The 100,012-nt window shown below is 40.9% G+C and carries 99 protein-coding genes, 1 tRNA gene and 2 pseudogenes (1 of these 102 running past the window's edge); 94 read left to right on the top strand and 8 right to left on the bottom strand.

Features of this window, described 5'->3' with window-relative positions:
* Positions 1-215: 215 nt before the first annotated feature.
* From OCV43_RS07955 to OCV43_RS07945, 3 genes are read right to left on the bottom strand one after another with little or no spacing between them, the layout of a single operon-like run.
* Positions 216-827, bottom strand: a complete 612-nt coding sequence (locus tag OCV43_RS07955) for a manganese catalase family protein (protein WP_262623803.1) — start codon at positions 825-827, stop codon at positions 216-218.
* Positions 828-1,094 (bottom strand): spore coat protein CotJB, encoded by a 267-nt coding sequence (locus OCV43_RS07950; RefSeq protein ID WP_022243336.1) that lies wholly within the window; start codon positions 1,092-1,094, stop codon positions 828-830.
* The gene (locus OCV43_RS07945) at positions 1,094-1,309 is read right to left on the bottom strand and encodes a spore coat associated protein CotJA (protein WP_022243335.1); all 216 of its coding nucleotides are present in this window, start codon (positions 1,307-1,309) and stop codon (positions 1,094-1,096) included. Before OCV43_RS07945 ends, OCV43_RS07950 begins: the two co-directional genes overlap by 1 nt.
* A 141-nt stretch (positions 1,310-1,450) precedes the next feature.
* Here OCV43_RS07945 and feoB point away from each other — a divergent pair.
* The 5 genes and pseudogenes from feoB (at position 1,451) to OCV43_RS07915 (ending at position 8,871) form a co-directional block, all read left to right on the top strand.
* Positions 1,451-3,689: pseudogene (feoB, locus tag OCV43_RS07935) on the top strand (ferrous iron transport protein B).
* 12 nt (positions 3,690-3,701) lie between these two features.
* Positions 3,702-3,872, top strand: coding sequence for a FeoB-associated Cys-rich membrane protein (locus OCV43_RS07930; protein WP_227700904.1), 171 nt, complete (start codon positions 3,702-3,704; stop codon positions 3,870-3,872).
* Positions 3,873-4,022: 150 nt separating this feature from the next.
* Positions 4,023-5,531 (top strand): 4Fe-4S dicluster domain-containing protein, encoded by a 1,509-nt coding sequence (locus OCV43_RS07925; protein WP_262623801.1) that lies wholly within the window; start codon positions 4,023-4,025, stop codon positions 5,529-5,531.
* 23 nt (positions 5,532-5,554) lie between these two features.
* Positions 5,555-7,018, top strand: a complete 1,464-nt coding sequence (gene gltX / locus OCV43_RS07920) for a glutamate--tRNA ligase (RefSeq protein WP_022243331.1) — start codon at positions 5,555-5,557, stop codon at positions 7,016-7,018.
* A gap of 17 nt (positions 7,019-7,035) precedes the next feature.
* On the top strand, positions 7,036-8,871 hold the full coding sequence (locus OCV43_RS07915) for an ATP-dependent helicase (RefSeq protein WP_262623800.1): 1,836 nt from the start codon (positions 7,036-7,038) through the stop codon (positions 8,869-8,871).
* Positions 8,872-8,878: 7 nt separating this feature from the next.
* On the opposite strand, the gene OCV43_RS07910 is transcribed toward OCV43_RS07915, so the two are convergent.
* Both OCV43_RS07910 and OCV43_RS07905 read right to left on the bottom strand, forming a co-directional pair.
* Complete coding sequence (locus OCV43_RS07910; protein ID WP_022243329.1) at positions 8,879-9,187, bottom strand: DUF1292 domain-containing protein; 309 nt, start codon at positions 9,185-9,187, stop codon at positions 8,879-8,881.
* 15 nt (positions 9,188-9,202) lie between these two features.
* Positions 9,203-10,297 carry an HD-GYP domain-containing protein gene (locus tag OCV43_RS07905; RefSeq protein ID WP_262623799.1) on the bottom strand — a complete coding sequence of 365 codons (1,095 nt, stop codon included), beginning with the start codon at positions 10,295-10,297 and terminating at the stop codon, positions 9,203-9,205.
* A gap of 131 nt (positions 10,298-10,428) precedes the next feature.
* Here OCV43_RS07905 and OCV43_RS07900 point away from each other — a divergent pair, with 131 nt between their 5' ends.
* From OCV43_RS07900 to trpS, 3 genes are read left to right on the top strand one after another with little or no spacing between them, the layout of a single operon-like run.
* The gene (locus tag OCV43_RS07900; RefSeq protein WP_022243327.1) at positions 10,429-12,276 is read left to right on the top strand and encodes a glycogen operon protein GlgX; all 1,848 of its coding nucleotides are present in this window, start codon (positions 10,429-10,431) and stop codon (positions 12,274-12,276) included.
* A 6-nt stretch (positions 12,277-12,282) separates the two neighbouring features.
* A complete protein-coding gene (locus tag OCV43_RS07895; RefSeq protein WP_022243326.1) occupies positions 12,283-12,831 on the top strand; it encodes a DUF5662 family protein in 549 nt (182 codons plus the stop codon).
* Positions 12,832-13,836: a tryptophan--tRNA ligase gene (trpS, locus tag OCV43_RS07890; RefSeq protein ID WP_022243325.1), complete on the top strand. Its 1,005-nt coding sequence runs from the start codon at positions 12,832-12,834 to the stop codon at positions 13,834-13,836.
* On the opposite strand, the gene OCV43_RS07885 is transcribed toward trpS, so the two are convergent.
* On the bottom strand, positions 13,833-14,801 hold the full coding sequence (locus OCV43_RS07885; protein ID WP_262623798.1) for an RluA family pseudouridine synthase: 969 nt from the start codon (positions 14,799-14,801) through the stop codon (positions 13,833-13,835). The two genes, trpS and OCV43_RS07885, sit on opposite strands and share 4 nt — an antisense overlap.
* Before the next feature lie 120 nt (positions 14,802-14,921).
* Between OCV43_RS07885 and sigK the strand changes: the two genes are divergently transcribed.
* From sigK to trxA, 74 genes and pseudogenes are all read left to right on the top strand, one after another.
* On the top strand, positions 14,922-15,557 hold the full coding sequence (sigK, locus tag OCV43_RS07880; RefSeq protein WP_227700910.1) for an RNA polymerase sporulation sigma factor SigK: 636 nt from the start codon (positions 14,922-14,924) through the stop codon (positions 15,555-15,557).
* 219 nt (positions 15,558-15,776) lie between these two features.
* A complete protein-coding gene (locus OCV43_RS07875) occupies positions 15,777-17,315 on the top strand; it encodes a YifB family Mg chelatase-like AAA ATPase (RefSeq protein ID WP_022243322.1) in 1,539 nt (512 codons plus the stop codon).
* Between the two features lie 5 nt (positions 17,316-17,320).
* Positions 17,321-18,415 carry a DNA-processing protein DprA gene (gene dprA, locus OCV43_RS07870; RefSeq protein WP_262623797.1) on the top strand — a complete coding sequence of 365 codons (1,095 nt, stop codon included), beginning with the start codon at positions 17,321-17,323 and terminating at the stop codon, positions 18,413-18,415.
* Between the two features lie 34 nt (positions 18,416-18,449).
* A complete protein-coding gene (topA, locus tag OCV43_RS07865) occupies positions 18,450-20,540 on the top strand; it encodes a type I DNA topoisomerase (protein ID WP_022243320.1) in 2,091 nt (696 codons plus the stop codon).
* A 91-nt stretch (positions 20,541-20,631) separates the two neighbouring features.
* Positions 20,632-21,405, top strand: coding sequence for a GTP-sensing pleiotropic transcriptional regulator CodY (gene codY / locus OCV43_RS07860; protein WP_022243319.1), 774 nt, complete (start codon positions 20,632-20,634; stop codon positions 21,403-21,405).
* Positions 21,406-21,636: 231 nt separating this feature from the next.
* The gene (flgB, locus tag OCV43_RS07855) at positions 21,637-22,026 is read left to right on the top strand and encodes a flagellar basal body rod protein FlgB (protein WP_117698276.1); all 390 of its coding nucleotides are present in this window, start codon (positions 21,637-21,639) and stop codon (positions 22,024-22,026) included.
* A gap of 22 nt (positions 22,027-22,048) precedes the next feature.
* Positions 22,049-22,492, top strand: coding sequence for a flagellar basal body rod protein FlgC (gene flgC / locus OCV43_RS07850; RefSeq protein WP_022243317.1), 444 nt, complete (start codon positions 22,049-22,051; stop codon positions 22,490-22,492).
* Between the two features lie 27 nt (positions 22,493-22,519).
* Positions 22,520-22,831 (top strand): flagellar hook-basal body complex protein FliE, encoded by a 312-nt coding sequence (gene fliE / locus OCV43_RS07845; RefSeq protein WP_022243316.1) that lies wholly within the window; start codon positions 22,520-22,522, stop codon positions 22,829-22,831.
* A gap of 21 nt (positions 22,832-22,852) precedes the next feature.
* Entirely contained in the window at positions 22,853-24,460 is a 1,608-nt protein-coding gene (locus OCV43_RS07840) for a flagellar M-ring protein FliF C-terminal domain-containing protein (RefSeq protein ID WP_262623796.1), read from the top strand.
* On the top strand, positions 24,461-25,468 hold the full coding sequence (fliG, locus tag OCV43_RS07835; protein ID WP_022243314.1) for a flagellar motor switch protein FliG: 1,008 nt from the start codon (positions 24,461-24,463) through the stop codon (positions 25,466-25,468). It begins immediately after the preceding gene.
* The gene (locus OCV43_RS07830) at positions 25,461-26,252 is read left to right on the top strand and encodes a FliH/SctL family protein (protein WP_262623795.1); all 792 of its coding nucleotides are present in this window, start codon (positions 25,461-25,463) and stop codon (positions 26,250-26,252) included. Before fliG ends, OCV43_RS07830 begins: the two co-directional genes overlap by 8 nt.
* Before the next feature lie 10 nt (positions 26,253-26,262).
* Positions 26,263-27,570: a flagellar protein export ATPase FliI gene (fliI, locus tag OCV43_RS07825; protein ID WP_022243312.1), complete on the top strand. Its 1,308-nt coding sequence runs from the start codon at positions 26,263-26,265 to the stop codon at positions 27,568-27,570.
* Positions 27,571-27,579: 9 nt separating this feature from the next.
* The gene (gene fliJ, locus OCV43_RS07820) at positions 27,580-28,026 is read left to right on the top strand and encodes a flagellar export protein FliJ (RefSeq protein ID WP_022243311.1); all 447 of its coding nucleotides are present in this window, start codon (positions 27,580-27,582) and stop codon (positions 28,024-28,026) included.
* Between the two features lie 15 nt (positions 28,027-28,041).
* Positions 28,042-28,866, top strand: a complete 825-nt coding sequence (locus tag OCV43_RS07815) for a MotE family protein (RefSeq protein ID WP_022243310.1) — start codon at positions 28,042-28,044, stop codon at positions 28,864-28,866.
* A 35-nt stretch (positions 28,867-28,901) separates the two neighbouring features.
* Positions 28,902-30,377, top strand: a complete 1,476-nt coding sequence (locus tag OCV43_RS07810) for a flagellar hook-length control protein FliK (RefSeq protein WP_227700915.1) — start codon at positions 28,902-28,904, stop codon at positions 30,375-30,377.
* Between the two features lie 13 nt (positions 30,378-30,390).
* Entirely contained in the window at positions 30,391-31,113 is a 723-nt protein-coding gene (locus tag OCV43_RS07805) for a flagellar hook capping FlgD N-terminal domain-containing protein (RefSeq protein WP_118057400.1), read from the top strand.
* A 30-nt stretch (positions 31,114-31,143) separates the two neighbouring features.
* Entirely contained in the window at positions 31,144-31,542 is a 399-nt protein-coding gene (locus OCV43_RS07800) for a TIGR02530 family flagellar biosynthesis protein (protein ID WP_022243307.1), read from the top strand.
* A gap of 81 nt (positions 31,543-31,623) precedes the next feature.
* Complete coding sequence (locus OCV43_RS07795; protein ID WP_262623794.1) at positions 31,624-33,330, top strand: flagellar hook protein FlgE; 1,707 nt, start codon at positions 31,624-31,626, stop codon at positions 33,328-33,330.
* Between the two features lie 254 nt (positions 33,331-33,584).
* Positions 33,585-34,385, top strand: a complete 801-nt coding sequence (locus OCV43_RS07790) for a motility protein A (protein WP_117841168.1) — start codon at positions 33,585-33,587, stop codon at positions 34,383-34,385.
* Complete coding sequence (locus OCV43_RS07785; protein ID WP_118057398.1) at positions 34,385-35,218, top strand: OmpA/MotB family protein; 834 nt, start codon at positions 34,385-34,387, stop codon at positions 35,216-35,218. Before OCV43_RS07790 ends, OCV43_RS07785 begins: the two co-directional genes overlap by 1 nt.
* Positions 35,219-35,229: 11 nt before the next feature.
* Positions 35,230-35,742, top strand: a complete 513-nt coding sequence (locus OCV43_RS07780) for a flagellar basal body-associated FliL family protein (RefSeq protein ID WP_117699053.1) — start codon at positions 35,230-35,232, stop codon at positions 35,740-35,742.
* A gap of 42 nt (positions 35,743-35,784) precedes the next feature.
* Positions 35,785-36,765: a flagellar motor switch protein FliM gene (gene fliM / locus OCV43_RS07775; RefSeq protein WP_022243302.1), complete on the top strand. Its 981-nt coding sequence runs from the start codon at positions 35,785-35,787 to the stop codon at positions 36,763-36,765.
* A gap of 3 nt (positions 36,766-36,768) precedes the next feature.
* Positions 36,769-37,935 carry a flagellar motor switch phosphatase FliY gene (gene fliY / locus OCV43_RS07770; RefSeq protein ID WP_227700917.1) on the top strand — a complete coding sequence of 389 codons (1,167 nt, stop codon included), beginning with the start codon at positions 36,769-36,771 and terminating at the stop codon, positions 37,933-37,935.
* 20 nt (positions 37,936-37,955) lie between these two features.
* Complete coding sequence (locus tag OCV43_RS07765) at positions 37,956-38,318, top strand: response regulator (RefSeq protein ID WP_022243300.1); 363 nt, start codon at positions 37,956-37,958, stop codon at positions 38,316-38,318.
* Between the two features lies 1 nt (position 38,319).
* Positions 38,320-38,718 carry a flagellar biosynthetic protein FliO gene (locus tag OCV43_RS07760; RefSeq protein WP_022243299.1) on the top strand — a complete coding sequence of 133 codons (399 nt, stop codon included), beginning with the start codon at positions 38,320-38,322 and terminating at the stop codon, positions 38,716-38,718.
* Complete coding sequence (gene fliP / locus OCV43_RS07755) at positions 38,711-39,568, top strand: flagellar type III secretion system pore protein FliP (protein WP_022243298.1); 858 nt, start codon at positions 38,711-38,713, stop codon at positions 39,566-39,568. The genes OCV43_RS07760 and fliP overlap by 8 nt, the downstream gene beginning before the upstream one ends.
* A gap of 20 nt (positions 39,569-39,588) precedes the next feature.
* The gene (gene fliQ / locus OCV43_RS07750; protein WP_227700973.1) at positions 39,589-39,858 is read left to right on the top strand and encodes a flagellar biosynthesis protein FliQ; all 270 of its coding nucleotides are present in this window, start codon (positions 39,589-39,591) and stop codon (positions 39,856-39,858) included.
* A 20-nt stretch (positions 39,859-39,878) separates the two neighbouring features.
* Positions 39,879-40,661, top strand: coding sequence for a flagellar biosynthetic protein FliR (fliR, locus tag OCV43_RS07745; protein ID WP_117699047.1), 783 nt, complete (start codon positions 39,879-39,881; stop codon positions 40,659-40,661).
* A 25-nt stretch (positions 40,662-40,686) separates the two neighbouring features.
* Positions 40,687-41,814, top strand: a complete 1,128-nt coding sequence (gene flhB / locus OCV43_RS07740; protein ID WP_022243295.1) for a flagellar biosynthesis protein FlhB — start codon at positions 40,687-40,689, stop codon at positions 41,812-41,814.
* A 30-nt stretch (positions 41,815-41,844) separates the two neighbouring features.
* Positions 41,845-43,878: a flagellar biosynthesis protein FlhA gene (gene flhA, locus OCV43_RS07735; RefSeq protein ID WP_022243294.1), complete on the top strand. Its 2,034-nt coding sequence runs from the start codon at positions 41,845-41,847 to the stop codon at positions 43,876-43,878.
* Between the two features lies 1 nt (position 43,879).
* Entirely contained in the window at positions 43,880-45,115 is a 1,236-nt protein-coding gene (gene flhF, locus OCV43_RS07730; RefSeq protein WP_262623793.1) for a flagellar biosynthesis protein FlhF, read from the top strand.
* A gap of 4 nt (positions 45,116-45,119) precedes the next feature.
* A complete protein-coding gene (locus OCV43_RS07725; protein ID WP_227700920.1) occupies positions 45,120-45,995 on the top strand; it encodes a MinD/ParA family protein in 876 nt (291 codons plus the stop codon).
* Between the two features lie 8 nt (positions 45,996-46,003).
* Entirely contained in the window at positions 46,004-46,744 is a 741-nt protein-coding gene (locus OCV43_RS07720; RefSeq protein ID WP_227709785.1) for a flagellar brake protein, read from the top strand.
* Positions 46,745-46,759: 15 nt separating this feature from the next.
* Positions 46,760-47,827, top strand: a complete 1,068-nt coding sequence (locus OCV43_RS07715; protein WP_262623792.1) for a protein-glutamate methylesterase/protein-glutamine glutaminase — start codon at positions 46,760-46,762, stop codon at positions 47,825-47,827.
* 2 nt (positions 47,828-47,829) lie between these two features.
* Complete coding sequence (locus OCV43_RS07710; RefSeq protein ID WP_022243289.1) at positions 47,830-49,917, top strand: chemotaxis protein CheA; 2,088 nt, start codon at positions 47,830-47,832, stop codon at positions 49,915-49,917.
* Positions 49,918-49,932: 15 nt separating this feature from the next.
* Complete coding sequence (locus OCV43_RS07705) at positions 49,933-50,397, top strand: chemotaxis protein CheW (protein WP_022243288.1); 465 nt, start codon at positions 49,933-49,935, stop codon at positions 50,395-50,397.
* Positions 50,398-50,467: 70 nt separating this feature from the next.
* Positions 50,468-51,088: a chemotaxis protein CheC gene (locus OCV43_RS07700; RefSeq protein WP_022243287.1), complete on the top strand. Its 621-nt coding sequence runs from the start codon at positions 50,468-50,470 to the stop codon at positions 51,086-51,088.
* A 14-nt stretch (positions 51,089-51,102) separates the two neighbouring features.
* The gene (locus tag OCV43_RS07695; RefSeq protein WP_022243286.1) at positions 51,103-51,588 is read left to right on the top strand and encodes a chemotaxis protein CheD; all 486 of its coding nucleotides are present in this window, start codon (positions 51,103-51,105) and stop codon (positions 51,586-51,588) included.
* A 15-nt stretch (positions 51,589-51,603) separates the two neighbouring features.
* A complete protein-coding gene (locus OCV43_RS07690) occupies positions 51,604-51,912 on the top strand; it encodes a hypothetical protein (RefSeq protein ID WP_117699038.1) in 309 nt (102 codons plus the stop codon).
* Positions 51,913-51,936: 24 nt separating this feature from the next.
* Positions 51,937-52,707: a FliA/WhiG family RNA polymerase sigma factor gene (locus OCV43_RS07685; RefSeq protein WP_022243284.1), complete on the top strand. Its 771-nt coding sequence runs from the start codon at positions 51,937-51,939 to the stop codon at positions 52,705-52,707.
* Between the two features lie 13 nt (positions 52,708-52,720).
* On the top strand, positions 52,721-54,316 hold the full coding sequence (locus OCV43_RS07680) for a FapA family protein (RefSeq protein ID WP_227700923.1): 1,596 nt from the start codon (positions 52,721-52,723) through the stop codon (positions 54,314-54,316).
* A gap of 30 nt (positions 54,317-54,346) precedes the next feature.
* Positions 54,347-54,661: a hypothetical protein gene (locus OCV43_RS07675; protein WP_262623791.1), complete on the top strand. Its 315-nt coding sequence runs from the start codon at positions 54,347-54,349 to the stop codon at positions 54,659-54,661.
* Positions 54,662-54,680: 19 nt separating this feature from the next.
* Positions 54,681-55,346: a DUF6115 domain-containing protein gene (locus OCV43_RS07670; RefSeq protein ID WP_117841157.1), complete on the top strand. Its 666-nt coding sequence runs from the start codon at positions 54,681-54,683 to the stop codon at positions 55,344-55,346.
* Positions 55,336-55,890: an endolytic transglycosylase MltG gene (locus OCV43_RS07665; protein ID WP_262623790.1), complete on the top strand. Its 555-nt coding sequence runs from the start codon at positions 55,336-55,338 to the stop codon at positions 55,888-55,890. Before OCV43_RS07670 ends, OCV43_RS07665 begins: the two co-directional genes overlap by 11 nt.
* 142 nt (positions 55,891-56,032) lie before the next feature.
* The gene (rpsB, locus tag OCV43_RS07660) at positions 56,033-56,770 is read left to right on the top strand and encodes a 30S ribosomal protein S2 (RefSeq protein ID WP_262623789.1); all 738 of its coding nucleotides are present in this window, start codon (positions 56,033-56,035) and stop codon (positions 56,768-56,770) included.
* Between the two features lie 105 nt (positions 56,771-56,875).
* Positions 56,876-57,814: a translation elongation factor Ts gene (gene tsf / locus OCV43_RS07655; RefSeq protein WP_262623788.1), complete on the top strand. Its 939-nt coding sequence runs from the start codon at positions 56,876-56,878 to the stop codon at positions 57,812-57,814.
* Positions 57,815-58,000: 186 nt separating this feature from the next.
* Positions 58,001-58,984 (top strand): polysaccharide deacetylase family protein, encoded by a 984-nt coding sequence (locus OCV43_RS07650; RefSeq protein ID WP_022243277.1) that lies wholly within the window; start codon positions 58,001-58,003, stop codon positions 58,982-58,984.
* 21 nt (positions 58,985-59,005) lie between these two features.
* Entirely contained in the window at positions 59,006-59,863 is an 858-nt protein-coding gene (locus tag OCV43_RS07645; protein ID WP_262623787.1) for a polymer-forming cytoskeletal protein, read from the top strand.
* The gene (gene pyrH / locus OCV43_RS07640) at positions 59,863-60,558 is read left to right on the top strand and encodes a UMP kinase (protein ID WP_262623786.1); all 696 of its coding nucleotides are present in this window, start codon (positions 59,863-59,865) and stop codon (positions 60,556-60,558) included. The genes OCV43_RS07645 and pyrH overlap by 1 nt, the downstream gene beginning before the upstream one ends.
* A 15-nt stretch (positions 60,559-60,573) precedes the next feature.
* On the top strand, positions 60,574-61,128 hold the full coding sequence (frr, locus tag OCV43_RS07635) for a ribosome recycling factor (RefSeq protein WP_022243274.1): 555 nt from the start codon (positions 60,574-60,576) through the stop codon (positions 61,126-61,128).
* A gap of 82 nt (positions 61,129-61,210) precedes the next feature.
* A pseudogene (locus OCV43_RS07630) lies at positions 61,211-61,912 on the top strand (isoprenyl transferase); the annotation flags it as partial.
* A 1-nt stretch (position 61,913) separates the two neighbouring features.
* The gene (locus tag OCV43_RS07625; protein ID WP_262623785.1) at positions 61,914-62,720 is read left to right on the top strand and encodes a phosphatidate cytidylyltransferase; all 807 of its coding nucleotides are present in this window, start codon (positions 61,914-61,916) and stop codon (positions 62,718-62,720) included.
* An 8-nt stretch (positions 62,721-62,728) separates the two neighbouring features.
* Positions 62,729-63,871: a 1-deoxy-D-xylulose-5-phosphate reductoisomerase gene (dxr, locus tag OCV43_RS07620; RefSeq protein WP_022243271.1), complete on the top strand. Its 1,143-nt coding sequence runs from the start codon at positions 62,729-62,731 to the stop codon at positions 63,869-63,871.
* A gap of 1 nt (position 63,872) precedes the next feature.
* Entirely contained in the window at positions 63,873-64,904 is a 1,032-nt protein-coding gene (gene rseP / locus OCV43_RS07615; protein ID WP_227709780.1) for an RIP metalloprotease RseP, read from the top strand.
* Positions 64,905-64,932: 28 nt separating this feature from the next.
* Positions 64,933-65,991 carry a flavodoxin-dependent (E)-4-hydroxy-3-methylbut-2-enyl-diphosphate synthase gene (gene ispG, locus OCV43_RS07610; RefSeq protein ID WP_262623784.1) on the top strand — a complete coding sequence of 353 codons (1,059 nt, stop codon included), beginning with the start codon at positions 64,933-64,935 and terminating at the stop codon, positions 65,989-65,991.
* An 8-nt stretch (positions 65,992-65,999) separates the two neighbouring features.
* Positions 66,000-70,520: a PolC-type DNA polymerase III gene (locus OCV43_RS07605; protein WP_262623783.1), complete on the top strand. Its 4,521-nt coding sequence runs from the start codon at positions 66,000-66,002 to the stop codon at positions 70,518-70,520.
* 38 nt (positions 70,521-70,558) lie between these two features.
* Positions 70,559-71,395: a purine-nucleoside phosphorylase gene (locus OCV43_RS07600; protein WP_262623782.1), complete on the top strand. Its 837-nt coding sequence runs from the start codon at positions 70,559-70,561 to the stop codon at positions 71,393-71,395.
* Positions 71,396-71,486: 91 nt separating this feature from the next.
* Entirely contained in the window at positions 71,487-72,791 is a 1,305-nt protein-coding gene (locus OCV43_RS07595) for an amidohydrolase (protein WP_262623781.1), read from the top strand.
* 10 nt (positions 72,792-72,801) lie between these two features.
* Positions 72,802-73,560 carry an MBL fold metallo-hydrolase gene (locus OCV43_RS07590; protein ID WP_262623780.1) on the top strand — a complete coding sequence of 253 codons (759 nt, stop codon included), beginning with the start codon at positions 72,802-72,804 and terminating at the stop codon, positions 73,558-73,560.
* Between the two features lie 128 nt (positions 73,561-73,688).
* Positions 73,689-73,853: a hypothetical protein gene (locus OCV43_RS07585; RefSeq protein ID WP_022243264.1), complete on the top strand. Its 165-nt coding sequence runs from the start codon at positions 73,689-73,691 to the stop codon at positions 73,851-73,853.
* Positions 73,854-73,871: 18 nt separating this feature from the next.
* Positions 73,872-76,535 (top strand): alanine--tRNA ligase, encoded by a 2,664-nt coding sequence (alaS, locus tag OCV43_RS07580; protein WP_331494983.1) that lies wholly within the window; start codon positions 73,872-73,874, stop codon positions 76,533-76,535.
* 160 nt (positions 76,536-76,695) lie between these two features.
* A complete protein-coding gene (gene rpsU / locus OCV43_RS07575; protein ID WP_021737899.1) occupies positions 76,696-76,872 on the top strand; it encodes a 30S ribosomal protein S21 in 177 nt (58 codons plus the stop codon).
* A gap of 493 nt (positions 76,873-77,365) precedes the next feature.
* Positions 77,366-77,611: a hypothetical protein gene (locus OCV43_RS07570; RefSeq protein ID WP_117947068.1), complete on the top strand. Its 246-nt coding sequence runs from the start codon at positions 77,366-77,368 to the stop codon at positions 77,609-77,611.
* A 61-nt stretch (positions 77,612-77,672) separates the two neighbouring features.
* A complete protein-coding gene (spoIIIAA, locus tag OCV43_RS07565) occupies positions 77,673-78,620 on the top strand; it encodes a stage III sporulation protein AA (protein ID WP_262623779.1) in 948 nt (315 codons plus the stop codon).
* Positions 78,608-79,126, top strand: coding sequence for a stage III sporulation protein AB (locus OCV43_RS07560; protein ID WP_262623778.1), 519 nt, complete (start codon positions 78,608-78,610; stop codon positions 79,124-79,126). The genes spoIIIAA and OCV43_RS07560 overlap by 13 nt, the downstream gene beginning before the upstream one ends.
* An 11-nt stretch (positions 79,127-79,137) precedes the next feature.
* Positions 79,138-79,332: a stage III sporulation protein AC gene (spoIIIAC, locus tag OCV43_RS07555; protein ID WP_022243260.1), complete on the top strand. Its 195-nt coding sequence runs from the start codon at positions 79,138-79,140 to the stop codon at positions 79,330-79,332.
* Positions 79,333-79,341: 9 nt separating this feature from the next.
* Positions 79,342-79,725 (top strand): SpoIIIAC/SpoIIIAD family protein, encoded by a 384-nt coding sequence (locus OCV43_RS07550; protein ID WP_022243259.1) that lies wholly within the window; start codon positions 79,342-79,344, stop codon positions 79,723-79,725.
* Positions 79,722-80,939, top strand: coding sequence for a stage III sporulation protein AE (locus OCV43_RS07545; RefSeq protein ID WP_262623777.1), 1,218 nt, complete (start codon positions 79,722-79,724; stop codon positions 80,937-80,939). Before OCV43_RS07550 ends, OCV43_RS07545 begins: the two co-directional genes overlap by 4 nt.
* A gap of 49 nt (positions 80,940-80,988) precedes the next feature.
* The gene (locus OCV43_RS07540) at positions 80,989-81,579 is read left to right on the top strand and encodes a stage III sporulation protein AF (RefSeq protein ID WP_262623776.1); all 591 of its coding nucleotides are present in this window, start codon (positions 80,989-80,991) and stop codon (positions 81,577-81,579) included.
* On the top strand, positions 81,579-82,169 hold the full coding sequence (locus OCV43_RS07535; protein ID WP_262623775.1) for a stage III sporulation protein AG: 591 nt from the start codon (positions 81,579-81,581) through the stop codon (positions 82,167-82,169). Before OCV43_RS07540 ends, OCV43_RS07535 begins: the two co-directional genes overlap by 1 nt.
* Positions 82,166-82,876, top strand: a complete 711-nt coding sequence (locus OCV43_RS07530) for a SpoIIIAH-like family protein (RefSeq protein ID WP_262623774.1) — start codon at positions 82,166-82,168, stop codon at positions 82,874-82,876. Before OCV43_RS07535 ends, OCV43_RS07530 begins: the two co-directional genes overlap by 4 nt.
* Positions 82,877-82,980: 104 nt before the next feature.
* Positions 82,981-84,135 (top strand): phosphopentomutase, encoded by a 1,155-nt coding sequence (locus tag OCV43_RS07525; protein ID WP_262623773.1) that lies wholly within the window; start codon positions 82,981-82,983, stop codon positions 84,133-84,135.
* 11 nt (positions 84,136-84,146) lie between these two features.
* Positions 84,147-85,736: a peptide chain release factor 3 gene (locus tag OCV43_RS07520; RefSeq protein WP_022243253.1), complete on the top strand. Its 1,590-nt coding sequence runs from the start codon at positions 84,147-84,149 to the stop codon at positions 85,734-85,736.
* Positions 85,737-85,820: 84 nt separating this feature from the next.
* A complete protein-coding gene (trxA, locus tag OCV43_RS07515) occupies positions 85,821-86,132 on the top strand; it encodes a thioredoxin (RefSeq protein WP_022243252.1) in 312 nt (103 codons plus the stop codon).
* 139 nt (positions 86,133-86,271) lie between these two features.
* Here trxA and OCV43_RS07510 read toward each other — a convergent pair whose 3' ends face one another.
* The gene (locus tag OCV43_RS07510; protein WP_022243251.1) at positions 86,272-86,628 is read right to left on the bottom strand and encodes a helix-turn-helix domain-containing protein; all 357 of its coding nucleotides are present in this window, start codon (positions 86,626-86,628) and stop codon (positions 86,272-86,274) included.
* 178 nt (positions 86,629-86,806) lie between these two features.
* On the opposite strand from OCV43_RS07510, the gene OCV43_RS07505 reads away from it, so the two are divergent.
* The 7 genes from OCV43_RS07505 to xerD all read left to right on the top strand — a co-directional run bounded on the left by OCV43_RS07505 (position 86,807) and on the right by xerD (position 93,022).
* Positions 86,807-87,013 carry a helix-turn-helix transcriptional regulator gene (locus tag OCV43_RS07505; protein ID WP_022243250.1) on the top strand — a complete coding sequence of 69 codons (207 nt, stop codon included), beginning with the start codon at positions 86,807-86,809 and terminating at the stop codon, positions 87,011-87,013.
* A gap of 300 nt (positions 87,014-87,313) precedes the next feature.
* Positions 87,314-88,402 carry a recombinase RecA gene (gene recA, locus OCV43_RS07500; protein ID WP_022243249.1) on the top strand — a complete coding sequence of 363 codons (1,089 nt, stop codon included), beginning with the start codon at positions 87,314-87,316 and terminating at the stop codon, positions 88,400-88,402.
* Positions 88,402-89,019: a regulatory protein RecX gene (locus tag OCV43_RS07495; RefSeq protein WP_262623772.1), complete on the top strand. Its 618-nt coding sequence runs from the start codon at positions 88,402-88,404 to the stop codon at positions 89,017-89,019. The genes recA and OCV43_RS07495 overlap by 1 nt, the downstream gene beginning before the upstream one ends.
* A 126-nt stretch (positions 89,020-89,145) precedes the next feature.
* Positions 89,146-90,666 carry a ribonuclease Y gene (gene rny / locus OCV43_RS07490; RefSeq protein ID WP_416390266.1) on the top strand — a complete coding sequence of 507 codons (1,521 nt, stop codon included), beginning with the start codon at positions 89,146-89,148 and terminating at the stop codon, positions 90,664-90,666.
* Positions 90,667-90,768: 102 nt separating this feature from the next.
* Entirely contained in the window at positions 90,769-91,338 is a 570-nt protein-coding gene (locus tag OCV43_RS07485) for an NUDIX hydrolase (protein ID WP_262623771.1), read from the top strand.
* Between the two features lie 22 nt (positions 91,339-91,360).
* Complete coding sequence (locus OCV43_RS07480) at positions 91,361-91,936, top strand: stage II sporulation protein M (protein ID WP_227700938.1); 576 nt, start codon at positions 91,361-91,363, stop codon at positions 91,934-91,936.
* Positions 91,937-92,137: 201 nt separating this feature from the next.
* Entirely contained in the window at positions 92,138-93,022 is an 885-nt protein-coding gene (gene xerD / locus OCV43_RS07475) for a site-specific tyrosine recombinase XerD (protein WP_227700939.1), read from the top strand.
* 157 nt (positions 93,023-93,179) lie between these two features.
* Here the strand turns inward: xerD and OCV43_RS07470 are convergent, their stop codons facing one another.
* Positions 93,180-94,211, bottom strand: a complete 1,032-nt coding sequence (locus OCV43_RS07470; protein ID WP_022243243.1) for a 3-deoxy-7-phosphoheptulonate synthase — start codon at positions 94,209-94,211, stop codon at positions 93,180-93,182.
* 204 nt (positions 94,212-94,415) lie between these two features.
* On the opposite strand from OCV43_RS07470, the gene OCV43_RS07465 reads away from it, so the two are divergent.
* The 5 genes from OCV43_RS07465 to OCV43_RS07445 form a co-directional block, all read left to right on the top strand.
* Positions 94,416-94,922, top strand: a complete 507-nt coding sequence (locus OCV43_RS07465) for a MarR family winged helix-turn-helix transcriptional regulator (RefSeq protein WP_262623770.1) — start codon at positions 94,416-94,418, stop codon at positions 94,920-94,922.
* A 54-nt stretch (positions 94,923-94,976) separates the two neighbouring features.
* A complete protein-coding gene (locus OCV43_RS07460; RefSeq protein WP_117698589.1) occupies positions 94,977-97,295 on the top strand; it encodes an ABC transporter ATP-binding protein in 2,319 nt (772 codons plus the stop codon).
* A 1-nt stretch (position 97,296) separates the two neighbouring features.
* Complete coding sequence (locus OCV43_RS07455) at positions 97,297-99,150, top strand: ABC transporter ATP-binding protein (RefSeq protein WP_262623769.1); 1,854 nt, start codon at positions 97,297-97,299, stop codon at positions 99,148-99,150.
* A gap of 47 nt (positions 99,151-99,197) precedes the next feature.
* A tRNA-Arg gene (locus tag OCV43_RS07450) sits at positions 99,198-99,269 on the top strand.
* Between the two features lie 139 nt (positions 99,270-99,408).
* A protein-coding gene (locus OCV43_RS07445; protein WP_262623768.1) for an SH3 domain-containing protein crosses the window boundary here: on the top strand, positions 99,409-100,012 show its start. Its footprint extends 656 nt past the window's final position; only the first 604 of its 1,260 coding nucleotides appear in the window; it begins with the start codon at positions 99,409-99,411; its stop codon lies beyond the right edge, outside the window.

Genomic DNA, 100,012 nt, shown 5'->3' with positions numbered 1-100,012 from the left:
ATTATACCAAAAAAACGCTCAGACCTCACGGTCTGGGCGATTTTTTTCTAGGGGAGTTTTTTTACAGCCCCTATTTTTTACTTTACAGGAAATTGCTTTCCTGTAAAGTAAAAAACGCTCCGCGAGGATGCGCACTGCGGCGTATAAGGTAGATGTCGCAAGCAACCGCCGCAGGCGCGAGAATGTGCCAAGGCACATTCTTTTCTATCACAGTTTTATTTGCAGCCGCAGCTCTTATCGAAAGCCGGGTTACATACATAGAAGTTCTTGGAGTCAAGGTGTTCCTGTACCATCCGGAGTGCTTCGCCAAAACGCTGGAAGTGTACGACCTCCCTGGCACGCAGGAAACGAATCGGATCTACAACGTCCGGGTCTTTTACGACACGAAGAATGTTATCGTAAGTGGTGCGGGCTTTCTGCTCTGCAGCCATATCTTCCATAAGGTCAGTAATCGGATCGCCTTTGGACTGGAATTCACAGGCATTCTGTGGAACACCACCGGCAGCCTGTGGCCATACGGCAAGGGTGTGGTCAATATAGTAAGGACCAAAGTTAGAGGCTTTGATTTCCTCCGGAGTCAGGTCTCTGGTAAGCTGGTGTACGATGGTTGCAATCATCTCAAAATGGGCAATTTCTTCTGTCGCAATATCGGTAAGCAGTCCGGCTACTTCACGGTAAGGAATGGAATAGCGCTGGGAGAGATAACGTAAGGATGCGTTGATTTCTCCGTCAGGACCTCCGTACTGGCTTAAGATATACTGTGCGGTTTTCGGATCGGTCTGTTTGATGTTGACCGGATATTCCAGTCTTTTTTCATACTGCCACATTTAACAATTTCCCCCTTCCCATGGATTTCTCATGCTTCCCCAGCTCCAGTGACCGTCTGTGTCGGCACCGTCTAAAGTCAGGGGACCATATTTTTCTTCATACATTTTCACTGCTTTTAACCGCAGGGTACGGTAGTGGTTATAGAAGGAAAGTGCTTCTTCATCATAAGGATGGGTGTCAAGGTAAAGGGCAGTATCATAAGCTACAAAGCTGACCTGATTAATCCAGTCTAAAAGCTGGGACTGGTCCATTGGCATATTGTTCATCAGAATCTGCCTCCTTTCATGGAACCATGGAAAGGCTTATTTAAGTCCTGAAAGACTGTGCCATTACGCAGAGCCTGGTCAGGTTCGTACAGATTGCCGAACTGCTGCCATGGAACATAAGCCATGGCAAGTTCCTGATTACAGGCAAACTGTTTCGTATAAGGTGTCGGAACAGCCGGACGGCTGCTTTGTGGCTGACAATTACAGTTGTTCATATGCTGACCTCAATAAAAATATTCATATTAATATATGTGCAGATGAAAAGGAATGTGAGATTTTATATTGTGAAAAAAAGAATCCTGCGGTAAAATAATTAATTGAGAAAAAATATCAATAACAAGAGAAGAGGAAAATAGATGACACTGGATGAACTTGAAATTGGAAGAGAAGCGGTAATAACCAAAGTAGGGGGAGAAGGAGCACTGCGGTGCAGATTTTTAGATATGGGGCTGATCCCAAAGACAAAGGTGCAGGTGCGTAAAGTAGCACCTATGGGAGACCCGATTGAACTCCGGATTCGTGGATATGAACTGACCATACGAAAAGAAGATGCCGGAAAAATTGAAGTAGAACCGGAGGAGAACTAGAATGATATTTGCATTAGTAGGAAACCAGAACTGTGGTAAGACCACATTATTTAATCAGCTCACCGGTTCCAACCAGCATGTTGGAAATTTCCCGGGTGTAACGGTTGACCAGAAAATGGGAGAAATCAGAGAGCATAAGGATGCGTCGGTAGTTGACCTGCCGGGAATCTATTCTCTGCGTCCGTATACCAGTGAGGAGATTGTAACAAGAGACTTTATTTTAAATGAAAAGCCGGATGGAATTATCAATATTGTAGATGCAACAAATATTGAGCGAAATCTCTATCTGACCCTGCAGTTGTTAGAAATGCATATTCCGATGGTATTAGCTCTGAATATGATGGATGAGGTGCGTAACAACGGCGGAAGTATTGATGTAAAACAGATGTCTTTAGAACTGGGAATTCCGGTTATTCCAATCAGTGCGGTAAAGGGAGAGGGAGTGGAAGACCTGGTACACAGCGCCATGAAGGTGGCAGGACAGAAGATATATCCAAAGGTAACGGATTTCTGCGAGAAAGGTCCTGTGCACCGCTGCATTCATGCGGTATCCCATCAGGTAGAAGACCATGCACAGAATATCGGAATGTCACCACGTTTTGCAGCAACGAAGATTGTAGAACAGGATACAGACATTATTGACAGACTGAAGCTGAGCCAGAACGAACTGGATATGATGGAACACAGTATTGAAGAAATGGAAACAGACCATCATATGGACAGAAATGCCGCTCTGGCTGATATGAGATATACCTTTATTGAAAAGGTGTGCAGTAAATCAGTAACAAAGTGCCATGAGAGCAAAGAACATATCCGTAGTGTAAAGATAGACAACGTATTAACGAATAAATATCTTGCTATCCCGCTGTTTCTTCTGATTATGCTGCTGGTATTCTGGCTGACCTTCGGTGTTATCGGAGCATTTTTAAGTGATTATCTTGCAGTTTTTATTGCATACATAACGAATCTTGCTGACAAGGGGTTGACTGCTTATGGAATTAACCGGGTGGTTCACAGCCTGATTATTGACGGTGTATTTGCCGGAGTCGGAAGTGTGTTAAGCTTCCTGCCGATTATTGTGGTTTTATTTTTCTTCCTGTCTATTCTGGAAGATTCCGGTTATATGGCAAGAATTGCCTTTGTTATGGATAAACTGCTGCGTAAAATCGGACTTTCCGGACGAAGCTTTGTTCCAATGCTGATTGGATTTGGTTGTACGGTTCCGGCAGTAATGTCAAGCAGAACTTTAGCATCCGAAAGAGACCGGAAAATGACCATTATGCTGACACCATTTATCAGCTGTTCGGCAAAAATTCCGATTTATGCGGTATTTACAGCAGCATTTTTTGAAAAATATCAGGCGCTTGTTATGATTGCACTTTATGTTGGTGGAATGGTAATGGGAATTCTGGTGGCACTTTTATTCAAGCATTCCGCATTCCGTGGAAAACCGATGCCTTTTGTCATGGAGCTTCCGAATTACCGGCTGCCATCTTTAAAGAGCGTGGTACTCCTGATGTGGGACAAGGCAAAGGACTTCTTACAGAGGGCATTTACCGTTATTTTCCTTGCAACGATTATTATCTGGTTCTTACAGTCTTTTGATACCAGACTGAATGTAGTATCTGACAGCGCAGACAGCCTGCTGGCATTAATCGGCCGTGTGATTGCACCGGTTTTTGCTCCGCTTGGATTTGGGGACTGGAGAGTATCCACTTCTTTGATTACCGGATTTACTGCAAAAGAAGCAGTAATCAGTACCATGAGTGTACTTCTTGGAACCAGTGTGACTGCTTTGGGCAACAGCCTTGGAACTCTGTTTACACCGGTATCAGCAGTCAGCTTCCTGGTATTTACGTTACTTTATACACCATGTGTAGCAGCGATTGCAGCAATCAGACGGGAGATGGGTTCAAAGCTTCAGGCACTTGGTGTTGTGGTAATGCAGTGCGTGGTTGCATGGATTGCAGCATTTGTTGTCTTTCAGATTGGCAGCCTGATTTTTTAGGAGGCAGATATTATGGGCGTTAATGATATTATTTTGCTATTACTGATTCTTTGCTGGTGCGCCTTTGCGGTATATGCTATGATGAAAAAGAAAAAAGAGGGAGGCTGCATTGGATGCAGCGGATGTAGTGGAAGGACAGATACGGATGCGGTCTGCAAAGAATGTTCCCAGAGGAAAAAGTAGTAAAAAGTATTTATTTTAGAACATAGGAGCAGGCTACTTGTATTATTGAAAGTGGTGTGCTAGATTATTGTTAGCATAGTGTTATATATTGATAATACTGTGCGTGGTTATGAACAATGATATAATACAATTTTTTTCTAGGAGGAAACGATGAGAGGACTACGTACACCAGTATCAGATTTGAGAAAAAGCATTTTTACGGAGGTAGCAAAAATTGCTTATGAAGCAGACAGTGCAAACCTGAACGATGCCGTTGAGGCAGTTCCATATACAGTTTGCCCTGGAGATGTTCCTACATACCGTGAAAGTATTTATAGAGAACGTGCGATTGCAGCAGAAAGAGTAAGACTTGCTATGGGTATGTCTTTACGACCACAGGATAAACCGGTACATGTTACCAGTGGCCTCGAAGAGAGCAATGTGGCAGAAAAATATTATGAGCCACCTCTTATGCAGGTAATTCCATCTGCATGTAATCTGTGCGAAGAAAAGAAATATGAAGTATCCAATATGTGCCAGGGATGTATTGCACATCCATGTATGGAGGTATGTCCAAAGGGAGCAATCTCCCAGGTAGATGGCAAATCTGTAATCGACCAGGAGAAATGTATCAAATGTGGAAGATGTAAAGCAGCCTGCCCATATGATGCAATTTCCAAGAAAGAAAGACCTTGTTCCATGGCTTGTGGAATTGGAGCAATTGGAACAGATGAATACGGAAGAGCAAAGATTGATGCAGATAAATGTGTATCCTGTGGTCAGTGTATGGTAAGCTGCCCATTCGGAGCAATTGCAGATAAATCACAGATTTTCCAGTTGATCCGGTGTATGAAAGAAGGCGGAGAAGTTATCGCTGAAATTGCACCTGCATTTGTAGGTCAGTTCGGACCTGGAGCTACTCCAAAGCATGTAAAGGCAGCTTTATTAGAACTTGGTTTTTCAGAGGTTGTAGAGGTTGCACTTGGAGCTGATATCGGTGCAGTAGCAGAAGCACATCACTATGCAAATCATGTTGCAACAGGAGAGCTTCCGTTCTTACTTACTTCCTGCTGTCCTGCATGGTCCATGCTTGCAAAGACACAGTTCCCGGATTTAATCGAGAGCGTATCTTCTGAGCTTACACCTATGGTTGCTACAGCAAGAAGCATTAAGAAAGAGCATCCGGATGCAAAAGTAGTATTTATCGGACCGTGTGCTGCTAAGAAACTGGAAGCAAGCAGAAAAACTGTACGAAGCGATGTTGATTTTGTAATCACATTTGAAGAGTTAGACGCTATGTTTGCAGCAAAAGGAATTGATCCGAACCAGACAGAGGGTGAAAGCTCCATGCATGATGCAACTGCTGCTGGTCGTGGATATGCATGTGCCGGTGGTGTTGCAGATGCCATTGAAAAATGTGTACATGAATATTATCCGGATGTGGATGTTAAGATTGAACATGCAGAAGGTCTTGCTGAATGTAAGAAGATGCTGATGCTTGCCAAGGCTGGTAAGATGAATGGATGTATGATTGAAGGAATGGGATGTCCTGGCGGATGTATCGCCGGAGCAGGAACTATTCTTCCGATTCCGAAAGCAAAACAGGAAATCGAGAAGATTAAGAAAGCTTCTACCAAGCAGCTTCCTCCAAAGGAATTACGGGAAATCGAATTAAATTAATAGTAAGAAAGCGGGTTAATAGAATGAGCAAGGTTAGAACCAGATTTGCACCAAGTCCTACAGGAAGAATGCATGTAGGAAATCTGCGTACAGCACTTTATGCATATTTAATTGCAAAGCATGAGGGCGGAGATTTTATTTTAAGAATTGAAGATACAGACCAGGAACGTTATGTTGAGGGAGCGGTAGATATTATCTACCGTACCCTTGAGAAGACTGGATTGTTACATGATGAAGGTCCGGACAAGGATGGCGGTGTTGGCCCATATGTGCAGAGTGAACGTCAGGCACAGGGAATTTATCTGGAGTATGCGAAGAAACTCATTGAAAAAGGAGAAGCATACTATTGTTTCTGTGATAAGGAGCGTTTAGAGAGTCTGCGTCAGACTGTTGCAGGTAAAGAGATTATTGTTTACGATAAGCATTGCCTGCATTTAAGCAAGGAAGAAATAGAAGAAAAGCTTGCTGCAGGTGTTCCATACGTTATCCGTCAGAACAATCCTCAGACAGGAACAACAACCTTCCATGATGAAATCTATGGAGATATTACCGTTGATAATGCGGAGCTGGACGATATGATTCTGATTAAATCAGACGGATATCCGACTTATAACTTTGCCAACGTAGTAGATGACCATTTGATGGGAATTACACATGTAGTAAGAGGAAATGAATATCTTTCTTCTTCTCCAAAGTATAACCGTCTGTATGAAGCTTTTGGCTGGGATGTGCCAGTGTATGTACACTGTCCGTTAATTACCAACGAAGAGCATCAGAAGTTAAGTAAACGTTGTGGACATTCTTCCTACGAAGATTTGATTGAACAGGGATTTTTAACAGAGGCAGTTGTAAACTTTGTGGCATTGCTGGGGTGGAGTCCGGCAGATAACCGGGAAATCTTTTCTTTAGAGGAGCTGGTAAAAGCCTTTGATTATCATCATATGAGCAAATCACCGGCTGTATTTGACTATACAAAGCTGAAATGGATGAATGGCGAATACATCAAGGCAATGGATTTTGATTCCTACTTTGAAATGGCAGAGCCATATATCCGGAAAGTAATTACCAGGGATTATGATATCCGCAAGATTGCAGAGATGGTGAAGACCAGAATTGAAATCTTCCCGGATATTGAGAATCTGATTGACTTCTTTGAGGAACTTCCGGAGTATGATACCGCAATGTATACCCATAAGAAGATGAAGACCACAGAAGAGAGCTCTTTGGAAGTCTTGACAGAGATTCTTCCGGTATTAGAGGCTCAACAGGATTACAGTAATGATGCACTGTATCAGACGCTTTGTGATTTTGTGGCAGAGAAGGGCTGCAAGAATGGTTATGTATTATGGCCGGTTCGTACAGCGGTTTCCGGTAAACAGATGACACCGGCAGGTGCAACTGAGATTATGGAAATTATTGGTAAGGAAGAGTCCTTAAAACGTATCCGTACCGGAATTGCACTTCTTACGAAAGCACTTGAGAAATAAAAGTTACGAGGCATTTCATGCGATTTAATGAAGCACAACAGGAAGCTGTTGATTTTTATCAGGGTCCCTGCCTTACACTGGCGGGGCCCGGTTCAGGCAAAACTGCCGTAATTACCCATCGAACGAAAAATTTAATAGAAAAATATGGGGTGTCACCATCAGAGATTCTGGTGGTGACATTTACAAAAGCAGCCGCTATGGAGATGAAGGAGCGTTTTCTTTCGCTGACGAATCAGACATCCACAACGGCTACTTTTGGTACTTTTCATGCGGTGTTTTTTACGGTATTAAAGTATGCTTATCATTATCGGGCAGAAAATATTATAAGAGATGAGCAGAAGGTGGTATTTATCCGGAATCTTTTACGTCATTTTCCGATTGACTATGAAGATGAAAATGAATGCATCCAGACTCTGTTATCTGAAATCAGCGGTGTAAAGAATTCGAACATTCCCATTGAACATTATTATTCTTCTAATTTTCCAGAGCATACATTCCGGGATGTATTTATGAATTATCAGAAGATGCTGCAGAAGAACCGGCTGATTGATTTTGATGATATGTTAGTTTATACCTATGAACTTTTCAGCCAGCGGAAGGATATCTTAGCACTCTGGCAGAAGAAGTTCCGATATATTTTAATTGATGAGTTTCAGGATATCAATGGATTACAATATGAGATTATAAGGATGCTTGCAGCACCGGAAAATAATCTCTTTGTGGTAGGGGATGATGACCAGTCTATTTACAGGTTCCGCCAGGCAAGACCGGAGATTATGCTGAACTTTGAGAAGGATTATGCTGATGCAAAGCGGATTGTATTAAATTATAATTATCGTTCCGATGGAAATATTGTGGCAGCGGCAGGAAGACTGATTGCCCATAATACAGGGCGGTTTGCAAAGGATATTAAGGCATTTCATCCGGCAAAGGAAGCGGTAGTATGTAAGACTTACCGGACGCAGCGGGAAGAAAATTTAGGGTTGATTCATGCACTTAAGGAATATACCGCAGCTGGTGGTGACTGGTCGGACGCAGCGGTGCTGTTTCGCACTAATACACAGCCAAGACTTCTGATGCAGCAGTTGATGGAATATAATATTCCTTTCCGTACAAGGGATAATATTCCTAATATTTATGAGCATTGGATTGCAAAAGATATGGAAAGTTATCTTCGAATTGCCCATGGAAGCAGAAGAAGGGCAGACTTCTTACAGATTATGAACCGGCCGAACCGTTATATTGGGCGGGACAGCCTGGAAGAGGATACCGTAGCATTTGGTGTCTGGGCAGATTATTATGATAAAATGGAGCAGTCCTGGATTGCACGAAGAATCGACCGGCTTTATCATGACTGCAAAATGTTAGCCGGAATGAAGCCTTTTGCAGCGGTGAATTATATCCGCAAGGGAATCGGCTACGATGACTATATCAAAGAATATGCAGATCAGAGAGGTATGAATGAGGAAGAACTTTTGGATATTCTAGAACAGCTTACCGATATGACCAAAGAGTTCGATAGCTTTGATGACTGGCAGGAACAGAAAGAGAAATATTTAAAAGAATTACAGCGTGCCATGGAGAAGCAGCGGACGAAGGGAGAGGGCGTTGTCTTATCAACCCTACATAGCTCGAAGGGATTAGAGTATGATGTGGTATTTTTGATTGATGTAAATGAGAAAATCATGCCCTATAAGAAAGCTGTTTTAGATGCGGATCTGGAAGAGGAACGCAGAATGTTCTATGTGGGGATGACCAGAGCAAAAAAACAGCTCTACCTCTTCTCGGTAGAGCTGTTGAATAATCACAGTGCAGAACCATCCCGGTTCTTAAAAGAATTGCAGGAAACGTAATGGATGATTAGTTGTCCATTGCGTCAAATTCTGCTTCATCTAATAATTCATCAAAACGGTCGGAGACAACTTCGTATTCTTCGTCACTGTCAATATTATCTAAAGAAGGATTTCCATCCTCATCCTCGGAGTAACGATAGATATATACTTCACCATCTGCATTTTCATTTCCCTTTTCATCTAAGGGCATCAGCGCAATATAATCCTGTTTTCCTGCTTCAAAGATAGTAAGAATTTTGCATTCCACATCCTGCCCATTGTCTAAATTCAATGTCACCATGATATCGTCTTCATCTTTTAACTGTTTGTTTTCCATAAAATACCTCTTTCTTTATATAATTGTCTGAACGTAGAGTTCCGGACGTTTTTCCAGATTGATAAATTTACCGTCTTCTAACCGAACCACCGGACGGGTCAGGCGATGCTTGTTAATCAGCACAATTTTACCGGTCATGCCATTACTTAGCATGACATCATTGTTAATATATGTATTGGCAATATGCTCCAAGAAGCTGGTAATAAACTGGGGTTTGTATTTACCCAGACCCTCCCGCTCAAAAGTGGCAATGACCTCAAACGGGCAGACGCCGCGGCGATAACAGCGGTCAGCAGTCATGGCATCGTAGACATCTGCAATAGCAACGATATTGGCAAAATCATCAATATCATCTCCGATAAGTCCGATTGGATAGCCGCTTCCATCACAGCGTTCGTGATGGGTGAGAGCAATTTTTTTGATACGGACAGATACATTCTGATTTTTCAGCAGTTCATAACCATATTCGGAATGTTTTTTCACCAGTTCATATTCTTCCGGGGTCAGGCGCCCTGGCTTGTTAATGATTTCAGGTGGAATTTTACTTTTTCCTATATCGTGTAAGAGACCACCCAGAGTCAGAGTTTCTAAATCATCTGCATTATAATCCTGCCACATACCAATCATTCGGCTGATTAAAGAAACATTCAGACTGTGGGCATAAGTGGAATCGGTAATTTTGCGCATATTGTGCAACATATCGAACATGGAAATTGTAGTGGAATGTCTGGCAAAAAGATCTAAAGCGCAGGATAAAAGAGCCTCCTGATCTAAAGGAATGTTTTTTGTGACAAAATCATTGATGGATTTTTCTAAAAAAGGTACTTTTTTTTCATAATTTGCTTTAAAAACTTTGAATTCTTTACTGTTTCTTACCCGTTCAGAATACCGGTCAACCGCTTCCTTTTCTTCAGCCATTGACTGAATGGCATCAACAGGCAGAGCACCGTCTATAATTCTGGCACTCTCAATTCCGTAAAACTCAAGGTGTGCAATCATCTGAGTTGTCAGCATTTTGTGTGCTTCTACAATCATCTGCCCATGCCTGCTCATGACAGGAGTGGCAGTCACCATGCCAGGGTGTAAATTCTTTGTTGCAACTGTATGCATGAATATACCTCTTATATCACTAATTAACAATACACTACACTATAATTATAAAAATTTACATATCAATTGTCAATGAATCGTGTTATAATCTTTTCAAGAGACTTGAATATAGGAAAGTGCAGGATGATGAAATGAAATACAATGTTCGGGAAGGCGATTACAGAACCATGGGAGCAGTTGTGCATAGTGATGGGGTTGTATTTACCTTTGAGGGGAGAAAAGAGCAGAAATGCAGTATTGTACTGTATGAAAAGAAAACAGGGAAAATTGGAAAAATACCGGTTCCGGATACTTACTATGTGGGTGCACTGCGCTCAATTATGGTAATGGGCATTGAACCGGCTTCTTTTGATTATAATTTTGAAATAGACGGTAAGGTTATGACAGATCCATATGCCAGAAGAATTGTAGGCAGGGAAAAGTGGGGAGAAAAGGAACGCTTTGGTATGGATTATCAGGTGAAAAGCGGTTTCTCCACAGATGTTTTTGACTGGGAAGAGGATGTGGCACCGGAAATTGCCAAAAAGGATATGGTCATGTACAAACTTCATGTGAGAAATTTTACCATGGAGGGTAGTAATGGCGGAGCAAGAAAAGGAACTTTTGAAGCAGTAGAGAACCGGATAGGATATCTTCGTGATATGGGCGTTACAACCGTTGAATTTATGCCTTTTTATGAATTTGAAGAGCTGATGATACCGGAAACCTGTGAACTGCCGGATTATGTGACCTGGAAGGAAGAACAGAAGACGGATACAAAGAAGCTGCCGGAAGTTGAGAAGATAAATTGCTGGGGCTATACCGAAGGCAATTATTTTGCGCCGAAGGCTGCATTTACCAAAAGCAGACAGCCGGAGCATGCCTTGAAATCATTAATTAAGGCATTGCATAAAAATGACATGGAATGTATTATGGAAATTTATTTTCCTGATACCATCAATCAGAATCTGATGTTAGAAGCCCTGCGCTTTTGGGTGATGGAATATCATGTGGATGGATTCCGTCTGATGGGAGCAAATCTTCCGGTTCGTGCTATGGCACAGGATTTGATTTTGTGCCGCAGTAAGCTGTTTGCAGATACGATTCCGGAGGATTTGCTGGAACAGGATTATGCATATCCGCATTTATTTGTTTACCGGGATGAATTTTATTATCCGTTGCGGAAAATGTTAAATCATAAGGAAATCTGTCTTACCGATTTTGTAAACCAGATGCGTAAGCAGAAGAAATATGCTGGATTTGTGAATTATGCAGCATCTAATGATGGTTTTACACTGGCAGATGTATTTATGTACAGTGAGAAACATAATGAAGCAAATGGGGAAAACAATGCGGATGGAAATGACTGGAATTACAGCGACAACTATGGCATAGAAGGACCAACCCGCAAAAAATATATAGAAAGCCTGCGTAAAAAACAGCTTCGAAATGCGATTACGGCAGTATTTTTAGCACAGGGTATTCCACTGCTTGCTGCCGGTGATGAGATTGGTAATTCCCAGAGGGGAAATAATAATGCATATTGCCAGGATAATGCGGTTGGCTGGGTAAACTGGAAAAATGATAAGAAATATGCATCCTTACAACAGTTTGTAAAGGAAATGACAGCCTTTCGTAAGGCACACCCGGTTCTTCGGATGGAAGAGCCGATGCGGATGAATGATTATAAGGGACTGGGATATCCGGATCTTTCTTTTCACTGCGATAGTGCATGGACTGTGGGATTTAGCCCGAACCGCCAGTCGGTTGGGATGCTTTATTGCGGACTGTATGCGGATTGTGAGGAAATGATTTATGTGGCATATAATTTTCACACCGGAAAACAGTTCCTTGCACTTCCGAAATTGCCAAAAAGCAAAAAATGGTATAAAGTAATGGATACAGGAAATGAAAATGGTTTTCTGGAGAAAGAAATGAAAATGGATGCAGTCCAGGTAGAAATTGCCGGGATGTCCATTCAGATATTAATAGGGAAATAAAGTAAGATGAAAGCATGGAAACATTTTTGCACAATTAATCATCACAAGATGTTGGTCATGAAAGGCTGTTTTAAAGTAGGACTTTACCGCCAGGGTTTATTGCATGATTTGTCGAAATATTCACCAACGGAATTTTTAGTGGGCTGTAAGTATTTTCAGGGAAATATGAGTCCCAACAATGCCGAACGTGAGGATAAGGGGTATTCCGCAGCCTGGCTGCACCATAAGGGCAGAAACAAGCATCATATGGAATACTGGATTGATTACGGACCGGATAAATGCACTGGAATTACTGGAATGAAGATGCCAACAAAATATGTTGTTGAGATGTTTATTGACCGGGTGGCAGCAAGCAGGAATTACCAGAGAGAAAAATATACCGACGAAAGTCCTCTGGCTTATTACGAACATGGAAAGCAGTATCATATTATTCATGAGGAATCAAGAGAACTTTTAGAGTGCCTTCTTCATATGCTGGCAGAATGCGGCGAAGAAGAGACTTATGCATATATTCGATATGAAGTATTGAAAAATAAAAGAAAGAAGGATAAATAAATGTTAGACGGAAAGAAGATTTTATATAGTGGAATGCAGGCAACAGGAACCCTTACCCTTGGAAATTATTTGGGAGCATTGAAAAACTGGGTAAATCTTACAGATGAATATGAATGTATCTATGGTGTTATGGATTTACATTCCCTTACCTTAAGACAGGTGCCGGCAGAGTTCCGCAAAAATGCTCGTTCTCTTTATGCATTATATGTAGCGGCAGGATTAGACCCGGAGAAAAACTGTATTTATTATCAGTCCCATGTATCCGGACATGCAGAATTAAGCTGGATATTAGGCTGCTTTACTTATATGGGAGAGTTAAACCGTATGACACAGTTTAAGGACAAGGCTGCAAAGCATGCAGATAATATCAATGCAGGTCTTTATACCTATCCGGTATTAATGGCGGCTGATATTTTATTGTATCAGGCAGATGTGGTTCCGGTTGGAGTAGACCAGAAGCAGCATCTTGAGATTACCAGAGACATTGCACAGCGTTTTAATGCTATTTACGGAGATGTATTTACAATTCCGGAGGCATATATCGGAAAAGCAGGTGCAAAGATTATGAGTCTGCAGGAGCCGGAGAAAAAGATGTCAAAGTCCGATGAGAATCCGAATGCAACTATCCGCCTTTTAGATGATAAAGATACCGTTATCCGCAAATTTAAACGTGCAGTAACCGACTCCGGCAGTGAAATTGTATATCGTGAAGATAAACCGGGCATTAGTAATCTGATTGATATTTATGGTTGTGTAACCGGTAAGACAAGAGAAGAAACTGAAAAAGAATTTGACGGAAAAGGCTACGGTGATTTCAAACTGGCAGTAGGAGAAGCAGTTGCTGCAGAGTTAGAGCCATTGCAGAAACGTTATGGGGAACTGATGGCAGACAAGACCTATCTTGACAGCATGATTAAAATGAATGACGAAAAAGCAGCTTATTATTCTAATAAGACCTTGCGTAAGGTGCAGAAGAAAGTCGGACTTACCGAAAGAATCCGTTAATCCGAAAATAGATTGTCCAAATCTGGAACATGAAATTCAGGGAACAGCATTTGCATATCGGCAGGAAGTGGAGCCGTAAAGCAGAGCTGTTCCTTTGTGATTGGATGTTCGAATTTTAACTGGCAGGCATGAAGAGCCTGCCTTTTTGTCAGGGAAAAATCCGGGTTATAAAGGAAATCTCCAATTAAAGGGTAGCCGAGGTAGCTCATATGGACACGAATCTGGTGGGTTCTGCCGGTGTCAAGCCGCAAAGCAATAAGGGAGAGTGCATCCGGTGAAAGAGGCTCCCTTGAAAAAGTATTTTTTGGAAAAATTTCTTTCACAGCTAGTCTGCGGTAATGGGTGCAGGCGTATTCACCTTGCCCAAAATCTACCTGACGCTCTAATACAGAACCTTCCTTTCTGCCGATTGGCGCAGTAATGGTACCGGATTCCGGGGTAATACCACGGACAATGGCAAGATAGGTGCGGTGGATTTTCCGTTCATTCATCTGTCTGCCTAAGATACCGCCACTGAGACTGTTTTTTGCAAGGATTGTGATGCCGGTAGTATCCTTATCCAGCCGGTTGATGCAGCGGAAAGGACCGGCTTCGTTTTTGCTGCCCAGATAATAAAAGACAGCATTGGAGAGGGTATGCTCGTAATGTGTCATGGATGGGTGGACAGGCATATGTGCCGGTTTATTGATAACGAGAATATCTTCGTCTTCATAGAGGATGGAAAGGGGAATGTTTTCCGGTGCGGGATAGCTTTTTGGCATAGATTCTTCTAAAATAATCTTTAATTTATCAGAAACCTTCAGCCGGTCACTGCTGTGCCCGGTATCACCGTTTCGGAAAAGAACATCTTTGGTGCGGAAAAGATGTGCCCGGAGCCCTTTCGGGTATCCTTTTTCCGTAAGAAATTCTCTTATCGTATAGTTTTTGTATTCATTTGTTATGGTATAGTCTAATATTCGCTTCATAAGGATAATTATAAAGGAAAAAGACACAGAAGAAAAGGATAGAGATAAAAAAAGGAGGAAAGGCACGAAGAACCTGGCAGACGCATAGAATATAATAAATCGCTTTTTAAGGGTGCTGTATTGAAAACATTTTTATCTCCATTGACTATACAGGAAGAGAAGCAATATTTAAAGCAGCTTGGGGAAGGCAGCCTTGAAGCAAAACATATTCTGATAGAACATAATATGCGTCTGGTAGCACATGTGGTAAAAAAATATCAGAATGTGGAAGAGGATATGGAAGATCTGATATCGATTGGAACCATTGGATTGATTAAAGCAATCGATACCTTCCGGGTAGAAAAAGGAAATAAGCTGGCAACTTATGCAGCGAGATGCATCGAAAATGAACTTCTGATGTATCTGCGCAGTAAGCGTAAAATTGCCAGGGAAGTGTCTCTTTATGAGCCAATCGGAACAGATAAAGAGGGAAACCAGATACATTTACTGGATATTGTAGAGCATAACGAACCGGATGTGGTGGAGCAGATGGAGTATGACAGAAATGTGAAGACATTATATGAAATACTGCCCCGGGTTCTAAACAGGCGGGAACAGATTATCATAAACCTGCGCTATGGTTTAAAAACGGACTGTCCGGTGACACAAAAGGAGATTGCAAAAAGTTTAAATATCTCGAGATCCTATGTTTCACGAATTGAAAAAAGGGCATTGGAGAAGCTGAAAGCTTATTTTGAAAAAGGTTACAATTATTAAATTTTTATAATGTGTTAAATTGGTATTTGAAAAGGATGGATTTCATGATATGATGAGTCCATCTTTTTTATCGAAATAAATGATGAATAACCCATCTTGGGGCTGCTCATGTAAATTGCAGAGTTCTTCTGCAGAAAAATCCCGGACAAACAAAATGAACAGAGAAAATGAAATAATTACAAAAAACAGAATAATTGCAAAACAGAAAGGTGAAATTTAATGTACAGTATTGTATCAACGGCAATCGTGCGTGGCATTGAGAGCATTCCTATCCGCGTGGAAGCAGATGTGACGGATGGTATGCCAGTGTTTGAAATGGTAGGATTTTTGTCGGCAGAAGTGCGGGAGGCAAGAGAGCGGGTGCGGACAGCCCTTAAAAATTGTGGATACCGTCTCCCACCAAAACGGATTACGATTAATCTCTCGCCGGCATATGTAAGAAAATGCGGTTCGTCCTTTGATTTGCCGGTAGCAGTGGCAGTGCTTGCAGCAATGGGGATTATTCCGAAAGACAGGCTGGAACAGCTTCTGATTGTAGGAGAAGTAGGACTGGATGGAAGAATAAAACCGATTCATGGAGTATTGCCCATCGTGACAAAGGCTGCACAGGAGCGGATGGACGCCTGTATGGTGCCGGTGGAAAATGCCAAAGAAGCTGCATTGGTAAAAGGAATCCGTCTGTTTGGTGTAAACACACTGGAAGAAGTGATAAAAGGCTTTAATGATGAAATTAAATTCTGGGAGCCTGAGAAAGAAGAAATCGGGCATGAGAAAAAGGTTAAGAGAAAAGAAGTACCGGATTTTTCAGAAATTAATGGACAACAGTTTGTGAAAAGAGCCTGTGAGATTGCGGTAAGCGGCAGACATAATCTCCTGATGATTGGACCACCGGGCGCAGGAAAGACAATGATTGCAAGGAGAATTCCGGGTATTTTACCGGAGATGACAGAAGAGGAGGCCCTGGAGGTAACAAAAATATACAGTGTAAGGGGACTTTTGACGGAAAGTGAAGCATGGATGGCAGAACGTCCTTTCCGTAATCCACATCATACCATAACACCACAGGGACTGGCAGGTGGTGGAATGGTTCCGGGACCGGGAGAAATCAGTCTCGCCCACCATGGTGTACTCTTTTTAGATGAGCTGGCGGAGTTCCGGCGGGAAACTTTGGAAATTTTAAGACAGCCTATGGAAGAACACTGTGTAAAGCTTGCAAGGCTTGCCGGAAATTATGAATTTCCGTCGGATTTTATGCTGGTGGCTGCCATGAATCCCTGCCGGTGTGGATATTATCCGGATTTGAACCGCTGTCATTGCACGAAAGGAATGGTGGAACAGTATTTAAAGAAAATCAGTCAGCCTTTATTGGACAGAATTGATATCTGTGTAGAGACAAAGCGTGTGGAATATCAGGATTTAATTAAAGAAAATCCGCATCAGGAGACTTCGGCAGAAATCAGAAAAAGGGTGGTTGCAGCTATGGAGCGGCAGCAGCAAAGGTTTGCTGGAACTAATATTCGTTATAACAGTAGAATTCCGGCGGCATTACTGACAAAATATTGCAGATTATCGACAAAACAAAAACAGTATATGGAAAGCATTTATCAGAAGCTGGAATTGACAGCCAGATCTTATCATAGAATTTTGCGGGTGGCGAGAACCATTGCAGATATGGACGGTTCAGATGAAATCCTAACCAGACATTTAAGTGAGGCGGTCTGTTATCGGAATGTAGATAAGAAATTCTGGGAGGGATAAATGGAATGAAATATAAATACTGGCTGGCGTGTATGGCACAGATGGCAGAAAACATTGGAACCGGAAAAGTGGAAAAACTGTTTCGTTTTGCCGGAAGTGCAAGAGCCTTATATGACATGTCAGAAAAGGAATTAATGCAGATTTCGGGCATTACTGAAGCAGATGTGAAGTCTGTTCTTACCTATAAAAAAGCATGGAACTTAGAAGAAGCATGGGAGAATTTAAAAAGAAGCGGACTGTATCTTGTAACAAGAGAGGATGAAAACTATCCGAAACGTCTTTTATATATCAATAAGCCACCTTATGGAATTTTTTATAAGGGCAGTCTGCCACCGGAAGATAAGAAAAGTATTGCTATTGTGGGAGCAAGAAGATGCAGTGAATACGGTCGTTACTATGCAAAACATCTGGCGGAACTGGCAGTAAAAGCAGGCTGCATTATAATCAGTGGACTGGCAGCAGGAATTGATGGAGCAGCCCACAGTGGTGCCATGGCGGCAGAGGGAGAAACTTATGCTGTTATGGGATGCGGGGCAGATTACTGTTATCCCAGACAGAATCAGAGTCTTTATCAGACCATGACACAAAAAGGCGGAATTCTATCTGAATATATGCCGCAGACAAAACCTTTGGGAAAGTTGTTCCCACAACGGAACCGGTTAATCAGCGGGTTTTCAGATGTGGTAGTTGTAATAGAAGCAAAGGAGCGGAGTGGTTCATTGATTACGGCAGACTTTGCCTTAGAGCAGGGAAAAGATATTTATGCACTTCCGGGGCGTGTTGGAGATGTGTTAAGTGGAGGCTGTAACCGCCTGATACGGCAGGGGGCTGGCATCATAGTGTCTCCGGAGGAATGGTTTAAGGATCTTGAAATTGATCTTGCCAATATAGTAGTTTCCAATGCTTTTTCAAAAAAGGTACTTGAAAAAGATGAAGGGGTGGTGTATAGTGTTCTCGATTTGCAACCGAAAAGTGCCCAGCAGATTTTGGAAGAAACAAAGCTACCGGTAGACCGGATGTGTGAGATACTGCTGACGCTGGAAAATGCAGGTTTTATCAAAGAAGTATATAAGAATTATTATATAAAAATGCATGAATAACCGTATAGAGAGAACAAAATAAAGGAGCAGGGTTATGGCTAAATATCTTGTTATTGTTGAGTCACCGGCAAAAGTTAAAACAATTAAAAAGTTTCTGGGGAAGAATTATGAAGTGGATGCATCCAATGGACATGTGAGAGATTTACCGAAGAGTACATTAGGCTTTGATGCAGAACACGGATTTGAACCAAAGTATATTACCATCCGGGGAAAAGGTGATGTACTTGCAAAATTAAGAAAAGAAGTGAAAAAAGCAGATGTCATTTATCTTGCAACTGACCCGGACCGTGAGGGAGAGGCAATTTCCTGGCATTTATATCAGGCACTGAATCTGGCAAATTCTGATAAAAAGGTTTACCGGATTAGTTTCAATGAGATTACCAAGAATGCAGTAAAAACTTCTTTAAAAAAACCGAGAGACATCGATATGGATTTAGTGAATGCCCAGCAGGCGCGCCGTATGTTAGACCGTATGGTGGGTTACCGGATCAGCCCGTTATTATGGGCAAAGGTAAAAAGAGGCTTAAGTGCAGGACGTGTACAGTCTGTGGCATTGCGTTTGATCTGCGACCGTGAAAGTGAAATCAATGCATTTATACCGGAAGAATACTGGACCTTAGATGCCAGCCTGAAAGTAAAAGGTGAGAAGAAACCGTTAACTGCAAAGTTTTACGGAACAGCAAAAGAAAAAATGAATATCACCTCAAGAGAACAGGCAGATGCTATTATGGCAGAGCTTGAAAAAGAAAAATTTGCCGTAACAGATGTGAAAAAAGGGGAACGTAATAAAAAGGCTCCACAGCCGTTTATCACCAGTACCTTACAGCAGGAAGCATCCAAGGTATTGAATTTCTCCACACAGAAAACCATGCGCTTAGCACAGCAGTTATACGAAGGTGTGGATGTAAAGGGAATCGGAACGGTTGGTCTGATTACTTACCTGAGAACAGATTCTGTCCGTATTTCAGAAGAAGCAGATGCTATGGCACGCAGCTTTATTGCAGAGCAGTATGGCGAAAATTATGTTTCTTCCCATGTAGAGGAAAAGAAGAGCAGTAACAAGATTCAGGATGCCCATGAAGCGATTCGTCCGTCTGATATTACAAGAACACCGGTAATGGTAAAGGAATCTTTATCCAGAGACCAGTTCCGCCTGTATCAGTTAATCTGGAACCGTTTTACTGCAAGCCGTATGAGTGATGCAAAATATGAGACAACATCCGTAAAAATCGGTGCTGGAAAATACTTTTTTACCGTAGCAGCATCCAAGCTTGTATTTGAAGGATTTATGTCTGTATACACCAATGAAGATGAGGAAAAGAGCACACAGAATGTGATGCTTAAGTCCATTGATAAAGATACAGAATTAAGTTTTGATGCATGGGATGAAAAACAGCATTTTACACAGCCCCCTGCTCATTATACCGAGGCATCTTTGGTAAAGGCATTGGAGGAACGTGGAATTGGAAGACCAAGTACCTATTCTCCGACCATAACCACCATTCTTGCCAGAAGATATGTGATTAAGGAAAATAAAAACCTTTATGTTACCGAGCTTGGTGAAGCAGTAAATTCCATTATGACAGAAGCATTTTCCAGTATCGTGGACGAACATTTTACCGCTAATATGGAGTCGCTGCTGGATAGCGTGGAAGAGGGAACCGTAAACTGGAAGACAGTAGTAAGCAATTTCTATCCGGATTTGGATGAGGCAGTAAAGAAGGCAGAAAAAGATCTGGAAAAAGTGCAGATAGCAGATGAAGTAACCGATGTAATCTGTGAAGAGTGCGGCAGAAATATGGTAATTAAATACGGCCCGCATGGTAAATTCTTGGCGTGTCCTGGATTCCCGGAGTGCCGTAATACCAAACCGTATTTTGAGAAGATTGGTGTTGCCTGCCCGAAATGCGGCAAAGATATTGTACTACGTAAAACCAAGAAGGGCAGAAGATATTACGGATGTGAGAATAATCCGGAATGTGATTTCATGTCATGGGCAAAGCCGTCATCTGAGAAATGTCCGAAGTGCGGAAGTTATATGGTAGAAAAGGGCAATAAGCTTGCCTGTTCCAATGAGCAGTGTGGCTTTTCAGAGGAAAAACCAAAAAAGGATGAAAAGAATTAAAAGTACAATTCAAATCCTTGAATTATCAGAATAAACATGATAAAATATTAAACAGTCTAGTTATTCTGAATATAGCGTGGAGGATATAAGTATGAGCGTTCAGCTGTTGGATAAAACAAGAAAAATAAATAAGCTTTTGCACAATAATAATTCGTCAAAGGTTGTGTTCAATGATATCTGTGAGGTTTTGACAGAGATATTGGATTCCAATATCCTTGTTATCAGTAAAAAAGGAAAGGTACTCGGAAGCAGCCAGTGCCGTGGAATTGATGAGATTCATGAACTGATTGTTGATGAAGTAGGCGGGTTTATTGATTCTATGCTGAATGAAAGACTGCTTGGAATTCTTTCCACAAAGGAAAACGTCAATCTGGAAACATTAGGATTTGAATCAGATATTAAGAAATATTCTGCAATTATTACACCGATTGATATTGCTGGTGAGCGGTTAGGAACATTGTTTGTATATCGTTATGATAACCAGTATGACATTGATGATATTATTCTCAGTGAATATGGAACAACGGTTGTCGGACTGGAAATGATGCGTTCTGTGAATGAGGAAAATGCGGAAGAGACCAGAAAAGTACAGATTGTGCGTTCAGCAATCAGCACACTTTCTTTTTCAGAGTTAGAGGCAATTACTCATATTTTTGATGAGTTAAACGGAACAGAAGGTATTCTTGTAGCCAGCAAAATTGCAGATCGTGTAGGAATTACACGCTCCGTTATTGTAAATGCATTGCGTAAGTTCGAAAGTGCAGGAGTCATCGAATCCCGTTCTTCCGGAATGAAGGGAACTTATATCAAAGTTGTAAATGATGTGGTGTTTGATGAACTTGCCAGAATCCGCAAGGCAGATTAGCTACAGAAATTAATAAAATAAATAAAGAATATAAAAACAGAGCACACGGATGGTGTATCGGATAAAGGGATTTATAGTGGAAAAAAGCTGTAAATCCCTTTTATATTGTGTAGCCAATTGGAAAAAACACTAGATAATGTAAAAATAAGAAAAAAATACTTGTGTTTTTTACAAGATTATTTATAATAAAATATGATGCAATAACAATATGGATAACTATGGAGGTGCAGTATGATAAGTTCAAATGCGTTTGACTATATGAATGTGCTGAATAAGGCCGCAAGTGCGAGCTGGGAAAGAGAACAGTTAATATCAAATAATATTGCAAATGCTGATACACCTGGATATAAACGCCGGGATTTGGATTTTGAAAGTACATTGGAATCCGAACTGGGCAAAAGCAAATATGTTTCACTGGATGACAAGGTGGCAAATATCCATATGGACCATCTGAATGCAAAGACATATATCGATAATGCCTCTTATTCTTACCGTCTGGACGGCAACAATGTTGACCCGGAGCAGGAGAATGTAGAGCTTGCCTCAGAAACAATCCGTTATCTGGGATTGACCAACAGTATCAGTCAGGAAATATCACGGTATAAAACTGTTATTAAATAAAATTGTGTGGGAGGAATAAAGAATGGCATTATTTCAGTCGTTTGATATCAGTGCGTCCGGTATGACGGCACAGCGTTTTCGTATGGATACCATTTCTGAGAACGTAGCAAATGTAAATACAACCAGTACAGAGAATGGAACACCTTACCGCAGAAAAATCGTAACTTTTTCGGAAAAAGGCGTAACTCCATTCAGCAAAGTGCTTTCTGATTCCCGGGAAGGCTATGTGGGAAACGGAGTAAAGGTTTCTTCAGTGACAGAAGATTATTCTACTGATTTTACTATGGAATATGACCCATCCAATCCGGATGCGGATGAAAATGGTTATGTGTCATATCCGAATGTGAATATAGTAACAGAAATGACGAATCTTATTGATGCCAGCAGAGCATATGAGGCGAACGTAACAGCTTTTGATGCAAGCAAACAGATTGCACAGGCAGGATTACAGATTGGTAAATCATAAAAGATATTTGGAAAGGTGAGATAAACGATGAATGTTAATGTATTAACAGGAGTTTCGTCAGATGTTTTTAATACACAGAATGCAGCTGCAACACAGCAGTCAAACAGCGCGGAAAGCTTTGATAATATTCTTGCAACGGCAATGAACATGGTGAAGGAAACAAATAATTATCAGAACAATGCAGAGGAAGAGGAAATTAAATTTGCATTGGGAGAATCAACCAATACCCATGAATTGCTTGTGGCACAGGAAAAGGCCAATATTGCATTATCCTATACAGTTGCAGTAAGGGATAAAGTAATAGATGCTTACAAAGAAATTATGAACATGCAGATTTAGTATAGGTAGGATGAGTAGATTATGCCAGACAGATTGAAAGCAATATTAGAAAAAATAAAAGAGTGGTGGCTGAAGTTTACAACAAAGCAGAAGACGCTTCTTATCAGTATTACGGCTGTAGTAATTCTTGCATTGGTGATACTGGCTGTCGTGATGACGAAACCTACGATGGTTCAGCTGATAACCTGTGAGGATGCAACGCAGGCATCATCTGTAAAAGACCTTTTGGATGGAAACAGCATAGATTATGAGGTTTCTTCTGATGGAATGACTTTTTCGGTAAATGCAAAGAATCAGGCAGATGCAAATATTTTGCTTGGCTCAAACAGTATTCCGACCAACGGATTTACCATTGATGATGCATTAAGCGGCAGTATCAGCACAACGGAAGCTGATAAGAGTAAACGGTATCAGGTTTTTTTGGAAGATAAATTTGCAAAAGAACTGGAAAATATGGATTTGATTAAGTCGGCAGATGTTAACTTAAATATTCCGGAAGATGATGGAACCTTAGTTACAAGAAATCAGGAATCTTATGCCAGCGTTAAGCTGGAACTGAACGGAGAGATGTCCGAAGACCAGGCGGCATCTTTAGCAAGATATATAGCAACTGAGATTGGCAATTCTTCCACGGATAATATTACGATTATTGACTCTAATTCCAACCTTTTATTTGCGGGTGGAGAAGAGAGTACAGCAATCGGAACTGCCAGCACACAGCTCAGTTATCAGACAAAGAAAGAAACACAGGTGAAGAAGGCTGTTACAGATGTGATTAAGGGAACAGACCTTTATGATACGATTGATGTAGGATTAAATTTAAAGCTGAATTTTGATCAGGTTACAACTAATGAGAAAAATTATTCTGCACAGGGAGACAGGGATGAAGGACTGATTACCCATGAGGACCGTTATCAGTCAGACTCAACCGGTGGTACGTCGGGAACACCGGGAACAGACTCTAATGGAGATGGAACAACTTATGTACTTCCGGATGGAAGCACATCAGAAAGCTCTATTACAGATGATTCCATTGACCGTGCACTGGATGAAAAGAACACCCAGACCATTGGCTCTGTAGGGGATATAGAATATGACCAGTCATCCATATCTGTAACGGTAGCCCGTTATGTGACTTATAATGAGGATACCTTAAAAGCAGATGGTACTCTGGACAATATGACCTTTGATGAATTTGTAACACAGAATAACAACCGGGTAAAGGGAACGGTAGATCAGGATCTTTATACTATGGTATCTAATGCAACCGGTATCCCGACATCTAATATTTCGATTGTCAGCTATGATATTCCGATGTTTGAATATTCTAAGGGCAGCGGCAGGGGCTTTCAGGATTACCTGCAGATTATTCTTGCGGTTCTGATATTTGCACTGTTAGGATATGTGGTATTCCGCAGTACCAGAAAAGAAAAAGAAACTGAGATTGAACCGGAACTTTCTGTAGAATCATTGCTTGAGACAACCAAGCAGGCAGAACAGGAAGATTTGGAAGATATTGGTTACAATGAGAAGTCAGAGATTCGTGTCCTGATTGAAAAATTCGTAGATGAAAATCCGGAGGCTGTTGCGTCGTTGCTTCGTAACTGGCTGAATGAGGAGTGGGAATAAATGGGAACAGAAGAATATAATGGCATTCAGAAAGCGGCGATATTGCTGATAGCATTAGGACCGGAGAAGTCGGCCAGTATTTTCAAACATTTAAAAGAAGATGAAATAGAAGAACTGACACTGGAGATTGCAAATACCAGAAGTGTGTCACCGCAGACCAAAGAAAGCGTATTAAACGAATTCTATCAGGTATGCCTTGCACAGCAGTATATTGCAGAAGGAGGTATTGGCTATGCCAAAGAGCTCCTGGATAAGGCATTAGGCAGCGACAAGGCACAGGAGGTTATTACAAAACTGACAGCATCCCTTCAGGTTCGTCCGTTCGAATTTGTACGAAAGACAGATCCGAGTCAGGTGTTGAACTTTATTCAGGACGAGCATCCGCAGACCATAGCCATGATTTTGTCATATCTGTCACCGGCACAGTCTGCAATGATTTTAGGAGCCCTGACACCGGAGAAGCAGGCGGATGTTGCAAAACGTATTGCCAAGATGGACAGAACTTCACCAGATGTAATCAAAGAGGTAGAGCGTGTGTTAGAGAGAAAACTATCTTCCCTGATCAATCAGGATTACACAATTGTGGGTGGTGTAGATGCTATCGTTGGTATTTTGAATACGGTAGACCGTGGAACAGAGAAACATATTATGGAATCCTTAGAAATCGAAGAGCCGGAGCTTGCAGACGAAATCCGCAAGAAGATGTTTGTATTCGAAGACATCCTGTTGCTGGACGACCGTGCAATCCAGCGTGTGCTGCGTGATGTGGACAACAATGACCTTGCTGTTGCACTGAAGGGTGCCAACGAAGAGGTTCAGAATGTTATCTTTAAGAACCTGTCCAAACGTCTTGCTGCCATGATTCGTGAAGATATGGAATTCATGGGTCCGGTAAGAATGAAGGATGTAGAAGAAGCACAGCAGAAGATTGTTGGTATTATTCGTAAACTGGAAGACTCCGCAGAAATTGTAATTTCCCGTGGCGGAGGTGATGAGATTATTGTCTAATTTATATAAACAGCGTTTTATCACGAATGAATCTGAGAGCCGCGTGATTAATTCCAATACGCTGGCATACCGTATTTTAGAAGAACAGTCCCGGGCTCTTGCAAAGACACAAGAACCGGAACAGCCACAGGCAGAGTCAGGTGGATTTGTAGAAGGAATTGCTGCACCACAGGTGGAAACAATTGATTATGAAGCAGAGGCAAAGGAAAAAGCAGAAGAAATTTTAGCACAGGCAAATGCCGAAGCAGACGAAATCCGAAAAGCAGCCCGGGAGGAAGCAGACGAGCTTCGCAAGAAGGCTATGGAAGAGGGACATGCCGAGGGCATGGAACAGGGAATGCAGGAAGGTGCTGCGGTTTATGATGCAAAGTTAGAGAGCATTGGAAAAAGGGAACAGCAGCTGCAGGATTCTTATCTGGAACAGATGCGGGAACTGGAACCGAAGCTTGTACATACAATTACAGATGTGGTTTCCCATGTTTTTCATGTGCAGTTCCATGATAAGGATGAGATTGTACTTTATCTTGTAAAACGGGCAATGGAATCCATTGACGGACCGAAAGAATTTACAATCAAAGCAGGTCCGAAACAGGCAGCATATCTGGAAGAACATAAACAGGAGCTGTTAGAATGCGTGGGACAGAATGCAACTTTGGATTTAGTTACTATTCATTCCATGACTGAAGGAGAATGTATCATAGAGACAGATACAGGAGTGTTTGAGTGTGGAATGGATGTACAGCTGGATAATCTGATTCGTGATATACAGTCATTGTGTATGTGAGGAAAAAAGAGTGACATGTGATTTGGAAAAATATCAGTTACTTTCGGATAAGACATATTATACCTGCCTGGGAAGAGTGTCTAAGGTAGTAGGTCTTACCATTGAATCTATCGGACCGGAAGCAAAACTGAATGACTTGTGTAAAATATATCGGGATAGAGAGCAAAAAGAATATGTCATGGCAGAGGTAGTCGGTTTTAAGGATAACCGGCTGTTATTGATGCCTTTTGACAGTATTGAAGGTCTGGGTGTTGGATGTATCGTAGCAAATACGGGACATCCTTTGTCTGTTTTGGTGGGAGATGAGGTTTTAGGCCATATTCTGGATGGAATTGGACGACCGACAGATGTGGATGAGATTCATACCGATAAGGAATATCCGATTGAAGCCCCACCACCAGATCCGATGAAGCGTGAAATCATCAGTGAGGTATTACCACTGGGAGTTAAAGCGGTGGATGGATTAATTACCATTGGAAAGGGACAGCGTATTGGAATTTTTGCGGGTTCCGGAGTTGGTAAGAGTACCCTGCTTGGTATGTTTGCAAGAAATACCAAAGCGGATATCAATGTAATTGCCCTGATTGGAGAGCGGGGCAGAGAGGTGAGAGAATTTATTGAACGGGACCTTGGCGAAGAAGGTATGCGCCGTTCGGTGGTAATTGTGGCAACTTCAGATAAACCGGCATTGATTCGTAATAAAGCAGCCAAAACTGCAACAGCTGTAGCGGAATATTTCAGGGATCAGGGAAAAGATGTACTGCTGATGATGGATTCACTGACCCGATTCTCCATGGCGCAAAGAGAAATCGGACTTGCTACCGGGGAACCACCGGTTACCCGTGGATATCCGCCAAGCGTGTATTCGGAAATGCCGAAATTATTAGAGCGGGCAGGAACAGCAGAAAGAGGTTCTATTACCGGACTTTATACGGTGCTGGTAGACGGTGACGATTTTAATGAGCCGATTACCGATACAGCAAGAAGTATTCTGGATGGACATATTGTGTTATCCAGAAAATTAGGACATAAGAATCATTATCCGGCAATCGATATTTTGCAGAGTATTTCCCGTGTAATGAGTTCCATTGTTTCGGCGGAGCATAAGGCGGTGGCAGGAAAGCTGAAAAATGTACTGGCAACCTATCAGGAAGCAGAAGATTTGATTAATATTGGCGCTTATAAGAGCGGCTCCAATGAAGAAATTGATTATGCGGTTTCTAAGATAAAAGCGGTCAATGAGTTTCTGTGTCAGAGAACTGATGAAAAATTTACATTTGAAGAAGAATTGGCATTGTTGGAAGATGTATTCAAGTAGGAATGAGATATGGCAAAATTTATTTACCGGATGCAGAATATTTTAGATATTAAATTAAAACTGGAAAGTCAGGCAAAGATTGCATACAGCCAGGCAAATGCAGCACTCCGGGAAGAAGAGGCAAAGCTTTTAAAACTCTTTGAGCGGAAGAATGCATATGATAACCGGGCAAAAGAGCTGGTTGAAGGCAAAATAGATTTGCTGGAAATAAAAAAATGCAGACAGGCAATTGAAAGCATGAAGGTGTTGATTCGAAGACAGATGATGCAGGTGCAGGTAGCAGAGAAAAATGTGGAAGCCGCCAGGCAGAAACTGGAAGAAGTTATGAAAGAGCGAAAGACGCAGGAAAAACTACGGGAAAAAGATTTTGAAGATTTCAAACAACAACTGGTGCAGGAAGATAACAAGGTAGTAGACGAACTGGTAAGCTATAGCTATGGCAGACCGAAAAAATAGACAGGTGGTGTAACGATGGCAGAAGAAATGGATAAGAAAGCAGCAAAGAAAGCGGAGAAGGCAAGAAAGAAGGCAGAAAAAAAGGCTGCAAAGAACATGGAAACTGATTTGGAAAATACAGAAGAAGAGGAAGGCGGTTCTTCAAAACTGGCAGTTGCTCTGGTAACATTGGTCATCATTATTGTATGGCTGGCAATACTGGCACTGCTGATTAAATGGGATGTTGGAGGATTTGGCTCTACGGTAATGCGTCCACTATTAAAAGATATTCCGTATGTCAACCGGATTTTACCGGACTCTGAGGACGATCTTTCTACGGAAGAGGATTATCCATATAAGAATATGGATGAAGCGGTAGCTTACATAAAAGAACTGGAGCAGGAACTGGCACAGGCACAGCAGGGGAGCAGTGAAAACAGTGCTTATATCGCGGATTTGGAAGCACAGTCCCAGAAGCTGAAAGAATATGAAGCAAATGAGGCTGCATTTGAAGAAGAAAAAGAAAAATTTTATAATGAGGTTGTTTTTTCGGACCAGGCACCCGATATAGAACAATATAAGGAATATTATGAGAGCATTGATCCGGATAATGCGGAACTTTTGTATAAACAGGTAGTGGAACAGCAGCAGACAGACAGTAAGATATCTGATTATGTTAAGGGCTATTCCCAGATGAAACCGAAGGAAGCAGCAGCCATATTTGACACCATGACAGATAATCTGAATCTGGTGGCACAGATATTGGAAAATATGGATGCGCAGTCAAGAGCTGATATTCTAGGGAAAATGAATTCTGATACAGCCGCAAAGGTGACAGAAATCATGAATCCTTCAGAATAAATAAAATTGAATAAAGAAGAAAGGAGGAAGAATACATGACGAGTGCAAAGATTTCGGGAATGGTATCAACCCCTGGAACTTTAGACACAGGACTTTCCAAAGTGACGGGCACTGTGGAAAAAGGGTTATGTGCAACTGCACAGGCAAGCTTTGCTTCTGTGATGGAACAGAAAACATCCGGTTATGGAAACCAGCAGCTTACCAGTGGAAATCCGGTAGGAAAAGAACCTGCAGCAACAACCACACAGCCGGCAGCTGTAGCAGACAGCGCAAAGAAACTGAATGTAAAGGAGAATTCTCCTACACAGAAAGTGGAAGAGCTGCAGAATCAACTGGAAGACACAAAGGATGCATTTGAAACTGGTGTAAAAGAAATTCTGAAAGATGAACTTGGCGTTTCGGATGAGCAGGTAGAAGATGCTATGTCTATACTGGGATTGCAGTGGATGGATTTACTGAACCCGGCAAGCCTTTCACAGCTTGTGACACAACTGACAGGAACTGAGGATGCCTGTTCACTGCTTATGAGTGAAGAATTCACAAATATTATGCAGAATACAGATGAGTTGGTTCAGAGCTTAAGTGAGACACTTGGAATTTCTAAGGATGAGTGGGTAGCATTACAGAATCAGTTGGCAGAACTGACAGCGGATTTTAACGAAACAGTGGATATGGCAGATGGCGGCGTGCAGGAAATTGCTCCACAGACTGATGCGACAATTACTTCACAGGATACAACAGTAATGGCAGCTACAGTTCAGATGACCCATACTACAGAAGAAACACAGAATGTACAGCCGGAAGAAGAGACAGAAGATGCAGCGCCGGTAATTCAGGTGAATGCGTCAGAGGATGCACAGACTGAAAACAATGTATCAGAGAATGCGTCCGGTGAAATGGGCGAGCCAGCAGCCCAGTCACAGAAAACGAAAGAGAGCAGTGTAAATGAACATGCGCAGAATATGGAATTTCAGGTAAGAGCAGAACAGCAGACTGTAGCACCGGAAGAGGTAAATAAGGTGGCATCCCGTACAACCATTGATGTGCAGGATATTATGAACCAGATTACAGAATTCGCAAAAGTGAATCTCTCCCCAGAAAATTCATCCATTGAGATGCAGCTGAATCCGGAAAATCTCGGAAAAGTATATTTACACATTGCAGCAACCAAAGAAGGAAATATAACTGCAGAACTGGCAGTAAGCAGTGAAACAGTAAAGACCGCTTTGGAAGCACAGATTGCAGACCTTCGAACCAGTTTAAACCAGCAGGGAATCAAAGTAGATGCAGTCGAAGTTGCAATAGCAAGTCATGAATTTGAACGGAACTTAGAGCAGAATGCATCTGGAGAAGAACAGCAGGGCAGTCAGAGAGAAGAATCTGGAAGAACAGCCGGAAGAAGATTGTTCCGTGGAGAATTGGACGAGTTATCCGGGCTTATGAATGAAGAAGAAGCATTGGCAGCCCAGATTATGAAAGACCATGGAAATACCATGGATGTAACAGCGTAGAAAGGAGCACAAAATGATAACACAGCTTATAAAAAATGGAGAGGTTGTGGATACCAGTGCAGAATCAAATTCCTCATCCTCTACTTCCAAAAAATCCGGAGGTAGTCTGGATAAAGATGCGTTTTTACAACTGTTAGTAGCACAGATGAAATATCAGGATCCATTGGAACCAACAGATAATACAGAGTATATTTCACAGTTGGCAACATTCTCACAGTTAGAGGAAACCCAGAATATGCAGGCATCCTTACAGGAGATGGAAGCAAATTCACTGGTGGGAAAACAGGTAGTACTTCGTGTTACATCTTCTGCAACAGGCGAGACATCCGATGTTACCGGAACAGTAGACAGTGTAATCCATGAGAACAATAAGACTTATCTTATGGTAAATAACAACCTTTACTCCATTGACGATTTATATTCTGTTATGGACGACAGTTACATGGATGCAATCAGCCTTGCAAAATCATTTTCACTTGCAATTGCATCATTACCTTCAGCAGATGAACTTACACTGGATAATGCAGGTACACTGACTAACCTTCGGAAAGCATATGACAGCATGACCAGTTATCAGAAGTCATTCATTAAACAGAGTGATATCGATAAACTTGTAAAACTGGAAGAGAAAATGAAACAGTTACAGGCTGCCGCAGGAGAAAACGGTGATAAGACAGAAGGTAACGGTGGTACAGAAGACAAAAAAGATACAGAAGAAACAGGGAAAGCAGAGTAAACCACGGAAGGTTATTAGGGAGATGAAAGCATGAATAAGATAGCAAATCAATTCACTTCCATTGAACAGGTAGCAGACCAGTATCTCAATCCTTCGAAGAGTAATAAAACGCAGCCGGAGCAGGGAGCTTCTTTTGCGGAGGTATTAAAAGAAAAGCAAAAAGCAGCAGATGTTTCCGAAGTGAAATTTTCGAAGCATGCAAGCATGCGGTTGTCTACCCGGAATATCAGTCTTTCAGACCAGCAGAGTGAACGCTTGGAAGCGGGTGTGGAGATGGCTGAGAAGAAAGGAATCAAAGAATCCTTAGTAGTAGTTGATTCGCTGGCATTCATTGTAAATGTACCGAGCAGGACAGTTGTAACAGCAATGGACCAGAATGAATCAGAAAATAATGTTTTTACAAATATTGATGGTGCAGTAATAGCATAGCCGGACCTTATGGAGGCTGTGAGAACCCTGACTGACAGATGGGTTCTGCGTCAGACATCAAATTTAGGAGGTCATTTCATTATGATGAGATCAATGTATTCTGCTGTGTCAGGACTTAAGACACATCAGACAAAGATGGATGTTATCGGTAACAATATTGCCAATGTAAATACCGTGGCATTTAAAGAGTCCAGTGTAACATTCAGCGAGATTATGTATCAGACAATTTCCGGTGCATCCGGAGCAAATGCAACAACCGGAACCGGTGGAATTAATGCTAAGCAGATAGGTCTTGGTGTAACCACAGGTTCTACTTCCATCGACATTACTTCCGGTGGAGCAGCCCAGACAACCGGAAAAGCATTTGACTTAAGAATTACAGATAAGGGTAATACAACAAGTTTCTTTGTTGTAAGCAATGGTACTGAAAATCTTTTTACCAGGGCAGGTTCTTTCTATATCGATGGCTCAGGAAATCTTGCCATGACATCTACCGGATACAATGTTATGGGATGGCAGGTAGACCCGACCACCGGACAGATTAAAAAAGACCAGGTATCTGCACTTCGTATCATGCAGGAAAGCAATCTTACTTCTCCGGCAGAAGCAACAACGAATGCAGTTTGTGGTGGTATTGTAGATAAAAACAGTACAGAAATAACCAGTGAAAGTGGATATGCCATGAATTTGAATTTCTTCGATGCATTGGGATATTCCTATACCGCAAAATTTGCAGTCAAAGGTGTAGATACCGATGCCGGAACTTATACTGTTGAGTTAAGTGCTATTTATGATTCTTCCAATAAGAATATCTTAGAGGAGTTTTTGGCAAACGGTGGAAATCTTTCTGATGTATTTGGAGCAAATGCCAGCGGTGGAATTACTAATGCACAGACTGCTTACAATGCAATCAGTACAGAGTGGACAGATACCGGAGCATCTAATTCCTTTGGCGGAAATACATATCATCAGTTCCGTAACAGCAGTGGTGAAATGTACTATATCAATACAACACAGAATGCCGCTACCGGACAGTATGACAGCAAAGTATATCGTGCAATTACTTCAGCCGGTGGTGTAGTAAAAGGATACGAAGCAGTAACGGACGTATCACTTTCTGATATTTATACCGGGTTACAGCCTGGTGCAACCATCAACAGCATTACTGATGGTAATCCACCTACTATTGAAGCAACAGCAGTAAATTACGAACTGAAGTTTGATACTGGTACTGGAAAAGGTAAATTTGTTTCCGTGGGTGACAGCACTAACGGCTCAGTCACATTGAACATGAAACAGTTAGGCGACCAGTTTGAAAATATTTCCATTGATTTTACACAGTGTAAGAATTCTAATAATGGTGGAACATCTACTGTTGGAATGGATGCGGGAGCAATTGATGGAACAACCGGAACAGGTAAGAAGCTTGGAGCATTAACCGGTGTATTTGTAGATACCAATGGTAAAATTTACGGTTCTTACGATAATGGTAATACTGTTCTTTTGGGCCAGATTGCATCTGCCCGCTTTGCAAATGCAGCCGGACTTGAAAAAGTAGGAGATAACTGCTACCGTACTACTTTAAACTCCGGTGAATTTGATGGAATTGGTGTCGAAATTACTTCAAACGGAAGTACCATGAATTCCGGAGAACTGGAAATGTCCAACGTAGACCTGTCTTCTGAATTTACCGAGATGATTACCACGCAGAGAGGTTTCCAGGCAAACTCAAGAGTAATTACTACATCCGATACGCTTCTTGAGGAGTTGATTAATCTGAAACGATAATAAAAATAGTCAGATATAGCGAAAAATAATATAAAAACAGTACATATAGGGGGACTATATTTGATAGTTCCCCTATATATGGTATAATAGAAAATGGAATTGTTTCTAAAATAATTGTAAAAAAAGTAGACATTTTGCTGAAAGTTTAGTAAGATTATATAGAAATGAAAATGAAAATACAAAAAGGTGGGTAACAAGGACCATTTTCAAAAGAATGGTGTTCCCATAATTTTATAGAAATGTAGGTGGATAAATTGGATATAGCATCACTTATTGGTACCTTGATGGGACTTGCAATGGTTTTATTTGGAATTATTCAAAGTGCAGGTGTATCGGCAATATGGAATACATATATGGACTTCCCATCCGCTGTTATTACGATTGGAGGATCTATTGCTGGTGTTCTGGCATGTAACAGTATGGCAGATTTCATTAATGGCTTTAAGTCAGCGGGAAATGCTTTTAAGTTACATAAGAATGACCCGAGTGAGATTATTGGAAATATCATTAATCTTTCAAATATTGCCAGAAAAGAGGGGCTTCTTGCATTGGAAGAAGCAGCGAATGATATTGATGATGACTTTCTGAAAAAAGGAGTTATGCTGGTAGTAGATGGAACTGACCCGGAACTGGTGCGTGGAATTCTGGAAACAGATTTGGGCTGCATTGAGGACCGGCATAAGAAAGTAATCGGCTTCTGGGAAAAGTGGGGAGAATTAGCTCCGGCTTGGGGTATGATTGGTACCCTGATTGGTCTGATTAATATGTTGAAGGATTTACAGGATGCATCTTCCATCGGACCTAATATGGCAGTTGCCCTGATTACAACATTGTATGGTTCGCTGATATCTAACTGGATCTGTAATCCGATTGCATCAAAGATGTCAGATAATAATGCCAGAGAAATTATAATGAAAGAGGTTACCGTTGAGGGACTTTTGTCTATTCAGGCAGGAGAAAACCCTCGTGTAATAGAAGAAAAACTGAAATCATTCCTGTCACCACAGGCAAGAGAGGCTTATAATGCACAAGATGAAGCCGGAGGTGAAGAATAATGGCGAGAAAGAAGCGGGAACCGGAAGCAAAGCCGGCGGCTGGCTGGATAACCACCTTTAGTGATTTGATGAATCTGTTGCTGTGCTTTTTCGTGTTGCTTTTTTCCATGTCTACCGTTGATGCAGAGAAGTTTCAGATGGTGATAGCCTCGCTGCAGAGCAGCTTAAGTATTATGCCGGCAGGCAGTATGAGTATTGGCGAGGGAGAAATGGTGGGCAACGGAATCAGCCAGTTGCCGAATATTGATGTTTTTTTTGAAACGTCCTCAGGAGAGGATGGGGATTCCCAGGGTGGCAAAACAGAAGAGACTGAGACTGAGACAGATGTAGCAGAGCAGTATAAAGAACAGGCATTGTCGGAATCAGAACAAATGGCAGAACAAATCGAGCAGCAGATAGAGGCGGGGGGATTACAGAATCAGGTGGAAGTAGATTTTAATGCCGAGTATGTAAAACTTACATTAAATGGAGCAATATTATTTGATTCGGCAAAGGCAAATATCCGGGAAGATGCCCAGCCGCTGATTGCTAAAATAGGAACTATCCTGGAAAACTATGACAGCAATGTGATTGAAATTGAAGGACATACCGACAATGTGCCAATCCATTCGTCAAAATATGAAAACAATAATGTACTGTCCATGTACCGGGCACTTTCTGTGGCGGATTTTATCCGGGATAATACCACATTGGATCCGGCACTGATTAAATCCTCAGGAAGAGGGGAATATGTTCCTGTAGCAGATAATACTACAGAGGAAGGCAGAGCAAGAAACCGTCGTGTTGAAATTAAGGTATATAATTCATATAATTCCGGCGGCGCTACAGAATAGGAGGAAATGAGATGAAGAAGAACCTTATGTCAGTGCTTATTTTGGCACTGGTTCTGGTGAACCTGATTTTGACAGGAATACTTACAATAACAATCCTGCCGCAAACAAAGAAATCCAATGAGCTGGTAAACAAGGTATGCAGTGCAATTGATCTGGAGCTGGAGAGTGGGGATGGAACTGAGTCTGCCAGCATTCCAATGGACCAGATTGTGACCTATAAAATTGAAGATGCCATGACAATCAATTTAAAAACAGGTGCAGATGGCGAAACTCATTATGTAAAGCTTACAGCATCCATTTCCATGGACAGCAAGAACGATGGATATAAAACCTATGGCGAAGATATGGCTGATCGTGAAACAATTTTAAAAGATACCATTAATAGCGTAATTAATACCTATACAATGGATGAATTTAATGCGGATCGGCAGGCGGTTAAAGACGCTATACTGGCAGAACTACAGAAGCAGTTTGGTTCAGATTTTATCATTGCAGTCAACTTCTCGGAAGTAACTGTAGTATAGGATTAAAAATAGTAAGCATGAAATATAAGGTGGTGAGAGTCCGTGAGCGAAGTTTTATCTCAGAATGAGATAGATAACCTGCTTCAGGCATTGAGCAGCGGCGAGCTGGATGTAGAAGAAATGAAGGACAATGGCGAGAAGCAGATTAAGAATTATGATTTCGCCAGACCTTCCAAGTTTTCAAAAGAACACTTAAGAACACTGGAGATTGTGTTTGAACATTATGGCAGACTGATATCCACAAATCTTCCGGTTTATCTAAGAAAAAATATTCAGGTTGAGGTGATGAACTCTGAAGCAGTTACCTATTCTGAGTTTTCAAATGCACTTTCTAATCCGGTGGTTCTTGGTATTGTTAATTTTTCTCCATTGAAAGGTTCGGTTATTCTGGAGATTGCTTCAAATCTTGCATATACCATGGTGGATCGTATGCTTGGTGGAAGCGGAGAACCATTAGCGAAAGTCCGTGACTTTTCAGAAATAGAGTTGCTGATTATAGAAAGAATTATGGGAGTCTGCGTCGACCTGCTCCGGGAACCGTGGGAAAATGTTGTGGATTTACATCCAAGACTGGAACGTATTGAAACAAATTCGCAGTTTGCCCAGATTATTTCTCCGAGTGAAATGATTGCAATTATTACAATTAATGTAAAAATAGGGGATGTTGAAGGTCTGATGAATATCTGCCTTCCGTATCTTACTTTGGAACCTGTTATGGACAAGTTGAATACAAAATACTGGTATTCTACCATGCAGGAAAAAGATGAACAGCGTTATACGGAAGCAATTGAAACTTTGATTTCAAAAGCACCGATACCTGTAAAAGCAATTTTAGGTAACAGCACCATATCGGTAAACGACTTCATGAATTTACAGGTGGGTGATATAGTTAGATTGGACACGAAAGTGGACCAGGAGCTGGATGTTTACGTTGGAAACATTCGTAAGTTTACTGCATTGCCGGGAGCTTCGGGTGATGACTATGCAGTAAGAGTAATGTCAGTAATTAGAGAGGAGCAGTAAGTGATGGATGGAGTACTATCGCAGGAAGAAATCAATGCCCTGCTAAATAATCCGGGTGCATCATCAGATACGGCAGATGGACAGCTGAGTGATTCAGAAAAAGACACAATCGGTGAAATTGCTAATATCAGTATGGGTACCGCAGCAACGACATTGTTTTCGCTGGTGAACCGTAAAGTGGAAATATCCACACCGGTTGTTACCATGGCAAACTGGGACGACGTGGTAAAGGCGTATGAGCGTCCGTGTGTATTTATACGAATCGGATTCACCGTTGGATTGGATGGAAGCAATATCCTGATATTAAAGGAGCATGATGTTAAGGTCATTACAGATCTTATGATGGGAGGAGACGGAACCAATACAGACGTGGAACTGGGAGAGCTTCATTTAAGCGCAATCAGTGAAGCAATGAATCAGATGATGGGTTCTGCAGCTACTTCATTATCATCCATGCTGAATAAAAAGATTGATATCAGCCCGCCTGTTGCAGATCTGATTGATCTGACAGGAAATATTGATGAGGGAGCAATTGATGATTTCCTGACACAGCCATTTGTGAAAATCTCTTTTAAAATGGAAATCGGTGATCTTGTGGACAGTGAAATCATGCAGCTGTATCCGGTATCTTTTGCAAGAGAGATGTGTAAAAGTATTACGGAGACCATGACAGGTGGAAACGAACCAATACAGGAAGCAACACCACAGCCGGCACCGGCTCCTGCACCACAACCACAGGCAAGCCAGACAGCACCACAGCCTCAGCCAATGATGGGACAGCCGATGATGGGGCAGCCAATGATGGGACAGCCGATGATGGGGCAGCCAATGATGGGACAACCTGTAGATATGTCGGCAATGTATGCAAACCAGCAGGTAAATGTACAGCCGGCTCAGTTCCAAAATTTTACTGGAGATATGAATGGGGTATTTCCAAAGGAAAATATTGATCTTATTATGGATGTACCATTAGAAGTAACCGTGGAACTGGGAAGAACCAGTAAATCCATTCATGATATATTGGATTTTGCTCCGGGAACAATCATTGAATTGAATAAGATTGCTGGAGAACCAATTGATGTACTGGTAAATGGAAAGTACGTTGCAAAAGGTGAAGTAGTTGTAATTGAAGAAAGCTTTGGTGTAAGAATTACAGAGATTATTAAATAATTAGCAAGGAGATAACTAATATGGCAAAGAGTATTTTAATTTGTGATGATGCAGCTTTTATGAGAATGATGATTAAGGATATCCTTACCAAAAATGGATATACAGTTGCCGGGGAAGCAGAAAATGGAGTAAAGGCAATCGAAAAATATAATGAAGTACATCCAGACCTGGTACTGATGGATATTACCATGCCGGAGATGGACGGAATTCAGGCATTAAAAAAGATTAAAGAAGCAGATGCAAATGCATGTGTAATTATGTGTTCTGCAATGGGTCAGCAGGCAATGGTTATTGAAGCAATCCAGTCTGGTGCAAAGGATTTTATTGTAAAACCATTTCAGGCAGAACGTGTTCTTGAAGCAGTAAAAAAAGTAGTGGGTTAATATGATATTACTGAGTAGCAGAACATCGGGCGTACAAAGCTTTTTCCAATTGATAGGTGTATTGCTGATATTTGTTTTTGTGCTTGCAATTACATATTATGTAACAAAATGGATTGCCGGATATCAGAAGCAACATAATTTTCAGAAGAATATGCGGGTAGTGGAGACTATGAAACTCACTACAAATAAGTATATTCAGATTATAGAGGTGGGAGAGACCTATCTCGTAATCGGAATCGGAAAAGATGAAGTGACGATGTTAGCACAGCTTACAAGGGAACAGTTAAATGATGTTTCGCTGGAAGATACGGTGAAATATCAGAATACAGGAGAAAGTTTCTCTAACATTATGAAACAGTTCAAAGAACATTTACCGAAGAGCAGGCATAAGGATGAGTAATTTTAAGAAGAAATACTGTCTGGTATCTTTTATATTTGCGGTTATTGCAGTTGTTGTTACACTGGTGGCATTTGTACCACAGAAAGCGTATGCGGCATCTGTAAATATACCTGGGGTAACTGACAGCAGTAATAGTAATCAGTCAACTGAAAATGGCAATGGTACAGATGGAACAGCATCCTCTGGTAATAATGGACTTTCTGTTAATATTAATAATGGAGAGGGAAATTTATCCGGAACAGTTCGGATTTTTCTGGTACTGACTGTAATTGCGTTAGCACCATCTATTCTTATTATGCTGACTTCCTTTACCAGAATTATTATTGTGCTTCATTTTGTAAGAGCAGCAATTGGAACGCAGACTGTTCCGCCAAATCAGGTGTTGATTGGACTGGCGTTGTTCCTTACCCTGTTTATTATGAGCCCGGTTTTTACACAGATTAATGAAAATGCATTGAAACCGCTGGATGCCGGTGAAATCACGCAGGAACAGGCCTTTGAGGCAGGAATGGAGCCAATCCGTGAATTTATGTTTAAACAGACACAGGCAAAGGATATCAATACATTTTGTGACATTGCCGGCGTGACTTATGAGACACAGGATGATATATCCAATACTGTGCTGATTCCGAGCTTTATTTTAAGTGAGCTGAGACAGGCATTTATTATTGGATTTGTTATATATATTCCGTTTATTGTAATTGACATGGTAGTAGCATCTGTCCTTATGTCGATGGGTATGATGATGCTTCCGCCAACTACGATTTCTCTTCCGTTTAAGATTCTGCTGTTTGTGCTTGCTGATGGATGGAATCTTGTTATCAGGGAACTGGTAGAGACATTTTACTGATGAAAGAGGTGTAGAAATTGATCACACAGGGAGAAGTTTTAGATATTGCAAGGGACGCTATTTATAATATTATTTTAACTTCGGCTCCATTGCTTTTAATATCACTTATCGTAGGCTTGATTATTAGTATTTTTCAGACGGTTACATCTATTCAGGAACAGACGCTTACCTTTGTACCGAAGATTCTGGGTGTATTTGCAGGAATGCTTCTCTTTGGAGCGTGGATGCTGAATAATATGACTGATTTTATGACGAGATTGTGGTCTGATTTTAGTTTATATATCAGTTGATATACAGGTAGAGATAAAACATGGTTAATTATAGTTTCTCACTGCTTACATTTGAATATTTTTTGCTGGTTCTGGTGAGGATTACTTCTTTTGTTTTTTCGGCTCCATTTTTTAGCATGTCGAATACTCCGGGAAGAGTCAAAATTGGTTTCTCAGTATTTGTATCCATCCTGTTGATTGGAGTATTACCTGAAAGCACGATAGAATATGGAGGAGTAATTGAATATGCCACAATTGTCGTGAAAGAGGGAATTACAGGATTGCTGATTGGTTTTGGAGCAAATATTTGTAATTCCATTGTTTTATTTGCGGGTAATATTATGGATTTAAATATGGGCTTGTCCATGGCAACCGAGTATGATCCGGTAAGTAAAACAAATTCTCCAATAACAGGTAATTTTTATAATTATCTGGTCATGTTATTGCTCATGTCCAGTGGAATGTATCAGTATATCTTACAGGCAATTGTTGATTCTTTCACTCTGATTCCGGTAAATGGTCAGAATTTTATGTGGGATTCCCTGCTTCAGACCATGGTTTCTTATATGACGGATTCCATGGTGCTTGGTTTCCGGGTGGCACTTCCTGTTTTTGCAGTGTTAATGATATTGAACTGTATTCTTGGAATCATGGCAAAGATTGCACCACAGATGAATATGTTTTCTGTTGGTATCCAGCTTAAGATATTACTTGGATTTCTGGTTTTGTTTTTGACGATACAGCTGCTTCCGTATGTATCCGATTTTGTGTTTACTGAGATGAAACGGATGGTTACCGGAATTGCATCAGGAATGCATGGATAAGCTGGTACATGAATAGGAGATTTATATGGAGGAAAGAGATTTACTTCTGAAATATAATCTGCAGTGGTTCGCAAAAGAGGGACCTGGCGGCGAAAAGACAGAGCCGGCAACTGCAAAAAAATTAAAAGATGCAAGAGAAGAAGGAAAAGTTGCAAAAAGCAAGGAATTTTCCGGAGCAGTAGATTTAATTGTTTTATTCCTGGGATTGAAGATTTTTGGAAGCTATGTTTCAGAAACCTTAATGAATGAGTTTTCAGGTTTCTATCGGAAAATCCCGGATATTCTATTAGAAAATAAGACAGGCATGACAGTAAAATCCAGCCATATGCTAATGTCACAGGCTGTGATTGAAATGATAAAGGTCATGATACCGTTTCTTTTAATCGGAATAGTGGTAACGTTTTTAGTCAGTGTACTTCAGGTGGGCTGGAAAATAAGCGGGAAGCCATTAAAACCGGAATTATCAAAGTTTAATCCTATCAATGGGTTTAAACGGATGTTTTCCAAAGATTCTCTGTTTGAACTTGTAAAGTCTATTGTCAAAGTGGCACTGGTCATGTATGTGGCGTATTCCGAGATTAAGGACAGGCAGGGAGAATTATTTGTTATCTATGATATGGAACTGTTACAGGCAGTTGCATTGATTGCCGGACTTATTGTGGATGTGGGTTTAAAAACAAGCCTGGTTTACCTGATTGTCGGAATCGCTGATTTGATTTATCAGAAACATAAATTCAAAGAAGAAATGAAGATGACCAAACAGGAGGTAAAGGACGAGTATAAAAATACTGAAGGAGACCCACAGATTAAGGGAAGACAGCGTCAGAGAATGCGTGAGGCATCGCAGCGACGAATGATGCAGGATGTGCCGAAGGCAGACGTAGTCATTACGAACCCGACCCATTATGCAGTTGCGATAAGGTATGATGCGGAAGTATCCAAAGCACCGGTTGTGGTTGCAAAGGGTGAAGATTTTCTTGCTGCAAAGATTAAGGAAGTGGCAAGAGAAAATCAGGTGGAAATTGTAGAGAATAAACCGTTGGCGCGTATGCTTTATGCAAATGTAAATGTCGGAGCAGAAATTCCACCAGAATTGTATCAGGCAGTTGCAGAAGTGCTTGCGATGGTTTACAATCTAAAAGGCAGAAATTAATACGAATTTAAATGAAAGGAGGAAACCGGAATGAAAAAAGCGGATTTTGGTGTAGCAATCTATCTTCTTGCTGCAGTCATATTCTTTATTATTCCGATTCCTTCTATTTTATTGGATGTCATGCTGGCGATTAATATTTCACTGGCAATGATTATTCTTTTTAATGCATTATTTGCAAAAGAAGTGCTGGATATGTCATTTTTCCCGACACTGTTATTGTTTACCACCATATTCCGAATCTCATTAAATGTTTCTTCCACCCGATTGATTTTATCTACCGGTGAACCAGGAAATGTAGTAGAGACCTTTGGAGGCTTTGTAGGTGGTGGTAATCTTGTAATCGGAGCAATTGTATTTATTGTCCTGATTCTGATACAGTTTATCGTTATCAATAAAGGTTCTGAGCGTGTATCTGAGGTAACTGCACGTTTTACATTGGATGCAATGCCTGGAAAACAGATGGCAATTGACGCGGATTTAAATACTGGTGCCATCACAGAGAAGGAAGCAAGAGAACGGAGAACTAAGATTCAGCAGGAATCTAACTTCTTTGGTTCTATGGATGGTGCAACCAAGTATGTAAAAGGAGATGCAACGGCCGGCCTTATTATTACATTCATCAACCTGATTGGTGGAACGATTATGGGGGTCATGAATGGCGGGCTGTCTGCCATGGAGGCACTTCAGAAATATGGTATATTAACCATTGGTGATGGACTGGTCAGCCAGGTTCCGTCTCTTTTGATTTCGCTGGCAACAGGTATTCTCGTAACAAAAGCATCCAGTGAAGCGGATTTTGGATCCATGCTGGTAAAACAGCTTTTTGGAATTCCCAAGGTATTGTATATTGTAGGTGCAACGATAACCTTTCTTGGAATTGCAACTCCGCTGAATCCGGTACTTTTCTGTGCGCTTGGCATTGCATTTTTAGCTGCCGGACGGAAGATACAAAAGGATGTAAAGGTGGAAGAAATCGAAGAGGAAACCAATGCAGATGAAACGGCGGCAGAAGAAATCCGGCGGCCGGAGAATGTGGTTTCACTGCTTCAGGTTGATCCTATTGAACTGGAGTTTGGTTATGGTATTATTCCACTGGCAGATGTAAATCAGGGTGGAGACCTTTTGGACCGTGTAGTAATGATCCGTAGACAGATTGCGCTGGAACTTGGAACAGTGGTTCCGATTATTCGTCTGCGTGATAATATTCAGTTAAATCCTAACCAGTATATTATTAAGATAAAGGGAATTCAGGTAACAGAAGGAGAAATCCTTTTTGACCACTATATGGCAATGAATCCGGGATATGTGGAAGAGGAAATCACCGGTATTCCGACCTTTGAGCCATCCTTCCATCTGCCGGCAATCTGGATTACAGAGGGACAGAGAGAGCGTGCGGAGAGTCTTGGCTATACCGTAGTAGATCCACCATCTATTATTGCCACCCATCTTACAGAGGTAATCCGTTCCCATATTGCAGAACTTCTTACCAGACAGGATGTATCTAATCTTATTAGTAATATCAAGGAAAACAATCCTGCACTTGTGGATGAACTTACACCGAAGCTTCTTAGTATTGGTGAAATTCAGAAAGTTTTACAGAATCTTTTACAGGAGGGCATCTCTATCCGTGACCTGCTTACGATTTTTGAAAATTTAGCAGACCATGCGGTAACAACCAGGGATACCGATGTATTGACAGAATATGTGCGTCAGGGATTAAAACGTGCAATTTCAAGTAAATACTTTCCGGCAAATGAGACAACCAGCGTGGTAACATTAGATCCGAAGGTGGAACAGGAAATCATGGGTTCTGTAAAACAGACTGAGCAGGGGGCTTATTTGACTTTAGATCCGGAGAAGACCAAGAATATTATGGAATCCTTAAAGCAGGAAGTAGCGAAGTTAGAGAATATTGGAAAGAATCCGATTGTCATTACTTCGCCAATTGTGCGGATGTATTTTAAGAAACTCACCGAAGACTATTTCAAAGACCTCATTGTGGTGTCTTATAATGAAGTGGAATCAAATGTGGAATTACAATCAGTAGGGATGGTGACAGCATAAAATGACGATTAATAAATTTCAGGGCAGAACAAGAGAAGAGGCAGTTGATAAGGCGAAAAAGGAAATGGGAGAAGCAGTTGTGATTATGAATGTAAAGGAAATCAAACCGAAGGGTTTATTCCGGGCATTAAAGAGCACAACTTATGAAGTGACGGCAGCATTAGAGGAAAAGGAACAGACAGTTAATCCTCTTCCTGCGTTACATGCTCCATTAAAGATGCATGACAGCATAAATTTTGCAGCAAATGAAAAAATTGAAATTCCGGCACCGGAACCAGCATCCATTCATCCGGAAAGCAGTCATGATTTGGAAGAAAAGATAGAAAGTCTTTCTAATTTATTAGAAAAGAAGTTAAAACCGGAAAAAGAAGAAGAACCAAAAGAAGAGGAAAAGCCGGAAAAGGAAACTGATGCTCCAAAGGATATGAAGCATCAGCAGTCTGAGACTTTCCGTTGTATCCGCATGATTTATGAAACATTACTGGATAATGAAGTGAATGAAAGATATGTCAACCAGATATTAGATGATGTGGAGAAGAATTTAAGAGGCAGTGCAAGCATGGATATTATCTTATCCAATGTTTACCAGAAAATGGTATTAAAATTCGGACAGCCTCAAAAGATTGAACTGGTACCGGGACAGCCTAAAATCGTATTTTTTATTGGACCAACCGGTGTTGGCAAGACAACAACCATTGCAAAAGTGGCTTCCAGATTTAAAGTGGATTATGGCAAAAAAGTAGCGTTTTTAACAGCAGATACTTATCGGATTGCTGCGGCAGAACAGTTACGTACTTATGCGAATATCTTGGATACACCGCTGACAGTTATTTATTCATCGGAAGAAATGAATGCAGCCATAGAGCGTGTAAAGGATTATGATCTCGTTCTGGTAGATACCGCAGGATTCTCTTATAAGAATGAAGATCAGAGAAAAGATATGAGAAACCTCATAGAAAGTCTGGATGACAAATATGAGAAGGATGTTTATCTGGTATTAAGCGCAACTACAAAATACCGCGATTTGATGGAAATTGTAGATAAATACCATGAGATATCGGATTATAAGATTATTTTTACTAAATTAGATGAAACCAGTAGTTATGGTAGTCTGTTAAATATTCGCATGTATTCTGGTGCGGATGTTTCCTATGTGACAACAGGGCAGAATGTGCCAGATGATATTGAAATTTTCCAGTCACAGAAAATTGTAAAACAGTTATTGGGAGGCAGATAATAATATGGATCAGGCAGAAAAACTGCGCAATGTAATTAAATTAAAGAACCAGAAGCTTCCCCAGAAAGCAAGAGTAATTACGGTTACCAGTGGAAAAGGTGGCGTGGGAAAATCCAGCGTTACAGTTAATCTGGCAATCCAGTTTCAGAAAATGAATAAGAAAGTTATTATTTTTGATGCTGATTTGGGACTGGCAAATGTAGAAGTTATGCTTGGAGCAATACCAAAACATAATCTGAGTGATGTTATATACCGGGGAATGGATATACGGCAGATTATAACAGAGGGACCGGCAGGAGTAAGCTTTATCTCAGGCGGCTCAGGCATTGTGGGAATGAATAATCTGTCCAAGGATCAGATTACTTTTTTAGTACGTAATCTGGCACAGTTAGATGAAATGGCTGATATTGTACTGGTGGATACCGGAGCAGGAATTGCAGACAGCGTATTGGAATTTGTTATGGCTTGTCCGGAGGTCCTTCTGGTATCAACACCGGAACCAAGCTCACTGACCGATTCCTATTCTCTGTTAAAGGCACTGCACCGGAATCCGAATTTTGCCAAAAGCGGAACGCAGATTCATGTGGTTGCCAACCGTGTAAATTCTGTGGAAGATGGACAGGCAGTATATGATAAATTAAATACCGTTGTGTCACAGTTTTTAAATGGTAATCTTGAATATCTCGGCATGATACCGCAGGATTCCATGTTTGAAAAAGCAATACGCCAGCAGCAGATAGTATCTTTATATGCACCGGAGACCAAGTCGGCAAAAGCATTTGAGATACTTGCAAATAATCTTATAGAAGGTGCGCATGATATTCCGTTGATGAAGCGGGGCTTTGCCCAGTTGTTTGCTGAATTTTTTAATAACAGATAGGTGATAGAATGATTTCAAATGTTTTACGGGAAGGAATGAAAATTGATATTCATATAGTGAACCAGACGGAAAGGCCAGAATCTGCAGAAAAGGCTGCACCAGTTTACAAGAGTCAGATTTTTGAACTGTTTGAAAATGGTGAAATGGAGATAATGATGCCGATTCAGAGTGGAAAACTGATATTACTTCCACTGGGACTTCGCTATGAATTTGTATTCTATACACCGAATGGATTGTATAAAAGCATTGGTCAGATCCGGGAACGTTATAAGACGGAGAACCGCTACCTGCTCCGGATTGTATTAAATACACCACTGAGCAAATATCAGAGACGGGAATATTACCGTATGGAATGTGTCCTTGATATGGGGTATTTCCATCTGACAGACGAAGAAGCGGAAATGAAACAGACGGAAGACATCATCGCAAGTCTCAGGGATGATGATTTTTATAAAAAGCAGAAAAAGGGCACTATTGTTGATATCAGTGGAGGTGGTGTACGCTTTGTGACGAATGAGCAGTTAGAAGAGGGAAAAGCTGTTCTGATTATTGTGATGCTACAGACGCAGACCGGTGAAAAACAATATTATCTTCCAGGATATATCCTGCGAAGTACGAAGCTGTTAAATCGTGATAATATGTATGAAAACCGACTGAAATTTATTATTCGTGATGATAAAATAAGGGAAGAAATTATCAGGTATATTTTTGCAGAAGAAAGAAAAGCAAGACAGAGAGGAAAAGGATAGGGTTAAATTAATAGAATGAAAAAGAATATTCTGGTTGTTGATGACTCAGCACTCATGAGAAGAGTTATCTGTGATATAATTAATTCAGATAGTGGTTTTCAGGCAACGGATACATGCAGAGATGGTTTGGAAGCATATGAAAAATTGTGTCAGAAAGCATATGACGCAGTTGTTTTAGATGTAAATATGCCAAGAATGAACGGACTGGAACTACTTGAAAGATTACAAAAAGAAAATATAAAAGCAACAGTAGTAATGGTCAGTACATTAACGACAGATGGAGCTGAAGTTACACTCAAGGCAATGGAACGTGGTGCAATTGACTTTATCGAGAAACCAAATAATCTGATAGAGACAAAGGGACAGCGTTTCCGGGAAAAACTGATAAAAGTTCTTGCAACAATAACTGCAGCAGGAAGCACACAGACGTATCAGAAAAAAGTAATTACGAATGTGGTAAAACCGGCAGCTGTCCGGAAGATTAGAACGAAGGATGCAGCCCGGAGCAAGATTGTTGCAATTGCATGTTCCACAGGCGGTCCAAAATCTTTACAGAGTGTAATTCCATTGCTGAAATCCAATATGGATGCACCGGTTCTTGTGGTTCAGCATATGCCGGCTGGTTTTACAAAATCCATGGCAGACCGGCTGAATGAACTCAGCCCGCTGGATGTGAAAGAGGCAAACGAAGGTGATGTCTTGGAAAAAGGACATGTTTATGTGGCACCGGGAGGAAAACATTTACTGGTACAGCGGTTAGCAGATGGAACGCACTGTATTGTTTTAAGTGATGCACCGGCAATTGGTGGATTAAGACCATGTGCCAATCTGATGTATGAGTCTTTGATGGACAGCGGCTATGATGAAATTACCTGTGTAGTTCTTACCGGAATGGGTGCTGATGGAACAAAGGGAATTTCAGAACTCCAGAAAGAAAAAAATGTATACGTAATTGCTCAGGATGAAGAAACATCTGTGGTATATGGAATGCCAAAGGCAATTGCAGAGACAGGACTTGTTGATGAAATAGTACCATTAGAAAGTGTTGCGGACACAATTCTAAAGAATGTGGGGGTAAATTAAAGATGGATGTAAGCCAGTATCTAGAAATTTTTATTGATGAGACAAGTGAGCATATCCAGAGCCTGAATGATTGCATTATGACTTTGGAAAAGGAGCCGGAAAACAAAGATACCATTAATGAAATTTTCCGTGCAGCACACTCCTTAAAGGGAATGGCAGGAACCATGGGCTTTAAGAGAATGCAGCATCTGACTCATGATATGGAAAATGTATTCCAGGAAGTTCGTAGTGACAAAGTAAAAGTCACCAGTGAAATGATTGATATTCTTTTCCAGTGTCTGGATGCAATTGAAAGTTACCTCGATACGATCAAGAGTACATCAGATGAAGGTACAGAAGACAACGAAGCACTGATTACAGCTTTGAACAAATTCTTAGAGAATGCAGAGAACGGCGGAGCAGCCGCACCTGCAAAGGAAGAGAAAAAAGAAGAAAAGAAAGCAGAAGAACCGGAAAACGGTGATGGTAAAAAGAAATACTTAAGCGTAGAATTTTCTTCCAAAGATAAAGATGCGTTAAAAGCAGCTGAAGAAAGTGGAAACAAAATTTACGGAATTACAGTAGAAGTACAGAAAGACTGCCTTTTGAAAGCGGCAAGAGCATTCCTTGTATTTAAAGCAGTAGAAGAGTTTGGACAGATTGTTGTTTACAGTCCAAGTTCCCAGGATATTGAGGATGAACGTTTTGAACTGGACTTCAGTTTGTTCTTATCATCCAATGCTGCATTAGATGATATTTTAAAAGCAGTTAAAAATGTATCTGAAATTGCGGATGCCGTTGGTGAAGAAGTGAAGACGGCAACCCTATTCCATGAGGAAAATGTACAGGAAAATCTTCCAGCAAATACATCAGAAGCAAAGCCGGCAGAGCAGGCAGTACATAAAGAGAATAAACCGGCACAGACTAAGTCAAAACCGGCAGGCAAACCGGTTACAAACCGTACCGTGCGTGTGGATATCGAAAAACTGGATGCACTGATGAACCAGGTGAGTGAGCTGATCATTGCAAAAAACAGTCTGGTATCCATTGGCTCCCAAGAAGGAGGCAATTTCCAGAATCAGTCATTCCATGAGCAGATTGAGTATCTGGAAAGAATTACAACCAGTCTTCATGAATCGGTTATGAAAGTGCGGATGGTTCCAATTGAGAGCGTTGTAAACAAATTCCCACGTATGATTCGTGACCTTTCCAGAAGATTGAATAAGAAGATGGAATTGTGCATGACCGGTGAAGATACAGAACTTGATCGTACTGTAGTTGACCAGATTGGCGACCCGTTGCAGCATCTGCTTCGTAACTCTGCTGACCATGGTCTTGAGAGTGCAGAAGTTCGTAAGGAACGCGGTAAGCCAGAAACAGGAACCATTAATCTGAATGCATTCCAGGAAGGAAATAATGTAATCATTGAAGTAAGTGATGATGGTAACGGAATTGATACAGAGAAGGTTAAAGCAAAAGCAGTAGAGCGTGGTCTGGTAACACCGGAACAGGCAGAAAAGCTGAGCCAGAAAGAAATTATCGATTTCTTATTTATGCCGAGTTTCTCTATGGCAAAACAGATTACCGATATTTCCGGACGTGGTGTAGGTCTTGACGTTGTTAAATCCAATATTGAAGCATTAGGCGGAGATGTTGAGGTAAAGAGCAAACTTGGCGTTGGAACCAAATTCGTAGTAAGACTGCCACTTACACTGGCAATCATTCAGGCGTTGATGGTGGAAATCCGCGATGAAAAATATGCAATTGCGTTAGGCGCAATTCAGACTATCGAGGATATTCCGGTTGAAGATATTAAATATGTAGAATCCAAGGAAGTAATTAATTTACGTGGTTCTGTTATTCCAATCATCCGGCTGGATCAGATACTTGATATTCCACCGAAGGATGAAGAAGTAGAAAGTCTTACTGTTGTTATCGTAAGAAAAGGCGAACGTTATGCAGGACTTGTTGTAGACAATCTTCTTGGACAGCAGGAAATCGTAATTAAATCACTTGGTAAGTATATTAATAATAATAAGACAATCAGCGGTGCAACAATTCTGGGTGATGGCGAAGTCGCATTAATCCTGGATGCAAATACATTGATTTAACAGGGGGTGTGCAGAGTGGCAGAGCAACTTGAAACAGTAGAAAATATCAGAAAACAGTATATTGTTGTAAAAATCGGAAATGAGCAGTACGGAATCGATATCAGTTATGTAGACAATATTGTTCGTATGCAGAAGATTACAAGAGTACCTAGAGTACAGAATTTCTTTAAAGGAATTATCAATCTTCGTGGAGAAATCGTACCGGTTATGAGTCTCAGAATCCGTATGGAACTGGAAGAAGATGTATTTACCAATGCCAGCCGTATTATAATTTTAAAAATTGAACAGCAGAGTGCACTGGGAATAATCGTGGATGAAGTAAAAGAAGTTGTTACATTAGGAACCAATGAAATTGATAAAGTGAGTGGCGATATGAAGAATGCCAAGGTATCTTTTATCGATGGAATCGGTAAAAACGGAGATGAATTAATTTCCCTTCTGGATATTCATTCTATTATAGAAGAAAAAGAAAATGCGTAATTGTTATAGATATAGTGAGGCAAATGCCTCACTATATTCTATATCTTGAAATGACAGCAGGAGGATAAAATTGGCGGATTATACTTTGAACCAGGTAAATGACATGTATGTGGATGTCTTAAAAGAAATTGGAAATATTGGTGCCGGAAATGCAACAACTGCAATGGCAAATATGTTGAATATCCGGATTAATATGGATGTACCAAGAGTTGAATTACTGACCTTTCAGGAACTGGGTTCTGCAATTTGCCCGGAAGATGAGTCAATCGTAGGAATCTATCTGGAAGTAACAGATGATATTACCGGCAGCATGATGTTTCTTATGAAACTTGATTCTGCACATTATCTGGTAAATAAACTAATGGGACGTCCGGCAGATTATGCGGAAGATTTTGATGAGATGGATATGTCTGCATTAAAAGAAATAGGAAATATCATTGCCGGTTCTTATCTGAACGCGCTTTCTGCCATGACGCAGCTTACTATTGCACCATCGGTTCCTTATATTGCAATTGATATGGCGGGAGCTATTTTAAGTGTTCCGGCAATACAGTTTGGTAAAATTGGAGACAATGCACTTATGATTACGACAGAATTCGGAGATGAAGTGATGATAGAAGGATATTTTATTCTGTTACCTGACCTTGAGTCTTATGAGAAGATTCTGAAATCTCTGGGAATTACCTTATAAGGAGAAGGGTATCAATGGGTGAAGTAATAAAAGTTGGTATGGCAGACTTAAATATTTGCAAGGCTCCGGATACAATTACCACATTAGGACTGGGTTCCTGTATAGGAATAGCATTGCTAGACCCGGTTACAAAGATTGGCGGACTTGCACATATTATGCTGCCAGACAGTACAAAGATGAAAAATAATTCGAATATAGCGAAATTCGCAGATACAGGAATTGTAGAGCTGGTTCGCCGGATGACAGAAGCAGGGGCGGCAAAGAGCAGGCTTGTAGCAAAGATTGCAGGCGGAGCCAGAATGTTCGAGGTAAGTGGTAACTCTGAAGTGGGAAATATTGGAGCAAGAAATGCAGAAGCTTCCAGACAGAAACTGAAGGAGCTTGGTATTCCGCTTCTGGCAGAGGATACCGGGCTGAATTATGGACGTACCGTAGAATTGCATTGCGATACCGGAGAATTCTATATTAAGTCTGTTGGAAAAGAATTGAAAATTATTTAGATTGAGGATGTAAAGATGAAGACAAAACCGATTCCTGCAATCGTAATGTTGACCGCAGGATTTATTACCTGTATTGTGGCAATTTTTCAGAAAATGGAATTGCTTGCCTTTACAAAAACATTATTGCTGGTACTGATTATATTCTATCTGCTTGGGGGCATTGCAGCTTATATCTTGGAAAAGAATTTTAAAGCTGCAAAGGATGAAGAAAGCAGTACAGAAGAAAAAGCAGATGGTGATGCAGAAGAGTCTGCTGATGAGAAAAAAGAAGATACATCAGAAAAGTCAGAAAAAGAGGAAGAGAAAAGAGCGAAAGAAGAGTAATTATAAGAAACCGGAGGCTATGGTATGAAAACAGTGGACAGAGAAAAACTGTGGGAAAGCTATCAGAAAAATCCAGTATCTGAAATACGGGAACAGATTATCATAGAATATGCTCCGTTAGTTAAATTAGTAGCGGGCAGATTGAGTATGTATCTTGGATATAATGTAGAATATGAAGATTTGGTCAGCTATGGAATCTTTGGACTGATTGATGCAATTGATAAATTTGACCGAAGCAAGGATGTTAAATTTGAGACATATGCAAGCCTTCGAATCCGTGGGGCAATATTAGACCAGATTCGTAAAATGGACTGGATACCGAGGGCTGTTCGCCAAAAACAGAAAAAGATTGACGAAGCAATAAAAAATATAGAAATGAAGACAGGAAAGACGGCATTGGATGAAGAGATTGCAAGCGAACTTGGGGTATCAGAGGATGAATACCTGAACTGGCAGTCCCAGTTAAAAGTTACCAATGTTGTTTCTTTAAATGAGTTTGTGGAGCAGGGAACAGAGCCTGCGATGGATGCGACAAAAAATTCCCATTTTGCACAACCGGAAGATGTGGTGGCAGAAAGCGAACTGAAAGAAGTTTTGGCACAAAGCCTTGAGACCTTGACGGAAAAGGAGCGCAGGGTAATTGAACTTTATTATTATGAAGAACTTACTTTGAAGGAAATCAGCAGTATTCTTGAAGTATCTGAATCAAGAATATCCCAGCTTCATACCAGAGCTCTGGCAAAGATGAAAAAGAAAATGGGAAGTTATATGGATATATTGGTTGAAGAAAGTTAAAAGGAGGGAAGCTATGGGACAGGCAAATGCTTATTTTCAATTTGTGATAAAGGAACATGCAACTTATATTAAGCTTTTCCCGGCAGCTCTGGAAGGAAATGTTATTGAAATTGGTGAACTGACAGAGTATCTGGAAAGGCATGGCTGCCCGGATTATAATTTGAAGGAACTGGTTGCAGCAATTAACAGCAATGAGATGACAGAGATTATGGTCGGAGATATTTATCCGATTCAGATAAATGAAGAGATGTCCGTAACAGTATCAGCAGATGCCATGGAGGCGGTATGCAGATTTTATCCGGCTGCAGGCGGCACGAATATGAATGTGCAGGAAATCTTAAGGGATTTAACTGCAAAAGGTGTCAAAGCAGGGGTTGATCAGGATGAAATTTTGAAATTTTTCCAGGATAGGGCATACTGTACCGATTTTGTGCTGGCAAAAGGAAAAAAACCGGTAGATGGTCAGGATGCCAGAATTGAATATTATTTTAATACAGATGTTGATTTAAAGCCGAAGAAGAATGAAGATGGTTCGGTAGATTACCGTGAACTGAATGTAATCAGCTATATCAAAGAAGGCGACCTTCTGGCAAAATTATTTCCGGAAGATCGTGGAATCAAAGGATATGATGTACAGGGAAGGGAAATTAAACCAAAACAGGTACGCTCCCTTCAGTTAGAATATGGAAATAATATCCGGGTATCGGAAGACAAAACAGAACTGTACTCTGAAGTAACCGGACATGCAAGTCTGGTAAATGGTAAGGTATTTGTATCAGATGTCTATGAAGTCCCGGCAGACGTGGATAATTCCACCGGTAATATTGATTATCCGGGAAACGTTACCGTAAGAGGTAATGTAAAGGGTGGTTTTTCAATTATTGCAAAAGGTGATATAGTAGTAGAAGGCGTGGTAGAAGATGCACTGATACAGGCGGGTGGTCAGATTATTGTAAAACGTGGAATTCATGGAATGACCAAAGGAATACTTCGGGCACAGGGAAATGTTATCTGCAAGTTTATTGAAAATGCAACCATCATTTCCGGAGGTTATGTTGAAACAGATTCTATTTTACATAGTAAGGTATCAGCAGCAACAGAGGTTCGCGTAAGTGGTAAGAACGGATTCATAACAGGTGGTGTTATCCGGGCGGGCAGTCTGGTAGAAGCCCAGACCATTGGTTCCAGCCTTGGAGCAGGAACACGTATTGAAGTTGGTGTGGATCCGGAAAAGAAAGAACGTTATGTGAAAGTGCAGGAAGAACTGCTTCAGCTGAATAAGACCATTGAACAGATTCGGACGATTCTTACTACCTATGGAGAGAAGCTTAAGAATAAAGAAAAACTGGATCAGGGAAAAATCCAGTATATTGAACAGCTTATGCGTGCTTTTAAGGAGAAGGAAGCTCAGCGTACACCATTAGAGCATGAATACGAAAGGCTGCAGAGTATATTAAATGGCAGTAGCAATGCAAGGGTGAAAGTATCAAAGACACTGTATGCGGGAGTAATTGTAAATATTACCGATGTAAGCCTTATTGTAAAGGATGACAGAAGTTTCTGCCAGCTTTATAAGGACGAGGGTGAAGTAAAAATCTCAAACATGTAATGAAGTATGGTTGAGACAGGCTGGAGGTGCATGGATATGTCGATTCGTCCGGTAGATATGAATGGAGTCATTCAAAGAACGCAGGATGTCGGAACACTGAAACAACATCAGGATATGAAACCAATGGTAGATCAGCAGAACATCCAGATAGAGGTGCAAAGAGAAGAATACCGCCAATCAGAGCAGGTGACCAGGAAAGATGATTCCCAGATGGAAGAACATCGTTTTGATGCAAAGGAAGAGGGAAAGGGTCAGTACCAGCGGCAGGAACAACGGAAAAAGAAACAGAAAGAAGACCGTGTGGTTATCAAAGGTGCAATTGGAGGCTTTGATGTTAAAATATAAAAAGGAGTGTATCTGACAGATGACAGGCGTGGAAATCATCCTGATTCTGGCTGGTCTGGTTATGATGATAGGAAGCTTTATGGTAACAGAAAAGCTATCCGGTGCAGAATTAGACCGTATTGCGGAACTGAGTCAGAATGAGATAAAAAAAATACTGGAAAACAAATTGAAAGATGCAGAAGCTGCGATAGAAGACCAGATTGACCATGCAATTGAAGATTCCACAGATAAGGTGGAGCGGGCACTGGATAAAGAGACCAATGAAAAAATGCTGGCAATCGGTGAATATTCGGATACCGTTATGGAAAAGATGAATCAGACCCATAATGAGATTATGTTTTTATACAGCATGCTAAATGACAAGCACACAGAACTGACAAAGCTTGCAGGACAAATTGGCGAGATGTCAGCCGAAATCGGTGAGAGCTTAGAAGAGGCGAAAGAGTCTGTAGTTAAAGAAACAGAAGAAGTAAAAGCCACAGAGGAACCGGTGGAGACAGAAGCAGAAGCGGCAACCGGAGAGATGGAAGAACAGCCGGAGCAGACTAATCATAACGAAAAAATCCTTGCCTTATACAGTCAGGGAAAATCGTATGTAGAGATAGCAAAGGAACTGGGCCTTGGACAGGGTGAAGTGAGACTGGTTGTAGGATTGTATAAAGGAGTAGATACAAGTGAAGTTTAAGTATTATCTGAGAGGCTTGGGAATTGGTATTCTGATAAGCACGATTATCTTATCCATATCATTTGCAATGAAGAAAAATGACCTTTCAGATGATGAAATCATTGCAAGGGCAAAAGAACTTGGAATGGTAATGGAAGATACCGGAAAGGACACCATACCAAAAGCTACAGAAACAGAAGATGAGATTCCAAAGAGCACGGAAGGCGGTTTTAATACAGAACAGACAGATATGCAGCCGGGAACAACTGATTCAGGGGAGATATCGCAGGATGTAGGAACAGATGGAGCGGATGCCGTACCACCGTCACAGGATGGAACCAATATGGTACAGAAGGAATTTACCGTAGAAGTAGGAGATTCTTCTAATGCGGTTTCGCAGCGTCTGCAGGAAGAAGGTCTTGTGGACAATGCAGAAGCATTTAATAAATATATGGTAGATAATAATTATGCCAATTTTGTCCTGCCCGGAACCGTAACGATTCCGGAAGGGGCTGGCTATGAAGAAATTGCCGGAATACTTACGGATAAAACGATTCATCATTAAAAAAAGGTTGCATAGCATGGCTGAGTATGATATAATCCATGCGTTGCGATAAATTTACACATATACCGATTGTCAGATTGGTGCCGCAAGGTTGTCTGATAATAAGAAGTATATGGAAGAATAACCAAATGGAGGAAAAACAATGAGCGTTATTTCAATGAAACAGTTATTAGAAGCAGGTGTTCATTTTGGACATCAGACCAGAAGATGGAATCCTAAAATGGCTCCATACATCTACACAGAGAGAAATGGTATATACATCATCGACCTGCAGAAATCTGTAGGTAAAGTTGATGAGGCTTACAAGGCTATGGCAGATATCGCTGCTGATGGTGGTACTATTCTTTTCGTAGGAACAAAGAAACAGGCTCAGGATGCAATCAAAACAGAAGCAGAGCGTTGTAACATGTTCTATGTAAACGAGAGATGGTTAGGTGGTATGCTTACTAACTTCAAGACAATCCAGAGCCGTATTGCAAGATTAAAAGCAATCGAAACTATGGAAGAGGATGGAACATTTGATGTTCTTCCTAAGAAAGAAGTTATCAAATTAAAGAAAGAATTAGATAAATTGCAGAAGAACTTAGGCGGAATTAAAGAAATGAAGAAGATTCCAGATGCTATCTTTATCGTAGATCCTAAGAAAGAAAGAATCTGCGTTCAGGAAGCTCATTCCTTAGGAATTCCACTTATTGGTATCGCAGATACAAACTGTGACCCGGAAGAGTTAGATTATGTAATTCCTGGTAACGATGATGCAATCAGAGCCGTTAAATTAATCGTTTCTAAAATGGCAGATGCTGTTATCGAAGCAAATCAGGGAACTGTTGATGTTGACACTGAAGTTGCAGAGGATGCAGAAGAAGCTGTAGAGGCATAAGAACAGTATTTTAAACGATAAGAAACACGCAACGTGTGTATAAAACAGGACAGACAGTAATTGCCTGTCCTTACCTTTAGAAAAAATAAATGGAGGAAAATGAAGATGGCTATTACAGCAGCAATGGTAAAAGAACTGCGTGAATTAACCGGCGCAGGAATGATGGATTGTAAAAAAGCATTAGGTGAAACAGACGGCAACATGGATGAGGCTGTTGAATATTTAAGAAAAAACGGACAGGCAAAAGCTGAGAAGAAAGCTGGAAGAATCGCAGCAGAAGGTCTTTGTACTGTTGTAGTAAAAGATGATAAGACAGCAGCAGTTGTTGAAGTTAACTCTGAAACAGACTTCGTTGCTAAAAATGATACATTCCGTGAGTTTGTAGAGGCTGTTGCAACACAGGCAGTAAACTCTGATGCAGCAGACATGGATGCATTCATGGAAGAAAAATGGAATGCAGATGAAAGCAAGACAGTAAAAGATGCATTAGTAGAGAAAGTTGCAGTTATCGGAGAGAACTTAAAGATTCGTAGATTCGAAAAGGTTGTAGCTGAGAATGGTTGTGTAGTATCTTATATCCATGGCGGCGGAAGAATCGGTGTTATCGTTGATGCTGACACAACTGTTGTAAATGATGCAGTAAAAGAAGCATTAACCAACATTGCAATGCAGATTGCAGCTTTAAATCCAAAATATGTTTCCAGAGATGAAGTAAGTGCAGATTACATCGCACATGAGAAAGAAATTCTCTTAGCTCAGATTATGAATGATCCGAAAGAGTCCCAGAAACCGGAAAAGGTTATCCATGGAATGATTGAAGGACGTATCAGCAAAGAGTTAAAAGAAATCTGCTTAGTAGATCAGGTATATGTAAAAGCAGAAGATGGAAAACAGACAGTTGGAAAATACTTAGAGCAGGTTTCCAAAGAAGCTGGTGCTCCTGTATCTGTTAAGAAGTTTGTACGTTTCGAAACAGGTGAAGGTTTGGAGAAGAAAAATGAAGACTTTGCTGCAGAAGTTGCTGCTCAGATAGCAGGAAACTAAGTAAAAGCTTAGCACAAATTGTAAAAGTATATAAAATTCCCCTGTAGAGTGATTTCTGCAGGGGAATTTTCTGACAAAAGAAAGAAAAATCTCAAGAAGTAATTCAATTAAAATTATTTTTTATAGTGATATTTTGTTAAAGTGTGTTACAATAGAAAAGAGATTTTATGACCGGGAGGTCACTACATGGAAGAGAAGACCACGAAGGGGTTAAAGGAACAGCGGGAAAGGCGAAAACGCATTAATTGCATGAAGATGGGGATTATAACATCTATCTTCGTTTGGATGCTGATATCGATTATTTTGTGCGTGGTATTGTTGTGCCGGGTAATTTCTTTACAGAACCAGATAGACAGGCTGGTATCAAGCGGTATTGTTTCCGGACAGGTACAGCAGGACGAGAACCAGTCGAAAGGAGAAATGTCTACTGGAACGGAATTACAGACAGACACAGAATATCAGGATCAGAATGCAGACAGTTCGATTGTCCAGTCATTGGTGGCAGAGGATGAAAGCAACAAGGCACAGCCGGGAGATCAGCTTAAAGTATATCTTACCTTTGATGATGGACCAAGTTCCAATACGGCAGCTATTCTTGATACATTGGCGCAGTATAATGTGAAAGCAACATTTTTTGTTGTAGGAAAAGAAGATGAAGAGTCCCAGGAGATGTATAAAAGAATTGTAAATGAGGGGCACACACTGGGAATGCATTCTTATTCCCATAAATACAGTGTGATTTACGATTCGCTTGAAAATTTTGAGGATGATTTTACCAAAATACAAAATTATCTTTATGATATAACGGGAGAGGATTGCCATTATTATCGTTTCCCGGGTGGAAGCAGCAATCAGGTCAGTAATACAGATATGAAAGAGTTTATAAAATATCTGAATGATCAGGATGTTACTTATTTTGACTGGAATGTAACCAGTGGTGATGCTACATCACAGGCATATACAGCGGACGAGCTGGTAGATAATGTGTTAGAGGATGTGGTAAAATATAAAACATCGGTTGTGTTACTTCATGATGCAAATACGAAGGAGACAACGGTGGAAGCCTTAGGTCCGATGATTGAGGCACTACAGGCACAGGGAGTAGAGTTACTTCCGATTACTGAGGATACAACTGTAATACAGCATATTAGTGCAGACAGTGTTCAATAGAAAAAATGGAGGTTTTTAAGAATGAGCTTTTTTAAAGATTTTAAAGAGGATTTATCGCAGGCAGTGAACGAACTGGTACCGGGTGAAGACACAACAGAAGCAGCAGAGCAGGATAACGATGTAGTAGTCAATACATTGGAAGATGAACTGGATGTGGAGTCTGAATTATCCAAATTGGACGGACTTTTAGAAAAGGTTACCAAGGATGCCAATGCTCCGGTAGAGAAGGAAGCACCGGCACAGGAAACAGAAACAAAAGTAGAGACACCAGCTGTAGAAGAAAAAGAAGATTTACATATTCAGGAGGAAAGTAAAATGAGTGAGACAACAGCAAATGAAACCATGACAATGCCAGAAGAGACAGTAACACCGGTACAGCCGGCAACTCCGGCACATTTTGCTCCGGTTCAGACATCAGATGAAGTTTCAGATGAAGTATCTGTAATCACAGAAGGAACATCCATTACCGGTAATATGGCATCTACTGGTTCTTTAGATATCCGTGGAAATATTAATGGTGATGTTCAGTGTAATGGCAAGCTGGTTGTTACCGGAACTATCAATGGAAACAGCAATTCTGCTGAATTCTTCGCTGATGCTGCAAAAGTAGAAGGTGAAGTAGTAAGCACCGGAACTGTTAAAATCGGACTTGGTTCTGTCATTATTGGAAATATTACAGCAAGCTCTGCAGTTATCGCAGGAGCAATCAAGGGCGATATCGATGTTCAGGGACCTGTAGTTGTAGATACTTCTGCAGTTGTTATGGGTAACATCAAATCCCGTTCTGTTCAGATTAACAATGGTGCAGTTATCGAAGGTTTCTGTTCCCAGTGCTATGCTGATATTGATGTGGAAAGTCTTTTTGGAGAGAATAAATAATGAAGAGAGTATTTTTAAAATTAAGCGGAGAAGCACTTGCAGGAGAAAAGAAAACAGGTTTTGATGAGCCGACCGTAACAGAAGTTGCCCGCCAGGTAAAACAGATTGTAGATGGCGGATGCCAGGTTGGAATCGTAATTGGTGGCGGTAATTTCTGGAGAGGACGTTCCAGCGAGACTATCGACCGTACCAAAGCAGACCAGATTGGTATGCTTGCAACGATTATGAACTGTATTTATGTATCTGAAATCTTCCGTTCTGTTGGAATGATGACACAGATTCTGACTCCGTTTGAGTGTGGAAGCATGACCAAACTTTTCTCAAAAGACCGTGCCAGTAAATATTTTGAAAAAGGAATGGTAGTATTTTTTGCAGGTGGAACAGGACATCCTTATTTTTCAACAGATACCGGAATTGTACTCCGTGCCATTGAAATGGATGCAGAGGGCATTTTCCTGGCAAAAGCCATTGACGGTGTCTATGACAGTGACCCGAAGGTAAATCCGGCAGCAAAGAAATATGATGAGGTATCCATTCAGGAAGTGATTGATAAGAAGCTTGCAGTAGTAGATTTAACCGCATCTATTATGTGTATGGAAAATAAAATGCCAATGTATGTATTCGGATTAAATGAGCCGGACAGCATTGTAAATGCAATGAGCGGAAAATTTAACGGCACGAAAGTGACTGTATAATAAAGGAGATTATTTATGGATAGCAGATTAAACCCATATGAAGAGAAAATGCAGAAATCATACGAGAATCTTGTGGAAGAATATGCAACTATCCGGGCAGGAAGAGCGAATCCGCATATCTTAGACAGAATTACTGTAGATTATTATGGAACACCGACCCCGTTACAGCAGGTTGCAAATATCAATGTTCCGGAGCCAAGAATGATTCAGATCCAGCCTTGGGAAGCATCCCTTGTAAAAGAGATTGAAAAAGCAATTTTAACATCTGATTTAGGCTTAAATCCAACCAACGATGGTAAAGTAATCCGTCTTGTATTCCCGGAGCTTACCGAGGAAAGACGTAAAGAACTGGCAAAGGATATTAAGAAAAAAGGTGAGAATGCCAAGGTGGCAATCCGTAATATCAGAAGGGATGCCAATGATGCATTCAAGAAACAGAACAAAGCAAATGAAGTATCTGAGGATGAATTAAAAGAATTAGAAAACGATACTCAGAAAATTACGGATAAATATATTGCAAAAATTGATGGTGCAGTAGAGGAAAAGACAAAGGAAATCCTTACGGTATAATCTTATCCATGTACGACACATATGGGGACATAGCGCGATTGCCGTGTCCCCTTTTATGTTGTAAACATCTGTAAAAAGGAGAACAAAGATGAAGATTCCAAAACATGTTGCAATTATTCTGGATGGAAACGGACGCTGGGCAAAGAAAAGAGGAATGCCAAGAAACTATGGACATACCATGGGGGCAAAGAATGTTGAAGTTATCTGTAAAGCAGCGCATGATCTGGGCATAGAATATGTAACCATGTATGCATTTTCCACAGAGAACTGGAACCGTCCACAGAATGAAGTAGATGCTTTGATGAAGCTTTTGAGCAGTTATCTTAAGAACTGTATAAAGACAGCGGACAAGAATAATATGAGAGTCCGTGTAATCGGAGATACCAGCCGGCTGGATGATAAATTCCAGCAGCAGATTGCTGTATTGGAAAGAGAATCTGCCCATAATACGGGACTGAATTTACAGATTGCCATTAATTATGGAGCAAGAGATGAAATGATCCGTGGAATGAAGAAAATGTGGCAGGATGGTATTTCGGCAGAGGAGATTACCGAAGAGAAATATGCATCCTATCTTGATACGAAAGATATCCCGGATCCTGATCTTATGATCCGCACCAGTGGAGAACAGCGGCTTTCCAACTTCTTGCTGTGGCAGTTTGCTTATAGTGAGTTATATTTTACAGAGGTTCCATGGCCGGACTTTACACCGGAAGAACTGCGTAAAGCAGTAGAGGATTACAGCGGAAGAGACCGGAGATATGGAAAGATAGAGGAGGAGTAATATGTTTAAGACAAGATTATTAAGTGGAATCGTGCTGGTAATTCTGGCACTGGTATTCATTATTACCGGAAATGATTTGCTGCTGGCAGTAACCGGAATTATTTCTTTGATTGGATTATATGAACTGTATCGTGTGTTTAAAATTGAAAAAAGCTGTGCCGGTGTCGTCGGCGGACTGGCAACGATTGTATATTATTGCAATCTGAAATTTCAGTTTATTCCGGATATGCTGTTATTTGTCATCGCACTTTTGGTAGTGCTGATGTTTGTATATGTATTTTCTTATCCGAAATATCATACCGAGCAGATGTTAGCAGCATTTTTTGGTGTATTTTATGTATCGGTGATGCTTTCTTATGTATATCAGACCAGAATGCTACCGGGTGGAGCTTATATTGTATGGTTAATTTTCTTATGCTCCTGGGGCTGCGATACCTGTGCATACTGTGTGGGTGTGCTGATTGGAAAACACAAGATGGCACCGGTGCTTTCTCCGAAGAAATCCTGGGAAGGAGCTGTTGGCGGAGTAGTGGGAGCAGCATTATTAACCCTGATTTATTGCTTTGTTTTCCAGGGCTCTATGGGAAGCACCAACCGTGATATCATTATGCTTTGCATGATTTGTGCGATTGGGGCAATCATATCTATGATTGGAGACCTGACTGCATCTGCAATCAAACGTAATTATGACATTAAAGATTATGGCAGACTGATTCCTGGCCATGGTGGAATCTTAGATCGTTTTGACAGTGTAATATTTACAGCGCCAATTATTTATTATCTTGCATTATATCTGATTGGCAAGTAGGAGGAAGCATGAAGAAGATTGCAATTTTAGGTTCCACTGGTTCCATTGGAACCCAGACACTTTCTGTTGTAAGAGAACATGGAGATATTGAAGTAACTGCACTTGCGGCAGGACATAATATTGCAAAATTAGAAGAACAGATCCGGGAGTTTCATCCGGCTTTGGTTGCTGTATGGGCAGAAGAGGACGCGATTGAGCTTCGGACAAGGGTTGCAGATTTGAAGGTAAAGGTGGCTTCCGGGATGGAAGGACTTTTAGAAGTAGCAACGGAAGAGAAAGCAGAGATTCTTGTAACTGCCATTGTAGGTATGCTTGGTATCCGTCCGACCATAGCCGCTATGAAAGCAGGAAAGGACATTGCACTAGCTAATAAGGAGACTTTAGTTACCGCAGGACATATTATTATGCCGCTGGCAAAGGAATGTAATGTGAAAATCCTTCCAGTGGACAGTGAACACAGTGCAATCTTTCAGTCTCTGCAGGGAGCCGGAGACAATAAAATTGCAAAAATACTTTTGACAGCTTCCGGCGGACCATTCCGTGGAAAGAAGCGGGCGGAATTAGAACAGGTAAAAGTGGAAGATGCATTGAAGCATCCGAACTGGAGCATGGGACGTAAAATCACTATTGATTCCGCAACCATGATAAATAAAGGACTTGAAGTCATTGAAGCAAAATGGCTGTTTGATGTAAATGCAGACCAGATTCAGGTTGTAGTACAACCACAGAGTATCATACATTCTATGGTAGAGTATGAAGACGGTGCAGTCATTGCACAGCTTGGAACAGCAGATATGCGGCTTCCAATCCAGTATGCCCTGTATTATCCGAACCGGTTACACTTAAGTGGAGACCGGCTGGATTTCTGGAAAATGAAGGCAATTACATTGGAAGAGCCGGATATGGAGACTTTTTATGGATTGAAGCTGGCTTATGAAGCCTGCAGAAAGGGCGGTAACATTCCGACTGCTTTTAATGCAGCAAATGAGAGAGCGGTAGCAATGTTCTTAGACGGAAAGATTCGTTTCTTAGAGATTCCGGAAATCGCACAGGCGTGTATGGAGCAGTGTACCTATATTGCCAGTCCGTCCGTAGAAGAAATCCTTGCAACAGAGCAGGCCGCGTATGAGTATATAGAGAGCAGGTGGTAGATTGAAAATAATCATTGCAATCTTAATGTTCAGTTTTATTATTATTTTTCATGAACTGGGACATTTTTTGCTGGCAAAGAAAAATAAAATCAAAGTAAATGAATTTTGTCTGGGACTTGGACCAACGCTATTTGGAATTACAAAGGGAGAGACAAAATATTCCATAAAACTGCTGCCTTTTGGTGGAGCATGTATGATGGAAGGCGAAGACGGAGAGTCGGAAAGTGAAGGCTCCTTTAACAGCAAGTCCGTATGGGCGAGAATAGCAGTTGTAGCGGCAGGACCGGTTTTTAACTTTATTCTGGCATTCCTTCTGGCACTGATTGTTATCGGGACAGCCGGATTTGACCGGCCGGAGGTAAAAGGTGTTATGGAAGGATATCCGGCAGAGGAAGCAGGACTTCAGGCTGGAGATATCATTAAAGAAATCAATGGAAAGAACATTCATATTTATCGTGAAGTAAGTGTTTACACGCTATTTCATTCCAATGAGAATCTGGAAGTGACCTATGAAAGAGATGGAGAGGAATATACCTGTACCATCAGCCCGAAATATAATGAAGAAGCAGGAAGAAATCTCTTTGGAATCTATGGAAATACCATGCGTGAGCGGGGTAATATTTTTGAGACTATAAAATATAGCATATATGAAGTGAAATACTGGATAGAAGTTACCATGGACAGCTTGAAGATGTTAGTGACCGGAAGAGTCAGTGTCAATGAACTTTCGGGACCGGTAGGTATTGTAAAGAATATTGGTGATACTTATGACGAGAGCAAGTCAGCTGGAACGCTATCGGTGGTATTGACATTAATTAATTATTCCATAATGCTGACTGCCAATCTTGGAATTATGAACCTGCTTCCATTACCGGCATTAGACGGAGGAAGACTGGTATTTCTGATTATAGAAGCCGTCAGAAAGAAACGGGTGGATCCGGACAAAGAGGGCATGGTTCATTTTGTCGGACTGATGCTGCTTCTGGCATTGATGGTGCTTGTTATGTTTAATGATATTCGAAAATTATTTTAAATAATCCTGCACAGGAGGAAAAGCAATCATGGAACGAAAAGATACGAAAGTGGTAAAAATAGGAGACCGTATCATCGGTGGAAAAAATCCAATCCTGATACAGTCAATGACCAATACAAAGACAGAGGATGTAAAAGCAACCGTAGAGCAGATTAACCGTCTGGCAGCGGCAGGCTGTGATATCATCCGCTGTGCGGTGCCGACAATGGAAGCCGCAGAAGCATTGACTGAGATTAAGAAGCAGATAGCAATACCACTGGTTGCAGATATTCATTTTGATTACCGGCTGGCTATTGCTGCCATGGAGCATGGAGCAGATAAAATCAGAATCAATCCGGGCAACATCGGAAGCAAAGAGCGTGTGCAGGCTATGGTAGACGTAGCAAAGGAAAGAAATATTCCAATCCGTGTGGGAGTCAACAGCGGTTCACTGGAAAAGGATTTAGTAGAAAAATATCATGGTGTTACCGCAGAAGGCATTGTAGAAAGTGCTTTGGATAAAGTGCATCTTATTGAAGATATGGGATATGACAATCTCGTTATCAGTATCAAATCTTCAGATGTTATGATGTGTGTAAAAGCCCATGAACTGATTGCTGAGCAAACCGATCATCCCCTGCATGTGGGAATTACAGAGGCAGGAACGATTATCAGCGGAAATATTAAATCCTCCATTGGACTGGGACTGATTTTAAATCAGGGGATTGGAGATACCATTCGTGTTTCATTAACCGGAGATCCGTTAGAAGAAATCAAATCAGCAAAACTGATTTTAAGAACTTTAGGGCTTCGTAAAGGTGGTATTGAGGTAGTATCCTGTCCGACCTGTGGAAGAACAAGAATCAACTTAATCGAACTGGCAAATCAGGTAGAGAATATGGTAGCGGACATTCCTTTAGACATCAAGGTTGCTGTTATGGGCTGTGTAGTCAACGGACCGGGAGAAGCAAAGGAAGCCGATATCGGAATTGCCGGCGGTGTGGGAGAAGGACTAATTATAAAGCATGGTCAGATAGACCGTAAAGTACCGGAGAATCAGCTCTTAAGTGAATTAAGAAAGGAACTTTTGAACTGGAATAAGGAGTAGGAAAAATTATGGCAAAACTGTTTTTTGAAGTTTTTCCAACATTAAAGATTACCGGAGAGATGAGTACACTTTTGAAAGAAACAGAGATTACAAAAGTGGCATCGAATTCCGCACAGAATGCACTGCGGATTTATTTAGAGAGTACAAGGCTAATTCCAAAACCGGAAATCTATCATATTGAACAAGAAATCAGACAACAGCTATTTCCGCACAAGGAGGTAGCTGTTAAAATCATAGAAAAATTTAATTTATCCAGCCAGTATACACCGGAAAAACTGATGGCGGTATACCGGGAGAGTATTTTAGAAGAGATTCGCAATTACAGCGTATTGCTCTATAATCTGATGCGCTGCAGCAAAATGGAATTTGACCGGGAAGACCATATGATTCTTACTTTAGAGGATACTATTGTTGCCACAGAGCGGAGCAATGAACTGATTGATATCTTAGAAAAAATCATCTGCGAACGTTGTGGATTAAAATTAATGATTGAGCCACAGTATGAGAAACCGGCAGAAAATGATTATTTAAAGAGCGCAGACAGCCAGATTGAAACAGAGGTTGCCCATATCGTGGCACGTACTGCAGCAGCAAGAACGCAGAATACGGATGGCATGGAACAGCCTGCAATAAAAGAGGCAGAAGTACAGCGGAATGGAGAAGCAGCGAAGACAGAAAAAGTTCCTGCTGTCCCGGAAAAAAATCAGACCACCGGTGCAGAAGGCACAGGAGCAGTGCCTTCTGCTGGAAAGAATAACTTTTCCGGCGGAAAGGATTTCAAGGGAAAATCTTCCTTCCAGAGAAGAGAGTTTGTTAAAAAATCAGACAATCCGGATGTTATTTATGGTCGTGATTTTGAAGAGGATGCAATTCCGATTGAGACCATCGTAGGTGAAATGGGAGAAGTTGTCATCCGTGGACAGATAATGACATTAGATACAAGAGAAATCCGTGGTGAAAAGACAATTATCATTATGTCAGTAACGGATTTTACGGATTCCATTGTGCTTAAAATCTTTACAAAAAATGAGAATCTACCGGAACTGATGGGAGATTTGAAAAAGGGAGCATTTCTTAAAATTAAGGGTGTAACGACCATTGATAAATTTGACAGTGAGCTGACCATCGGCTCCATTGTCGGAATTAAGAAAATCCCTGATTTTACTACAATAAGAATGGACAACAGCCCGTTAAAGAGAGTAGAGCTTCATTGCCATACCAAGATGAGTGACATGGATGGTGTTACCGATGTAGGAGATCTGGTAAAAAGGGCATATAAGTGGGGACATAAGGCACTGGCGATTACCGATCATGGAAATGTCCAGGCATTCCCGATTGCAAACCATGCACTGCCGGATGACCCGGACTTTAAGATTATCTATGGTGTGGAAGCTTATCTTGTGGATGACTTAAAGGACATTGTAGAAAATTCAAAGAATCAGTCCCTGCAGGATGCCTATGTGGTATTCGATATAGAGACCACCGGATTTTCACCGCTGGTAAATAAAATTATTGAAATTGGTGCGGTAAAAGTAGAAAAGGGGAATATAACCGAGCGTTTTTCCACTTTTGTTAATCCGGAAGTGCCGATTCCGTTCCACATTGAAAATCTGACCGGAATCAAAGATGATATGGTAATTACGGCACCGGTGATTGCAGAAGTTATGCCGGAGTTCTTAGCCTTCTGTGATGGTGCTGTTATGGTAGCACACAATGCTGATTTTGATATGAGTTTTATCAAATATAACTGTGACCGTTTAAGCATTCCTTATGATTTTACCATTGCAGATACTGTTGCCATGGCACGAATGCTGTTGCCGAATCTGAACCGTTTTAAGCTGGATACCGTAGCAAGGGCATTAAATATTTCGCTGGAGAATCATCACCGTGCGGTAGACGATGCAGCATGTACCGCTGAAATATTCGAAAAGTTTGTAAAAATGCTTGCTGACCGTGGCATCAATACACTGGATGAATTAAATGCCGAGGGACATGTCAGCAAAGAGACCGTTATGAAGATGCCGACCCATCATGCTATTATTCTTGCAACGAATGATCTGGGTCGTGTGAATCTCTATAAGCTGATATCCTTATCCCACCTTGATTATTTCCATCAGAGGGCGAGAATTCCAAAGAGCGAATACTTAAAACACAAGGAAGGCTTACTGATTGGTTCTGCCTGTGAGGCGGGAGAACTTTATCAGGCAATTTTACAGGGACGGCCGCAGGAAGAGATTATCCGTCTGGTGAAGTTTTATGATTACCTTGAAATCCAGCCTCTTGGAAATAATGCATTTATGATAAAAGATGAAAAAGCACCGATTTCCACCATGGATGAATTAAAGGACATTAACCGCCGGATTGTAAAATTAGGAGAAGAATTCCATAAGCCGGTTGTGGCAACCTGTGATGTGCATTTTATGGACCCGGAGGATGAAGTATACCGTCGGATTATTCTGGCGGGTAAAGGCTTTAAGGATGCCGATGAGCAGGCTCCGCTATATCTTCGTACCACAGAAGAAATGTTGGAGGAATTCAGCTATTTAGGCAGTGAGAAAGCGAAAGAAGTCGTTATCGATAATACCAATATGATTGCAGATATGTGCGAGCGCATTTCTCCAGTTCGTCCGGATAAATGTCCGCCGGTGATTGAAAATTCCGACCAGATGCTGCGTGATATCTGCTATAACAAGGCACATGAGATGTATGGAGAGGATTTGCCGGAAATCGTATCGGAGCGATTGGAGCGGGAGTTAAAATCCATCATCGGAAACGGTTATGCGGTAATGTATATCATTGCCCAGAAGCTGGTTTGGAAATCAAATGAGGATGGTTATCTGGTAGGTTCCCGTGGATCCGTAGGTTCTTCTTTTGCGGCAACCATGTCCGGAATCACGGAGGTAAATCCGCTGGCACCGCATTATTACTGTGCCCACTGTCATTACAGTGATTTTGATTCGCCGGAAGTAAAGAAATATGGCGGACAGTCCGGTTGTGACATGCCGGATAAGCGGTGTCCGAACTGTGGCAAGCCGTTAGTGAAAGCCGGTTTTGATATTCCGTTTGAAACATTCCTTGGATTTAAGGGAAATAAAGAGCCGGATATTGATCTTAATTTCTCCGGTGATTACCAGAGTAAATCCCATAAATATACAGAAGTAATTTTCGGTGCGGGACAGACCTTCCGTGCCGGAACCATTGGTACGCTGGCAGATAAAACCGCATTCGGTTATGTAAAGAATTATTATGAAGAGCATGGTGTGCATAAGAGAAATTGTGAGATAGACCGGATTGTGCAGGGCTGCGTGGGAATCCACCGGACCACCGGACAGCATCCGGGAGGTATCGTAGTATTGCCGGTGGGGGAAGAGATTTATTCCTTTACACCGATTCAGCATCCTGCCAACGATATGACAACCGATATTATTACGACTCATTTTGAGTACCATTCCATTGATCACAACTTATTAAAGCTTGATATTCTCGGACACGACGATCCGACCATGATCCGTATGCTTGAGGACTTAACCGGAATTGATGCACAGAAGATTCCACTGGATGATAAGTCCGTCATGTCCTTATTTAAGAATACCAGTGCACTGAGTATTACACCGGATATGTTGACAAACTGTACACTTGGAGCACTTGGAATTCCAGAGTTTGGAACAGACTTTGCGATGCAGATGTTAATTGACGCAGACCCGCAGTCCTTTTCCCATCTGATTCGAATTGCAGGTCTGTCACACGGTACGGATGTATGGTTAGGAAATGCCCAGACATTGATTGAAGAGGGAAAAGCAACCATTTCTACGGCAATCTGTACCCGTGATGATATCATGATTTATCTTATCAGTATGGGACTTGACAGTGAGGAATCCTTTACCATTATGGAGTCTGTCCGTAAGGGAAAGGGCTTAAAACCGGAGTGGGAGGAAGAAATGACTGCCCATGGCGTACCGGACTGGTATATCTGGTCCTGTAAGAAGATTAAGTATATGTTCCCGAAGGCCCATGCGGCGGCATACGTTATGATGGCGTGGCGTATTGCTTACTGTAAGGTATTTTATCCGCTGGCATATTATGCAGCATACTTTTCCATCCGTGCAACCGGATTCAGTTATGAGCTTATGTGTCAGGGAAAGGATAAGCTGAATTACTTCATGCGTGATTATGAGAAACGAAAGGATTCACTATCGAAGAAGGAGCAGGATACCTATAAGGATATGCGTATTGTGCAGGAAATGTATGCAAGAGGCTATGAGTTCTGGACCATTGATTTATATAAAGCCCAGGCATCCCGTTTCCAGATTATTGATGGCAAACTGATGCCTGCCTTAAGTACGATAGATGGTCTTGGCGAGAAGGCGGCAGAGGCAGTGGTAGAGGCTGCCAAGGATGGTCCTTTTCTATCCAAGGATGATTTCAGGCAACGGACCAAAGTTAGTAAGACCGTAATTGATCTGATGGGAGACCTTGGATTATTCGGGGACCTGCCGGAATCGAACCAGCTTTCTTTATTTGATTTTTAATACATAGGAAGGTATAATTGTTAAAAGGAGTGAGGAGCATGAACGAAGTATATGAAAAGCTTTTAAAATGTTATGCATGTTTTGAAGATAAGATTGATTTTAAACCACAGGCAGCATTGATTTTAGGCTCCGGATTAGGAGATTATGCTGACACAAATATGAAGGTGGAAGCAGTGCTTGATTATCACGATATCGAAGGGTTTCCGGTATCAACGGTACCGGGGCATAAGGGGCGCTTCGTATTCGGTTATGTAGGGGATGTGCCGGTAGTATGTATGCAGGGACGTGTGCATTATTACGAAGGTTATTCCATGCAGGATGTTGTGCTGCCAACAAGATTAATGAAAATGATGGGAGCAAAGGTACTCTTTCTTACCAATGCTGCAGGGGGAATACAGCAGGGAATGAAAGCCGGAGATCTGATGATGATTACCGGGCAGATTGGCTGCTTTGTACCATCTCCTTTAATCGGGGCAAATATCGATGAACTGGGGGAAAGGTTCCCGGATATGAGCCATATCTATGATGAGGATTTACAGAAAATAATCCGAAAAGCTGCCATTGAAGCAGATATTCCGCTTCGGGAAGGCACTTACCTGCAGTTATCAGGACCGAATTTTGAAACACCACAGGAGATTTCCATGTGCCGTGTACTGGGGGCAGATGCGGTAGGCATGAGTACAGCCTGTGAAGCCATTGCAGCAAATCATATGGGGATGAAAATCTGCGGTATTTCCTGTATTTCAAATCTCGCGGCAGGAATTTCACCATTTTCACTGATACACCGTGAAGTTCAGGAGACAGCAGATCGTGTTGCACCATTGTTTAAAAAGCTGGTGACCGATTCTATTACCGGTATGAAAACATTTCTGTAAGAAAATGGTATAGCGGGAAGCAGCTATAGAAATTAAATATAAGAGGCAGATATCTATCAGAAGAAGGTAGAAGATAAGGAGGGGATTGCGTATGAATATACGTTTTTACAATGCCAGAATCTTAGAGCCGTCAGAGGGACATTCTTTTCAGGTGATAACCGGGGAATTGTGGGTAAAGAAGAATGAGATTATCTATATCGGGGATGGCCTTGATACGGAACGTGTTTTTGAAAAAGAGCCGGCAGGAATGATTCTTTGGGACAGGGAAATTGACGCAGAGAAAAACCTGCTGCTGCCGGGATTTAAAAATGCCCATACCCATACGGCTATGACATTTTTACGTTCCTATGCGGATGACCTGCCATTACAGGACTGGCTGACAAAGCAGGTATTTCCGAAAGAGGCACTGCTTACGGCAGATGATATATACTGGCTCAGCATACTAGGCATCATGGAATATCTGACCAGCGGCATCACTTCAAATTTTGATATGTATTTCTTTCCGGAGACAATTGCAAAGGCTTCCATAGACTGTGGATTCCGGACCATGCAGGTCAGCAGCTTCAATGATTTTACAAGCTCCATTGAAGAGATGGAAGAAATTTATCATAAAGTCAATGAAATGAGTGACTTAACCGGTTATGTGCCGGGATTTCATGCGGAATATACCACCTCAAAAGAGCACTTAAAACAGGTGGCAGCATTATCCGAAAAGCTGCATGCACCGGTATATTTTCATAATTCCGAGACTGCACTTGAAGTGGAACAGTGTAAGGAGCGTTATGGAATGACACCGACCCGGCTGATGGAAGAGCTTGGAATGTTTCAATATGGCGGCGGTGGTTATCACTGTGTATATTTTGAAGATGAGGATTTTGAAATTTTTCGAAAGAGAAATCTTACGGCAGTAACGAATCCTGCATCGAATCTGAAGCTGGCAAGCGGAATCGCACCGATTGACCGCTTTATAAAAGAGGAAATTAATCTTGCTATCGGAACAGATGGCCCGGCAAGTAACAACTGCCTTGATATGTTCCGGGAAATGTTTTTAACTACCGGTCTGGCAAAGGTCAGAGAAAAGGATGCAGCCTGTGTTGGTGCGGAAGAAGTACTTTATATGGCAACGACAGGAGGAGCTGCTGCCATGGGATTAAATGAATGCGATAGTCTGGCAGAGGGAAAGAAAGCAGATTTAATCATGCTTGATTTAAAGCAGCCGAATATGCAGCCGGAAAATAATCTTGTCAGGAATATTGTATACAGCGGAAGCAAACAGAATGTAAAGCTTACCATGGTAAATGGACAAATTCTTTATGAAGATAACACATTTCAGATTGGATTTGAACCAGAAGAAATATACCGGAAAGCAAATGAAATTATTGGCAGAATGAAATGAGAGGAACGATATGAAAGTAATATTTGTGCATCATAGCTGTTTTGTGGTGGAAATGGAAGATGTGGTTTTGATATTTGATTATTTTGAAGGAAACCGTGTAACCGGTTATACTTTTACCGGAGTGCTTCCGGTATTTGACAAAGACAAATCCATTTATTTCTTTGCAAGCCATAAGCATCAGGACCACTTTGATATGAATATTTTAAAACTGGCAGAGGATTATGAAGACATTCATTTTATTTTGTCAAAAGATACAAAAATGAGTCCGAATTTTATGAAAAAACACGGTATTCCGGAGCGGGTAAAGAAATGTATCGAATATGTCATTCCGGATAAGAAATATGAAATCGGAAAAGTGACGGTAAAAACCCTTCGTTCCACGGATGCCGGTGTGGCGTTTCTGGTAAAGACCTGTGGCAAGACCATTTATCATGCAGGAGACCTTCATAACTGGAAGATGGAGCATGTGGGAGAGCTGATTAATGGCAAGATGGAGCGGGACTATAGACACCAGATACGCAAGTTAGAAGGTGAGCATATCAATGTGGCATTTGTGGTATTAGACCCGAGACTTGGTGAGTATACTGACCTTGGTTTTTCTTATTTCATGAAGAATGTGGAAGCTGATTATGTATTCCCGATGCATATGTGGCAGGATTATTCTGCCATTGAAAAATACAAGCAAAAATGTGATAATCATTTGTATACGGACCGAATCATGGATATCGAAAAAGAAAATCAGGTATTTGATATGGACAATCTCAAATGAAATTCTTGAATTATGCCATTAATTGGTCTATACTTAATACGTTTCCTGCTTAGGGGAAGGAAACAATTTCGTTACACGGGAAATCGGTAAAAAGTGGTTCCCGGAGTTAAAAACAGGAGGAAGAATGTATGGATAAATTTCTCGCATTTGGAGGCAGTTTTTTACAGTATGTAGTTATTTTTGTGATTCTGGTTGCAATTGCAGTTCTCGGTGTGTTTACAGGTATTGCACTGCGGAAACGGAAAGATGCAAAGGAACTGGCATTACATGAAGATAAAAAGGAAGAAAAATAGTTTTTTGGAGGAATTATTGTGAAGAAATACGGAGTAAATGACTTAAGAAGAATGTATCTTGAATTCTTTGAGAGCAAAGGACATCTGGCAATGAAGAGCTTTTCTTTAGTACCACATAATGATAACAGTCTTCTGCTTATCAATGCTGGTATGGCTCCATTAAAGCCATATTTTACAGGACAGGAGATTCCGCCGAGAAGAAGAGTGACAACCTGTCAGAAATGTATTCGTACCGGAGATATTGAAAATGTAGGTAAGACAGCAAGACATCTTACCTTCTTTGAGATGCTTGGAAACTTCTCTTTTGGTGATTATTTCAAACATGAAGCAATTGCATGGTCATGGGAATTCTTAACAAAAGTGTTAGAGCTTGATCCGGAGCGTCTGTATCCATCTATTTATGGAGAGGACGAAGAAGCATTTGAAATCTGGACTAAAGAAGTCGGTGTTCCGGCAGAGAAAATTACCAGATTCTATCGTGACCCGGAAACCGGAGAATGTGATAACTTCTGGGAGCATGGTGCAGGACCTTGCGGACCATGTTCTGAAATCTATTATGACCGTGGAGAAAAATATGGCTGTGGAAGTCCTGACTGTAAAGTAGGATGTGAGTGCGACCGTTTCATGGAAGTATGGAACAACGTATTTACACAGTTCGAAGGAGATGGCAAAGGTGGTTATACCGAGCTTTCCCAGAAAAATATTGATACCGGAATGGGATTAGAGCGTCTGGCAGTTGTTATGCAGGATGTAGACTCCGTATTTGATATTGATACTATGAAAGCAATCCGTGATAAGATTTGTGAATTATCAGGAAAGACTTATCAGCAGGATGCATTAGATGATGTTTCTATCCGTCTGATTACAGACCATATCCGGTCTGTAACCTTTATGGTATCTGACGGAATTATGCCAAGTAACGAGGGAAGAGGTTATGTTTTAAGAAGACTGATTCGGCGCGCTGCAAGACATGGCAGATTACTTGGAATTGACGGACTGTTCTTAGCAAAACTCAGTGATACTGTTATTCATGAGAGCAAGGATGGTTATCCGGAATTAGAAGAGAAGAAAGATTTCATCTTCAAGGTATTATCCCAGGAAGAAGAAAAATTCAATAAAACAATTGATCAGGGACTTGCTATCTTAGCAGAGATGCAGGACAAGCTGGAAAAAGAAGGAAAGAAAGAATTATCCGGAGCGGATGCTTTCAAGCTTTACGATACTTACGGATTCCCTCTTGACCTGACCCAGGAAATCTTAGAAGAAAAAGGATTTACCATTGATGAAGCCGGATTTAAGGCTGCAATGGAAGAGCAGAGAGAGAAAGCAAGAAAAGCAAGAAAAGTAACCAACTACATGGGCGCAGATGTTACCGTATATGAATCCATCGACCCAAGTATTACAACTGAATTTGTCGGATATGAGAACAATACTTATACTTCCAAGATTACAGTAATGACTACTGAGACTGAAATCACAGAAGCTTTATCCGATGGTGAGATTGGAACTATTTTCGTAGAGAAGACTCCATTCTATGCAACCATGGGTGGACAGGTAGCAGATACTGGTGTTATCAGCAGCAAGGACGGAAGCTTTGTCTTTGAAGTAGAAGATACCGTAAAGATGCTTGGCGGCAAAGTCGGACATATTGGTAAAGTTACCAAGGGAATGATTAAGACCGGTGATGAAGTAGAACTTTCCATTGATGTAGACAGAAGACTTGCAATCGGAAAGAACCACAGTGCAACACATCTTCTTCAGGAAGCTTTAAGAGAAGTACTTGGTACCCATGTACAGCAGTCCGGTTCTTATGTAGACGAGCACAGATTAAGATTTGACTTTACACATTTCTCAGCAATGACAGCAGATGAGATTACCAAAGTGGAAGACATTGTAAACCAGAAAATTGCAGAAGCACTTCCTGTTATAACAGAAGTAATGTCTTTAGAGGATGCAAAGAAGACCGGTGCAATGGCATTATTTGGTGAGAAATACGGTGATACAGTCCGTGTTGTAAAAATGGGAGATTTTTCTACCGAGCTTTGCGGTGGTACCCATGTAAGCAATACAAGTGCAGTTCAGGCATTTAAGATTATTTCCGAGGCTGGAATCCAGGCGGGTGTCAGAAGAATTGAAGCCCTGACATCCAAAGGTGTATTTGAATATTATGACCAGTTAGAAGAAACCTTAAAAGAGGTTGCAAAATTATTAAAAGCGACACCTGCAAATCTTGTTGAGCGTGTAAATCATGTATTAGGCGAAGTAAAAGCATTACAGTCTGAAAATGAATCCTTAAAGAGCAAAGCGGCAAAGGATGCATTAGGCGATGTTATGAATCAGGTGGAGGAAGTAGCTGGTGTGAAACTTTTAGCAACCAGCGTTTCCGGTGTAGATATGAATGGTTTAAGAGACTTAGGAGACCAGCTCAAAGAGAAGCTTGGCGAAGGTGTTATCGTATTAGCTTCTGATTGTGATGGCAAAGTAAATCTTGTTACAATGGCAACTGAGGAAGCAATGGGCAAGGGTGCACATGCCGGTAACCTCATCAAGGGAATTGCTGCGAAGGTTGGCGGAGGCGGCGGTGGCCGTCCAAATATGGCCCAGGCTGGTGGTAAGAATCCGGCTGGCATCAAAGATGCTTTGACAGAAGCAAAGATTGTTCTTACACAGCAGTTAGCATAAAATATACTGAATTAAAAATATTTTCCGGAAAATTGGAAAAACAGCAAAAAAACGGTTGACGTACGGGAAAATTATGCTATAATCTTTGGTAGTGCAATAAAATTACCCAAACAGTTGAATATGCACAATACGCAACTGGAGGGAGGTTAGGTGTGAGACAATGTCAAATGTAATCGTAAAAGAAAACGAGACGTTAGATAGCGCTTTACGCAGATTCAAAAGAAACTGTGCGAAAGCTGGTATCCAGCAGGAAATCCGTAAAAGAGAGCATTACGAGAAACCAAGTGTTAAACGTAAGAAAAAGTCGGAAGCTGCAAGAAAACGTAAGTACAACTAATAAGATAGAAAGCTGTCACATTTGTGACAGCTTTCACTTTTTTACTTTACAGGAAATTGCTTTCCTGTAAAGTAAAAAACGCTCCGCGAGGATGCACACTGCGGCGTATAAGGTAGATGTCGCAAGCGACCGCCGCAGGCGCGAGAATGTGCCAAGGCATATTCTCTGTTCTATTGCCAAGCTTATGGGTTGCCAAGCATTTGTAAGAAACTGCCGGTGGCAGGTTTTGTAGGCGGGAAACAAATTTTAGAGCATATTTTATAAGACAAGTCATATATTAGTCGTGAGGAGAAATCCTTGCGACTTTTTTACTTTACAGGAAATTACTTTCCTGTAAAGTAAAAAATGCTCCGCGAGGATGCGCACTGCGGCGTATAAGGTAGATGTCGCAAGCGACCGCCGCAGGCGCGAGAATGTGCCAAGGCACATTCTTTTTTACGCATGTTTCTCGTAGTTACGCAAGTAGCGAGAAAAAGTCTGGAAGATATGGAAAATGTTTTTCTATGATTGGGGAAAAAGGCGGCATGGTTCCTCGAAGTATGGATGCCTGATGAAAGCTGTTAGCGGCACTTGGAATTTCAGTGGGCACCAGGCAACGCTGGCACATGGATGTGACAGCGAGGCGCAACCTGAACATGGATGTGAATTTGCGCCGGTTGCCGGGAAAAACAATATCTTAATTAAAATTCTTAGTGCCGCTTACAACTTTTATGTGGCATTCCTTTTTGAGGAACCATGACGCCGGGTTAATAATTTTAGAAAGAACATTTTTATAAAAGAAAGGAGTGAATCCGGAAACAATGTTAGAACAGGTACTTCAGATTTTTCCAGCAGAGCTTCGGAAAATGCTGCTTGCAAATAAAGATAAATTAAAGGAGACAGAGGAAATACGCATCCGTATAAACCAGCCGATGATTCTCTGGGATGGGAGAAAGGAATATTTTTTAGATAAGCTAAGTGGCAGATTAAGTGTGGAGGCGGAAGGAAGTTATTACATAAAGGAAAGTGATATTTCTGCGATGCTGACTTTTTTAAGCAGGTATTCCATTTATGCCTATGAAGAAGAGTTAAAGAGTGGATTCCTGACCTTAGAAGGTGGACACCGGGTAGGAGTAACCGGACAGATCCGGATGGAGGGAGAAAAGGTGGAACGGCTTGCTTATGTCGGATCATTGAACATAAGAATTGCACATCAGAAGATTGGATGTGCAAAGGAAATTCTGCCCTTTATCAGAACGGAACAGAGAGTGAGAAATACGCTTTTCGTATCTTCCGTTGGGATTGGAAAGACTACCCTGCTCCGGGACAGTATTCGTCTGATTTCCGGAGATGAGACAAGCAGAATACATTTTAAGGTAGGGGTGGTAGATGAGCGCTCTGAGATAGCAGCCTGCTGCCGTGGAATTCCGCAGAATAATCTTGGCATACGGACAGATGTGATAGACCGGTGTAAAAAGGCGGTTGGAATGAGGATGCTTCTTCGTTCCATGTCGCCGGATGTAATTGCAGTGGATGAACTTGGTTCCATGGAAGATTTTCAGGCAGTGGATGAAGTAATGCATTGTGGCTGCAGTATTCTTGGAACCATCCATGCAGCAGATATGTTGGAATTACAACAAAAGGAACAGCTTAGAAAATGGGTGGAACAAAAGATTTTTGAGCGGTATGTCATCTTAAAAAAGGATGATGAGGGAAGAAGACATTTTATGATTTATGATGGGACATGGGAAAAAATATGGTCCGATTGATAGGAGCAGTGCTGATACTTTTTGGAACAGTTGGAATTGGGTATGACAGAATGCGGCAGATAAAGCTGCATTATGAAGGGCTTTTAGACTGGCGGGAATGTATGCTCAAAATACAGGGAGATATGCAAAGCTTAAAGAAGCCGCTGCCGGATATTATTGCAGAATTGGGACATCATGCACCGGAAGTCTTTCAGTCCTTTTTTATGCAGGTTCATAAGGAACTGATGCAGTATGAAAATTGCAGCCCGGAAAGCTGCTGGAAGGAGGCATGGAAGTCATGGGAGAACCGGGAAATATTTACGAAAGAGGAAGGACAGCTGTTTTTGGAGTGCGGAAGGCTTTTGGAACAGGGAAGCGGAGGAATATTTGAAAAAGAGGCAGAGCTACTGATAGAGAGAATCAATATTTTGATTCAAAGGGAACAGACAGAGATGCGAGATAGGATAAAAGTCAGCATGTACCTGTGTGCTACCGCAGGAATATTTCTGGTGCTGATTCTGGTTTAATGGAGGAGAAGATGAGCGTAAACCTGATATTTAAAATTGCGGCAGTCGGTATTTTGGTGACGGTAATCAGCCAGGTGCTAAAGCACAGTGGGCGGGAAGAACATGCATTTTTAACCAGTCTGGCAGGACTTTTGATTGTGCTGTTCTGGATTGTTCCATACATATATGATTTGTTTGAAACGATGAAGTCACTATTTTCGTTGTAGAGGAGAAATATGGATATTATTCAGGTTGGATTACTGGGAATCACTGCGGTTTTCCTTGCTCTTTTTATCAAAAATTACAAAAGCGAATACAGCATTTTAATCAGCATTGTGGCATGTATTTGCATCTTTATCTTTCTGATAGGAAAATTGGAGATTGTATTGTCTTACATCAATAGTGTGGTGGAGCTGATTCCTGTAGATGGAAGGTATCTTGCCATGATTTTAAAAATGATTGGAATTACTTATGTAGCAGAATTTGCAACAGATATCTGCAGAGAATCCGGGTATCAGGCGATTGCCGGACAAATTGAAATCTTTGCCAAGCTGTCGATTCTTTTAATCAGTATGCCGGTGCTGATGGGATTTATTGAAACGTTAGGGGCTTTTTTATGAAGAAACAACCATTAAAAAATGCGTTTAAGATGCCTGTAAGAACGGCAGGATGTTTCATTATATTTTTCATGTTCTGGCTCATGCCAGGAGGACTTGTACAGGCATCTTCCGTATCAGCAGCATCAGATAACAGCAGGACAGGGACGGATAAGGATTATACGGATGATTTTATGGAACAGCTGGATTTATCAGAGATTGAGCAGTATTTAAAGGAACAGGATGCTACAGAAGAGATTAGTTTCTATGAACTGATTAAAGAGCTGGCAACCGGAAACTTTTCCTGTGACGGGCAAAAGCTGACGCAGGCAGTGGGAAGGATTCTGTGGGGAGAATTGCAGGATAATAAGGCAATACTGGTAACCGTTCTTTTACTGGCAATCAGCTGTGCATTTCTTAAAAATTTCTCCGATATTTTTCATAATACTTATATATCGGAGGTCTGCTTTTTCCTGATTTATATGGAGATGACAGTCCTGCTGCTGCAGTCCTATCAGATGATGAGTGATATTGTGGTAACGGCAATGAATCAGATTGTAGATTTTATGAATATGCTGATTCCGGTATTTGGCATGTCTCTGGCATTTTCCATGGCAAATTTTACAGCGGCAGGATTTTACCAGATTGCTTTTATCGTGGTTTATATTGTTCAGTGGGGAATGCTTGCCTGTCTGGTGCCAATGACGAAACTCTTTATTATGATGGAATTTATGAATTATATGATAGAAGGGGAACGTTTTAGCAGAATGTGTGAACTGATGGAAGAAATTATCCGCTGGTGTTTAAAATGTGCGATTGCAGCAACCATTGGTCTGAATGTGGTACAGACCATGGTGGTTCCGGTCATTGACCGCTTGAAAATGAGTACCGTCACAAAGACGATTGGAATGATACCGGGAATGGGAAATATTACAGGAGCAGTCAGTGAACTGATGCTTGGAGCGGGTATGGTCATTAAGAACAGTGTCGGAACAGCCGGGGTATTGATTTTACTTTTGCTGGTGATGTTTCCACTATGCAAAATGTTTTTGCTGAGTCTTATGTATAAAGTGACAGCGGCGGTAACCGAACCGGTATCGGATAAGAGAATTGCAGGAAGCATGAATGGGATTTGTCTGGGTTGTCGGCTGCTTACAAGGATTTTGCTTACTTCGCTGGTACTTTTTCTGGTTACGATTGCTATGATTACTGCCATATCCGGGTTTCTTATGGGATAGAGAGAAGAAATGGAATAAGAAGAGAAAGAGGGAGAGGGAGCAATATAAAATGGATGCAATTTTAAACTGGATGAAGGGAATTCTGGTCCTTTTTCTGATTGGGCATGTGCTGCTGTATCTGGTGCAGAATAAAACTTATGAAAAATATGTGCATTTCTTTCTTAGGATTCTGATTCTGCTGGCGGTAATGGCACCCATTGCTTCTAGGTTAATTGATGAGGATACGCTGATACAGAATATGGAACAGGCACAGTTCTTTCAGGAACTTGAAAATGTACAAAATATAAATGCCATAAGCAGTGCAGAGACTGCAGATTATCGTTTGCAATATGAAGAAGCCTGCAGTGGACAGGTAGAGGATACGTTAAGACAAAAGGGCTATGCGGTGGCATACAGTAAGGTAACGTTAAATGAGGTTTATGAAATAGAACATATTACAATCGGTATGGAAAAGTCTGGGGATAACATTGAAAAAAATAGTTCCGTCCATGTTTCGGATATTGAAATACCGGCAATTGAGATAAAAGAAACAGAGGAGAAAAAGGAGCATACAAGTCAGGAGTATGCAGAATTAGAAAAATTTGTATGTGAAAATTATCTGGTTGATAAGATGCAGATTCAGATAGAAGAGGTGAGATAATGAAAATGCAGGATTTTATGCAAAAGATAAAAGAAAAGAAACTAAAACGGTCAGATTGGCTGATTTTAGTTCTGGCAGGCATATTGATTCTGATTATCGCATTGCCCACAGATACCAAAGGGAAAAAACAGGCAGAGGAAGCAAAAGAAAATATTTCAAAGGAAAATAATACCATGGAGGCATCCAAGGATGAAATAGAACAGAAATTAGAAGATATTTTGGAAAAAATCGACGGAGCCGGTGAGGTAAAGGTGATGATTACTTATCAGGACAGTGGGACGCAGGTGGTGGAAAAGGATAAAAATACTTCTGAAAATTCTTTAGAGGAAAGTGACAGCACCGGTGGAGTAAGAAGCACGAAGGAACAGCAGCTGCAGGAAAGTACGGTATATGAGGAAGCAGATGCCGGAAATACACCCTTTGTTTCTAAGGAGCTTCTTCCCAAAGTGGAGGGAATTTTAATTGTGGCATCCGGTGGTGATAACCAGAAGGTGAAACAGAATATTTCCGAGGCGGTTTTGGCATTATTTCAGGTAGAAGCACATAGAATAAAAATAGTAAAAATGAGCGGACTGGAGGACAGTAAATGAAGAAAGTATTTAAGAAAAATCAACTCATTATAACCGCATTGGCATTGATGATAGCAGTGGCAGGTTACTTAAGTTTTACCGACAAGAATGGCAAAGATGAAAAAGTGGCAATGGAGGCTTCTGCGGATACGGCAGATTTATCTTATGAGATATCGGCAGAGGATGACTTAGCGGAAGCAGATATTTTTACCGATACGGAAGATAACAGTAGTGAAGCTGTATCAGCGGCAGACGGTGTGGTTGAAGAGAGCCTTGAGAACCCGGGCGAAGCCGTCATGGCAAGCAGCAGCGTGGATTATGCGTCAGAAATGAAACTGGGCCGGGAACAGGTACGTTCTAAAAACAAAGAGACTTTGCTGGAAATTATCAATAATACAAATATAGATGAAGCTGCAAAGCAGGATGCCTTAAATCAGATGGTGGCAATGACGGATATTGCAGAACGGGAAAATGCAGCCGAGATGTTGTTAGAGGCAAAAGGATTTACGGATGTAGTTGTCAGCATTACGGATAATACAGCGGATGTGGTACTTGATATGGGAGAAGTAACAGATGCCAAACGTGCCCAAATAGAGGATATTGTAAAGAGAAAAGCCGGCATTGAGGCAGAAAATATCATTATCACACCAATTCAGAAAAATACTGCACAGGAGAATCCGGCAACAGAAACCACTGAAAATTCAGACACAACAGAACAGACAAATTAAGGGAAGCAGCCCCGCCCTTAGATACTTGAAAACGGGGCTGAAATTAGTATAATAATAGCATAAGAAAAAGAAACGACAGAACCATGAGAAGAGAGGGAATACCTATGAAGAGAGTATTTTTAATTGTATTAGACAGCGTTGGAATCGGAGAAATGCCGGATGCGGCAGAGTATCATGATGAAGGAAGCAATACCTTACTTGCAGCTTCACGAAGTCCATATTTTTCCATGCCAAATATGCGCTCACTGGGCTATTTTAATATTGACGGAGTCCACATTGGAGGAAAAGAAGCAAATCCGAAAGGTGCATTCGCCAGACTGACAGAGGTGTCCAAAGGAAAAGATACCACCATCGGACACTGGGAGATTGCAGGCGTGATATCCAGTCATCCACTGCCAACATTTCCAAATGGATTTCCACAGGAAATCATAGAAGAATTTGAGCAGAAAACCGGACGCGGGGTACTTTGCAACCGTCCATATTCCGGCACGGATGTTATCCGGGATTATGGAAAAGAGCATATGGAAACTGGAAAACTGATTGTATACACATCAGCAGATTCTGTTTTCCAGGTGGCAGCCCATGAAGAGGTAGTGCCGATTGAAGAACTGTACCGGGATTGCCAGATTGCAAGAAATATGCTGACTGGGAAAAACGGAGTGGGAAGAGTCATCGCAAGACCGTTTATCGGAGAACCGGGGAATTTTACCCGTATTGCAGGAAGACATGACTTTTCCTTAGAACCGCCGGCAGTTACCATGTTAGATCAGCTGACGGAAAGTGGGAAAACAGTGCTGTCTGTTGGAAAAATCATAGATATTTTTGCAGAACGTGGAATTACAGATTTTGTACGAACAAACGGAAATGATGATGGAATTGACAAAACATTAGCCTATATGGACAAAGATTTTACTGGATTATGTTTTACAAATTTGGTAGACTATGATATGTTGTATGGACATAGGAATGATGTAGATGGTTATGCAAAAGCACTGACACACTTTGATGAGCGGCTGCCGGAGCTTTTGGCAAAGTTACGGGAGGATGATATTTTAATGATTACAGCCGACCACGGATGTGATCCGAGTACACCTTCTACTGACCATTCCAGAGAGTATACACCACTTCTTATGTATGGAGCGCATATTACTCCGGGTAAGAACTATGGCACAAGAGGCAGCTTTGCAGACATTGCCGCAACCATATTATCTTACTTCGACATAAAGCAAAAATGTGCGGGTGAGCCGCTGGAATTATAGGAGGTCCCATTTTGGCTGATTTTAGAAAAGAGATAGAGAAACGAAGAACATTTGCGATTATTTCCCATCCGGATGCCGGTAAGACAACCCTGACAGAGAAATTTCTTCTGTATGGAGGAGCTATTAACCTGGCAGGTTCTGTAAAAGGAAAAGCAACTGCAAGACATGCAGTTTCCGACTGGATGGAAATAGAGAAGGAGAGAGGTATTTCCGTTACTTCTTCTGTATTGCAGTTTAATTATGGTGGATATTGCATCAATATTCTGGATACACCGGGACATCAGGACTTCTCGGAAGATACCTATCGTACCCTGATGGCTGCTGATTCTGCAGTTATGGTAATCGATGGTTCAAAAGGTGTAGAGGCACAGACCAGAAAACTGTTTAAAGTCTGTGTAATGCGTCACATTCCGATTTTTACATTTATCAATAAAATGGATCGTGATGCTAATGATACCTTTGATTTATTAGATGAAATCGAAAAAGAACTTGGCATTGCTACCTGTCCGGTTAACTGGCCGATTGGCTCCGGAAAGAATTTTAAGGGAGTTTATGACCGGAATACGAAAAAAGTCATGCTGTTCTCTGATACCTTGAAGGGAACCAAGGAAGGTGAAGAAAAAGATTTTGATATTAATGATCCGGCATTGACAACAGAAATCGGGCAGGAATACCGGGATAAATTGGATGAAGAAATTGAATTGTTAGATGGTGCAAGTGCAGAATTCGATATGGATCTGGTGTCCAGGGGAGAACTGTCACCGGTATTCTTTGGTTCTGCTTTAACGAACTTTGGTGTAGAAACTTTCTTAAAGCATTTCCTTTCCATGACTACATCACCGCTTCCGAGAAATTCGGACAAGGGGCTGATTGATCCGTTTGGTTCCGATTTCTCTGCTTTTGTCTTTAAAATCCAGGCAAATATGAATAAGAATCATCGTGACCGTATTGCATTTATGCGAATCTGTTCCGGAAAGTTTGAAGCCGGCATGGAAGTAAAACATATCCAGGGTGGAAAAGCAATCCGTCTTTCCCAGCCGCAGCAGTTGATGGCACAGGAGAGAAAGATTATAGAAGAAGCATATGCCGGAGATATTATCGGAGTCTTTGACCCGGGTATCTTTTCAATCGGTGATACTTTAACCACTGCGAAAGACAACTTCGAATTCGAAGGAATACCGACTTTTGCACCGGAGCATTTTGCAAGGGTACGTCAGGTAGATACCATGAAGAGAAAACAGTTCGTCAAAGGTGTCATGCAGATCGCACAGGAGGGCGCAATCCAGATTTTCCAGGAATATCAGGGTGGTATGGAAGAGATTATCGTAGGCGTAGTAGGTGTACTGCAGTTTGATGTATTAAAATACCGTCTGGAAAATGAATACAATGTGGAAATCCGCTTGGAGAAGCTTCCATATGAGCATATCCGCTGGATTGAAAATAAAGATATTGATATGGACAAGCTTACCGGAACTTCCGATATGAAGAAAATCCGTGACCTTAAGGGCAATCCATTGCTGTTATTTGTCAATGCATGGAGTGTCGGCATGACTCTTGACCGGAATGATGGTCTGGTATTATCGGAATTCGGTAAAAATTAAGCGGGTATAAACAAAATTAAGAAGAGACATACTTAAAAAAGAAAAAATAGAAACTTTTCTATAAAAGTAAAGGAGGATAACGAAATGGTAGTAAAGATTACAAATGACAATTTTGAAGAAGAAGTATTAAAGTCAGATAAACCGGTACTTTTGGATTTCTGGGCAGACTGGTGCGGTCCGTGTAAAATGATGTCTCCGGTTGTAGAAGAACTGGCGGATGAATTAGAGGGACAGGTAAAGGTTGGAAAAGTGAATGTGGATGAAGAAGCAGCACTGGCTTTAAAATATCAGATTATGAGCATTCCGACCCTGGTTGTAATGAAAAAAGGTGTTTTTGAGGGAAAGAGCATCGGTGTGCAGGATAAAGACGAAGTATTAAGGCTTTTAGCTTTATGATTGTAGCTGATAAGAAAATCCGGATGGTATATCTTAATATACTGTCCGGATTTTATCATACAATTTTTATAGATGCGTAATAAATGCCTGATTCATATTGCTATAAAAATATATCATTGCATATAAAAAAATATAGAAGTTATTTTTCAGCAAGTTTCTGTTCTAACTGACCGATGATGCGTCCTTTGTCCATCGGAGAAAGTTTATGGAAAAGCTGGAGCAGTAAATGTTCATCCGGGTCGGATGGGAAAGCATGATATTCTGATTCTTCTGCAATCTGAAGGTTGGAAGCCGGCTGGTATTCACCGGTCAGAAGATAGTATACATCAACATCTAAAAATTCACTTATTTTTACAATTTTATCAGAAGAAGGATTTGTACCCTTGGATTTCCAGCTGCTGATAGCAGCGGGAGAGATTCCGGTGTATTCCGATAATTCTTTTTGTGAAAGCTTCTTTTCCCGTAATAATGCAAAGATACGTTGGCTGATTGTCATAGTGTACTCCTTTATCAGGTATTAAATAATATTGTATAGAAAATAAAAAATAAAATACGCAAATATGAATTGACAAATTCATATTTATGAATTATAATGTAATTTGTGAAATTATTTTCATATTATACATCATTTTTTATATAAACACAAATGATAAAGAAGAAAAGGGGAGACTTTTATGGCAAAGACAAAACGGCAGATTACTCCAATGGGGAAAGAAATAAAGCGCAGGCTGGTAGAACTTGAGATGAGTCAGGAAGAACTTGCAACATCGGTTGGGTGCAGTCCGCAGTATATCAATCATATCATTTATGGAGAACGGTCTGGTGAGAAGTACTTAGAACAGATTTTCCTGATTCTTGGTATGGATGAATATCATGATTAAAAAGATGGAACGATTGCCAGAGGTTTCCATTGTTTATAGAAAATTAATTTGTAACCGGAATCTTATTATGTTAAGATAAGGATACCTTTCCATGAGAGACTTCAGAAAGAAGTCTTTTTTCTTTACATGAGAATTTTTACAGTCTATAAAATATTTGGCTATTCTGCCGGGTATACCCACTTTACAGAATGTATAGGGACAGAAAAAAATATTTTCTAAAAAATGCAGTTGACATTTGGAAGAAAGTATACTACTATAATATCAGAAAACGAACATAAGTTCGCATGAAGGAGAATTGACATGGCGAGAGATGTAAAAGATACGAGAAGAGACAGCAGTAAAGAAGATAAATTAAAGGCACTGGATGCTGCTATATCCCAGATTGAGAAGCAGTACGGAAAAGGTTCTGTTATGAAACTGGGGGATGAGAGCAACCGGATGAATGTGGAGACTGTTCCGACAGGAGCATTAAGTCTTGATATTGCTTTGGGATTAGGCGGACTTCCTAAGGGAAGAATTATTGAGATATATGGACCGGAGTCCAGTGGTAAGACGACCGTTGCCCTGCATGCAGTCGCTGAGGTACAGAAGCGTGGAGGAATTGCCGGATTTATTGATGCTGAACATGCATTAGACCCGGCATATGCGAAGAATATCGGAGTAGATATTGATAATCTTTATATTTCACAACCGGATAACGGAGAACAGGCACTTGAGATTACAGAGACTATGGTCAGATCCGGTGCAGTAGATATTGTAATCGTAGACTCTGTTGCAGCACTGGTGCCAAAGGCAGAGATTGATGGTGATATGGGAGATTCCCATGTGGGCTTACAGGCAAGACTAATGTCACAGGCACTTCGTAAGCTGACTGCAGCAATCAACCGTTCTAACTGTATTGTAATCTTTATTAACCAGTTGCGTGAAAAGGTTGGAGTTATGTTTGGTAATCCGGAGACAACAACCGGTGGCCGTGCATTGAAATTCTATTCTTCCGTACGTCTTGATGTACGTCGAATTGAATCCTTAAAACAGGGTGGAGAAATTGTCGGTAACCGTACCCGTATTAAAGTAGTGAAGAATAAAGTGGCACCGCCATTTAAAGAGGCTGAATTTGATATTATGTTCGGAGAAGGAATTTCAAAAGAAGGAGATATCCTTGATCTGGCTTCTGAACTTGGTATTGTAAATAAGTCCGGTGCATGGTATGCATATAATGGAGATAAGATTGGCCAGGGTCGTGAAAATGCCAAGACTTATCTGAAAGAGAATCCACAGGTCTGCCAGGAAATCGAAGAAAAAGTAAGAGCTCATTATGCAGTGGATAAGAGTGAAGAAGAAACAGAGACTCCAGCTGCAAACGGACCGGAAGTTCTTGATGCAGAGTAATGGACAGAATTGTTTCAGGGATAACAGAATATAAGAAAAACAAATATAAGGTGTGTATGGATGATGGTACACACCTTGTATTATATAAAGGTGAGGTGCGCCGCTACAGATTACAGGAAGGGCAGACCGTAGACGAGGCACTGTATCAGGAACTCTTTTATGAAGTAGTAGGTAAGCGGGTGAAAAAACGGGCACTTGCACTTTTAGAGAAGATGGACCGGACAGAACAGGGGCTTTACCGGAAACTGGCTGAGAGTGAATATCCGGAAGAACTGATTCTTGATGCCATAGAGTATGTGAAGAAATATCATTATATTGATGACATGCGCTATGCAAGAAATTATATCAGTTACCGACAGGGCAGTAAGAGCCGCCGCCGGCTACAGCAGGAACTGATGCAGAAGGGAGTTACCAAAGAAATTACAGAGCAGGCCTTAGAAGAAATCTATGAAAATAATGATACAGAAAAAATTGCTGAAATATTAAAAAAGAGACATTATAATCCGGAGCAGCCGGATGCAAAGGAAATGCAGAAACAGTATGGATATCTGATGCGGAGAGGATATAAAAGTGAAGACATTTTACGTGTAATGAAATGTCCGGACTACTTGACATAATATTAGAAAAAGTATAAAATTTATTTATTGTTATTTATGACAGATGAATGAATATTTATGTTATATGAACAATGAAAATTGAATAAAGGAGGTGCTCCTGTGCAGGCAGTAATTATAGCTGTTGTAATTACATTTATTGTCACATGTGCTATCACCTGGTTTGTTGCAAATGCATACCAGAAAAAGCAGACTGCTTCAAAGATTGGCAGTGCAGAAGATAAAGCCCGTGAGATAATAGATGAAGCTGTGAAGACCGCTGAGACGAAGAAGAGAGAATCTTTGCTTGAGATTAAAGAAGAGTCGATTCGTACGAAGAACGAATTGGACAAGGAAATCAAGGAAAGAAGAAACGAAATTCAGAGAAACGAGCGCAGAGTGGAACAGAAGGAATCCAATCTGGATAAGAAACTGGAAGCCATTGAGAAGCGCGAAGCAGGTTTTGCAGCAAAAGAAGAAGAGCTGAACAAACAGAAAGCTGAAATTACAAAGCTTCATGAAGAGCGTGTACGGGAACTAGAAAGAATCTCAGGACTTACCTCCGACCAGGCAAAAGAATATCTATTAAAAACTGTTGAAGAAGATGTAAAGCTTGATACTGCAAAATTAATCAAAGAGATGGAGCATCAGGCAAAAGAAGAAGCTGGAAAGAAAGCAAAAGAATATGTGGTTACTGCAATTCAGAAATGTGCTGCAGACCATGTGTCAGAGACAACCATCTCTGTAGTACAGCTTCCGAATGATGAGATGAAGGGAAGAATTATCGGACGTGAAGGAAGAAATATCCGTACGTTAGAAACACTGACTGGTGTAGATTTAATTATCGATGATACACCGGAAGCAGTTATCCTTTCCGGATTTGATCCAATACGAAGAGAAGTTGCTCGTATTGCATTAGAGAAATTGATTGTAGACGGACGAATTCATCCGGCTAGAATTGAAGAAATGGTAGAGAAAGCGCAAAAAGAAGTTGAAACCATGATTCGTGAAGAGGGTGAAGCTGCCACCTTAGAAGTAGGTGTACATGGCATTCATCCGGAACTTGTGAAATTATTAGGCCGAATGAAATTCAGAACCAGTTATGGTCAGAATGCATTAAAGCATTCTATAGAAGTAGCACAGCTTTGTGGCTTACTTGCGGCTGAAGTTGGTGTAGACGTAAGATTGGCAAAACGTGCAGGACTCCTGCATGATATTGGTAAATCAGTAGACCACGAAGTAGAAGGCTCACATATTCAGATTGGTGTGGATTTATGTAGAAAATACAAAGAATCTCCGCTTATTATCAATGCGGTAGAGGCACACCATGGCGACGTAGAGCCAGAGTCATTGATTGCTTGTCTGGTACAGGCAGCCGATACAATTAGCGCAGCAAGACCAGGTGCAAGACGCGAGACAATGGAAACATATTCCAACAGATTAAAGCAGTTAGAAGATATTACAAATGAATTTAAAGGTGTAGATAAATCTTTTGCAATTCAGGCGGGTAGAGAGATTCGTGTAATGGTAGTTCCTGAACAGATAAGTGATGCTGAAATGGTATTGCTTGCCCGTGATATTTCAAAGCAGATTGAATCTGAATTAGAATATCCAGGTCAGATTAAGGTAAACGTAATTCGTGAATCACGTGTAGTTGATTACGCAAAATAAGCAGGAAATAAGTGTCCGAAGAGTGAAAGCTTTTTGGACACTTATTTTTTTGTAAGAAAAACAAGTAATGAGGAAAAATCTGTAAGAAAAAAGGAGAATACAATGGGACAGAATCATCAGGAAGAAAAAAGAATCAGAAGAGTTAACAGGGAGTTAAAATATCAGGGCGCAATCGTGGATGTTTATTCAGACACCATCGAGACACCGGATGGAAATATTGCATACTGGGATTATGTGGAACACAGAAAAGGAGCGGCGGCAGTTGTGCCGGTTACACCGGAGGGCAGAATCTTAATGGTACGCCAGTATCGGAATGCATTAGACCGTTATACTATTGAACTGCCGGCAGGATGCAGGGATTCCCTGACAGAGGATACGAAAATAAGTGCCATGCGGGAATTAGAGGAAGAAACAGGCTTTCAGTGTGGTCATATCGAAAAGATGCTTTCTTTAAAGACGACCGTAGCTTTCTGTAATGAGTTTATTGATGTATATCTGGCAACGAATTTAAAACCGGGCAAACAACATCTTGATCCGGAAGAATTTATTGAAGTAAGGGCATATGACCCGGAAGAATTATTAGAAAAAATTTATGCCGGAGTAATCCAGGACAGTAAAACCGTAGCTGGTATCTTGGCATATTGTTACCGTTATCGGAATAATATGAAATAAGAAAATTAAGACAAGTGAATACATGGAAAGAGTATCAGGGATAAGAAGAGAAAAGCATCTTCATCTGTTAGAGGTGTTATTTTTAGGCTGTTTTGTGATTGGCATTATAGCTGCCAATCTGTATGGAAGAAGCCGTCTGCAGCAATATGGCATATTAAATGATTATTTCATACAGCAGTTAAAATATATTACGATAGAAAAACATGATTATTTTATTTATGTACTATCAGCAAGAGCACCGGTTGTCCTTGCATTAATTTTTTTTGGAATGACACCGTGGTACCGGGTTGTGAATAGTATATTTCTGATATGGAGCGGCTTTTCTTTTGGCTTTCTGTGCGTGATGGCAATCAGCAATATTGGCGCAGGTGCCATCTGGCTTATGATGATTGCGTTATGTCCACAATTTATTTTCTATGTGTCCGGATACCTGCTGTTATTAAAGTTAGAAGAAAAGTACCAGTGCGGAAAGGAACATGGAAAGCTTGGGGAATGGATTCTTTTGTGGGGGATTATATTATTATTGTTCTTTATCGGATTTTTAACAGAGGCATATCTGAATCCAGGTATGGTGCACTTCGTGTTGAAAAAAATATAAAAAATTTTACGAAATTTTTACAACATATTGTGGGTAGAAAAATAGAAATAAGATACATGTGGTAGATTTATGTAAAACAGCAAAAAACAGACGAAAATATGAATTGCTTTTCCAAATTAGAATCATTATAATAGGGATTGTACCTGCCTTTTGGAAAAGAATAGAAGGGCATGAGAGAAAAAGAGTTAGGTGGTTACAGTTATGACACAGGAAATAGATGCTTTTATGAAGTATCTTCAGGAAGTAAAGAAAATATCGAAAAATACAGCGGTTTCTTATGAGACGGATTTGCGCAAAATGAAGGAATTTCTGTATTCTGAAGGTGTGCTTTCTGTTGAGGATGTCAGACAGGAACACTTAAAAATATATATGGAAAAGCAGGAGCAGGAAGGAAAGAAACCGGCAACGATTTCCAGAGGACTTGCATCCATGAAAGCCTTTTTTCAGTATCTTGTGGTACAGAATTATGTAAACCAAAATGTGACGGATGGATTAAAGGCACCCAAGTTAGAGAAGAAAGCTCCGGTTATTCTTTCTATGGAAGAAACCAGCCGGCTTTTAGACCAGCCAAACGGAAATACACCGAAGGAATTAAGGGACCATGCGATGTTAGAATTGCTTTATGCGACGGGAATTCGTGTCTCTGAATTGATTTCTTTGAAGTTAAGTGATATTAATTTGAAACTGGAATATGTTACCTGCAGAGATGCTCATAAAGAAAGAATTATTCCTTTTGGAGAAGCAGCAAAAGAGGCTCTGCAGCATTATCTGGAAGAGGGAAGATCATATCTTGTCAGTGAAGAGGGCAGTGAATATCTTTTCACCAACTGTTCCGGCAAAGAAATGAGCCGTCAGGGTTTCTGGAAATTAATTAAAGCCTATGGAAAGAAAGCCGGAATTGAGACAGAGATAACACCGCATATGCTGCGTCATTCTTTTGCAGCTCATCTGGTAAGCAATGGGGCAGATTTGAAAGCGGTTCAGGAAATGTTAGGACATGCAGATATTTCTACCACGCAAATCTATGCACAGATGAAACAGAGCAGAATCCGTGAAGTATATGCCAAGGCACATCCCAGAGGATAAAGAAGGAACTACGGGAAACACGCTTTGCGAGTTTCTTACTACTTGCATAAATAGAAAAAGGGAGCAGTCATTTCTTAAAAAAATGGCTGCCCCCGTTTTTTACTTTACAGGAAATTGCTTTCCTGTAAAGTAAAAAACGCTCCTGTAGATGAAATTATTATTTATTCATTTCTGCAATGTCATAGATAAGACGAGCGGAATCTTCCCAGCCTAAGCATGGGTCAGTAATGGATTTACCATAGATGTGTTCGCCGATTTTCTGATTGCCCGGTTCAATGTAGCTTTCAATCATAACACCCTTAATCATCTTGTGAATTTCAGGGGAGAGCTGGCGGTTATGCATCACTTCTTTGACGATACGGATCTGCTCGAAGTACTTTTTATTGGAGTTAGAGTGGTTTGCATCTACGATAGCAGCTGGATTCTTAAGGTCACGTTCATTATACATTTCAATCAGACGCATAATATCTTCGTAGTGGTAGTTCTGTGTGCTGTTACCATGTTTGCTTACAGCACCACGGAGAACAACGTGAGTTAAGTCGTTACCAGGAGTCTCTACTTCATATCCGCGATATACGAAATGATGTGGATGCTGGGCAGCATATACGGAATTGAGCATAACGGAGAAATCACCACTGGTCGGGTTCTTCATTCCGGATGCAACATCAAACCCACTGACTACAAGACGATGCTGCTGGTCTTCTACGGAACGTGCACCGATAGCAACGTAGGAGAGCAGGTCGTCAATGTAACTCCAGTTTTCCGGATAAAGCATTTCGTCGGCAGGGGTCAGACCACTTTCTTCAATGGTACGGATGTGCAGCTTACGCATTGCAATCAGTCCGGCAACCATATCAGGAGCTTTCTCAGGGTCAGGCTGGGTAGCAATACCTTTATAGCCTTCGCCGGTTGTTCTTGGCTTATTGGTGTAGACACGAGGGATAATAATCAGACGGTCTTTGACATCTTCTGCAATTTTGGTCAGGCGGCTGACGTAGTCGCAGACAGGTTCTTCGCTGTCAGCGGAACAAGGTCCGATGATAACTAAGAAACGGTTATCTTCGCCGGTTAAGACTTTACGAATTGCAGCATCCCGTTCTTTTTTTATCTGTGCCAGTTTCTCCGGAAGCGGATACTCTTTTTTGATTTCTTCCGGACTTGGTAATTGGTTTAAAAAATTAAAACTCATATTTTTAGTCTCCTTTAGTAAAAAAAACTTGCTTTTTTTATATTATAAGATTCGTTTTTAACTGTCAATGATATGATTTAATAATAATTTTATACTTTTTTAATTGACCTATCTTAATCATGGTGCTATTATTGTTTTCACATGTTAATAGTTAACAATGTTAAATAAATAGAAAATATAAAATGTAAAGAAAGGGAGGTGAAAATGATGCAGGGTTGTGGAAATGAAATATTTTCCATATTTAATCGTTTTCATCGTTTGAAAATCTCATCCATTCTGCCGGGGGTCTCATCCGTGGAAATGGGAACCTTAAAGACCATCGAGCATTGCCGCAAAGAAAAAGAGATGGCTACCAAAGAGACAGATGCCAAAGAGCCGGATAGCAAATCGATAGATGCAAAGGTTACGGTATCGGAAGTGGTACGTTATATGCGTGTGGCAGCACCGGCGGTGTCCCGGACACTTCGTTCCCTGGAAGAGAAAAAATATGTTGAACGTATGGTGTGTGAGGGTGACCGGCGGAATGTTTATGTGAGAGTAACTGAGGAAGGAAAAGAGGTTTTAAATGAATGCAACCGGATTTTGAGTGAATTATTAAAGTCGGTTACGGAGAAAATGGGAGAAGAAGATATGAACCGGCTGATTGGCTATCTGAATAAATTAGAGCAGATAGCAGAGCTTGAGATTGAAAAGAGAAGACAGTTGAAATAGCAATTAAAATAGAAATATTTTATAAATAATATAGAAAAGGAAGGAACAGGAAAGATGCGGAAACTATTTAAAAATATGCTCCCGTACTGGCATATCATCGTGGTAATATTTCTCCTCCTTGGAGTACAGGCTTATTGCGATTTGTCGTTGCCACAATATACATCCGATATCATTGATGTAGGAATCCAGAATAAGGGAATCAAACATATTTTGCCGGAAAAGATGCCGGAGGAAGAATATCAGCTGGCAGAACTTTTTATGACAGATGGTGAAAAGGATACTTTTGAAGCGGTCTATGAAAAAAAAGACGATACTTATGTATGTACTGCGGATAAAGAGACATTAGAAACATTGGATGATGAACTACTGACACCAATCGTACTGACTTACCGTATGGCAAATATGAGTGAAACGGATTTTAAGAATACGATTGCGGAAGCATTGGAGCAGAATCCGCAGAACCAGATTACCAAAGAAAGCCTGGATGAGATGTCCATTGAAGAAATCGGACAGATGATGCAGATGGAACTGACCACATATGAAGCGGAAAATGATGATGGCGAAATGGTAACTTATGTGGATATGCGTCCGATGATGAAGCAGCTGATTGCAAGCGGTGCAATGACGCAGGATGGTATAGCACAGTCCAGAGAATATATGGAAAATATGATAGATTCTGTGGGGAGCAGTACCTTACATGCCATGGGAACAGCATATGCAGCATCCTGTGACGAAAAGGCAGGACTTGATGTGGAGCATATCCAGAAGAATTATCTCTGGTCAGAGGGTGGAAAGATGGCAGCTATGTCATTACTCATGCTGGCAGTTGCAGTGGTAGTCGGATATCTTGCATCCAGAGTCGGCGCAGGAGTCGGAAGAGACTTAAGAGAGAAAATCTTTGGTAAGGTAGTAGGCTTTTCCAATACTGAGATGGATAAATTCTCTACCGCTTCCTTAATTACAAGAAGCACCAATGATATTCAGCAGATTCAGTTTGTAACAGCAATTATGCTTCGAATGCTTTTATATGCACCAATCATCGGAATTGGTGGAATTTATAAAGTATTAAAGACCGGAGCACATATGGAATGGATTATCGTAATGGCAGTACTGGTAATTTCCGGACTGGTTATGGTGTTGATGTCCATTACACTTCCGAAGTTCAAAATAATGCAGAAGTTAGTGGATGCCCTGAACTTAGTATCCAGAGAGATTCTTACGGGACTTTCTGTAATCCGCGCTTTTGGAAGAGAAAAAAAGGAAGAAGAGCGGTTTGATGAAGCAAACCGGAATCTTACCAGAACACAGTTATTTACCAACCGTGTCATGACTTTTATGATGCCGGGCATGATGTTTATTATGTATGGAGTAACCATACTGATTGTCTGGGTATCGGCACATCGTATTGATGCCGGACAGCTTCAGGTTGGGGCAATGACCGCATTTATTACTTATACCATGCAGATTGTTATGGCATTCCTGATGCTTACCATGATGTCTATTATGCTGCCGCGTGCCGGTGTTGCAGCAGACCGGATTGATGAAGTTATTACTACAAATTCTTCTATTATAGAAAAGGCAGAAAAAGAAACAATTGAAAAACATACCGGAAAAGTGGAATTCCATCATGTAAACTTCCGTTATCCGGGTGCGGATGAAGATGTATTGGAAGATATTGATTTTACAGCAGAACCGGGAAAGACAACAGCGATTATCGGAAGTACCGGCTGTGGAAAGTCAACGCTGGTTAATCTGATTCCGAGATTCTATGATGTAACAGCCGGTAAGATTACCTTAGATGGTGTGGATATCCGGAATTTAAGCTTAGCTGAATTAAGAGATGAAATCGGATTCGTACCACAGAAGGGAATTCTGTTTTCAGGAACCATTGCATCCAATCTGAAATTTGGCAGACCGGAAGCTACGGAAGCAGAAATGAAAGAGGCTGCAGAGATTGCACAGGCAACAGAATTTATTAATGAAAAGCCGGAAAAATATGACAGTGGGATTGCACAGGGTGGAACGAATGTTTCCGGTGGACAGAAGCAGAGATTATCCATCGCCAGAGCAATCGCAAAGAATCCGAATGTTTATATCTTTGATGACAGTTTCTCTGCACTTGATATGAAGACCGATGCGGCACTGCGTAAAGCATTGGAGTCAAAAACAAAAGAAAGCAGTGTAATTATCGTGGCACAGCGAATCAGTACCATTTTACATGCCGACCAGATTCTTGTATTGGATGAAGGTAAGATTGTCGGAAAAGGTACTCATGAAGAATTATTACGGGATTGTGAAGTATATCAGCAGATTGCACAGTCACAGTTATCCGCAAAGGAATTGGGATTAGAAGAGGGAAAGGAGGAAAAATAACATGAGTAATGAGCAAAGTTATCGTGCACCACGTCGTAGAGGTCCGGGAGGACCAATGGGCGGTGGAATGATGCCGGGTGAAAAAGCAAAAGATTTTAAGGGCTCTTTCCGGAAAATTCTTTCTTATATTGGAAAATATAAAATTGGAATTGTTGCAGTTATGATACTTGCAATCTGTTCTACCGTATTTTCTGTATTAGGACCAAAGGTAATGGGTAAAGCTACTACGGCATTGGCAGACGGTCTGATGAATAAAGTAGCAGGAACCGGCGGAATTGATTTTACACTGATTGGAAAGATATTATTATTTACTCTTGGCTTATATATTATCAGTGCGGTATTCAGCTTTTTTCAGGGGTTTATTATGACTGGAATCACACAGAAAATCTGCTATCGTATGCGTAAAGAGATTTCTGAAAAAATCAACCGTATGCCGATGAAATATTTTGAAAGCAGAACTTATGGGGAAGTTCTTTCCCGTATTACCAATGATGTGGATACTTTGGGACAGAGCTTAAACCAGAGTGTGACACAGATTATTACCAGCGTGGCAACCATTATCGGAGTGCTTGTGATGATGCTTTCTATTTCACCACTGATGACACTGATTGCATTAGTAATTCTTCCGATTTCAGCGTTGATGGTTTCGGCAATTGCAAAATTTTCACAGAAATATTTCCGTACCCAGCAGGAGTACTTGGGACATATTAATGGACAGGTGGAAGAGACTTATTCCGGACATTTAGTTATCCAGGCATTTAATAAAGAAAAGGAAACCATAAAACGGTTTAATGATACAAACCATGTATTATATGAGTCTGCCTGGAAATCCCAGTTTTTATCCGGAATGATGCAGCCGGTTATGGTATTCGTCGGTAACCTTGGCTATGCAGGCGTGGCAATTTCCGGTGGAATGCTTGCAATTAACGGAACAATCGGAATTGGTGATATTCAGGCATTTATCCAGTATGTAAAGAGCTTCACCCAGCCAATCCAGCAGATTGCACAGGTCATTAACCAGGTACAGTCCATGACCGCAGCTTCGGAACGTGTTTTTGAATTCTTAGGTGAAGAGGAAGAAGACCAGACCACAGAAAATGCAGTGGAATTAAAGGATGTTCGTGGAGAAGTAGAATTCTCCCATGTGCATTTCGGATACAATCCGGATCAGATTATCATTAATGATTTCTCAGCAAAGGTAGAACCGGGACAGAAGATTGCCATTGTAGGACCAACCGGAGCAGGTAAGACTACCATGGTGAAGCTGCTGATGCGTTTTTATGATGTCAACAGTGGAAGCATCAGATTAGATGGTAACGATATCAGAAACTATAACCGCCGGGAGCTAAGAGATGCCTTCGGCATGGTACTTCAGGATACCTGGTTATTTAAAGGTACTATTATGGAAAATATCCGTTACGGAAGACTGGATGCCACGGACGAAGAAGTTATTGCAGCAGCAAAAGCAGCCCATGCCCATCATTTCATCCAGACACTGCCGGGTGGTTATAATATGGAATTAAATGAGGACGCCAGCAATGTATCCCAGGGACAGAAACAGTTGCTTACCATAGCCCGTGCCATTTTAGCAGACAACCGGGTATTGATTTTAGATGAAGCAACTTCTTCTGTTGATACCAGAACAGAGCACAGAATCCAGAAGGCTATGGATAACCTGATGAAAGGAAGAACAAGTTTTATTATTGCCCATCGTCTGTCTACCATTCGTGATGCTGATCTGATTCTCGTTATGAAAGATGGTGATATTATTGAACAGGGAAATCATGAAGAACTGTTACAGAAGAATGGTTTCTATGCACAGCTTTATAATTCCCAGTTTGAAGAAGCTTCTTAAATAAAACCTTTGATTTTTTTATATAGATGTGTTAGTATAAATAAGCTGCAACCGTAGTCTAATGGATAGAACGTCAGACTCCGACTCTGATAATGCGGGTTCGATTCCCGCCGGGTGCATTTTATAATTTATATTAACACATTTTTTTTGCGGGATTTATGTCCCGCAAAACTTATAAGAAACGTTTTTCATTATTTACACGGGCAGCTCACAAAGCATGCTTTTTTGGGGGTTATGGGTAAGGTTAGGAGGACAGATATGAAAGCGTCAGAAATCAAAGAAAAAATGAGTAAGATATCAAAGAATGATATAAGTAGTTTCTTTCAGAAGAACTGGAAATATTTTACTGCAGTAATATTATTTGTTGTATTGGCAGTAGTAATGATAAAATTCAGCAGTGGAAATAAAGATAAAGATAATGGGCTTTCTACGGAACAGAGTACCGAATCAGAGAGCTTTCAGGTAGATGCCGTTCCGGAAATCAATACCCTGATGCAGAATTATTACAATGCATATGCGGCAGGTGATCTGGCAACATTACAGACCTATGCAACACCTGTTTCCGAGAATGAACAGAGCCTGATTACCATGATGTCGCAGTATGCAGAGAGTTATCAGAATATCAAATGTTATACCAAGTCAGGATTAGAAGCAGATTCTTATCTTGTCTGTGTAACGCTGGATTTGAAATTCGCAGGAGTAGATACTACAGCACCTGGTATGGAGTTCTTTTATGTAAAGAAGAATGAGCAGGGAGCACTTTATATTGATAACTTATACAGCAGCTTTAACCGTCATTATAAAGAACAGCCGACCGATAATAATGTGGAAAACTTAATCAGTAGTTTTGAAACACAGGAAG

Origin of the sequence: Roseburia amylophila (assembly GCF_025567465.1) — a bacterium.
In the GTDB taxonomy this organism is placed as follows: Bacteria; Bacillota; Clostridia; order Lachnospirales; family Lachnospiraceae; genus Roseburia_C; species Roseburia_C amylophila.
The sequence above is the reverse complement of the archived record's forward strand: the minus strand, read 5'-3'. Positions and strand labels throughout refer to the sequence as shown.

Bases quoted from the DNA above. Each gene is read 5' to 3' on its own strand.
- OCV43_RS07765 (WP_022243300.1), top strand. From the start codon at position 37,956: ATGGCAAAGAGTATTTTAATTTGTGATGATGCAGCTTTTATGAGAATG.
- spoIIIAA (WP_262623779.1), top strand. From the start codon at position 77,673: ATGTTAGAACAGGTACTTCAGATTTTTCCAGCAGAGCTTCGGAAAATG.
- OCV43_RS07815 (WP_022243310.1), top strand. From the start codon at position 28,042: ATGGCAGAAGAAATGGATAAGAAAGCAGCAAAGAAAGCGGAGAAGGCA.
- OCV43_RS07495 (WP_262623772.1), top strand. From the start codon at position 88,402: ATGGACAGAATTGTTTCAGGGATAACAGAATATAAGAAAAACAAATAT.
- OCV43_RS07455 (WP_262623769.1), top strand. From the start codon at position 97,297: ATGAGTAATGAGCAAAGTTATCGTGCACCACGTCGTAGAGGTCCGGGA.
- OCV43_RS07465 (WP_262623770.1), top strand. From the start codon at position 94,416: ATGATGCAGGGTTGTGGAAATGAAATATTTTCCATATTTAATCGTTTT.
- OCV43_RS07945 (WP_022243335.1), bottom strand. From the start codon at position 1,309: ATGAACAACTGTAATTGTCAGCCACAAAGCAGCCGTCCGGCTGTTCCG.
- dxr (WP_022243271.1), top strand. From the start codon at position 62,729: ATGAAGAAGATTGCAATTTTAGGTTCCACTGGTTCCATTGGAACCCAG.
- OCV43_RS07535 (WP_262623775.1), top strand. From the start codon at position 81,579: ATGAAAATGCAGGATTTTATGCAAAAGATAAAAGAAAAGAAACTAAAA.
- OCV43_RS07905 (WP_262623799.1), bottom strand. From the start codon at position 10,297: ATGCATACAGTTGCAACAAAGAATTTACACCCTGGCATGGTGACTGCC.
- OCV43_RS07505 (WP_022243250.1), top strand. From the start codon at position 86,807: ATGGCAAAGACAAAACGGCAGATTACTCCAATGGGGAAAGAAATAAAG.
- OCV43_RS07570 (WP_117947068.1), top strand. From the start codon at position 77,366: ATGTTTTTCTATGATTGGGGAAAAAGGCGGCATGGTTCCTCGAAGTAT.
- OCV43_RS07875 (WP_022243322.1), top strand. From the start codon at position 15,777: ATGTACAGTATTGTATCAACGGCAATCGTGCGTGGCATTGAGAGCATT.
- flhF (WP_262623793.1), top strand. From the start codon at position 43,880: ATGACGATTAATAAATTTCAGGGCAGAACAAGAGAAGAGGCAGTTGAT.
- fliP (WP_022243298.1), top strand. From the start codon at position 38,711: ATGAGTAATTTTAAGAAGAAATACTGTCTGGTATCTTTTATATTTGCG.
- OCV43_RS07715 (WP_262623792.1), top strand. From the start codon at position 46,760: ATGAAAAAGAATATTCTGGTTGTTGATGACTCAGCACTCATGAGAAGA.
- OCV43_RS07930 (WP_227700904.1), top strand. From the start codon at position 3,702: ATGGGCGTTAATGATATTATTTTGCTATTACTGATTCTTTGCTGGTGC.
- pyrH (WP_262623786.1), top strand. From the start codon at position 59,863: ATGAAGAGAGTATTTTTAAAATTAAGCGGAGAAGCACTTGCAGGAGAA.
- OCV43_RS07795 (WP_262623794.1), top strand. From the start codon at position 31,624: ATGATGAGATCAATGTATTCTGCTGTGTCAGGACTTAAGACACATCAG.
- OCV43_RS07955 (WP_262623803.1), bottom strand. From the start codon at position 827: ATGTGGCAGTATGAAAAAAGACTGGAATATCCGGTCAACATCAAACAG.
- OCV43_RS07650 (WP_022243277.1), top strand. From the start codon at position 58,001: ATGGAAGAGAAGACCACGAAGGGGTTAAAGGAACAGCGGGAAAGGCGA.
- codY (WP_022243319.1), top strand. From the start codon at position 20,632: ATGAGCGTTCAGCTGTTGGATAAAACAAGAAAAATAAATAAGCTTTTG.
- OCV43_RS07470 (WP_022243243.1), bottom strand. From the start codon at position 94,211: ATGAGTTTTAATTTTTTAAACCAATTACCAAGTCCGGAAGAAATCAAA.
- flgC (WP_022243317.1), top strand. From the start codon at position 22,049: ATGGCATTATTTCAGTCGTTTGATATCAGTGCGTCCGGTATGACGGCA.
- OCV43_RS07720 (WP_227709785.1), top strand. From the start codon at position 46,004: ATGATTTCAAATGTTTTACGGGAAGGAATGAAAATTGATATTCATATA.
- OCV43_RS07625 (WP_262623785.1), top strand. From the start codon at position 61,914: ATGTTTAAGACAAGATTATTAAGTGGAATCGTGCTGGTAATTCTGGCA.
- gltX (WP_022243331.1), top strand. From the start codon at position 5,555: ATGAGCAAGGTTAGAACCAGATTTGCACCAAGTCCTACAGGAAGAATG.
- fliG (WP_022243314.1), top strand. From the start codon at position 24,461: ATGGGAACAGAAGAATATAATGGCATTCAGAAAGCGGCGATATTGCTG.
- OCV43_RS07585 (WP_022243264.1), top strand. From the start codon at position 73,689: ATGGATAAATTTCTCGCATTTGGAGGCAGTTTTTTACAGTATGTAGTT.
- OCV43_RS07545 (WP_262623777.1), top strand. From the start codon at position 79,722: ATGAAGAAACAACCATTAAAAAATGCGTTTAAGATGCCTGTAAGAACG.
- dprA (WP_262623797.1), top strand. From the start codon at position 17,321: ATGAAATATAAATACTGGCTGGCGTGTATGGCACAGATGGCAGAAAAC.
- trpS (WP_022243325.1), top strand. From the start codon at position 12,832: ATGTTAGACGGAAAGAAGATTTTATATAGTGGAATGCAGGCAACAGGA.
- OCV43_RS07915 (WP_262623800.1), top strand. From the start codon at position 7,036: ATGCGATTTAATGAAGCACAACAGGAAGCTGTTGATTTTTATCAGGGT.
- OCV43_RS07695 (WP_022243286.1), top strand. From the start codon at position 51,103: ATGGGTGAAGTAATAAAAGTTGGTATGGCAGACTTAAATATTTGCAAG.
- OCV43_RS07480 (WP_227700938.1), top strand. From the start codon at position 91,361: ATGGAAAGAGTATCAGGGATAAGAAGAGAAAAGCATCTTCATCTGTTA.
- fliJ (WP_022243311.1), top strand. From the start codon at position 27,580: ATGGCAAAATTTATTTACCGGATGCAGAATATTTTAGATATTAAATTA.
- xerD (WP_227700939.1), top strand. From the start codon at position 92,138: ATGACACAGGAAATAGATGCTTTTATGAAGTATCTTCAGGAAGTAAAG.
- fliY (WP_227700917.1), top strand. From the start codon at position 36,769: ATGGATGGAGTACTATCGCAGGAAGAAATCAATGCCCTGCTAAATAAT.
- fliR (WP_117699047.1), top strand. From the start codon at position 39,879: ATGGTTAATTATAGTTTCTCACTGCTTACATTTGAATATTTTTTGCTG.
- OCV43_RS07895 (WP_022243326.1), top strand. From the start codon at position 12,283: ATGAAAGCATGGAAACATTTTTGCACAATTAATCATCACAAGATGTTG.
- OCV43_RS07805 (WP_118057400.1), top strand. From the start codon at position 30,391: ATGATAACACAGCTTATAAAAAATGGAGAGGTTGTGGATACCAGTGCA.
- tsf (WP_262623788.1), top strand. From the start codon at position 56,876: ATGGCTATTACAGCAGCAATGGTAAAAGAACTGCGTGAATTAACCGGC.
- OCV43_RS07600 (WP_262623782.1), top strand. From the start codon at position 70,559: ATGAACGAAGTATATGAAAAGCTTTTAAAATGTTATGCATGTTTTGAA.
- flgB (WP_117698276.1), top strand. From the start codon at position 21,637: ATGATAAGTTCAAATGCGTTTGACTATATGAATGTGCTGAATAAGGCC.
- OCV43_RS07540 (WP_262623776.1), top strand. From the start codon at position 80,989: ATGGATGCAATTTTAAACTGGATGAAGGGAATTCTGGTCCTTTTTCTG.
- OCV43_RS07780 (WP_117699053.1), top strand. From the start codon at position 35,230: ATGAAGAAGAACCTTATGTCAGTGCTTATTTTGGCACTGGTTCTGGTG.
- OCV43_RS07645 (WP_262623787.1), top strand. From the start codon at position 59,006: ATGAGCTTTTTTAAAGATTTTAAAGAGGATTTATCGCAGGCAGTGAAC.
- OCV43_RS07810 (WP_227700915.1), top strand. From the start codon at position 28,902: ATGACGAGTGCAAAGATTTCGGGAATGGTATCAACCCCTGGAACTTTA.
- OCV43_RS07885 (WP_262623798.1), bottom strand. From the start codon at position 14,801: ATGAAGCGAATATTAGACTATACCATAACAAATGAATACAAAAACTAT.
- frr (WP_022243274.1), top strand. From the start codon at position 60,574: ATGGATAGCAGATTAAACCCATATGAAGAGAAAATGCAGAAATCATAC.
- OCV43_RS07785 (WP_118057398.1), top strand. From the start codon at position 34,385: ATGGCGAGAAAGAAGCGGGAACCGGAAGCAAAGCCGGCGGCTGGCTGG.
- flhB (WP_022243295.1), top strand. From the start codon at position 40,687: ATGGAGGAAAGAGATTTACTTCTGAAATATAATCTGCAGTGGTTCGCA.
- OCV43_RS07910 (WP_022243329.1), bottom strand. From the start codon at position 9,187: ATGGAAAACAAACAGTTAAAAGATGAAGACGATATCATGGTGACATTG.
- recA (WP_022243249.1), top strand. From the start codon at position 87,314: ATGGCGAGAGATGTAAAAGATACGAGAAGAGACAGCAGTAAAGAAGAT.
- OCV43_RS07485 (WP_262623771.1), top strand. From the start codon at position 90,769: ATGGGACAGAATCATCAGGAAGAAAAAAGAATCAGAAGAGTTAACAGG.
- rpsU (WP_021737899.1), top strand. From the start codon at position 76,696: ATGTCAAATGTAATCGTAAAAGAAAACGAGACGTTAGATAGCGCTTTA.
- OCV43_RS07510 (WP_022243251.1), bottom strand. From the start codon at position 86,628: ATGACAATCAGCCAACGTATCTTTGCATTATTACGGGAAAAGAAGCTT.
- spoIIIAC (WP_022243260.1), top strand. From the start codon at position 79,138: ATGAGCGTAAACCTGATATTTAAAATTGCGGCAGTCGGTATTTTGGTG.
- OCV43_RS07675 (WP_262623791.1), top strand. From the start codon at position 54,347: ATGGATATGTCGATTCGTCCGGTAGATATGAATGGAGTCATTCAAAGA.
- OCV43_RS07595 (WP_262623781.1), top strand. From the start codon at position 71,487: ATGAATATACGTTTTTACAATGCCAGAATCTTAGAGCCGTCAGAGGGA.
- ispG (WP_262623784.1), top strand. From the start codon at position 64,933: ATGGAACGAAAAGATACGAAAGTGGTAAAAATAGGAGACCGTATCATC.
- OCV43_RS07840 (WP_262623796.1), top strand. From the start codon at position 22,853: ATGCCAGACAGATTGAAAGCAATATTAGAAAAAATAAAAGAGTGGTGG.
- fliE (WP_022243316.1), top strand. From the start codon at position 22,520: ATGAATGTTAATGTATTAACAGGAGTTTCGTCAGATGTTTTTAATACA.
- OCV43_RS07690 (WP_117699038.1), top strand. From the start codon at position 51,604: ATGAAGACAAAACCGATTCCTGCAATCGTAATGTTGACCGCAGGATTT.
- OCV43_RS07900 (WP_022243327.1), top strand. From the start codon at position 10,429: ATGAAATACAATGTTCGGGAAGGCGATTACAGAACCATGGGAGCAGTT.
- OCV43_RS07605 (WP_262623783.1), top strand. From the start codon at position 66,000: ATGGCAAAACTGTTTTTTGAAGTTTTTCCAACATTAAAGATTACCGGA.
- OCV43_RS07760 (WP_022243299.1), top strand. From the start codon at position 38,320: ATGATATTACTGAGTAGCAGAACATCGGGCGTACAAAGCTTTTTCCAA.
- OCV43_RS07525 (WP_262623773.1), top strand. From the start codon at position 82,981: ATGAAGAGAGTATTTTTAATTGTATTAGACAGCGTTGGAATCGGAGAA.
- OCV43_RS07460 (WP_117698589.1), top strand. From the start codon at position 94,977: ATGCGGAAACTATTTAAAAATATGCTCCCGTACTGGCATATCATCGTG.
- OCV43_RS07800 (WP_022243307.1), top strand. From the start codon at position 31,144: ATGAATAAGATAGCAAATCAATTCACTTCCATTGAACAGGTAGCAGAC.
- OCV43_RS07530 (WP_262623774.1), top strand. From the start codon at position 82,166: ATGAAGAAAGTATTTAAGAAAAATCAACTCATTATAACCGCATTGGCA.
- OCV43_RS07560 (WP_262623778.1), top strand. From the start codon at position 78,608: ATGGTCCGATTGATAGGAGCAGTGCTGATACTTTTTGGAACAGTTGGA.
- OCV43_RS07710 (WP_022243289.1), top strand. From the start codon at position 47,830: ATGGATGTAAGCCAGTATCTAGAAATTTTTATTGATGAGACAAGTGAG.
- OCV43_RS07685 (WP_022243284.1), top strand. From the start codon at position 51,937: ATGAAAACAGTGGACAGAGAAAAACTGTGGGAAAGCTATCAGAAAAAT.
- topA (WP_022243320.1), top strand. From the start codon at position 18,450: ATGGCTAAATATCTTGTTATTGTTGAGTCACCGGCAAAAGTTAAAACA.
- flhA (WP_022243294.1), top strand. From the start codon at position 41,845: ATGAAAAAAGCGGATTTTGGTGTAGCAATCTATCTTCTTGCTGCAGTC.
- OCV43_RS07725 (WP_227700920.1), top strand. From the start codon at position 45,120: ATGGATCAGGCAGAAAAACTGCGCAATGTAATTAAATTAAAGAACCAG.
- OCV43_RS07550 (WP_022243259.1), top strand. From the start codon at position 79,342: ATGGATATTATTCAGGTTGGATTACTGGGAATCACTGCGGTTTTCCTT.
- OCV43_RS07590 (WP_262623780.1), top strand. From the start codon at position 72,802: ATGAAAGTAATATTTGTGCATCATAGCTGTTTTGTGGTGGAAATGGAA.
- OCV43_RS07670 (WP_117841157.1), top strand. From the start codon at position 54,681: ATGACAGGCGTGGAAATCATCCTGATTCTGGCTGGTCTGGTTATGATG.
- OCV43_RS07680 (WP_227700923.1), top strand. From the start codon at position 52,721: ATGGGACAGGCAAATGCTTATTTTCAATTTGTGATAAAGGAACATGCA.
- OCV43_RS07950 (WP_022243336.1), bottom strand. From the start codon at position 1,094: ATGAACAATATGCCAATGGACCAGTCCCAGCTTTTAGACTGGATTAAT.
- trxA (WP_022243252.1), top strand. From the start codon at position 85,821: ATGGTAGTAAAGATTACAAATGACAATTTTGAAGAAGAAGTATTAAAG.
- rpsB (WP_262623789.1), top strand. From the start codon at position 56,033: ATGAGCGTTATTTCAATGAAACAGTTATTAGAAGCAGGTGTTCATTTT.
- OCV43_RS07925 (WP_262623801.1), top strand. From the start codon at position 4,023: ATGAGAGGACTACGTACACCAGTATCAGATTTGAGAAAAAGCATTTTT.